At 35.5% G+C, this 115,343-nt stretch carries 106 protein-coding genes, 1 tRNA gene, 1 pseudogene and 1 CRISPR repeat array (1 of these 109 running past the window's edge); of the genes and pseudogenes, 70 read left to right on the top strand and 38 right to left on the bottom strand.

What is annotated here, in order from left to right; genetic code table 11:
* A protein-coding gene (locus PSU83_RS13660) for a T9SS type A sorting domain-containing protein (RefSeq protein ID WP_300590102.1) crosses the window boundary here: on the top strand, window positions 1–2,007 show its 3' portion. Its footprint begins 939 nt before the window's first position; the window shows 2,007 of its 2,946 coding nt (coding positions 940–2,946); its start codon lies off the left edge, out of view; the stop codon is at window positions 2,005–2,007.
* A gap of 287 nt (window positions 2,008–2,294) precedes the next feature.
* On the opposite strand, the gene PSU83_RS13655 is transcribed toward PSU83_RS13660, so the two are convergent.
* From PSU83_RS13655 to porU, 6 genes are all read right to left on the bottom strand, one after another.
* Window positions 2,295–4,190: a M1 family metallopeptidase gene (locus PSU83_RS13655; RefSeq protein WP_300590101.1), complete on the bottom strand. Its 1,896-nt coding sequence runs from the start codon at window positions 4,188–4,190 to the stop codon at window positions 2,295–2,297.
* Window positions 4,191–4,309: 119 nt separating this feature from the next.
* A complete protein-coding gene (locus tag PSU83_RS13650; RefSeq protein WP_300590100.1) occupies window positions 4,310–5,974 on the bottom strand; it encodes a pyruvate dehydrogenase complex dihydrolipoamide acetyltransferase in 1,665 nt (554 codons plus the stop codon).
* A 4-nt stretch (window positions 5,975–5,978) separates the two neighbouring features.
* The gene (pdhA, locus tag PSU83_RS13645) at window positions 5,979–6,980 is read right to left on the bottom strand and encodes a pyruvate dehydrogenase (acetyl-transferring) E1 component subunit alpha (RefSeq protein WP_300590099.1); all 1,002 of its coding nucleotides are present in this window, start codon (window positions 6,978–6,980) and stop codon (window positions 5,979–5,981) included.
* A gap of 138 nt (window positions 6,981–7,118) precedes the next feature.
* Window positions 7,119–7,601 (bottom strand): cytidine deaminase, encoded by a 483-nt coding sequence (gene cdd, locus PSU83_RS13640; RefSeq protein ID WP_300590098.1) that lies wholly within the window; start codon window positions 7,599–7,601, stop codon window positions 7,119–7,121.
* A gap of 92 nt (window positions 7,602–7,693) precedes the next feature.
* Window positions 7,694–8,890, bottom strand: coding sequence for a type IX secretion system outer membrane channel protein PorV (porV, locus tag PSU83_RS13635; protein ID WP_300590097.1), 1,197 nt, complete (start codon window positions 8,888–8,890; stop codon window positions 7,694–7,696).
* Window positions 8,891–8,926: 36 nt separating this feature from the next.
* On the bottom strand, window positions 8,927–12,808 hold the full coding sequence (gene porU / locus PSU83_RS13630; RefSeq protein ID WP_363319899.1) for a type IX secretion system sortase PorU: 3,882 nt from the start codon (window positions 12,806–12,808) through the stop codon (window positions 8,927–8,929).
* A gap of 238 nt (window positions 12,809–13,046) precedes the next feature.
* On the opposite strand from porU, the gene gldJ reads away from it, so the two are divergent.
* The 5 genes and pseudogenes from gldJ to PSU83_RS13605 all read left to right on the top strand — a co-directional run bounded on the left by gldJ (window position 13,047) and on the right by PSU83_RS13605 (window position 20,359).
* Window positions 13,047–14,771 carry a gliding motility lipoprotein GldJ gene (gene gldJ, locus PSU83_RS13625; RefSeq protein ID WP_300590106.1) on the top strand — a complete coding sequence of 575 codons (1,725 nt, stop codon included), beginning with the start codon at window positions 13,047–13,049 and terminating at the stop codon, window positions 14,769–14,771.
* A gap of 71 nt (window positions 14,772–14,842) precedes the next feature.
* The gene (murF, locus tag PSU83_RS13620; protein ID WP_300590095.1) at window positions 14,843–16,126 is read left to right on the top strand and encodes a UDP-N-acetylmuramoyl-tripeptide--D-alanyl-D-alanine ligase; all 1,284 of its coding nucleotides are present in this window, start codon (window positions 14,843–14,845) and stop codon (window positions 16,124–16,126) included.
* A gap of 917 nt (window positions 16,127–17,043) precedes the next feature.
* Window positions 17,044–17,595 (top strand): annotated as a pseudogene (locus PSU83_RS13615) (PorP/SprF family type IX secretion system membrane protein); the annotation flags it as partial.
* Between the two features lie 108 nt (window positions 17,596–17,703).
* Complete coding sequence (locus tag PSU83_RS13610) at window positions 17,704–19,626, top strand: OmpA family protein (RefSeq protein WP_300590094.1); 1,923 nt, start codon at window positions 17,704–17,706, stop codon at window positions 19,624–19,626.
* 277 nt (window positions 19,627–19,903) lie between these two features.
* The gene (locus tag PSU83_RS13605; protein WP_300590093.1) at window positions 19,904–20,359 is read left to right on the top strand and encodes an Eco57I restriction-modification methylase domain-containing protein; all 456 of its coding nucleotides are present in this window, start codon (window positions 19,904–19,906) and stop codon (window positions 20,357–20,359) included.
* Between the two features lie 647 nt (window positions 20,360–21,006).
* Here the strand turns inward: PSU83_RS13605 and PSU83_RS13600 are convergent.
* Window positions 21,007–21,084 (bottom strand) — tRNA-Val (locus PSU83_RS13600).
* 82 nt (window positions 21,085–21,166) lie between these two features.
* Entirely contained in the window at window positions 21,167–22,387 is a 1,221-nt protein-coding gene (locus PSU83_RS13595) for a folylpolyglutamate synthase/dihydrofolate synthase family protein (RefSeq protein WP_300590092.1), read from the bottom strand.
* Between the two features lie 130 nt (window positions 22,388–22,517).
* Here PSU83_RS13595 and PSU83_RS13590 point away from each other — a divergent pair, with 130 nt between their 5' ends.
* Genes PSU83_RS13590 through PSU83_RS13580 form a run of 3 tightly spaced genes read left to right on the top strand, consistent with a single transcriptional unit; the run spans window position 22,518 to window position 24,170 of the window.
* Window positions 22,518–23,234 (top strand): MotA/TolQ/ExbB proton channel family protein, encoded by a 717-nt coding sequence (locus PSU83_RS13590; RefSeq protein WP_300590091.1) that lies wholly within the window; start codon window positions 22,518–22,520, stop codon window positions 23,232–23,234.
* Window positions 23,215–23,610, top strand: coding sequence for a biopolymer transporter ExbD (locus PSU83_RS13585; protein WP_300590090.1), 396 nt, complete (start codon window positions 23,215–23,217; stop codon window positions 23,608–23,610). The genes PSU83_RS13590 and PSU83_RS13585 overlap by 20 nt, the downstream gene beginning before the upstream one ends.
* A 26-nt stretch (window positions 23,611–23,636) precedes the next feature.
* Window positions 23,637–24,170 carry a DUF4468 domain-containing protein gene (locus PSU83_RS13580; protein ID WP_300590089.1) on the top strand — a complete coding sequence of 178 codons (534 nt, stop codon included), beginning with the start codon at window positions 23,637–23,639 and terminating at the stop codon, window positions 24,168–24,170.
* 57 nt (window positions 24,171–24,227) lie between these two features.
* Here the strand turns inward: PSU83_RS13580 and PSU83_RS13575 are convergent, their stop codons facing one another.
* Both PSU83_RS13575 and PSU83_RS13570 read right to left on the bottom strand, forming a co-directional pair.
* Entirely contained in the window at window positions 24,228–25,118 is an 891-nt protein-coding gene (locus PSU83_RS13575; RefSeq protein ID WP_300590088.1) for an energy transducer TonB, read from the bottom strand.
* Between the two features lie 83 nt (window positions 25,119–25,201).
* Window positions 25,202–26,428: a Glu/Leu/Phe/Val dehydrogenase dimerization domain-containing protein gene (locus PSU83_RS13570; RefSeq protein WP_300590087.1), complete on the bottom strand. Its 1,227-nt coding sequence runs from the start codon at window positions 26,426–26,428 to the stop codon at window positions 25,202–25,204.
* A gap of 648 nt (window positions 26,429–27,076) precedes the next feature.
* On the opposite strand from PSU83_RS13570, the gene cas9 reads away from it, so the two are divergent.
* Window positions 27,077–30,955, top strand: a complete 3,879-nt coding sequence (gene cas9 / locus PSU83_RS13565) for a type II CRISPR RNA-guided endonuclease Cas9 (RefSeq protein WP_300590086.1) — start codon at window positions 27,077–27,079, stop codon at window positions 30,953–30,955.
* 98 nt (window positions 30,956–31,053) lie between these two features.
* Window positions 31,054–32,671: direct repeats of the CRISPR family, unit length 36 nt; unit sequence GTTGTGGTTTGATTAAAGATTAGAGAACACGATATT.
* 775 nt (window positions 32,672–33,446) lie between these two features.
* Here the strand turns inward: cas9 and cas2 are convergent.
* Both cas2 and cas1 read right to left on the bottom strand, forming a co-directional pair.
* On the bottom strand, window positions 33,447–33,776 hold the full coding sequence (cas2, locus tag PSU83_RS13560; protein ID WP_300590085.1) for a CRISPR-associated endonuclease Cas2: 330 nt from the start codon (window positions 33,774–33,776) through the stop codon (window positions 33,447–33,449).
* Window positions 33,767–34,651, bottom strand: coding sequence for a type II CRISPR-associated endonuclease Cas1 (gene cas1 / locus PSU83_RS13555; protein WP_300590084.1), 885 nt, complete (start codon window positions 34,649–34,651; stop codon window positions 33,767–33,769). The genes cas2 and cas1 overlap by 10 nt, the downstream gene beginning before the upstream one ends.
* A gap of 355 nt (window positions 34,652–35,006) precedes the next feature.
* Between cas1 and PSU83_RS13550 the strand changes: the two genes are divergently transcribed.
* A complete protein-coding gene (locus tag PSU83_RS13550; RefSeq protein WP_300590083.1) occupies window positions 35,007–35,927 on the top strand; it encodes a carboxypeptidase-like regulatory domain-containing protein in 921 nt (306 codons plus the stop codon).
* 48 nt (window positions 35,928–35,975) lie between these two features.
* On the opposite strand, the gene PSU83_RS13545 is transcribed toward PSU83_RS13550, so the two are convergent.
* Window positions 35,976–37,040, bottom strand: coding sequence for an anhydro-N-acetylmuramic acid kinase (locus PSU83_RS13545; protein ID WP_300590082.1), 1,065 nt, complete (start codon window positions 37,038–37,040; stop codon window positions 35,976–35,978).
* A 95-nt stretch (window positions 37,041–37,135) separates the two neighbouring features.
* Between PSU83_RS13545 and PSU83_RS13540 the strand changes: the two genes are divergently transcribed.
* The 17 genes from PSU83_RS13540 (at window position 37,136) to PSU83_RS13460 (ending at window position 52,548) form a co-directional block, all read left to right on the top strand.
* Window positions 37,136–38,272 (top strand): acyl-CoA dehydrogenase family protein, encoded by a 1,137-nt coding sequence (locus PSU83_RS13540; RefSeq protein WP_300590081.1) that lies wholly within the window; start codon window positions 37,136–37,138, stop codon window positions 38,270–38,272.
* A 171-nt stretch (window positions 38,273–38,443) separates the two neighbouring features.
* A complete protein-coding gene (locus tag PSU83_RS13535) occupies window positions 38,444–39,061 on the top strand; it encodes a Crp/Fnr family transcriptional regulator (RefSeq protein WP_300590080.1) in 618 nt (205 codons plus the stop codon).
* 105 nt (window positions 39,062–39,166) lie between these two features.
* Entirely contained in the window at window positions 39,167–39,712 is a 546-nt protein-coding gene (locus PSU83_RS13530; protein WP_300590079.1) for a carboxymuconolactone decarboxylase family protein, read from the top strand.
* Between the two features lie 68 nt (window positions 39,713–39,780).
* Window positions 39,781–40,194 carry a nuclear transport factor 2 family protein gene (locus PSU83_RS13525; RefSeq protein WP_300590078.1) on the top strand — a complete coding sequence of 138 codons (414 nt, stop codon included), beginning with the start codon at window positions 39,781–39,783 and terminating at the stop codon, window positions 40,192–40,194.
* Between the two features lie 12 nt (window positions 40,195–40,206).
* Entirely contained in the window at window positions 40,207–41,088 is an 882-nt protein-coding gene (locus PSU83_RS13520; RefSeq protein ID WP_300590077.1) for a helix-turn-helix domain-containing protein, read from the top strand.
* A gap of 83 nt (window positions 41,089–41,171) precedes the next feature.
* Window positions 41,172–41,588, top strand: coding sequence for a DM13 domain-containing protein (locus PSU83_RS13515; protein WP_300590076.1), 417 nt, complete (start codon window positions 41,172–41,174; stop codon window positions 41,586–41,588).
* Window positions 41,589–41,592: 4 nt separating this feature from the next.
* Window positions 41,593–42,492 carry a hypothetical protein gene (locus PSU83_RS13510; protein WP_300590075.1) on the top strand — a complete coding sequence of 300 codons (900 nt, stop codon included), beginning with the start codon at window positions 41,593–41,595 and terminating at the stop codon, window positions 42,490–42,492.
* A 98-nt stretch (window positions 42,493–42,590) separates the two neighbouring features.
* A complete protein-coding gene (locus PSU83_RS13505) occupies window positions 42,591–43,052 on the top strand; it encodes a YHS domain-containing (seleno)protein (protein ID WP_300590074.1) in 462 nt (153 codons plus the stop codon).
* A gap of 8 nt (window positions 43,053–43,060) precedes the next feature.
* On the top strand, window positions 43,061–43,450 hold the full coding sequence (locus PSU83_RS13500; RefSeq protein WP_300590073.1) for a DoxX family protein: 390 nt from the start codon (window positions 43,061–43,063) through the stop codon (window positions 43,448–43,450).
* 44 nt (window positions 43,451–43,494) lie between these two features.
* Complete coding sequence (locus PSU83_RS13495; protein WP_300590072.1) at window positions 43,495–43,983, top strand: DinB family protein; 489 nt, start codon at window positions 43,495–43,497, stop codon at window positions 43,981–43,983.
* Window positions 43,971–44,711 (top strand): NRDE family protein, encoded by a 741-nt coding sequence (locus PSU83_RS13490; protein WP_300590071.1) that lies wholly within the window; start codon window positions 43,971–43,973, stop codon window positions 44,709–44,711. The genes PSU83_RS13495 and PSU83_RS13490 overlap by 13 nt, the downstream gene beginning before the upstream one ends.
* 183 nt (window positions 44,712–44,894) lie before the next feature.
* Window positions 44,895–45,770 carry a D-alanine--D-alanine ligase gene (locus tag PSU83_RS13485; protein WP_363319898.1) on the top strand — a complete coding sequence of 292 codons (876 nt, stop codon included), beginning with the start codon at window positions 44,895–44,897 and terminating at the stop codon, window positions 45,768–45,770.
* Window positions 45,770–46,405: a hypothetical protein gene (locus PSU83_RS13480; protein ID WP_300590070.1), complete on the top strand. Its 636-nt coding sequence runs from the start codon at window positions 45,770–45,772 to the stop codon at window positions 46,403–46,405. Before PSU83_RS13485 ends, PSU83_RS13480 begins: the two co-directional genes overlap by 1 nt.
* 98 nt (window positions 46,406–46,503) lie before the next feature.
* The gene (locus PSU83_RS13475) at window positions 46,504–47,184 is read left to right on the top strand and encodes an SDR family oxidoreductase (protein WP_300590069.1); all 681 of its coding nucleotides are present in this window, start codon (window positions 46,504–46,506) and stop codon (window positions 47,182–47,184) included.
* Between the two features lie 2 nt (window positions 47,185–47,186).
* Window positions 47,187–47,789 carry a SprT-like domain-containing protein gene (locus PSU83_RS13470; RefSeq protein WP_300590068.1) on the top strand — a complete coding sequence of 201 codons (603 nt, stop codon included), beginning with the start codon at window positions 47,187–47,189 and terminating at the stop codon, window positions 47,787–47,789.
* A gap of 129 nt (window positions 47,790–47,918) precedes the next feature.
* The gene (locus PSU83_RS13465) at window positions 47,919–48,980 is read left to right on the top strand and encodes a mannose-1-phosphate guanylyltransferase (protein WP_300590067.1); all 1,062 of its coding nucleotides are present in this window, start codon (window positions 47,919–47,921) and stop codon (window positions 48,978–48,980) included.
* Window positions 48,981–49,086: 106 nt separating this feature from the next.
* Entirely contained in the window at window positions 49,087–52,548 is a 3,462-nt protein-coding gene (locus PSU83_RS13460; protein ID WP_300590066.1) for a gliding motility-associated C-terminal domain-containing protein, read from the top strand.
* Between the two features lies 1 nt (window position 52,549).
* Here the strand turns inward: PSU83_RS13460 and PSU83_RS13455 are convergent, their stop codons facing one another.
* The 7 genes from PSU83_RS13455 to gcvP form a co-directional block, all read right to left on the bottom strand.
* Entirely contained in the window at window positions 52,550–53,314 is a 765-nt protein-coding gene (locus PSU83_RS13455; RefSeq protein WP_300590065.1) for an ATP-binding cassette domain-containing protein, read from the bottom strand.
* On the bottom strand, window positions 53,314–54,060 hold the full coding sequence (locus tag PSU83_RS13450; protein WP_300590064.1) for an ABC transporter permease: 747 nt from the start codon (window positions 54,058–54,060) through the stop codon (window positions 53,314–53,316). The genes PSU83_RS13455 and PSU83_RS13450 overlap by 1 nt, the downstream gene beginning before the upstream one ends.
* A 160-nt stretch (window positions 54,061–54,220) precedes the next feature.
* Window positions 54,221–55,069 carry a glycosyltransferase family 2 protein gene (locus tag PSU83_RS13445; protein ID WP_300590063.1) on the bottom strand — a complete coding sequence of 283 codons (849 nt, stop codon included), beginning with the start codon at window positions 55,067–55,069 and terminating at the stop codon, window positions 54,221–54,223.
* Window positions 55,070–55,094: 25 nt separating this feature from the next.
* Entirely contained in the window at window positions 55,095–55,625 is a 531-nt protein-coding gene (locus PSU83_RS13440) for a methyltransferase (RefSeq protein WP_300590062.1), read from the bottom strand.
* 67 nt (window positions 55,626–55,692) lie between these two features.
* Entirely contained in the window at window positions 55,693–56,751 is a 1,059-nt protein-coding gene (locus PSU83_RS13435) for a ketoacyl-ACP synthase III (RefSeq protein WP_300590061.1), read from the bottom strand.
* Window positions 56,752–56,878: 127 nt separating this feature from the next.
* Window positions 56,879–57,256 (bottom strand): group III truncated hemoglobin, encoded by a 378-nt coding sequence (locus tag PSU83_RS13430; RefSeq protein ID WP_300590060.1) that lies wholly within the window; start codon window positions 57,254–57,256, stop codon window positions 56,879–56,881.
* Between the two features lie 131 nt (window positions 57,257–57,387).
* On the bottom strand, window positions 57,388–60,231 hold the full coding sequence (gene gcvP, locus PSU83_RS13425; RefSeq protein WP_300590059.1) for an aminomethyl-transferring glycine dehydrogenase: 2,844 nt from the start codon (window positions 60,229–60,231) through the stop codon (window positions 57,388–57,390).
* A 268-nt stretch (window positions 60,232–60,499) separates the two neighbouring features.
* Between gcvP and PSU83_RS13420 the strand changes: the two genes are divergently transcribed.
* Window positions 60,500–61,222, top strand: coding sequence for a hypothetical protein (locus tag PSU83_RS13420; RefSeq protein WP_363319897.1), 723 nt, complete (start codon window positions 60,500–60,502; stop codon window positions 61,220–61,222).
* Here PSU83_RS13420 and PSU83_RS13415 read toward each other — a convergent pair.
* The 9 genes from PSU83_RS13415 to PSU83_RS13375 all read right to left on the bottom strand — a co-directional run bounded on the left by PSU83_RS13415 (window position 61,202) and on the right by PSU83_RS13375 (window position 68,235).
* Window positions 61,202–61,657 (bottom strand): SRPBCC family protein, encoded by a 456-nt coding sequence (locus tag PSU83_RS13415; protein WP_300590057.1) that lies wholly within the window; start codon window positions 61,655–61,657, stop codon window positions 61,202–61,204. The two genes, PSU83_RS13420 and PSU83_RS13415, sit on opposite strands and share 21 nt — an antisense overlap.
* Before the next feature lie 9 nt (window positions 61,658–61,666).
* Window positions 61,667–62,053, bottom strand: a complete 387-nt coding sequence (locus PSU83_RS13410; protein WP_300590056.1) for a hypothetical protein — start codon at window positions 62,051–62,053, stop codon at window positions 61,667–61,669.
* An 11-nt stretch (window positions 62,054–62,064) separates the two neighbouring features.
* Window positions 62,065–62,409 carry a hypothetical protein gene (locus PSU83_RS13405; RefSeq protein WP_300590055.1) on the bottom strand — a complete coding sequence of 115 codons (345 nt, stop codon included), beginning with the start codon at window positions 62,407–62,409 and terminating at the stop codon, window positions 62,065–62,067.
* Entirely contained in the window at window positions 62,406–62,753 is a 348-nt protein-coding gene (locus PSU83_RS13400; protein ID WP_300590054.1) for a hypothetical protein, read from the bottom strand. Before PSU83_RS13400 ends, PSU83_RS13405 begins: the two co-directional genes overlap by 4 nt.
* Window positions 62,754–62,811: 58 nt before the next feature.
* Window positions 62,812–63,318, bottom strand: a complete 507-nt coding sequence (locus PSU83_RS13395) for an ArsR family transcriptional regulator (protein ID WP_300590053.1) — start codon at window positions 63,316–63,318, stop codon at window positions 62,812–62,814.
* A gap of 265 nt (window positions 63,319–63,583) precedes the next feature.
* The gene (locus PSU83_RS13390; protein WP_300590052.1) at window positions 63,584–65,611 is read right to left on the bottom strand and encodes a M3 family metallopeptidase; all 2,028 of its coding nucleotides are present in this window, start codon (window positions 65,609–65,611) and stop codon (window positions 63,584–63,586) included.
* 179 nt (window positions 65,612–65,790) lie between these two features.
* The gene (gene purE, locus PSU83_RS13385) at window positions 65,791–66,276 is read right to left on the bottom strand and encodes a 5-(carboxyamino)imidazole ribonucleotide mutase (protein ID WP_300590051.1); all 486 of its coding nucleotides are present in this window, start codon (window positions 66,274–66,276) and stop codon (window positions 65,791–65,793) included.
* A gap of 2 nt (window positions 66,277–66,278) precedes the next feature.
* Window positions 66,279–67,067, bottom strand: a complete 789-nt coding sequence (locus PSU83_RS13380; protein ID WP_300590050.1) for a TlpA disulfide reductase family protein — start codon at window positions 67,065–67,067, stop codon at window positions 66,279–66,281.
* Window positions 67,068–67,077: 10 nt separating this feature from the next.
* Window positions 67,078–68,235, bottom strand: a complete 1,158-nt coding sequence (locus PSU83_RS13375) for a 5-(carboxyamino)imidazole ribonucleotide synthase (RefSeq protein ID WP_300590049.1) — start codon at window positions 68,233–68,235, stop codon at window positions 67,078–67,080.
* A gap of 323 nt (window positions 68,236–68,558) precedes the next feature.
* On the opposite strand from PSU83_RS13375, the gene hpt reads away from it, so the two are divergent.
* The 5 genes from hpt to PSU83_RS13350 all read left to right on the top strand — a co-directional run bounded on the left by hpt (window position 68,559) and on the right by PSU83_RS13350 (window position 74,462).
* Window positions 68,559–69,089: a hypoxanthine phosphoribosyltransferase gene (gene hpt, locus PSU83_RS13370; protein WP_300590048.1), complete on the top strand. Its 531-nt coding sequence runs from the start codon at window positions 68,559–68,561 to the stop codon at window positions 69,087–69,089.
* A 21-nt stretch (window positions 69,090–69,110) separates the two neighbouring features.
* A complete protein-coding gene (locus PSU83_RS13365; protein ID WP_300590047.1) occupies window positions 69,111–69,683 on the top strand; it encodes an adenylate kinase in 573 nt (190 codons plus the stop codon).
* Between the two features lie 56 nt (window positions 69,684–69,739).
* On the top strand, window positions 69,740–71,017 hold the full coding sequence (locus tag PSU83_RS13360) for a hemolysin family protein (protein ID WP_300590046.1): 1,278 nt from the start codon (window positions 69,740–69,742) through the stop codon (window positions 71,015–71,017).
* 75 nt (window positions 71,018–71,092) lie between these two features.
* Window positions 71,093–72,127 carry a GTPase ObgE gene (obgE, locus tag PSU83_RS13355; protein ID WP_300590045.1) on the top strand — a complete coding sequence of 345 codons (1,035 nt, stop codon included), beginning with the start codon at window positions 71,093–71,095 and terminating at the stop codon, window positions 72,125–72,127.
* A gap of 172 nt (window positions 72,128–72,299) precedes the next feature.
* Window positions 72,300–74,462, top strand: coding sequence for a S46 family peptidase (locus PSU83_RS13350; protein ID WP_300590044.1), 2,163 nt, complete (start codon window positions 72,300–72,302; stop codon window positions 74,460–74,462).
* A 343-nt stretch (window positions 74,463–74,805) separates the two neighbouring features.
* Here the strand turns inward: PSU83_RS13350 and PSU83_RS13345 are convergent, their stop codons facing one another.
* Window positions 74,806–82,647 carry a PKD-like domain-containing protein gene (locus tag PSU83_RS13345; protein ID WP_300590043.1) on the bottom strand — a complete coding sequence of 2,614 codons (7,842 nt, stop codon included), beginning with the start codon at window positions 82,645–82,647 and terminating at the stop codon, window positions 74,806–74,808.
* 599 nt (window positions 82,648–83,246) lie between these two features.
* Here PSU83_RS13345 and PSU83_RS13340 point away from each other — a divergent pair.
* Window positions 83,247–83,933, top strand: coding sequence for a tetratricopeptide repeat protein (locus PSU83_RS13340; RefSeq protein WP_300590042.1), 687 nt, complete (start codon window positions 83,247–83,249; stop codon window positions 83,931–83,933).
* 88 nt (window positions 83,934–84,021) lie between these two features.
* Window positions 84,022–85,377 (top strand): Mur ligase family protein, encoded by a 1,356-nt coding sequence (locus PSU83_RS13335; protein WP_300590041.1) that lies wholly within the window; start codon window positions 84,022–84,024, stop codon window positions 85,375–85,377.
* A gap of 8 nt (window positions 85,378–85,385) precedes the next feature.
* Here the strand turns inward: PSU83_RS13335 and PSU83_RS13330 are convergent, their stop codons facing one another.
* On the bottom strand, window positions 85,386–86,000 hold the full coding sequence (locus PSU83_RS13330) for a DUF1287 domain-containing protein (RefSeq protein ID WP_300590040.1): 615 nt from the start codon (window positions 85,998–86,000) through the stop codon (window positions 85,386–85,388).
* Between the two features lie 48 nt (window positions 86,001–86,048).
* Here PSU83_RS13330 and radC point away from each other — a divergent pair, with 48 nt between their 5' ends.
* Genes radC through PSU83_RS13305 form a run of 5 tightly spaced genes read left to right on the top strand, consistent with a single transcriptional unit; the run spans window position 86,049 to window position 89,210 of the window.
* The gene (radC, locus tag PSU83_RS13325; RefSeq protein WP_300590104.1) at window positions 86,049–86,741 is read left to right on the top strand and encodes a DNA repair protein RadC; all 693 of its coding nucleotides are present in this window, start codon (window positions 86,049–86,051) and stop codon (window positions 86,739–86,741) included.
* A 54-nt stretch (window positions 86,742–86,795) separates the two neighbouring features.
* The gene (locus tag PSU83_RS13320) at window positions 86,796–87,299 is read left to right on the top strand and encodes an antitoxin Xre/MbcA/ParS toxin-binding domain-containing protein (protein ID WP_300590039.1); all 504 of its coding nucleotides are present in this window, start codon (window positions 86,796–86,798) and stop codon (window positions 87,297–87,299) included.
* Window positions 87,299–87,757: an RES family NAD+ phosphorylase gene (locus PSU83_RS13315; RefSeq protein WP_300590038.1), complete on the top strand. Its 459-nt coding sequence runs from the start codon at window positions 87,299–87,301 to the stop codon at window positions 87,755–87,757. The genes PSU83_RS13320 and PSU83_RS13315 overlap by 1 nt, the downstream gene beginning before the upstream one ends.
* Before the next feature lie 6 nt (window positions 87,758–87,763).
* Window positions 87,764–88,447 carry a YjjG family noncanonical pyrimidine nucleotidase gene (locus PSU83_RS13310; protein WP_300590037.1) on the top strand — a complete coding sequence of 228 codons (684 nt, stop codon included), beginning with the start codon at window positions 87,764–87,766 and terminating at the stop codon, window positions 88,445–88,447.
* A gap of 1 nt (window position 88,448) precedes the next feature.
* Window positions 88,449–89,210: a hypothetical protein gene (locus tag PSU83_RS13305; protein ID WP_300590036.1), complete on the top strand. Its 762-nt coding sequence runs from the start codon at window positions 88,449–88,451 to the stop codon at window positions 89,208–89,210.
* On the opposite strand, the gene PSU83_RS13300 is transcribed toward PSU83_RS13305, so the two are convergent.
* Window positions 89,207–90,484 (bottom strand): replication-associated recombination protein A, encoded by a 1,278-nt coding sequence (locus tag PSU83_RS13300; protein ID WP_300590035.1) that lies wholly within the window; start codon window positions 90,482–90,484, stop codon window positions 89,207–89,209. The two genes, PSU83_RS13305 and PSU83_RS13300, sit on opposite strands and share 4 nt — an antisense overlap.
* Window positions 90,485–90,692: 208 nt before the next feature.
* Between PSU83_RS13300 and PSU83_RS13295 the strand changes: the two genes are divergently transcribed.
* On the top strand, window positions 90,693–91,460 hold the full coding sequence (locus tag PSU83_RS13295) for a rhomboid family intramembrane serine protease (RefSeq protein ID WP_300590034.1): 768 nt from the start codon (window positions 90,693–90,695) through the stop codon (window positions 91,458–91,460).
* A 108-nt stretch (window positions 91,461–91,568) separates the two neighbouring features.
* On the opposite strand, the gene rlmB is transcribed toward PSU83_RS13295, so the two are convergent.
* The 6 genes from rlmB to PSU83_RS13265 form a co-directional block, all read right to left on the bottom strand.
* Window positions 91,569–92,303, bottom strand: coding sequence for a 23S rRNA (guanosine(2251)-2'-O)-methyltransferase RlmB (gene rlmB / locus PSU83_RS13290; RefSeq protein WP_300590033.1), 735 nt, complete (start codon window positions 92,301–92,303; stop codon window positions 91,569–91,571).
* A gap of 51 nt (window positions 92,304–92,354) precedes the next feature.
* On the bottom strand, window positions 92,355–93,347 hold the full coding sequence (locus PSU83_RS13285; RefSeq protein ID WP_300590032.1) for a hypothetical protein: 993 nt from the start codon (window positions 93,345–93,347) through the stop codon (window positions 92,355–92,357).
* Window positions 93,348–93,357: 10 nt separating this feature from the next.
* Window positions 93,358–94,206, bottom strand: coding sequence for a hypothetical protein (locus PSU83_RS13280; RefSeq protein ID WP_300590031.1), 849 nt, complete (start codon window positions 94,204–94,206; stop codon window positions 93,358–93,360).
* 11 nt (window positions 94,207–94,217) lie between these two features.
* Complete coding sequence (locus tag PSU83_RS13275) at window positions 94,218–95,744, bottom strand: SusD/RagB family nutrient-binding outer membrane lipoprotein (RefSeq protein WP_300590030.1); 1,527 nt, start codon at window positions 95,742–95,744, stop codon at window positions 94,218–94,220.
* 12 nt (window positions 95,745–95,756) lie between these two features.
* The gene (locus PSU83_RS13270; protein WP_300590029.1) at window positions 95,757–98,789 is read right to left on the bottom strand and encodes a SusC/RagA family TonB-linked outer membrane protein; all 3,033 of its coding nucleotides are present in this window, start codon (window positions 98,787–98,789) and stop codon (window positions 95,757–95,759) included.
* A gap of 96 nt (window positions 98,790–98,885) precedes the next feature.
* Window positions 98,886–100,553 carry a hypothetical protein gene (locus tag PSU83_RS13265; RefSeq protein WP_300590028.1) on the bottom strand — a complete coding sequence of 556 codons (1,668 nt, stop codon included), beginning with the start codon at window positions 100,551–100,553 and terminating at the stop codon, window positions 98,886–98,888.
* A gap of 275 nt (window positions 100,554–100,828) precedes the next feature.
* Here PSU83_RS13265 and rpsL point away from each other — a divergent pair, with 275 nt between their 5' ends.
* The 28 genes from rpsL to rpsM form a co-directional block, all read left to right on the top strand.
* Window positions 100,829–101,212, top strand: coding sequence for a 30S ribosomal protein S12 (rpsL, locus tag PSU83_RS13260; protein ID WP_007136570.1), 384 nt, complete (start codon window positions 100,829–100,831; stop codon window positions 101,210–101,212).
* A 61-nt stretch (window positions 101,213–101,273) separates the two neighbouring features.
* Window positions 101,274–101,750, top strand: a complete 477-nt coding sequence (gene rpsG, locus PSU83_RS13255; RefSeq protein ID WP_136151630.1) for a 30S ribosomal protein S7 — start codon at window positions 101,274–101,276, stop codon at window positions 101,748–101,750.
* A 10-nt stretch (window positions 101,751–101,760) separates the two neighbouring features.
* A complete protein-coding gene (fusA, locus tag PSU83_RS13250; protein WP_300590027.1) occupies window positions 101,761–103,917 on the top strand; it encodes an elongation factor G in 2,157 nt (718 codons plus the stop codon).
* 11 nt (window positions 103,918–103,928) lie between these two features.
* Window positions 103,929–104,234, top strand: a complete 306-nt coding sequence (rpsJ, locus tag PSU83_RS13245) for a 30S ribosomal protein S10 (RefSeq protein ID WP_136151632.1) — start codon at window positions 103,929–103,931, stop codon at window positions 104,232–104,234.
* Window positions 104,235–104,336: 102 nt separating this feature from the next.
* The gene (gene rplC / locus PSU83_RS13240; RefSeq protein WP_300590026.1) at window positions 104,337–104,954 is read left to right on the top strand and encodes a 50S ribosomal protein L3; all 618 of its coding nucleotides are present in this window, start codon (window positions 104,337–104,339) and stop codon (window positions 104,952–104,954) included.
* Complete coding sequence (gene rplD / locus PSU83_RS13235) at window positions 104,954–105,583, top strand: 50S ribosomal protein L4 (RefSeq protein WP_300590025.1); 630 nt, start codon at window positions 104,954–104,956, stop codon at window positions 105,581–105,583. Before rplC ends, rplD begins: the two co-directional genes overlap by 1 nt.
* 6 nt (window positions 105,584–105,589) lie before the next feature.
* Window positions 105,590–105,880, top strand: a complete 291-nt coding sequence (gene rplW / locus PSU83_RS13230) for a 50S ribosomal protein L23 (protein ID WP_300590024.1) — start codon at window positions 105,590–105,592, stop codon at window positions 105,878–105,880.
* Between the two features lie 6 nt (window positions 105,881–105,886).
* On the top strand, window positions 105,887–106,711 hold the full coding sequence (gene rplB / locus PSU83_RS13225) for a 50S ribosomal protein L2 (RefSeq protein WP_300590023.1): 825 nt from the start codon (window positions 105,887–105,889) through the stop codon (window positions 106,709–106,711).
* A gap of 10 nt (window positions 106,712–106,721) precedes the next feature.
* Entirely contained in the window at window positions 106,722–107,000 is a 279-nt protein-coding gene (gene rpsS, locus PSU83_RS13220) for a 30S ribosomal protein S19 (RefSeq protein ID WP_007136562.1), read from the top strand.
* A gap of 4 nt (window positions 107,001–107,004) precedes the next feature.
* Window positions 107,005–107,415 carry a 50S ribosomal protein L22 gene (rplV, locus tag PSU83_RS13215; protein WP_293874525.1) on the top strand — a complete coding sequence of 137 codons (411 nt, stop codon included), beginning with the start codon at window positions 107,005–107,007 and terminating at the stop codon, window positions 107,413–107,415.
* A gap of 8 nt (window positions 107,416–107,423) precedes the next feature.
* Window positions 107,424–108,185, top strand: coding sequence for a 30S ribosomal protein S3 (rpsC, locus tag PSU83_RS13210; protein ID WP_300590022.1), 762 nt, complete (start codon window positions 107,424–107,426; stop codon window positions 108,183–108,185).
* 19 nt (window positions 108,186–108,204) lie between these two features.
* Window positions 108,205–108,630, top strand: coding sequence for a 50S ribosomal protein L16 (gene rplP / locus PSU83_RS13205; RefSeq protein ID WP_300590021.1), 426 nt, complete (start codon window positions 108,205–108,207; stop codon window positions 108,628–108,630).
* 13 nt (window positions 108,631–108,643) lie between these two features.
* Complete coding sequence (gene rpmC / locus PSU83_RS13200; protein ID WP_300590020.1) at window positions 108,644–108,835, top strand: 50S ribosomal protein L29; 192 nt, start codon at window positions 108,644–108,646, stop codon at window positions 108,833–108,835.
* Window positions 108,836–108,851: 16 nt separating this feature from the next.
* Window positions 108,852–109,112 carry a 30S ribosomal protein S17 gene (gene rpsQ, locus PSU83_RS13195; RefSeq protein WP_121312857.1) on the top strand — a complete coding sequence of 87 codons (261 nt, stop codon included), beginning with the start codon at window positions 108,852–108,854 and terminating at the stop codon, window positions 109,110–109,112.
* A 2-nt stretch (window positions 109,113–109,114) separates the two neighbouring features.
* Window positions 109,115–109,483: a 50S ribosomal protein L14 gene (gene rplN / locus PSU83_RS13190; protein ID WP_007803649.1), complete on the top strand. Its 369-nt coding sequence runs from the start codon at window positions 109,115–109,117 to the stop codon at window positions 109,481–109,483.
* A gap of 12 nt (window positions 109,484–109,495) precedes the next feature.
* Window positions 109,496–109,825: a 50S ribosomal protein L24 gene (gene rplX / locus PSU83_RS13185; RefSeq protein WP_300590019.1), complete on the top strand. Its 330-nt coding sequence runs from the start codon at window positions 109,496–109,498 to the stop codon at window positions 109,823–109,825.
* Between the two features lie 2 nt (window positions 109,826–109,827).
* Window positions 109,828–110,379 (top strand): 50S ribosomal protein L5, encoded by a 552-nt coding sequence (rplE, locus tag PSU83_RS13180; RefSeq protein WP_300590018.1) that lies wholly within the window; start codon window positions 109,828–109,830, stop codon window positions 110,377–110,379.
* A 3-nt stretch (window positions 110,380–110,382) separates the two neighbouring features.
* Window positions 110,383–110,652, top strand: a complete 270-nt coding sequence (gene rpsN, locus PSU83_RS13175) for a 30S ribosomal protein S14 (RefSeq protein ID WP_300590017.1) — start codon at window positions 110,383–110,385, stop codon at window positions 110,650–110,652.
* A 140-nt stretch (window positions 110,653–110,792) separates the two neighbouring features.
* Window positions 110,793–111,191, top strand: coding sequence for a 30S ribosomal protein S8 (rpsH, locus tag PSU83_RS13170; protein WP_300590016.1), 399 nt, complete (start codon window positions 110,793–110,795; stop codon window positions 111,189–111,191).
* 16 nt (window positions 111,192–111,207) lie between these two features.
* The gene (gene rplF, locus PSU83_RS13165; protein ID WP_300590015.1) at window positions 111,208–111,750 is read left to right on the top strand and encodes a 50S ribosomal protein L6; all 543 of its coding nucleotides are present in this window, start codon (window positions 111,208–111,210) and stop codon (window positions 111,748–111,750) included.
* Window positions 111,751–111,761: 11 nt separating this feature from the next.
* Entirely contained in the window at window positions 111,762–112,115 is a 354-nt protein-coding gene (gene rplR, locus PSU83_RS13160; RefSeq protein WP_300590014.1) for a 50S ribosomal protein L18, read from the top strand.
* A 3-nt stretch (window positions 112,116–112,118) separates the two neighbouring features.
* On the top strand, window positions 112,119–112,643 hold the full coding sequence (gene rpsE, locus PSU83_RS13155; RefSeq protein ID WP_300590103.1) for a 30S ribosomal protein S5: 525 nt from the start codon (window positions 112,119–112,121) through the stop codon (window positions 112,641–112,643).
* Window positions 112,644–112,654: 11 nt separating this feature from the next.
* Entirely contained in the window at window positions 112,655–112,837 is a 183-nt protein-coding gene (rpmD, locus tag PSU83_RS13150) for a 50S ribosomal protein L30 (RefSeq protein WP_300590013.1), read from the top strand.
* Between the two features lie 12 nt (window positions 112,838–112,849).
* Window positions 112,850–113,302, top strand: coding sequence for a 50S ribosomal protein L15 (gene rplO / locus PSU83_RS13145; RefSeq protein WP_300590012.1), 453 nt, complete (start codon window positions 112,850–112,852; stop codon window positions 113,300–113,302).
* An 11-nt stretch (window positions 113,303–113,313) separates the two neighbouring features.
* A complete protein-coding gene (gene secY, locus PSU83_RS13140) occupies window positions 113,314–114,657 on the top strand; it encodes a preprotein translocase subunit SecY (protein WP_300590011.1) in 1,344 nt (447 codons plus the stop codon).
* A 5-nt stretch (window positions 114,658–114,662) separates the two neighbouring features.
* Window positions 114,663–114,878, top strand: coding sequence for a translation initiation factor IF-1 (gene infA, locus PSU83_RS13135; protein WP_007136545.1), 216 nt, complete (start codon window positions 114,663–114,665; stop codon window positions 114,876–114,878).
* Window positions 114,879–114,889: 11 nt separating this feature from the next.
* Window positions 114,890–115,006, top strand: a complete 117-nt coding sequence (gene ykgO, locus PSU83_RS13130; protein ID WP_081932050.1) for a type B 50S ribosomal protein L36 — start codon at window positions 114,890–114,892, stop codon at window positions 115,004–115,006.
* Window positions 115,007–115,008: 2 nt separating this feature from the next.
* Window positions 115,009–115,343: 30S ribosomal protein S13 (gene rpsM / locus PSU83_RS13125; protein ID WP_300590010.1), on the top strand; the 335-nt coding region annotated here is incomplete at its 3' end.

Raw genomic sequence — 115,343 nt, 5'->3', positions numbered from 1 at the left:
TGCAGAAGTAGTACAACACTTGATATTCGGGTTTTACCGATTCCAACACCAAATACCAATCCACCGGCATTGGCACCTAAGTGTGATGACAACAATCCGGGAGATATGATGGAAGTATTTGATTTAACCGTTAATGAAGCATACATTGGAAACGGTGATCCGAGTTTAACGTTCCATTATTATTATAGCCTTGCGGATGCATTAGTACCACAAAATGAAATACTAGATCCAACAAATGCTTTAGCTGGCGATAATGTCTTTATTCGTGTGGAGAACAACAGAGTAGATTATCAAGGAAACAATTGTTATGTAATCGTAGAACAAGCCTTAAGGGTGAACCCTTTGCCAACGGTAGTTCAGCCACTTGCTCCCTACAGAGTTTGCGATAATAATGGCGATGGAATAGCTGTTTTTGATCTGACCTACCCTGCACTGGCGCAAGTCATTTTAGGTCCAGCCCAATTGCCAGCAAATTTTACGATTAGTTATTATTTGACTGCTTCTGGAGCTAATCCTTTGACTAACGTGGGTCAAACTCCATTGCCGTCTAGTTATTCCAATGTAACACCAAACTCACAAACTATTTACATAAGAGTTGTAAACAACGCTACAGGCTGCGTAAATGCTGCAGGCGTATTAAATTTAGTAGTACAACAGCAAGCTTTTTCCACAGGACCACAGAGTTTTTCAGACTGTGATAATTATAATGATCCCTATGATGGAGTATCTCGAATAGATTTAACACAATACGCTTCATCAATATTAAACGGACAAAATCCAGCGGTATTTTTACTAAGTTATTATACCAGTTTAGCCAATGCAGTAGCAGGTACCAATGCACTTACAGCAGCAGAAGCACAGGCGTATGAAAACGATCCTTTTACAGATACGGTTTGGGTGAAAGTTGAGAACAGCAGTAACACCATTACACCATTCTGTTATGCCATTACGACGATCAATATTACTGTAGAGTCTTATCCGAGTCCGATAATCACTACACCAAATGGAGTGAATACGATTTGTGTGGACTTTGTAACTAATGCTGTAGTTAGAGATTTAACATTAAATAGTGGCATTGTGAATCCTTCTGCTTATACTTTCCAATGGTTTGAGGATGGTTCAACGACTCCAATTCCTGGAGCAATAGGTTCAACGTATACTGTTAATACTGCTTCACCTTCAGGATCCACAAGAAGTTATACCGTTCGTGTAACAAGTAATAGTACGCTGGCATGTGCTACTACTTCAGCAAGTTTTGATGTTATTCAATCCGGACAGGCATTACCAATTCAAAATACAAGTGGATATCAGACAATTGATTTGTCAGGAGTACATAGTGTTATTGTTGATTCGATTAACGGTTATGGCACTTATGAATACAGTTTGGATAATGGAACGAGACAAACAAGCACTATTTTTAACAATGTTTCTTTTGGGCAGCATAGTATCACTATATGGGATACAGAAGGTGGAATAAATTATAGTTGTGATCCGTACATTATCACTGGTGTTGAAATAGCGACTTCATCCATTCCGGCGCCAACAGGATTAACTTCGCAAAGCTTTCCGGCAGGATCTACATTAGCAAATATAGTTGTTGTTGGTGAAAATATTCAGTGGTACGCAACTCCATATAGTAATGCAACACCATTGCCTTTGAACACTGTTTTGGTGAATGGAGTTACTTATTACGCTACACAAACTGTTGGTGGTATTCAGAGCACGGCAAGATTTGCAGTTACAATTCAAGTTACTTTAGGTGTAACCGATAATGAAATTCTAACATTAAGCTATTCGCCTAACCCTGTCAAGGATGTTCTTAGTATTGAATCGAATACTGTTGTAAAATCGATTTTGGTTTATAATTTATTGGGACAAAAGGTTTATGAGCATACTTTTAACGGAACTACTATTGCTGTTGATTTGTCAAGTTTACAAGCTGGAAATTATATCGGAATAGTTCAGGGAGATACAGCTCAAAAAACGATTAAGATTGTAAAGCGATAATTGTCTACCCGATAAAAAAGATACGTCCCGTTTTAAATTTTGGCGCACGAATGTTACGGAATATACGAATTTGCGCGTATTATTAGAACTTTTTTTCTTGTTTACTTAGGCATTGCGTGAGGGATGGAAGTGGCATCCTTTTTACTGTTTACTCAGATTGTGTAGATTAAAGCATAAGTTCTAAACAGTAAAAAGATATAACGGACAGCCCTGCCCCTTTCGACAGGCTCAAGGCAGGCCAAGGGGACACGCCATAAAAAAACTCCTCTAATTGAGGAGTTGTATTTTTATTTTACTAGTTTCTCAACTTCAACAACAGTTGTTGCGTGATAACCCGATTTTGCTTTGGCATAGATTTGTTTTGCCCAGGCTTTTCCTTCGGGAGTTTTTACCATTTCCTTATATAATGGTGTTAGGGAGTAGGTGCGGCTATAGGATGTCAGGAATGTTTCAATTGCCGGATAGGCAAATTTATATTGATGTTGAATTGCCATAATGAACCATTGGCGCCGAATTACAAAGTTTCCGCCATTGGTAAAGTTGAATTCTTTATCGAGTGCAGTCATTTCTTCAACCGTTAAATCCTTTGGTAGGTAATCAATGAAATGTTGTTTTTCGTTGGTTGATTTTATCTTTTGACTTAGGCCTTTAACTCCGGTTTTTCTCCACGTTTTTTGGATGTTATCAATAGTACTAAATTCTTCTGAAACGGGATTTGTCACATTGGATGGAACTCCGGGTTTGTAAATCCATTCGTCTAATTTTATTTTATCAGCTAAAGCTTTGTCGCCTTTGATAAGATTTTTATTGAAATAGGTAACGAAATCTTCTGTTGTAATGGATTGGAAAGAGTGCGCTTTGAAGTATTCTGTAATGAAAGCATCAAATTTTTTGCGTCCCACTGCTGCTTCGATGGTTTGCAGGAAAGCATATCCTTTTTCATAAGGAATATCACTTAGTGCATCGTCAGGATTTTTTCCGGTTGTGTTTGCTTTTAGTTTAGTGTCCGGGCTGTCTTTTCCTAAATCTGCTATACTTCCTTCTAGTACTTTTCGGCTTAAAACATCCTGCATTTTGGCTTCTTTGACTCCAAATACTTCTTCGCCAATTCGGTGTTCTACATAAGTTGTAAAACCTTCATTCATCCAAATATCATCCCAAGTAGCGTTGGTAACCAAGTTTCCACTCCAACTGTGTCCTAATTCGTGGGCCAATAAACTGGTCAATGAACGATCTCCCGCTAAAACAGTAGGTGTAAGGAACGTTAAGTTTGGATTTTCCATTCCACCAAAAGGAAAACTTGGCGGCAAAACGATTACATCATATCTTCCCCAACGGTAAGGTCCGAATAGTTTTTCGGCTGCCACAACCATATCTCCAAGTTGTGCAAATTCCCATTTTGCGCTGTCAATTACAGAATGTTCAGCATACACTCCAGTTCTTTTATCAATAGATTTGAATTCGACATCGCCAACAGCTATTGCCATTAAATAAGATGGGATCGCTTTATCTTGTTTGAAAGTGTAGATTCCAGTATCGTTTTTTTGCTGTGGATTTACAGCGCTCATTAAAGCCATCAATTCTTTTGGAACCGTAACTTTGGCGTTATACGTAAACCGAACTGATGGAGAATCTTGACACGGAATCCAGGTGCGTGACCAAATGCTTTGTCCTTGTGAAAATACAAAGGGCTGTTTTTTGTCAGCTGTTTGTTCTGATTTTAGCCATTGTAGTGCAATACTTTCTTTGGTTGTACTGTAGTAAATGTTGACTTTAGTAGTATTGGGTTCAATCGTAATGCGAAGTGGTTTTCCGTGGAATTCAACTGCAGCTCCTAATTCGAATTTGGTTTCTTTTTCGTCATCGCCTAAAGTAACTTTTGTAATGTTTAAGGTATTTTCATCGAATATAATTTCGTTTCCTTTTAATATATTATCAATCTGCCAAGAAGCTTTTCCGGAAATGGTTTGCGTGTCAAAATCGACTTTAATGTCCAAATCTAGATGTTTCGCAACCGCTTCTGCTGGATTTGAAAAGGAATGGGCGTCTTTTACGATTTCTTTTTTAGATGGTACTTCTTTTTTTTGGCAAGCACCAAAAATTGAGATTAATAGCAATAAACTTATTGTTTTAAGCACAAGTTTATAATTGTTTTTTTTGTGTTCGTGAATCTTTGATTTCATTATAATTTTATTTGCGTCTAAGATAAAAAGAAAAACCCGTTCTCGAAATCCAAGAACGGGTTTTATTAGTTTGTTTAATTCTATTTAGACGCTTTGACTGCGCTCAGGGAGACAAATAATTATGCCAGCATCGTAACTGGATTTTCTAAAAATATTTTCAAAGTTTGAAGGAATTGCGCTCCTGTTGCTCCGTCGATTGTTCTGTGATCGCATGCTAAAGATAGCATCATGGTGTTTCCTACTACAATCTGCCCGTCTTTTACAACTGGTTTTTCTACAATTGCTCCAACAGAAAGGATAGCAGAGTTGGGTTGATTGATAATCGAATTGAATTCAGTTATACCAAACATTCCAAGGTTAGAAATTGTAAACGTGCTTCCTTCCATTTCAGAAGGTGCTAACTTTTTACTTTTTGCTCTTCCTGCAAGATCTCTTACGCTTGCGCCAATTTGAGATAAACTCATACCGTCAGTAAATGGTAAAACTGGAACCACTAATCCGTCTTCAACCGCTACAGCTACGCCAATATTCACGTGATAATTGATAGTAATAGCATCTGCTGACCATTGCGAATTGATTTTTGGATGTTTTTTCAAAGCCATCGCACAAGCTTTAATCACCATGTCGTTGAAAGATACTTTGGTATCCGGAACGCTGTTGATGATTGCTCTTGATTTCATTGCTTCATCCATTGTTACTTCGATTACTAGGTTGTAATGCGGTGCGGTAAACAATGATTCTGCCAAACGTTTCGCAATGATTTTACGCATTTGCGAATTCTTAATTTCTTCTGTTGCAACTTGTCCAGCCGGAACATAAGGTTTTGGAGCAGCTGCCGTATCCGATTTTGGTGAATCACTTGCTGGTGCAGAAGCAACAGCTTGTGGAGTAAAGTTTTCAACGTCACTTTTTGTGATACGACCATTTTCGCCAGAACCTTTAACTTGAGATAAGTTGATTCCTTTGTCTTTAGCAATTTGTTTGGCTAATGGCGATGCAAATATTCTTTCCAATGAAGTTGCTACTGGAGCTTCTTCACTTTTCGTTTCAGGTTTCGCTTCTTCCGCTTTTGGTGTTTCCGTTGTTGCCATTGGAGAACCGCCTTTTTTGTAGTTTTCAGCAATTCCGGTAATATCCGTTCCTGCAGGTCCGATGATAGCTAAAACGCTATCAACTGGCGCAGATTCGCCTTCGTTAATTCCGATAAACAATAAAGTTCCAGCATTAAAAGATTCGAATTCCATTGTCGCTTTATCGGTTTCGATTTCAGCAAGAATATCGCCTTCTTTTACGTCGTCACCCACTTTTTTTAACCATGTTGCCACAGTTCCTTCTGTCATGGTATCGCTCAAACGAGGCATTGTCACTACTATAACTCCTTTTGGTATCGAGGTTGAAGCTGGTGCAACGTTAGCTTCTTCTTTCGTGCTAGAGTCTGCCAAAACTTCTTCTTTCTTTTCTTCAGATTTTGAATCTACTTTTTCTTCAGATTTAGCTTCAGTTGCAGCTGTTGCATCACTTGAAGTCATTCCTGAAATATCTTCACCTTCTTTGCCAATGATTGCTAATAATGAATCAACTGGCGCCGTTTCACCTTCATTAATTCCGATGTATAATAAAGTGCCAGAATTGAAAGATTCGAATTCCATTGTAGCTTTATCGGTTTCAATTTCAGCAAGGATATCACCTTCCTTTATTGTATCACCCACTTTTTTCAACCATGTGGCAACAGTTCCTTCTGTCATTGTATCGCTTAAGCGAGGCATTGTTATTTTAGTTGCCATAATATTATAGTCTGTGTGGAATAAAAGGATAATTTTCTTGTTCGTAAACTACATCGTATAATTGTTGTGCAGTTGGGAATTCAGATTCTTCGGCGAATGTTACGCATTCTTCTACTAAATCTTTAACTCTTTCATCAATAGTTTCAATTTCGGCTTCAGTAGCATAGTTGTTTTCTTTGATGATGTCAAGCACTTGTGTGATTGGATCAATTTTTCTGTATTCTTCTACTTCTTCTTTCGAACGGTATAATTGAGCGTCAGACATAGAGTGTCCTCTGTATCGGTATGTTTTCATTTCTAAGAAAGTTGGTCCGTCACCACGACGAGCTCTTTCCATAGCTTCGTGCATCGCTTCAGCTACTTTTACAGGATTCATTCCGTCAACTGGTCCACATGGCATTTCATAGCCTAAACCTAATTTCCAGATGTCGGTGTGATTTGCAGTTCGTTCTACAGAAGTTCCCATTGCATATCCATTGTTTTCACAAATAAATACTACAGGTAATTTCCATAACATCGCCATATTGAAAGCTTCATGAAGTGAACCTTGACGCGCAGCACCATCACCAAAGTAGGTAAGTGTTACTCCACCAGTTTCGAAATATTTATCGGCGAAAGCCATACCAGCACCAACAGGAATTTGCGCCCCAACGATACCATGACCTCCATAAAACCCGTGTTCTTTTGAAAAGATATGCATCGATCCACCCATTCCTTTGGATGTTCCTGTTACTTTCCCTAAAAGTTCCGCCATTACTCTTTTTGGATCAACACCCATTCCGATTGGCTGAACGTGATTACGATAGGCTGTAATCATTTTGTCTTTTCCTCCCAAATTCATAACGTGCAAAGCGCCCGCTAAAACGGCTTCCTGGCCATTATATAAGTGTAGAAAACCTCTAACTTTTTGTTGAATATAAAGCGCTGCAAGTTTGTCTTCAAACTTTCTCCAAAGTAGCATGTCTTCGTACCACTTTAAATATACTTCTTTTGTTACTTCTTTCATTTTTTACTTTTTGCTAAAGCGTTCTTAAGTTGTAATTATATTTCAACGCAAAATAGTTCACTCACTCACAAATTTGCGAAAAGCAAAAGTAAAACATTCTAAGTAAGAACTAAAATTTAAAATGGTAATTTTTTGTTGCTAAAGGAAGTTTTTATCGAAACTTAGCGGTAATAAATTTTTGATTGAATCGGACAAGTAAACTTCGCCAATTTCACCCATAAAATAGATTTCTATTGGTGCATTTTGTTTGAATTCGTATTCAGAAATTGATTGTCTGCAACCGCCACATGGTGGAATAGGAGTAATGGTTTTATTAGTATCTGAAGCAGCAGTTATGGCCATTTTGATGATTTTTGCATCGGGATAAATAGCTCCCGATTGAAAAATTGCTACTCGTTCTGCACAAAGTCCAGAGGGGTAGGCAGCATTTTCTTGATTAGATCCTAATACAATTTTTCCATTATCTAAAAGCAAAGCGGCTCCAACTCGAAATTTAGAATAAGGGGCGTAAGCATTTTTTCTGATTTCTATAGCTTTTTCCATTAATGATTGAACGTCTTTTGGAAGTTCTTCCATCGATTGAAATGCGGTAAACGATGTTTTGATTTCTATTTTATTCATTCGTGTTGACTATGTTTTCAATTACTTATCGCGGAAAAAAAATCCAAATCTCTTTTTAGAAATTTGGATTTGATTTTATTATTTAGGGTCTACTAATATTCGTCATATTTATCACCAAAGTTAAACGATAACGAGAATCTCAGTGTATTTTCTAATGGGTTTTTCACTTTTGATGCCGAGAACAAATACGAAACATCTACTTTAACAATGTTATATTTGAATCCAGCTCCAAGAGAGAAAAATTTTCTCGCTCCTTTAATTGGGCTTTCGTGGAAATAGCCTAAACGGAAAGCAAATGAATCTTGATATAAATATTCTGTTCCAACAGAATAGGTAAACTCTTTAAGTTCTTCGCTAAATCCACCAGGCGCATCTCCAAAAGAAGAGAAAATTCCGGAAACCCAGTTGATTTTGTTATAATCTGCTATGTTTTGTGCTCTTAAAGCTTCTTCTTCAGGAGTAGTAACCAATCCGTCACCATTTAAATCTGAGCTTTGTGGTGTTGGAACTAAAAGTTTAGCAAATTCCACATTTATAGAAACCTTATTGAAATCATCAAGGATAAAATCATAGCTACCGCCAATTCTCATATTAGCAGGAAGGAAGTTGGCGCTATTGTCATCAGAAGCTCCAGCGTCGTAATTGATTTTTGGCCCCATATTTTGGAAATTAAATCCAAGGCGTAAGCGTCCGTTAAAATCTGAGAATGCAGTTTCTTCACCTACATAATATCCAGCTACATCGACTGCAAATGAACTTGCCGGTTTTGAATCTCCCGAATCTCCCGAAGGAATTCTTAATGCAGAGCGAATGTATCTTCCGGCAACAGCCATCGAGAATTTTTCACTTAGTTGCAAGGCATACGATCCATCTAACGCTAATTCATTTGGTTTTACGATTTGAGCGGGATCGTCAGCATTTTGTCGTAATTCAATCTCACCTAAACCGAAATAACGTAAACTCACAGCAAAAGCACTTCTTCCTTCGGCTCCAAATCTGTTATAATAAGTAGCTTGCCCTAATGAAATATCGTTAACTAAGTCGGTTAAATAAGGGGTATAACTGGCAGTGAAACCTTGTTTGTCTATCGCGAAAGCATATTTTGCAGGATTCCATTGTTGCGAAAAAGCATCGGTGCTAGTTGCAACTCCTTGATCACCTAAACCTGCGGCACGAGCATCGGCAGCAACTAAAAGAAAAGGAACTCCAGTAGTGATTACTCTACTGTCTTGTTGGGCATTTATGAATTGTGTGGATAGTAGTATGAATAAGATTGCAATTTTTTTCATCGTCATTTTAATAAAGTTAACAAATATAGTATTTTCCTAAAGGATAACAAGTTTTTCTATTTTTTCTGCCTTTTTATTCGATAAAGTGGACTTTACCGTCAATTTGTAGACATAAACACCTTTCCCAATTCGGTCTCCAAAGTCGTCTTTTCCGTCCCAAGTAATTTCTCTTGAAAGGAAGCCATCTGTTGTAACGGTTTGGTTTTTTGTCCAGACAATTTTGCCAGTGATTGTCATTACTTGGACCTGAACTTCTAAAGGTTCAAAAGGTCTGTTGTGAGAAAACCAGAACTCGGTATACGACACAAAAGGATTTGGATAATTTAGCACATTGTTTAGCGTAACACTTTCGTCTCCAACAACTACAAATTGTATTTCGGCAGTTATAGAATTGTTGTAAACATCGTAGGCTTTGAAAGTAATCGTGTGCAAACCAGGGGCTAAATTCCGGAAAGGAAAATAGACTCTTCCTTTTGTGTAATCATTCAACTCGGTTTGGTAATAATCGTTCATGATGAATGGTTTTGTTTCGTCTCCATCAAGAATTCCGATGATGTCGTGACCGATTCCACTTGCGGTGTTTATTCCGTGTTCGTCTTCTAATACAGCTAGGAAAAAAGGAGATTCGTTGGTAATCCCACCATTTACAAACGTCTCGTCATTCATATATAATTTCACAGTTGGCCCTATATTATCAGCCACGGCATTTGTATTAATTCCGCCAATTTTGATATCCGTATTATACCCTGTTTTGTCAAATAATAATTGATTTCTTTTGGCGTAAAAACTTATTCTTCCGTTGCCAATAGGAATTCGGATATCTCGTGGTACTACAAATCCGAATTCAAAATTCCCATTGGTTACCGAAGCATTTCCTCTAAAAATAGTTTCTCCTAATGTTACAAAAGGCAATCTTGGTGCTATTTGAAGCGGTGAGTCGTTTATAACAGCATCATCATTATCATTTCTTAATGTTTCCCGATTTATATTCTTATCAAAAATATTTATCGATAAATCGCCATTGTAATTTGGTAATGGATTGTCATTTTCGTCACGAACTTCGCCTGTCAAGGTTATATAATCTAATGATTTAAAATCATCAATTGGCCCGGTGACGGGCAAATTATTAACTTTCGTTAAAACTATTTTTGGTTTTGGGAGGGCTAGCATTAAAGCGGGATCACCGAGATAAAAAACGACATTTGTTGATGAATTTGGGTACGAGTTTTTAGCCACACGTAGTGCTTCAGCTATTGTAGTATAGGTATTGCTTCCGTAAGAAAATAAATATTGTGCAAGCCGATCATTAAAGATTTGGGCAGGACCTTGGCCGATAGAACGAATCGTTGTTATCATTGAAATGGCTCCACCTTTAGGATTCCAATAGGTATATTCCCCCGCAGTTGGGCGGTACGGATTATCAAATCTTGAGAAATCGCAGGTAATAGTGATAAATAACGGATATTTATAACGGTTGCTTAAATTTTGACCGTCTGCTTTTTCCCAAATGCGTTCTTCGGATAAGCCATCTTCGCCACCATGACCTAAATAATTGAATACTAAAGCTCCTTTTTCAAAAGCGGCAAAAATTTCTTGTCTTGCTTTCGGATATCGTTTTCCTCCTGATGAAGTTTCTTGTTGGTACGAGTCCATCAGAACTTTTTTAATATTCATAAACGGCTTTTCGCTCCAAATCCTATCGGCTAATCGGTTTTGGTAATACTGCAGATACCTGTCGGCACCATGGAACGGATCGTCGGGCGGTGAAGGGTCGTCGGAAATAGCAACATAATTATTTCTCCAACTACCGTAAGACTTTAAGTCGTGGTACTCGACAACCTTATTTACCATTTCCTCTGCCTGTTGTGTTGAGCTTACAATCATTCTACCAACGGCAATATCGATGCCGCCAAAGTCATAGGAAAAACTCATACTTCCATTTGTAGGTGAACTTCCAAAATCCAATCTTCCTTCATCTGGATCCATCATTCCGAAAAAATCATCAGAGGCAAATGACGCTTCCCCTTCGGTATAACTATTTAGTGCTTGATAAATTGGGACAAGATTAGTGTTGTTTGGAATTCGATCTTTAAAATCAAAAGATGCATCTCCGAAAATATTAAGATATTTTACTTTTTTGTCGACAGAGGAAGCATTAGAATAAACGTACTTCACAAAATTTCTAATGGCTCCAATATCTTGTTTACCCGATGAAAACTCAGGATATATATTTTCAAGATTAACAACTTTTACATTTAAACCGGAATAATTTCTATGAAAGGCAGCTAGTTTCTCTGCTTGAGAATTTAAGAGTTTTGGCGTAATTATCAAATAATCTACATCCTGAAACTGGCCTTGAGCATTGTTAAAAATTGTGCCTTTTAAATTTTGATTGTCAACTTTAGATTTGGATTCTTTAGAAGGCAAATAATAATCTGAAATGTCAACGGCAATATATTTTCTAACGTCTCCAAAATTAGATTTAAAAGAAAAAGAAGTTTGGGTTGTGTTGTCCGCCTTGGTTGCATTATAAATATCGGTTACATCCCACACCTGTGAAATTGAAGAAGCATTTGATATTTGATATTCTCCAATTCCAATTAATGAACTTGCTTGATTGAACTGGAAAGGAAATTGTTTTCCATATCCTTTAAGGGTTCGTTTGGCTTTGATGTTGATGTAATCTAAATAACCTTTAGAGTTTGGAACACCTCCATTATCGTAAGTGATTTTAACAGTAACATCATCAGAAGTTACTGAGACGGAATTGGTCAAAGTTCTTTCTAAAATTAACACTTCAGCATTGGCACCGGGCACCAAAGCAATATTTCCAACTAATTGAGCGTTGGCTTCAATTTTAAAATTATTTGAGGCTGAAGTAACAGTGGCAACATGCGTTTGAACAGTAATAGGTTGCGAACTTACAAGATTGGGAAACTTGAATTTAAATTCCTGCTCATTGTCAACACTAAAATTCTCACCGAACCAGATTCGGCCAAGCCTTTCGATATTCACTTCGTCAATTTCATGGTATTGAGAATCATCAAAATCGGTAATTGGAGTAGTTGCGGTTCCTGACGGTTGTGCCATATCGGTAATTCTTTTACCGTCACCACCTTGCGTTGTTACATAATAATAAGCTCTGTCTGCATATATATTCAGCGTGCTTTTATAGTCGTTGTTCCATTTATCCATTCCTTCAGCATAAAATAGAATATAATCCTGACTGTCAAAAACGCCATCATTTTCTCCGATAAATTGAATTGCATTTTCGGTCAAATCCATCGGATAATCAACGGAATTGAGCAGTGGTAGCATTCGGCCACCATTTCCGTATATTTTTATTTTTCGTGGATCAACATTCGTATCTAATCCTAAACTGCTAAGAAAACTTTTCGATATTTTGAAAATACCAGATTTTTGGACATAAAACCGATACCAATTTCCAGAACTTAAAACTGAATTTTCAACTGAGTTTATAACATTTTTAGGTTGTTCGTTTCTTAATGAGTTTTGTTGAATTGAATAACTGAAAGAAACCAGTTTTTTAAATGAATTTCCTTCCTTAATAATAGGATTGATTATAATTCTGCCATAATATAAATCACGAGCAATACTACTTTTAAAGGTGTACGTAAAGGTAGAAGGTATATTTTTTATTGAAATATCACCTAATTGACTTTCGGAAATGGTCTCAAATATAAGGTTGGTGATTTGAATGGCATTTTCGTTTACAGAATTGTTAAGTTGTATTGTTAACGAATAATTTATTGTTTTTGAATAAGTATCAAATTGAAAATTTTCAATATCAAACTGCGGAATTATATAGGAATTTTTACCGTTTGAATATTGTTTTTTATCCGTCCATTTTAACGAAATATTCCCTTGCTGCTGAGAAAAAGCAAGAAAAAAATTCATAATAAGGATGCAAATTGTAATAATCTTTTTCATAATAGTATAGTAAACGCAATTTCTTTAAAAATAGTATCTAAAGTAAAAAAAAATATTTTTTCCAACGAAATACAATAAAAATAGTATTTTCGCGTTTTATATAAAATTCGCTCTAGATTGCGAATTTAGTATTAATTTAAAAAAGTTGTTGCAATTTAATGGTAAATACTTATATTGCAGCTCGAAATTTATACCTACTATGAATATGAAAGTAAACAAAATTATTGCTGTTAAATTATTGCTATCATTAGTGATGATGCTTGGTTTTGCAAGTTGTAGTAAAAAAGGCGACTCCAAAGGAGGGTCTAAAGCTACGGGATGGAAAATCAATGATAAAAAAGGAGGTTTTCAATATGCTTCCAAATTTAAAAAACAAGCAACAGGGCCAGGTTTGGTAATGGTTGAAGGTGGAACATTTACTATGGGTAAAGTTCAGGATGACGTGATGCATGATTGGAACAATACGCCTAATCAACAACACGTTATGTCTTTCTATATGGACGAAACTGAAGTTACGAACATGATGTATATGGAATACTTAAGCTGGCTAAAAACAGTTTATCCACCAGATCAAGATAATTACAAAAACATTTATGAAGGCGCATCTCCTGATACCTTAGTATGGAGAAATAGATTAGGTTATAATGAAACTATGACTGAAAACTATTTGAGACATCCAGCTTATGCTGAATATCCTGTAGTTGGAGTGAACTGGATTCAAGCGACTGAATTTGCTATTTGGAGAACAGACCGTGTGAACGAGAATATTTTGGAACAACAACGTTATTTGAAAAAAGACGGAAAAGTAACGGATATGACTGCTGATAAAGTTTTCAGTACGAATGCTTATCTTGCATCTCCTTCTACTGCAAAAGGCGGTGATGAAAAACTTGTTTTGAAAAAAGGACAAGGAAGAGGAGCTGCTAAACCTGCAAAAGGAGCTGCTGCTGGAGCTAATAATACTGCTGGGAATAGTGCTAAGAATGTTTATGCCCAAAGAACTTCAGGTTTGATTTTACCTGAATACAGATTGCCAACAGAAGCGGAGTGGGAATATGCAGCTGCGGCTGATATAGGTCAAAGAGAGTACAATCAATACAAAGGTCAAAAGAAATATCCATGGTCTGGAAGCTATACTCGTTCTGGAAAAAGACAAGTTAGAGGTGATCAATTGGCTAACTTTAAACAAGGTAAAGGAGATTACGGTGGTATTGCTGGATGGTCTGATGATGGCGCTGATATCACTAACAAAGTAAAATCGTATCCGCCAAATGATTTCGGATTGTATGATATGGCAGGAAACGTTGCGGAATGGGTTGCTGATGTTTACAGACCTATTGTTGATGATGAAGCAAATGACTTCAATTACTATAGAGGTAATGTTTATATGAAAGATAAAATTGGTGAAGACGGAAAAGTAGAATTGGTTACGGCTGAAACTCAAAAATTCGATACTTTATCAAACGGTAGAATTGTTTCAAGAAACTTACCAGGTCAAATTGCTCAGGTACCAGTTGATGACAAAGAAACTTACTTAAGACAAAATTTCGACAAATCTGACAACAGAAATTACAGAGATGGAGATAAACAATCAACACGTTATTTCAAATTTGGAGCTTCTGAAGAAGGTGACGAAAAAGGAAAATTAAGAGATGATCAAAGAATGTATGATTCACCAACTCATAATGTTTCTACAGATAGCTTAGGGAATATGGTGAAGAAATATGATAAATCTAATAAAAGAACGACTTTAGTAAATGACGACGTTAGAGTTTACAAAGGAGGTTCATGGAGAGATAGAGCATATTGGTTAGATCCAGCACAAAGAAGATACTTTCCGCAAGATATCGCGACAGATTTCATCGGATTTAGATGTGCCATGTCTAGAGTTGGTCCAAAAGCTGACAAAAAGAAAAGAGCACGAAACTAATTTTAAGTTTTACGATAAATACCAAAAAAGCCCTAATTTTAAGGGCTTTTTTATTTTAATTAATTTGCCCAATGAACATTCAGAATATTCACGATTTATTTGTAAAGTGCAGTACGGTTTCAATAGACACAAGAAAAATTGGACCCAATTCCTTTTTTGTTGCCATTAAAGGTGAGAAATTTGACGCCAACACTTTTGCCAATGAAGCATTGGAAAAAGGAGCGCGTTATGTTGTAATTGATAATGCTGATTATTTTATTGATGAGAGAACAATTTTGGTAAACGATAGTTTGAAGACACTTCAAGGTTTGGCTAAGTTTCACCGACAGTTCCTTCAACTGCCTATTATTGCATTGACTGGAAGCAACGGAAAAACAACTACCAAGGAATTAATTAATGTGGTGTTGTCTAAAAAATACAATACTAAAGCAACAATTGGCAATCTGAATAATCACATTGGAGTTCCACTAACCTTGTTGTCATTCACTAAGGAAACGCAAATCGGAATAGTTGAAATGGGTGCCAATCACCAAAAAGAAATAGAATTTTTATGTGATATTGCGCAACCCGATTATGGTTATATAACTAATTTTGGGAAAGCACATCTAGAAGGTTTTGGTGGAGTAGAAGGAGTAATAAAAGGCAAAAGCGAAATGTATGCTTTTTTAATGGCAAATGATAAATCGGTTTTTGTAAATCTGGATGATGAACTTCAAATACAGAAAACAGAACAGCTACACCGAATTACATTCAGCCAAAAGAATAAAAATGTCAATGTCTTTGTTGATGAAGTTACCGCAAATCCATTTGTAACAATAAAAACTTTAGGTATTGAAATCAATTCTCACTTAATTGGATTGTACAACGCGAACAATATAAATGCCGCAATTACTATTGGAAATCATTTTGAAGTTCCTAATAACGATATAAAAGCCGCTATTGAAAGTTATATTCCAGAGAATAACCGGTCGCAACTTTTGACAAAAGGCTCTAACGAAATTATTTTAGATGCTTATAATGCGAATCCGAGCAGCATGTTGGTTGTGTTGGAAAACTTTATACAACTTGATAAAGACAATAAAATTGTTATTATTGGCGACATGTATGAACTTGGAAACGAAAGTTTATCAGAGCATAAAGCAATTGTTGAATTTCTGAATCAAAATTCTAATTTCGAATGCCATTTTGTAGGTAAAGATTTTTTTGCAAATACTGTTGAAAAAGAGAATTTCTATTTTTACCAAACCTTTGAAGATTACGTTAAAAAGTTGTCCTCAATAAAATTTGAAAATAAAACGCTTCTGATTAAGGGTTCACGGGGAATGGCATTGGAGCGTGTTTTAGATTATTTATAAAAAAACTACAAAATCAAAATCTTACATTTGTGAGAATTTAAGAATCAAGTTTTTTCAGTTTGTATATTTAATGTAAAACATAAAAAAGTGGTCCATATATTTTTACATATTTTCCTAAATGGTTGACAAGGTAAATTTATTTTAATCTTAGTGTTTGCGCCATCTAACTAAAATTTTACCTATTATTTTTTAAGGTTTTTAATGTTAGTCTAAGCTTTTTAAAAATTTAATGATGTCGTTCATTATTCTATATATTTGTTTATTCATAGTTTAATTCTTTGTATTAAATAGCATGGGCAATGAAGTGTCTAGGTTCCTTTATGAGGTGTTTTCATCTTATTTTACTTTTTGGAATTTTCCAAGTAAACATTACTTATCAGATGATACTTTAACTCTTATCAATTCTAATCCCGATCAGACATTAAAAACTGCGCAAAATTTATTTAGTAAGACTGATACTTCTACTACTTAAAAAGCTCGAATTAACTTTTTGATTTCTAAAGCATATATAGTGAAAGGAGATTTCAGTAGTGCTTTAAATTTTCTTTACGAAGAGAAAAATTAGAAAGAGTATTTATCTGACGAAGAACAAATGAAAATTAGTGTTGCAAAAATAAAAATTTTGTGAGAATTAAGCCTTGATAAACAATCATAAATAGTAATTGAAAAACTAGAGAATAGTCTATCAACAATTGCAGAAGCTAAATTAAAAAAATATTTAGAAATCGCTATTGCCATTGAAAACGCCAATTCTTATTTAAAGTAAGAAAACCCCAAGAGGCTATTAATCTTATTAAAATGCACGAATCTTCAGTGAACAAAATAGCTGATGAATAGAAAGACATTGGTCTAAATTATTATCTTACTTTAGGTCAATTGTATTTAGAGCAGAAAAAAATTGACCAGTAGACGAAACAAATGGGTATGACGATTTTTCGTATACGAGTCATTTAGGGAATGAAAGTAAATTAGCATTCGGTTTAAAAACGGGTCCTACTTTCCATAAGGCAGGGCTATTTGATGATGTTGGCAACGTCTATACGCAACAACCCAATGATAATGCGTTTAGCGAAAACTCGAACAACATCAAATTAAACATTGCAACTGGTTTATTTTATTATACGAGTAAATTTTATGCTGCTTTTTCAGTGCCAAACATGCTAAAAAGCAGGCATTTGGATATGACTAGAAACGGACAAGAATTAAAATTCGGAAGCGAAACAGAACGTTACTATTTAACTAGTGGTTATGTGTTTGATGTATCAGCGAATACAAAATTTTAACCTTCATTTATGTTGAAGTCGGCATTTAGTGCGCCAAACTTATTAGATTGCTCCGCTAATTTCTTAATTTTTGACAAATATGAAATCGGCGCAACCTATAGATTGCAAGACTCTTTTGGAGCTATGGTTAACTTTGTAGTGACGCCATCCATTAGAGTTGGTTATGCATACGACCATGTTACTTAACAAATTAAAGGAACTGCTCCTGCATCACATGAGTTTATGTTGTTATTTGACTTAAATTTGCTTAAAAAAGTTTCAGTTTCACCAAGATTTTTCTAAAAAAACCAACCCATGAAATTTAAGATTCACAAACTCCAAAAAAACAATAATTGTCTAAAGACTAAAAAAACGGTTATTACCCTTAGTATGATGTTGTTTTTGGCATTTAGTTATGCCCAAAATAGCGCTACAGCCAAAGCAGATAAGCTTTTTGAAAGCTATCAGTATGTTGCCGCCATTGAAGAATATCAGAAATTAGCCGAAAGTAAAAATGCAAACCAGTATATTTTTAATCAATTAGCGGAAAGTTATTATAATGTTTTTGATTCGGAAAATGCTTCAAAATGGTATGCCAAAGCCGTAAAAGAGAAAGCAGATGCTGAAACGTATTATCGTTATGCACAAACTTTGAAAACACTTGGTAAATATCAGGAAGCCAACAAGCAAATGGATGTTTTTGCCAAAATGATGCCTAAAGATGAAAGAGCAAAAGGGCATTTGGCAAACCCAAATTACATTCCGAGTTTGTCAAGCAATACCAAATTATTTGATGTTGTCCAAACTAATATCAAAAGCAAAGGGCAGCAAAGTGATTTTGGTGCTGTTTTAACAAATGAGAACACACTTTATTTTGCGAGTACTCGAAATACTTCCAACAAAACAGACAAGTGGAATGACCAACCGTATTTGGATATTTACAAAGCAACTCGTGAAGCTAACGGAAATTTTTCGGAACCAATTGCGGTTAAAGAATTGAACACCCCTTTTCACGATGGACCGCTAACGCTAAGTGCTGATGGAAATACGATGTTCTTTGCTCGTGATGGTCATAGCGAAGGGCAATACGAAAAAAATAAAAAATCCAATATTAAAGTTGGGCAACAAGGAATTTACAAAGCCACAAAAGTTGATGGTAAATGGGCAAATGTTGAAGCACTGCCAATAAATAGTACTAGCTATTCTGTTACCAATCCGAGTTTGAGTAAAGATGGAAAAACGCTCTATTTTGCTTCCAATATGCCTGGAGGTATAGGAGAATCTGATATTTGGAAAATTACTGTTGATGGCACTAATTATGGAAAACCTGAAAATTTAGGAGCCAATGTAAACACGGCTGATAGAGAAAACTTCCCTTTTATTAGCGATGATACTACATTGTATTTTGCATCGTCAGGGCGTCAAGGATTAGGTGGGTATGATGTGTTCAAAATCAATCTTACTACTAATGAGCAACCACAAAACCTTGGAAAACCTGTAAATACTGAAAAAGATGACTTCTCTTTTAGCTTCAATAAAAATGCTAACGTTGGCTACTTTTCATCCAATAGAAATGGTTCGGATGCGATTTATGTTGCTACACCAGTTTGTAAAGCAGAAGCAATTGTTGTGGTTATTAGTAGTAAAACCAAAGCTGTTTTAGCCAATGCTTCTGTAGCAATTTTGGATGCAAAAGGAAACATAATCGAAACTAAACTAACCAACGCACAAGGAAAAGTAAGTTATGATGTAGAATGTAACGTGGGTTACGGATTGAAAGTTTCGGCTTCAAATTTCGAAAGTAATTCAGCAGCAGTAAAAGCATCTAAAAGTGGTGAAACACTTGTTGAGGTTGCTTTAGATCCAACATCTGTTATCATTACGGATACCGAAGTGATTCTGAATCCTATTTATTTTGAATACGATAAAAATAATATCACAGCTCAAGGTGCAGTCGAATTGGATAAATTGGTGAAAGTTATGAGGGACTATCCAATGATGGTGATTTTTGTAAAATCGCATACGGATTCGAAAGGTTCGGCTGGATACAATTTAACGTTATCTGAAAAAAGAGCGCAATCAACAGTTCAATATCTTATTTCTAAAGGAATTCCAAACGGACGTCTTTCAGGGAAAGGTTTCGGAAGCAATGAACAAAAAGTAAAATGTGGAACCAATTGTACTCCAGAGCAAGATGCGCAGAACAGACGCTCCGAATTTTTGATTGTAAAACAGTAATTTGAAAATAAAAGCAGTCATATTTTATAATAGATTAGGTTAAATAAACAGTAATGACCCAAAAAAGCTAAAACTCGAAAAGAAAAAGGGTGAAATTTTTCACTACACGCAACAAGTAGGCTTGTTTGAACGTAGCATAAAAGAACAAACCGAGTGGAACAAAAAAGCAAACACATTAGCTGTTGACATTAAATCATTGGATGCCGAAATAGAAGAAATAAAAAGTAACTAAATATATGAAAATGCCTTTGAATGGCGTTTTGAGTTTCCCGAAGTGTTGAATGAAAATGACGATTTTGTAGGTTTTGATGTTGTTATTGGGAATCCACCTTATTTGGTTATTAATGGAGGTAGATATAATAATGGTGGTTACTCTAATGATGCTATTTCCTATATAAGAAGTAATTATAAAACTGGTGAACAACAAATTAACACATTTCCTTTATTTATTGAATTAACTGAAAAAATATTAACTCAAAAAGGTTTTAATTCTTTAATTATTCCTAATACTTTTTTAGGAAACGAATACTCGAATAATTTAAGAGATTTTATTATAAAGAAATTCCATATTATAGAGTTGTACAATACTGGTTCAGTATTTGACGATGCTAGCGTTGAAACAATAATTATTACTTGTAGTAAGAAAAAAGAAGAAGTCGTAACAAAAATTATATATAAAAATCAAATTTGTGAATTATTCGGTTCTAACAAAAGTGACAAACGACGATTTTAATGGACAACAATTTTACCTATACGAAAGCAGTGAAGAAGGTCTCACGGTTCTCTCAAAAGGAGATGGGGACAAATTAGTGGAAATATTAAGTGACTACCCTGCTGTTTTTCTGAAATACAAGCTATTCAGAGAGAGAACGAGGAAATCAAGTTATTAGACCCAAGCAAAAACAGCGATGGACTTTCTCTTTCAATGCAGGATGTTCTTGACTATTGTCCGGGCTTGCTTGAAAAACTCTAAGAAAATTTCGACCATAGCATTGTCGGAATTAACAGGTTGGAGACAGTGAGACAGACATTCGAGAACAACTAAATAAGTTTTTTATTGATGATATAGAAGGGTTTCAGAATTGAAACCCTTTTTTATGCAAAATATTAATTACTAAAAGCTCTTTTTTTTTGTCAATAACTAGAATAAAGCTATACTTCGTCTTCTTTTCTTATCTAAATCGTCAGCAATACAATTTAGAAAACTATACAATTGCTTTGAAGAAGTCTAAAAAAGCCAAAATGATTACGTTTTAAATGTAATAGAAATAAAAGAGTGTGATTTTGATAGAATAAAAAAAGGTTTTAATCTTCATTTTACAACTTTCGTTGACTAAATGTTGACTAAAACCTTTGTGCGGTACTGCTTTTAGGCAGTTTTGGTGGGCGATGAGGGATTCGAACCCCCGACCCTCTCGGTGTAAACGAGATGCTCTGAACCAACTGAGCTAATCGCCCCAATTGCGCTAAGTCATTACTTCCTTATTGCGAGTGCAAAGATACACGAGTTTTTTACTTCTGCAAGGTTTTTTGAAAAAAATTACAAAATTTCTGCAACGACAAAGTTGCTTCCGCCAACATAAATATAGTCATTCGCACTAGCATTTTCTTTTGCCGATTGATAAGCATTTGAAACTGAAGAATATGTTTCGCCTTTTAAATTCCATTTAGCAGCTTTTTCTTTTAGAAGAGTAGCGTCTAATCCTCGAGAAATATTTGGTGTACAAAAATAATAAATAGCGTTTTTGGGAAATAAAGGCAGAATATCGTCCAGATTTTTATCATTCACAACTCCTAAAACGATGTGAAGTTTATCATAATTTTCATTCTTCAATTGATTCAAGACAATTTTGAGTCCGTGTGCATTGTGTGCTGTATCGCATATTATCTTCGGGTTTTCTCCCAATTGTTGCCATCTTCCTTGTAAATTAGTATTGGTAATGACATTTAGGAAACCGTTTTTGATTGCATCTTCTGTTATAGTAAGCATCTTTTTATCCTGCAGCACTTTTATCGTCTGCAAAACCGTTCTTTTGTTCTGGATCTGATAAGCACCAAGCAAGGCAGAAGGATAAGTTTCCTGAATCAAATCGGAAGCAAAGAAAATTTCAGATTTTGTTTCATCGGCTTTTGCCAAAAAAACAGGCTTTGTTTCACCAACGTATTCGCCAATTACAATTGGGATGTTGGATTTTATAATTCCGGCTTTTTCAAACGCAATTGCATCTAAAGTGTCGCCCAAAAACTGCGTATGATCCAAACCGATATTAGTGATAACAGAAACTAGCGGCGTAACAATATTAGTCGAATCCAAACGGCCGCCCATTCCAACTTCAATAATGTTGATATCTGTTTTCTCGTTGACAAAGTATTCGAAAGCTAAACCCACGCTCATTTCAAAAAAACTCAAGTCATTGGCTTCAAAAAAAGCTTTGTTTTTATTCATGAAATCGGTCACATATTCTTCAGAAATTGGTTTTCCGTTGATGGCAATTCGTTCCCGATAATCCTTTAAATGTGGCGAAGTATACAAACCTACTTTATAACCAGCTTCTTGCAAAACGGAGGCGAGTAGATGAGAAGTAGAACCTTTTCCATTGGTTCCGGCAACGTGAATGCACTTCAAATACTGCTCAGGATTTCCTAAGTGCTTGGCTAATAAAACGGTATTGGTAATGTCTTTTCGATAAGCTGTCGCGCCTTGTATTTGATACATCGGCAATTTGTTAAATATCCAATCTAGCGTTTCTTTGTAGTTCATAATTTTGGTAAAAATTTTGATAACCTATATACTTTTGTCCGCTTTTTTTCGTTTATATTGTCAAGCGTATTTAAGTAGTACAAAATTGAAATTATTTTCAGAATTAATAGCAAAAAATTAGATAAATATGATGAGTACATTTTTACAGTTGCCAGCGGATAGTTTAGCTCAAGCCCTTCCAGTGGTAGATCAAGCCAATGCTGCTTTGACCAATGAAGTTTCTGTTTTGGAGTTTATATTTAAAGGTGGTTTATTCCTAATTCCAATTGCCATTTTACTATTCTACACGTTTTATCTTATTTTTGAACGCTATTTATACATTCATAAAGCTGCAAAAATTGATCATCATCTGATGAAAGACATCCGAAACCATTTGGATGCTTCTCATATCGATCAGGCAGTTCATGCTGCGGAACGAAGTGGAAACTCACAAGGGGTAATTATTAAAGAAGGTGTTCTAACCATCGGAAGACACATCGGAGAAATCGAATCGAATATGGAACGTGCTACCAATATTGAAATTGGTTACATGGAAAAGAAAATGGGACAACTAGGTTTAATTGCTGGTATCGCACCAACATTAGGGTTTATCGGAACGATTTCGGGAGTTATTAAAATTTTCTACAGTATTTCTGTTACGGAAGATATCAGTATCGGAAATATTTCTGGTGGTTTATATGAGAAAATGATCAGTAGTGGTGCCGGACTTATAGTTGGTATTATTGCATATAGCGCTTATCACTTGTTCAACGGAAAAATTGATGCGTTCTCGTTATCGATTCAGAAACAAATATTAGAATTTGTAAATATCATACAAAGACCGAATCATGGCAATAAAGCGAAATAAACGATTTCACGCAGAAGTCGCCACATCATCGTTGAGCGACATTATGTTCTTCTTATTGTTGTTTTTCTTAATCATCTCCACTTTGGCAAATCCGAATGTTATTCGAATGACCTTGCCAAAATCGAAAACGAATGAGAAGACAAACAAGCAACTCATCACCTTATCCGTAACTGAAGATAAAAAGTTTTACGTGGATAAACAAGAAGTTGGTCTGGACGGCTTAGAAGCTTTACTGCTTTCTAAAATGAATCCGGAAAAAGACTTAACGGTTATCATCCGAATTCCGGCTACGCTTCAGGTTCAAGATTTGGTTGACGTTCTACAAATAGGAGTAAAAAATAAACTAAAGTTTGTTATTGCAACGAGTCCGGGATAGATTTTAAAAAATTAAATTATACTATTATGAAACTAAAAATTATAGTGTTGATCGCATTCATTTCAGCATCAACATTTGCACAAGACACCGAGTTTAAATTTTCAAAAGACGGATTGACCGATTTTATCGTCACTACTTATGATAGTCCGGCAAAGGATTTATTTAGAAGGTCGATTGGTTGGATGAAAGAGAACGTGAAAAGTGCCGAAGCTATTAAAAGTGTTGTTGAAAACGAAAAAATAGTGTTCCAAAATGTAAAAGATAATTTTCTTTGCAGTAAAGCAGGTGGAACTACGGTTTGTTCGAATGCGACTTATACTATTGAATTAACGTTTAAAGACGGGAAATATAAAATGGCGGTTACTGAAATCGTGTTGAAAGATGTAAATGGTAAAATCTCAAGACCAAATCTAGATGACTTTTCAGAATATTATGATAAAGACGGTAATGTCAAGAAATATCTAAGCGATGCTCCAGCGGCTTACGAAGGCTTATTTAACGGAATAAACAAAAGTTTAACGACGTATATGGATAAAAAGAAGAAGGACGAAAACTGGTAGTCTTCTTAACGTATAGAAATAAAAAATCCCAATTGTGAAATTGGGATTTTTTTATGTTTAGTTTAGTCCAAAAACGTAAATGATTTTACCGACTTGTACTTCATCTGCGCCTGCATCTGCGCTCCATTTAGTCATCATAGCGGCTTTTCGTGCTTGCTCCTTTAAGCAAGAATTAGGATTTGTTGTTCCTTGAACTCCGGCAGTTACACTAATAGTATTTCCGTTTCGATCTACTTTAACTTGCACGGCAACTCTACCCGATTCGTTTCCGCAAGGGTTTTCTGGTGCTGGTTTGCTTAATGCTTTTCTGTTTCCTAACGAATAGCCTGAACCGCTTCCGGTGCCACCGCCACTTCCGCTACCATTTCCTGAACCCGATCCTGAACCGCTTCCTGTTCCGTTGCCCGAACCGTTTCCGCCTCCTGAACCTGTTCCGCTGCCGTTACCATAATATCCGTTAGAATTTAGGTTTCCGTTAGCGCTTCCTTTGTTTCCTGCTTTGCCATCGTCGCCATCGCCGCCTTTATTGCCTAGAATACTTGATAAAGCATCATTAGCATTTTTAGATACTTTCGGTTTTTCTGCAACGGGAATTATGTCTTTCTTGACCGGAACAACAGCTGGTTTTTTGATGTTTTCCTTTTTAGGAACCACAACATTATCCTCAGCATTATCATCTGAAATGATATCTTCATCTGGAGTTGTTGGAGCTTTAACCGCTTTGGTTTGGTCTTTTACATTAAGCACTTCACTTTTGTAATTGTCTCCCATGCCAAAATCGCTGTCTCCAAAGTTCATTTCGATACCGCCACCTCCACCGCCGCCCATAATTTTCATATCGGCAGGAGGCCAAAAGCGCAGAAGAAAAAGCAAAAGAATCAACAATCCGTAAACAATGATTGTAAGCACCAATGATTTTTTATCATCTTGAGACATTTCAAAACTCATAGCGTTGCTGTTTGTTCGTTAATTATGATTGTATAACGTTTAAAAATACAAATTATTGTGAGATATCAGTACTTATTTTTTGATTATACCAATTGTTTCAATGCAATTTCAAAAGCAGTTGCGCTGATGTTCTTTTTGTCTGAATGCAAATTGTGTGCTTTTTCTAACGCTGATTTAATTCTTTCTGAGATGTCATAGAAAATAGCTTCGTCAGTCATTTGGACTTTCTTCTCCATGAAATAAGCAAATACTCTTGCCATTCCGCAGTTTGAAATGAAATCTGGAATTAAACTTACTTTGCTGTCGATTTCTTCCATAATAGGTCCGAAGAAAATTTCTTTATCGGCAAACGGAACATTCGCGCCACATGAAATGACTTCCAATCCGTTGTTGATTAGGTTGTCTACTTGGTCTTTGGTTACCAAACGCGATGCAGCACATGGAGTAAAGATTTGAGCGCCTAACTTCCAGATTTTATCGTTTATTTCGGCAAACGGAATCATGTTTTGGGCTACTAGTTTGTTTCCGTCTTTGTTTAGGAATAGCATTTTTATTTCATCGAAAGTAAATCCTTCTTCGTTAATGATTCCTCCATCGCGGTCGATAATACCAATAACTTTGGCTCCCATTTCGGCTAGATAGAACGCGGCTGCTGAACCAACGTTTCCAAATCCTTGTACGATGGCTTTTTTTCCTTTGACATCGCCACCGTAAATTTGGTAAAAATGACGAACGGCTTCTGCTACGCCATACCCCGTAATCATGTCGGCTACGGTATATTTGCGCAATACATCGGGAGAGAATTTTGGGTTTTCGATTACTTTGATTACGCCTTGACGCAATTGTCCGATTCTGTTGATTTTATCGGCTTCTGTTGGTTTGAAGTGTCCGTTGAATACGCCTTCTTGTGGATGCCAAACGCCACATTCTTCTGTAAACGGAATTACTTCATGTATTTCGTCAACATTTAAGTCGCCGCCCGTACCGTAATAGCTTTTTAATAAAGGAGAAACGGCTTTGTACCAACGTTGTAAAACGCCTTTTTTACGAGGATCATTTGGGTCGAAGTTGATTCCGGATTTTGCTCCACCAATGGCTGGTCCTGAAACGGAAAATTTCACTTCCATTGTTTTTGCTAAGGATAGCACTTCGTTCATGTCTAGTCCTTTTCTCATACGGGTTCCTCCGCCTGCAGCGCCGCCACGTAAGGAGTTGATTACTGTCCAGCCTTCTGCTTCTGTTTCAGCGTCTTTCCAGTTGAATACTATTTCGGGTGTTTTGTCTTCGAATTTTTTTAATAATGCCTTCATTGTGTTTGGTTTTATTGTGGTGCAAATATAGGAATTAGGAATTGAGAATTAGTCTTTAGGAATTGGGAATTGCTTTTTTATGAGTAGCGGTGACTTGTTTGTGGGTTGAGTTCGCTTTTTGTGTTTTTGTATATACTTGTTTGAGTTTTGAATATGCTACCTTGTGCGGAAGGAATACTCATTAACGGGGAGGGCATCCTACCGTGAGAGTACGGCATCCTACCTCGAGAGCACGACATCCTACCTTGAGAGTACCATATCCTACCTTGAGAGTACGAGATCCTACCTCAAGAGTACGACATTCTACTTGGTGTATCGAATGGGTTCCCGCCTTCGCGGGAATGACAATAGGGATTTTTAACACAGATTGCACGGATTTGCACGGATTGTGTTTTGGATGTTGTATCTGTTTATGTGATTTTTCTTTTGTGGAAATAACAAAAAAGGGTGTAACAAAAAAAAGTCCCACCGAAGCAGGACTTAAGATTTTCATCTACGGCATATAGCCTTATTGTGATAAGATTAAAGATTAGAGATTTTTAATCAGAATCAAATTTAGGAATAAGTTTTTTATTAACAATGCGGAAAACCGTAAAAAGAGTAAGATAATTTTTTGTAGTTTTATTCTTTATGTAAAATGGTAGAGTTATGGCAAAGATCTTAGGATTGGATTTGGGGACTAATAGTATTGGGTGGGCTATTCGTGATACAAATAAAGAAGGCAATCAAATTCTTGATACGAATGTTATAGTTTTTCCACAAGGTGTTGGAGAAGAAAAGGGGGTTGAGTTTTCTTTAGCTTCGGAAAGAACGAAACATAGGGCTTCGAGAAAATTATACAGAAGAAGAAAGCAAAGAAAAACAGATTTATTAAATCTATTGATTGATAATGGTTTTTGTCCTCTGACTTCAGAGGAGTTATTGCTTTGGTCTGTTTATAAAAAAGGACAGGAAATGAAATATCCAACAGCAAATTATGATTTTTCTGAATGGGTAAAAATAAATCCTTATGAAGTAAGAGCAAAAGCAGTTGATTATATTGTTTCAAAATTGGAATTAGGGCGCGCTTTATATCATATGTGTCAACGAAGAGGTTTTAAAAGCGGGCGAAAAGATGCTGATGCTGGAAAAGATTTAATTCAATTTCAAAAGGAGAAAGAGTTATTAGAGAAAAATGGTTTTAAAACTTTAGGCGAATATTATTTTGATTTATTGAACAGAAATGAAAAAGTAAGAAAAACAAAGTTCAGTGCAGACGATCAAGAAGTAAATTCATCAAGAATTAGTTATGTTGAAGAATTTAACTTTTTAATGAAAAGTCAAAATATTGAAAAAGAATTAGCGAACCAGTTTTTTGATGCTATCTTTTTTCAAAGACCTTTAAAATCGCAAAAAGGTTCGGTTGGTAAATGTACTTTAGAGAAAACAAAATCTCGTTGTGCTATAAGTCATCCTTTGTTTGAAGAATTCAGAATGTTTCAATACTTGAATTCTATTAAAGTAAAAGAACGTAATAGTGACAAATTCGTTTTTCTTTCAGAATATCTAGATTATTATAAAATTGCAGAAGATAAATTTTACAGAGTAAGTGCTAAAAATTTTAAGTTTATTGATATTTCGAAAAGTATCAACACTGTTGCAAAGAAAAATAATTTGTTTTTTGAATTTAATTACAATGATAAATATCCAGTGGTAGGAAGCCCAACGGTGAGTAAATTGATTGAGGTTTTTGATGCGGAAGATTGGAAAGATTGTAAATCAATAATTCAATCAAAATATAAAAAACAAGATAATAAAACGGTTGATGAATTGGTCGATGAACTTTGGCATACGTTGTTTTTTGCTGGAGATTTTGTCAATGATATCACATCGTATAAAGTCAAAAGTTTTATCAGAGATCGTTTTTCAATTTCCGAAGAGAAAGTAAACTATTATGAAAGTATTAGTTTAAAACAAGGTTATTCTTCGTTGAGTAAAAAAGCAATTGTAAAGATCTTACCTTTTTTAGAAGAAAAAATAATTTATCCTTATGCTGTTTTCTTTGCCAATGTTGATGCCATTATTGGAAAAGAAAAATGGAACGAAAGCAAGCAATTTGTTCAAGATACGATAGTTGATATTATTTCAAGATATAAAGATGAAATACTGAAAATTGATATTGTAAATGGTTTAGTTGGCGATTTTATTAAAGAATATGACAACTCTAATTATGATTATATACTTGACGAAACGGACAAAAAAGATGTTTTAGAAAAAATCAAAGTTTTCTACGGTAAATATCTTTGGGATAAAATGTTTGAATCTGAAAAAGAAACTCTTCAAAAAGAAACAGAAATTATTTTTCAACAACAATTGCAAAAAAGAAGAGTAGGAGGATATTATTTATCTAAACCAAGAATTGATGAGGTTATCAAAGATTTTTTAATTGAGGAATTTAAGGTTACAAAAGAACAATCCGATAAATTGTATCATCCTTCTGCAATGGATGCCTATCCACAAAGTCAAGATGGTTTTTTAGGATTGCCTTTTACGGATTCAATTAAAAATCCAATGGCAATGCGAACGCTGTTTTATTTGAGAAAATTGGTTAATACATTATTAAAGGAAAATAAAATTGCTCCAGATACGGAAATCATCATAGAGTTAGCACGTGAGTTAAATGATAAAAACAAACGATTAGCGATTGAAAGATGGCAACGTGAAAGAGAAAATGAAAACAAAAAGTTTAGAGAAAAATTAGAAGAATTTGCAAAAGACACAAATTCAATTGTTACCGAAACCGATGTAATAAAATACAGATTATGTCAGGAACAGAATAACAAGTGTTTATACACCAATGAAACTATTAATTGTGAAAAATTATTAGGTTCCAATCCTCAATTTGATATAGAACATACTTTTCCTAGAAGTAAATCATTTGATAATTCACTAGTAAATAAAACCTTAGCGGATAAAAAATTCAATCAAATAAAAGGAAATCAAATTCCTCAAGATTTAGATGATAAATACAAACAGAATTTCATCAATAATACACTGCATTGGAAAGAAACTATTGAAAGTTTGGAAGAAAGAATTGAGCAACAAAAATACTTTTCCAAAGTTGCCAGTACGGTTGAACAAAAAAACAGAGCCATTCAGCAACGACATTATTTAAAATTAGAATTGGATTATTGGAAACAAAAATTATATCGATTTACAGCCACTGAAATAAAACCTAATTTCAGAAATAGCCAGTTGGTTGATACTGGAATTATTACAAAATATTCTGAATTGTTTTTAAAATCGTTATTCCAAAGAGTTTTTCCTGCCAAAGGTTCGATGGTTGCGGATGTTAGAAAATCTTGGGGATTAGATGCAAAAGATAGAAATTATCATTACCATCACGCTATTGATGCAGTCGTGCTTTCTTGTATGGATAAAAGTATTCGTGATGGTTTGGCGGAAGCGTTTAAAGAATCAGAAGAGAATCGATACAGTGATAAATTCAAAATCAAAAAACCTTGGGGAACCTTTACTGAAGATGTTAATGAATTGAAAAATAGCATTATTGTAGTACACAATCATAAGAATAATGTTGACAAACAAACGGTAAAGAAATTAAAAAAGCGAAATAAAATTCAGTATGATAAATCAGGAAATGTAATCTACGAAAAAGGACAAGGAATAAGGGCATCATTACATAAAGATACTTTTTATGGTGCGATTGAAAGGGAAAATGAAAACAGTGAAAAAGAAATTTGGTTTGTAATACGAAAACCTGTTACAAGTGCATTTTCGGATGCTGAATTAAATGCCATAGTTGATGAAGGAATTAAAAGTAGAATTTTAAAACACGGTTTGAAAAATATTAAAACCGATGAAGGTTGGATTTTATTACCAAGCGAAACAGATGCACAAGGAAAAGAAATCAAAGAAATGTTGATTAAAAAAATCCGTGTAAAAACAGCTAATAAAAATCTACCAAAAATAAAAGCACAAAGTCATGTTTCACAAGGTAAAAGAAAGGAATATAAAGAAAGTTATTATGCCACTTTAGAAAATATATTTGCAATGGCAATTTATGAAAAGGTAAATGATAATGGAAAAAAAGAACAATTTCATAAAACTATTTCTGCATTTGATTTAGCAAAATACAATCAAGGAAATACGAAATTAGAAATGCCAGTTGAAGAAAATATATTTAAGAATAAAGGTAAGAAGACTGAAATTTTAATTCCATTATCAAAGGTTTTAAAAGTGAATCAGATGGCACTTTTTTATGAAAATAATCCAGAAGAATTAAAAACAATTTCTAAAGAAAATTTAAGCAAGCGATTATTTAAAATAACTCAATTTGAAAGTGATGGCAGAATTCAATTTCGCCATCACGCCCAAGGCGGAGCTGATAAGGATTTAAAAAAAGAATCAAGTTTGGATTTTGAAAAATCAGCACAAAAATTGAGAATCAGTTTGAGTAATATTAAAGCAATTTATGAAGAAAAAGATTTCATACTCCACCCATCAGGGAAAATAGATTTTTTAATATGAATTAGTTGTTAAATGTTCTTTGACATAAGTTTTTCATAGTCTTAAACAACCAAACCACAACGGAAAAGCGACCTTCGCTTTTGTTGTAACGGTTTTCCGTTGTGGTTTGATTAAAGATTAGAGAACACGATATTAGTAAAGAAGTTTTTAACCAAGTACGCCAGGTTGTGGTTTGATTAAAGATTAGAGAACACGATATTCTATACTTACATCATAGACAGATACAACGGGTTGTGGTTTGATTAAAGATTAGAGAACACGATATTTTTACGGTAACGTAGCCTTGCACTACGCAAGTTGTGGTTTGATTAAAGATTAGAGAACACGATATTTGTTCTGCGAAGTTTCTCTACGATGTAGGGTTGTGGTTTGATTAAAGATTAGAGAACACGATATTTAAAATAATCTAATCCATTTAATCCAAACTGTTGTGGTTTGATTAAAGATTAGAGAACACGATATTATTTAGATTATAACGGTTCAGCTACTTTCAGTTGTGGTTTGATTAAAGATTAGAGAACACGATATTAAGTTAAGATAAACAATATCGAAATTCAAAGTTGTGGTTTGATTAAAGATTAGAGAACACGATATTCTACTGCCCCTTGTGATATAGCACCCGGCGGTTGTGGTTTGATTAAAGATTAGAGAACACGATATTAAATACTGATTTTGATCGTAGAAGTAAATAGTTGTGGTTTGATTAAAGATTAGAGAACACGATATTAGGAGTTATGAAAACAAAAGAAATAGTACAGTTGTGGTTTGATTAAAGATTAGAGAACACGATATTAGAATACTTTGGATGCCTTTAATAAATATGGTTGTGGTTTGATTAAAGATTAGAGAACACGATATTTACTACATAAGCTTGTATAGGTTGTTGCTGGTTGTGGTTTGATTAAAGATTAGAGAACACGATATTTCAAAATTTATTTTTGTTTGCCCCGCTTTTGTTGTGGTTTGATTAAAGATTAGAGAACACGATATTATGCTAAATTAAGTAAAGAAGGGCAAGATAGTTGTGGTTTGATTAAAGATTAGAGAACACGATATTAATTTAATAGTTACTAATCTAATAAATTTAGTTGTGGTTTGATTAAAGATTAGAGAACACGATATTCAATTGATATAAATCTAAATCCAATTAAAGGTTGTGGTTTGATTAAAGATTAGAGAACACGATATTTTAAAGGTTTTCCAATCCGCGCCACAAACGTTGTGGTTTGATTAAAGATTAGAGAACACGATATTTGAAGCTGATTATTTAGAAGAGCCACAAAGGTTGTGGTTTGATTAAAGATTAGAGAACACGATATTAAGAACATCTATTTCATTTGAAAAGTTTAGGTTGTGGTTTGATTAAAGATTAGAGAACACGATATTAAAGAGTGTTTAGAAAACTGCATTGATTTAGTTGTGGTTTGATTAAAGATTAGAGAACACGATATTTGGAGAATAAAAATACACAATCTTTAGATGGTTGTGGTTTGATTAAAGATTAGAGAACACGATATTACAACAGTAGACATTAGAGGTAAGGCAGTAGTTGTGGTTTGATTAAAGATTAGAGAACACGATATTAAAGTTCTAACCAACCAAAAGCAATTAACCGTTGTGGTTTGATTAAAGATTAGAGAACACGATATTGTAACTTTTGCCAGTTTCTCCAAGTCCACGGTTGTGGTTTGATTAAAGATTAGAGAACACGATATTAGTTGCGCTGTTAGCTTCTAATAATCAATGGAATAAAGGGTATATCGTGATAAAAAAATGCCTCTTTTACAGGATGATAAGCTGTGATTGAGGCATTTTTTGCTTTCTGAGGGTGTGGTTTACAAACACCAAGTGTTTATTTTTTATTGGTGTGTTTGTGAATCTCCCAAAAAAGGGAGATTTGATTAAAGATTAGAGAACACGATATTAGTTGCGCTGTTAGCTTCTAATAATCAATGGAATAAAGGGTATATCGTGATAAAAAAATGCCTCTTTTACAGGATGATAAGCTGTGATTGAGGCATTTTTTGCTTTCTGAGGGTGTGGTTTACAAACACCAAGTGTTTATTTTTTATTGGTGTGTTTGTGAATCTCCCAAAAAAGGGAGATTTGATTAAAGATTAGAGAACACGATATTAGTTGCGCTGTTAGCTTCTAATAATCAATGGAATAAAGGGTATATCGTGATAAAAAAATGCCTCTTTTACAGGATGATAAGCTGTGATTGAGGCATTTTTTGCTTTCTGAGGGTGTGGTTTACAAACACCAAGTGTTTATTTTTTATTGGTGTGTTTGTGAATCTCCCAAAAAAGGGAGATTTGATTAAAGATTAGAGAACACGATATTAGTTGCGCTGTTAGCTTCTAATAATCAATGGAATAAAGGGTATATCGTGATAAAAAAATGCCTCTTTTACAGGATGATAAGCTGTGATTGAGGCATTTTTCTTTTTGTACGGAATGCACTTCGACAGGCTCAGTGTGACAAAAAAAGATTAAAATAGTTCTAGTTGTGTAGGTTGAGGTGCTTTAGGAACTTCCATTTTTCCCCAGAAGTTGATTATGTTTCCGAATTGTTTGTCGGTTATTCGTAGTACGCTTACTTTGCCTAACGGTGGGAGTAGTTTGTAGATTCGTTTTTCGTGTACGTCGGCACTTTCTGCACTGGCGCAATGGCGGACATAAACGGAGTATTGCATCATGGCGAAACCATCTTTAAGGAGGTTGTTTCTGAATCCCGAAGCGTTTCTTCGGTCTTTTTTTGTTTCTGTTGGTAGGTCGAAAAATACAAATAGCCACATAATTCTGTATCCGTTTAGGTCCATAGTTTTGGATATTTTATTTTCTTTCGGTCTCCTGTGTAGCATTGCTGGAGTGAACTAGCGGTTTTTTGGAGTGCTACCATTAGCGGACTTTTCTCGTCTTTGAAATATACGGTTCGGGTTAGGATTTGTAATAGCTCTGCTTTGATTGCTGTATTTAATTCTTGTTCGTCAAAGTTTTGCATGATAGTGTAAACTGCTTCGTCAATGATGGGTCGGAAGGGTTCCATGATATCATCTGCTAAAGCGAACGCATTGTATTTGCTTTTGTGATGGATTCCTAATGTGTTTAATAATCCGCTACCTGAGAGTGCTCTTGCTGTGGCGGCGCGGAGAATAGCGTAACCGTAATTAAGGAAGTTATTGGGATAATCGCCGAAGCGTTCTCTTTTAAATTCCTGTTCAAAAAAAGATTTCCAGTATTGGCTTGCGGCTACGCCTTCCATATTAGTAGTGTCACCACTCAGCACTTTACTGGCTAAAAAAGGTAAGGAGTTTTTGTTTCCTGTTATTTTTTCTAAAAGTATTCCTTGATTGGTTATTTTTTCTACTATGGTATGTTGCCACAATTGTTTTTTTAGTGGAGCGGTCGCATCAATTTGATTTTTGAATATTTCTTGTTGAATGTGATGGCTGTTGAGGTTGAGAAACATTCCGTTGGGTAAATGATTTGTATTGCAAATAATTACGGCGGTATTGTTTTCTATCAGCAGATTCATAGCGGGGATGCTTAGATAAATTTCGCTATTGTCGAGAACTAAGAAACCGATGTCTTCGATAGGAATTGTGCTTTCTTTGATTTCTGATTTAAGAACGAGTTGTTGATTTTTTGTAGAGATTGCGGTTTTGCTTTCTACTAGTATGGATCTTTTTATCATAACTTTTTGTTTGTGGGAAACAATAGATTTAAGAAATTGATCTTATAATATTTATTACTAATGTAGTCTTATATTTAAGTTTTTAACCCTTTTTTATTGAAAATGAGTTTGTTATGTTGTTTAAAATTTGGTTTATGTAATTAATCCATTTCAGTAAAAGCTTGATTTTCTTATGAATATAATATTATTGTCTTTGATTTTGTAGCTTATATTGTTTTATTTTTAAAAGAAGTTTAATCTTACTTAAATATTCGTAAAAATGAATTTAAAGTTTGTTTATGTGAGAAATGTATTTATAAATTTGTAGCGAAGGTAGATCCCAAATCGATCTATTTATGAACTTAAATTATTTATTATGAATCAATTACAAGAGCGCAAACGTTCAATGTACTATGTTGTGGAGGAGTTTCTTGCAACGGTACCCGCGGCTACACTAGCTAGTATGCCTCAGTTTGAGGTTGTTTTACAGAAATTTAGTGATACAGTATTGGAAATCAGGCAACAGAGTGAGTCGCAGACTCAGAATCGTGTTGGAGAGCGAATTTTGAAAGATGAGTATAGAATGACAATGTGTAAGCAGGCTGTTACTATTTCATCGAGGATTAAAGGTTATGCTATAAATACGGGGAATGTGGTGTTGAGGGAGGAAATGAGTTTGCGTATATCGTATTTGCTTAAAATAGCTGATACTGTTGGGGCTGATGTTTGTCAGTTTGTGCAGGAAAGGGGTGTTTTGTTATTGGCTGATTTGGCTAGTTATGGAGTCACTCAAGATATGCTTGATGACTTAGATAAGAGTATTGGCGATTTTAGAAATTCTATTCCGAAACCCCGAATGGGAATCGTATCGCGTAAGTTGGCAACCGAAGGAATGAAGGTTTTGTTTTCTCAATGTGACGTTTTGCTTAAAATTATAGGCTCTTTGGTAGATATGCTTCAGTTTGAAAATTCTGAATTTTATGCTGCTTTTTATTCGAGTAGAAGGATTATTAAACCTTCTTATAGAACGTTATCTATATCGGGACAAATTACGGATGAGAATGGTGTGCCATTGCAGAAGGTTATGGTTAGTTTACAAGATACTTTGATTGAACGCAAAACATCTGATAAAGGTGGTTTTGATATTAAAGGTTTAGAAAGCAAAATGTATACTGTAGTGTTGAAAAAAGCAGGCTATGATACCGTTACTGTAGAGGTTGCTGTTACTGCGACGGAACGTACTGAAATAGCGGTGTCAATGAAACAGGAAACGGATGCCATAATGAAAGTTGCTTAGTATTTTAATTTTATATGATGAAAAGCCCTCGTGAAAATGAGGGCCTTTTTATTTATAAATAACCCCACTACTATGATCCTGTTTCGCGCCCGTAACACTACTCAAAACATTAATCTCATTTCTAAGTTTTAAAACGCCAAGTAAGGCAAAAATTAAAGCTTCTTTAAATTCTAAAATTTTGGCATCTGGAATGATAATATCAAGTTGTGGTAAATGAAATTGCATTCGTTCGATCAGAAAATCATTGTAGGTTCCGCCGCCGGTTGCTAGGAGTTTTCCGGTTTTATTGGGTAAAGCCAATGCTGTTTGAATGGCAACATGCTCTGTAAACGTGTGCATTTTGTCTTCGGTTGGGATGTTGTACTTTTCTATTAATGGAAGAACAGTCTCTTTTACAAATTCGAATCCGAGTGATTTTGGGAACGATTTTTTATAATAGTCTAACGCATTTAATTTGGATAACAACTCAGAATTTAGTTTTCCGGATCTTGAGATTTTTCCTTTATCGTCATAATTAAATCCCAATTTAGTAGCATAAAAATTCAAAACGGTATTTACCGGAGAAATATCGAAAGCAATTCGGTTGCCATTTTGTTCAAAGGAAACATTTGAAAATCCGCCAAGGTTCAAACAATATTCATAATCGGAAAACAGAATACGATCGCCAATTGGAACTAAAGGTGCACCTTGTCCGCCCAGTTGAATGTCTTGCACACGGAAATCACAAACTACTTTTTGGTTCAGCAAAGTAGCTGTTTGAGGAAGATTTCCAATTTGCAAAGTGAATCCGTTTTGAGGTTGATGCAAAATGGTATGTCCGTGAGAGCAAACGGCGTCTAGATTTTTAATTTTGTGTTTTTTGATGAATGTATCGATGACATTCGCTAGAAGAATGGTGTAATCGGAATTTAATTGATTGAGTTGTGCTTCTGAAAAATCGACTGCAGTTTGGAGTTTGTTTAACCAATCGGCGCTATAGGGAACGGTTTCGTTTTCAAGAATTTGGAAGCTCCATTTGGAATCAGCTGCAGAAAAATGGATGTGTGCCAAATCGATGCCGTCAAGCGAAGTGCCTGACATTACTCCGATAACATTGTAGGTTTGTTTAAACATTGTCTAAATTTACGAAATCGTTTGAAATTATAATTTTTATAGTTTATTTTTGCTCACCAAAATTAAAGAAACAACAAACATAAATCTTCATAACTATGGATTTTAATTTAACCGAAGAGCAGTTAATGATTCAACAAGCAGCACGAGATTTTGCTCAAGCTGAATTATTACCTGGCGTAATCGAAAGAGATGAACACTCGAAGTTCCCAACGGAACAAGTGAAAATGATGGCGGATTTAGGGTTTATGGGAATGATGGTGGATCCTAAATACGGTGGCTCCGGATTGGACAGCGTTTCTTATGTTTTAGCCATGACAGAAATTGCTAAAGTAGATGCTTCTGCAGCTGTAATCATGTCGGTTAATAATTCTTTGGTTTGTGCTGGCATGGAAAAATACTGTTCGGAAGAACAAAAAATGAAATATTTAGTGCCTTTAGCTAAAGGGGAAGTGATTGGTGCCTTTTGCCTTTCTGAGCCAGAAGCTGGAAGTGATGCGACTTCGCAAAAAACTACAGCAATTGATATGGGCGATCATTATTTGCTAAACGGTACAAAAAACTGGATTACCAATGGTTCTACAGCATCTACTTATTTAGTAATTGCCCAAACAGATGTTGAAAAAAAGCACAAAGGAATTAATGCCTTTATTGTTGAGAAAGGTTGGGCTGGTTTTGATATTGGACCAAAAGAAAAGAAGATGGGAATTCGCGGAAGCGACACGCATTCATTAATGTTTACGGATGTGAAAGTGCCGAAGGAAAATAGAATTGGTGAAGACGGATTCGGATTTGCTTTTGCTATGAATGTGTTGAATGGAGGAAGAATTGGGATTGCTTCTCAAGCTTTGGGAATTGCAACCGGTGCTTATGAAATTGCGTTGAAATATAGTAAAGAGCGGAAAGCATTTGGTACAGAAATATTTAATCACCAGGCAATTGCTTTCAAATTGGCGGATATGTTTGTTAAAGTTACTGCCGCAAAATTGTTGGTGATGAAAGCAGCTTGTGAAAAAGATGCTGGTAAAGATATTGCTCATTCTGGTGCGATGGCTAAATTATACGCTTCTGAAATTGCTTTGGAAGTAGCGAATGAGGCAGTTCAAATTCATGGTGGAAACGGTTATGTTGCCGAGTATCATGTGGAACGAATGATGCGCGACTCAAAAATTACACAGATTTATGAAGGAACGTCTGAAATTCAAAGAATTGTTATTTCAAGAGGATTGGTATAATATTTTTTATATCTTTGAAAAGCTTGATAATAAATTTATAAGTTAATAATCATCAAACCCTTTCGGAAACGAGAGGGTTTTTTGATTTAGAATATTTACTACATTTACTTCATGTATGAAGAACTAAAATATTGGTACCTCCGTGATCATAAACTATTTTGGACATTAAGTATGTCCCAAATCAAGCAATTATGCATAATTACGGGTTTTAAAAAAGCAAGCAAAGGCGATATAATATATTTTTCATCCACTGAAGTTCCACGTATCTATTTATTAAAAAAAGGAAATGTCAAAATTGTTGCTATCGATGAAGATGGTAATGAAACTATTAAAGAGATTCTTCAAAAAGGGGATTTATTCGGTGAGTTAAGTCTTGAAAGCGATAAAGAAGCCAATGAATATGCGAAAGTACTTAGTGATGAAGTTTCAATATGCAGCTTTTTGATGTCTGATTTTGAGGATTTACTGTTACATCATCCAAATCTTGCCTTATCTTATACCAAGTTTGTAGGTTTAAAAATGAAAAGGGTTAGAAACAATTATTCCAATTTGGTTTCCAAAGATGCCCGAACGCGATTACTTACTTTCTTGAAAGAATGGGCAGAGAAGGAAGGAAAACAAAACGGAAATCAATTCACTATTGAAAATTATTTAACTCAAACCGATATTGCACAAATTATCTGCACTTCACGCCAAACGGCTACACTAATGCTCAACGAATTAGAAGAAAATGGGTTAATGCATTATGGTAGAAAGGAAATTATTATAGAAGACATTACTAAATTGTAGAGCAGGGAAAATTGTCCATGACCTTGCGAATATAGTCCATTTTGTAGCGTTTAAAGCTGTCGCATCTTTGCTGTGTCAATAAGACATAACTTAAAACATAAAAAGATGATACGTTTAAAAGCAATCAACCCAACAGAGGCAACTGGAAAAACAAAAGAATTATTCAACGCTATAGAAGACAAATTAGGAATGGTGCCAAATATGATGAGAACTATGGGAAATTCATCAGCAGTATTAGAAGGGTATCTTAATTTTAGCGGTGCTTTAAGTCATGGCGCTTTGAATGCCAGAACAGGAGAACTAATCGCTTTAGCTGTTGCTGAAAGTAATGCTTGTAATTACTGTTTGGCTGCTCACAGTTATATAGGTGAAAAACTAGTAAAAATTGACACGGATTCTTTAGAATCTGCTCGTTCTGGAAAAAGTAATGATGCTAAAACTGAAGCTATCTTGCAGTTTTCAAAAACATTAGTAAGTAAAGGTGGTTTAGTGAATGATGCCGAAGTTACTGCAGCTAAAAATGCTGGACTAACAGAAGCAGAAATTGCAGAAGTTGTTGCTCACGTAGCTTTGAATATTTTGACAAATTACTTTAACAATACAGCAAACACGGCTATTGACTTTCCAGAAGTAGTTAGTCTTCAAGCATAATTATTCACTTTTAATCTTATAAAGGTAGTAGAGTAAATCGCTACTACTTTTGTATTTATAAACAAATTATGGAACTACAAAGACACCCATTACCACCATTTACCATGGAAACTGCTTTGCAAAAAGTACAACTTGCTGAAGATGCCTGGAACAGTAAAGATGCAGAAGAGATTTCAAAAGCCTATACTATCGATACTGAATGGCGAAATCGCACTGAATTTATTAGTGGTCGTGAAGAAGTTATTGCTTTTTTAAAACGCAAATGGGAAAAAGAACTACATTACAAACTTAAAAAAGAACTGTGGGGTTTTCGTGAAAATCGCATGGCAGTGCGTTTTGAATATGAATATCAAAACCACGACGGACAATGGTTTCGTGCCTATGGAAATGAGAATTGGGAATTTGACGAGAATGGATTGATGAGAAAGCGTTATGCTAGTATCAACGATTTGGAAATAAAAGAAGAAGAACGTTATTTATAAAATCTTTACTTTATGAATTCAGGCACTGCTCATACGATAATCAATCCACAAAATGGTAACTTGGCTTTTAAGCTCTTTCACTTTGAAGACAATAACCATTTTGATCATTTGCAGCGCAACAATTATTACTCTTTAATTTGGGTAAAGAAAGGAAGCGGAAAAGTAAAAGCCGATTTTGCCGAGCATCAATTTTCAGACAATTCATTGTTGGCATTTTCGCCTTATCAACCCTTTATGCTTTGCACTAATGAGAATGTCGAAGGCATTGCTATTCATTTTCATCCCGATTTTTATTGTATCCAAATGCATCAAAAAGAAGTTTCTTGCAATGGCGTTTTGTTCAATAACATTTATCAACCGCCGTTTACAATGATTACTCAAAGTGCCGCTGATACTTTTGCAATGGTGATCGAACAAATGAAAACCGAAATGCAAAATCCTGCATTAGCGCAATATGAATTATTGATTTCATACCTTAAAATATTTTTGATCACCGCCACGCGACTCAAAAACGAGCAATTACAAGAAGAGGAAACAGAGACAGTATCTGATAAAGAACCTTATATTCTTCAAAACTTGAAAGATGCAATTGAGGGTAATTTTAAAGTCAAACACGCTCCAAGTGATTATGCTGATTTATTAAATATTACTCCTAAATCTCTAGCAAAAATCACTAAAAATCATTTCAATAAAACTTTAACTAACTTGATTGCAGAGCGAATTATTATTGAAGCAAAGCGCGAATTGTATCTTACTAATAAATCAGTAAAAGAAATCGCTTACGAATTAGGCTATGATGACGAACATTATTTTAGCCGTTTCTTTAAAACTAATGCTGACGTTTCTCCTCAATTGTATCGTGAAACTGTAGGGTTTGCCAGAGGTATGAATTGAAAATTATTTTATTAGAAATGTAAACTATCCGACATTTCCTTGTTTTGAAATTCATAGTTTTGTGTAATTAAAATAAATTGATAATGAAAAAGCTATTATATTTTTTTACTCTAACTTTTTTGTTTACTTCCTGTCAGGAAGAAGGACGTTTAACACGTAATGTCAGTAATACTGAAATTAGTCCAACTGCACTTTTAAAATACTACGGAAATTTTCAACCCACCAGCGGAATAACCGTTTCGGGCGAAGCTAAAATTTATCAGGAAGGCAATCAATACAAAGTCAAGCTCGATAATTTTAGTAGTACAGGTGGTCCAGATTTGAAAGTCTATCTATCTAAAGCTGCAACTCCAAATGAGTTTGTTAATCTTGGAAATCTGACATCTCAAACGGTATATCCTATTCCGGCTTCAATTGATGTGGCTAGTTATTCGCATGTATTAATTCATTGCCAACAATACAATCACTTATATGCTATTGCACCTTTAACTCAAAATTAAAATTATGAAAAAGTTATTTTTATTTGTTGTATTTCTATTTTTAGCAACATTATCGTTCGCTCAAGGTTGCAGCGATGCCGGAATTTGTTCTGTGAATCATGGTTTTGATTCTGACGAAAAACAATTTAAAAACACTATTGAAGTGGCAGCTATTTATAGTTTGGGAGAAGCCGATCTGAGCTATTTTTCGCCTTACATATCGTATACAAAACGATTTAATGAAAAATATTCATTTACTAGCAAGGTAACTTTTTCAACAGCTAATGGAAGTTTTGGAACTAGAAGTCAATTTGGGGATGCGTTTTTGATTGGTAACTATACTTTTAAAGAAAAAAACAATAAACAATGGAGTACTTTAGTTGGATTTAAGTTTCCCTTTACAGCATCAAATCTGAAAATAAATGGGTATTCACTGCCATTGGATTATCAATCGAGTTTGGGAACAATCGATTTGTTTTTGGGAACGAACTTGAATTATAAACGTTGGGATTTCAATGCTGCTGTTCAAATTCCGATGGTCAATTTAAATAAGAATTCCTATTTCAAAGAATATGGCGGAACGGATGATTTTCCGTCAACTAATTTGTTCGAACGAAAACCAGATGCATTGCTTAGAGCAACCTATTCGATAAAAACGCCTGATAAAAAATTCACGTTCAAGCCCAATGTATTATTTATTTATCATTTAGGAGAAGACAGTTATGAAAACATTTTTGGACAAAGAGAAAATTTAAAAGGGTCTGATGGATTAACCCTAAACGGAAATTTGATAACTTCTTATAATCTAAGTAAGCAAAGTAGTTTAATGCTTTCGTTAGCCTCACCTTTTCTAGTTCGAGATAGTCGTCCAGACGGATTAACTAGAAGTTTTGTAGCGGGATTACAATATCAATATTCATTTTAAGTACCTTTTTTGCCTGAATTGTAAAGCAGCAGACAAACTGATTTTTTGGACTACGCTATCTTTGTGTCAATAAATAAAAACATTAAAAACACAAAACAATGAAATCAAAAATCTTAATGGTACTTGTTGTACTTATTTCAGCAATAACTTTCGGACAAACCGCTGCTAAAAGGGCAGCAGAATTTAATTTAGAAAAAAAAGTAGCCATTCAAGGATATGATCCTGTTGCCTATTTTACTCAGAAGAAATCAGTAAAAGGAAAAGCTACAATTGCAACTACTTACGAAGGTGTGATTTATAATTTTGCTTCTCAAACCAATAAGGATTTGTTCCTCAAAAACCCAGCAAGTTATGAGCCACAATATGGCGGATGGTGTTCTTATGCAATGGGTGCATCGGGTGAAAAAGTGGAAGTTGATCCTGAAACCTTTAAAATTACGGATGGAAAATTGAATTTATTCTACAATGCGTTTTTCAATAATACGCTGAAAAGTTGGAATAAAGACGAAGTAAGTTTGAAGAAAAAAGCAGATGCTAATTGGAAGAAAATTATCAACTAAACAGAGAAATGAAAAACGCAATATTTATCTGGATAATTAAACTAATAGCTGTAATTATCTTAGTACAAACATTATATTTCAAGTTTACTGGAGCAGAAGAAAGTATTTATATATTTACCAAACTTGGTGTCGAACCTTTTGGCAGAATTGGTTCAGGAGTAGTGGAATTGACTGCTTCAATTTTAATACTCATACCAAGAACTTCATTACTTGGAGCATTACTTGGAGCTGGCACGATGCTTGGTGCTGTTTTATCACATCTATTTGTGTTAGGGATTGAAGTTAAAAATGACGGAGGAGAATTATTTACTTTGGCAATAATTACTTTACTTTGTTGTTCGATAGTAGTTTTTCAAAGTAGAAATAGAATAGCTGATGTATTGCGGTTCAAAATCTAAATCTGAATTACTGTAAAAATCGTAATTGAAGTAAACATAAAAATATGCTCATACCATCGTTACATAAAACTTTAAATGAATTGGAAATGTTGCTAAACCAACTTTCTACTGATGATTACATTTCGCCATGCAAAGGATTAAGTAACTCAACAATAGGCGAACATACAAGACACATCATCGAGATGTTTCAATGTTTGGAAAACCAATATGAAAGCGGAATAGTGAATTATGATAAAAGAAATCGCGATTATCGTATTCAAACCGATACCAATTTTGCCTTACGATGCCTAAACGACATAAAAAATCAACTAGATAAAGAAAACATAAAGCTGGTGCTACAACAAATTGTTGATGGCGAAGAATTAAGAATAGATAGCAATTATTTCAGAGAATTATTATACAATCTCGAACACTGTATACATCATCAAGCTTTGATAAAAGTGGCAGTGTTGCAGTTGGAACATTTGCAGATTGATGCTGATTTTGGTGTAGCGCGATCCACTATTGAATACAGAAAACAATGTGCACAGTAAGTTTTGTCAATGCCAATGGCAAAATTATCATCACTTCTAATCGGGATGAGAAAATAGTAAGGCCAAGTGCCATTGAACCCAAAAATTATTTTATCAATAATAAAAACATCATTTTTCCTAAAGATCAAAAAGCGGGTGGAACTTGGTTTGCTATTAATGAACATTCTACTATTTTAGTGCTTCTAAATGGCGCTGACGAAAAACATGTTCTGAAAGAAAGTTACCGTAAAAGTCGCGGTTTGATTGTGTTGGAATTAATCAGCAGCGAATTGGTAATTGAGGAATGGAAGGCAATCAATTTAGAAAATATTGAACCCTTTACTTTAGTGCTTTTCGAAAATCAAAAACTCTATCAATTGCAATGGAATGACATTGAAAAAAGCGTTTTAGAATTAGCTACAAATCAAAGTCACATTTGGTCTTCTTCTACCTTATATTCAAAGGAAATTCGAGAAAAAAGAGCCGATTGGTTTTATTCTTTCCTTGATACAAACCGAGGCGCAGCCCAACTGAGCGAAGCTAAACAGCCAGTCACCGAAGAAGAATTGTTTAATTTTCATCGCTATACTGAAACCGAAAACACTGAGCATGGATTGGTTATCAATAGGGATGACACATTGAAAACGCTAAGTATTACACAAACCGTTATCAAAAAAAATAAAGTTGCAATTCATTACAATGATTTGATTGCGGAAAGTGATTTTAGCAATACTTTTATATCAATATAGCCATTGAAACTTGAAACTTTGAACCTGAGACTTTTCATTCACAAACTTTTTCATTGGGAATATTGGCCCTTCCAAATAGTATACATTCCTATTTATTTTTTATGGGCAGTTTATGCTTTGAGGGCACGCACTATTTTCTTTTTTAATTCCTGTAATCCATCCATGAAAAATGGAGGTTTTGTTATGGATAGCAAGATTGAAATCTATGATTTGATTCCGAAACAATTCTATCCTAAAACGGAATTTGTCAAAGAAAATATTCCGTTTCACGACGTTGAATTAGTACTCGACACCTCAAAAATTAAGTTTCCGTTAATAGTCAAACCAGATATTGGTCTTCGTGGTTCAGCGGTTAAAAAAGTAATCAATTTGGATGAACTAAAAGCCTATCATGTCAAAGCTAATTTTGATTATTTACTGCAAGATTTGATTCCGTATCAAAATGAAGTGGGTATTTTCTACGTAAGATTTCCACATGAAAAACAGGGGAAAATTACTGGGATTGTTGCGAAGGAATTCCTGATTGTTGAAGGCGATGGTTTATCATCAATTGAAGAACTATTAAAGGCTAATCCACGATACGAACTTCAATTAAAAGCACTCGAAAAAGAATATGGAAATGAGTTGCAAACCATTTTAGCTAGTGGCGAAAAAAGAAATTTAGTGCCTTATGGAAATCATGCTCGTGGCGCAAAATTCCTCGATTACAGCCATTTGATTTCTCCTGAATTGACCAAGGTTATTGATGATATGTGTCTTCAGATTCCGGAGTTTTATTTTGGCAGAATGGATTTGATGTATCACAGCTGGTCCGAATTAGAACAAGGAAAAAACTTCGCTATAGTCGAATTAAACGGAGCTGCAAGCGAACCCACACACATTTATGACCCAAAACATTCGCTGTTTTTTGCATGGAAAGAGTTAGCGCGACACATCAGATATATGTTTCACATTAGTGTGGCAAATCACAAACGCGGTTTTCCGTATTTGTCGCATAAAGAAGGAATGGAACAATATAGATTACATTTGGAACAAAGTAATCGAATTGTGAATTTTTAATGCAGCACCTCAAGAACATATTGGTTGGTTTTTTGGTAAGCTTTTTGGGCTCAATTCCACTTGGATATCTTAATGTGATTGGTTTTGAAATCTATAAATCAACCGGAATGCAATCGACTCTTTTTTACTTATTAGGTGTGATTTGTGTCGAGTTTGTAGTGATTTATTTGACACTGATTTTTGCAAACAAATTAGTTAGTAATGCTAAATTGCTTAAATTCATTGAAGCCTTTTCAATCCTATTTATGTTTGTTTTGGCGTATGTATTTTATTCGAGTGCGAATTCATCTGCTGGGAATACAACAGTTTTCTCCCATCTTGGTAAGAGTTTTTTCTTTTCTGGAATCGTTTACAGTTGCCTGAATTTTATTCAGATTCCGTTTTGGTTGAGCTGGAATTTATATCTGCTAAATGGAAACTATATTGAAGTTTCAAAATCCAGAAAGTACTTCTACGTTTTGGGAACCGCCGCTGGAACATTTTGCGGCATTTTGGTACTCATTCTGTCGCTAAATTATTTTGCAGGCAATGTTGATTTTTTGTCTAAATATCTAATGAAGTTAATCATTCCTATTATTTTTCTTGGATTGGGAATTTTCCAGGCGATTACGTTTTACAGAAAGTATTTCAGATAAATTTCGATGGATTCATTTCTTAAGTTTTATTATATTTACCAGATTTAAAATTGCAATGAAGTCGAAGGGTAACCAACACAGTAAAAACAACTAAAACAGTGAGTAAAAACATCATCATCACGGGGACTTCTCGCGGAATTGGTTACGAATTAGCATTACAATTTGCTGACGCCGGACATCAAGTTTTAGCGATTTCTCGTAAAACGCCTCAAGCCTTAATAGAAAATAAAAACATCACGTGTCTTTCTATAGATTTATCTAAAGAAGCTGATCTTGCTGCTGTTGAAAATTTCATTTCCCAAACATGGAAAAGCGTGGATATTATAATCCATAATGCTGGAAGTTTAGTCAACAAACCTTTCGCACAAACCACACAAGAAGACTTCGAAAGTGTGTATAAAGTTAATGTTTTTGGTGTTGCCAATTTGACTCGGATTTGTGTGCCTTATTTACAAAATGGAAGTCATGTAGTTTCCATAAGTTCGATGGGCGGAATTCAAGGAAGTATGAAATTCGCCGGACTTTCAGCTTATAGTTCGAGTAAAGGCGCTGTAATTACACTTTCTGAACTTTTAGCAGAAGAATATAAGGAACAAGGAATTGCGTTCAATGTTTTAGCACTTGGCGCTGTAAATACTGAAATGTTGCAAGAAGCTTTTCCGGGTTATCAAGCACCAATATCGGCGATAGAAATGGCTGAGTATATTTTCAATTTCGCTTTAACGGGTGATAAATTTCATAACGGAAAAACGATTCAAGTTTCCTCTTCAACGCCGTAATTTTGAGTGAAGTTCTCTCTAAATACTTGCCCGAGCATTCAGTGCATTCTTGTTTTGAATTAATCAAAACTAATAATGTGCATTTAAAAATCGTTAACGAGCGACAGACACGTCATGGCGATTATAGACGAGCAGTTTGTGGAAAACATGAAATAACAGTAAATTCCAATCTAAATAAATACCGGTTTTTAATAACCTTAGTCCACGAAATTGCACATTTAGTGGCTTACGAAAAATACGGACGCGTAATAAAACCGCATGGTAACGAATGGAAAATTACGTTTCAGCGTTTGATGGTTACTTTTATCCGACCTGAGATTTTTCCGCATTCGGTTTTACCTTTGGTTGCCAATCATTTTCGAAATCCAACTGCAAGTAGCGATACTGATGCTCGATTGGCTTTTGCCTTAAAACAATTTGACGAGCGGAAACCAGATGTACATTTTATACACGAAGTACCAAGTGGTAGTTTATTCCGAATAAAAAATGGTAGAATTTTTCAGAAAAAAGGTTTGCGAGTAAAACGGTATGAATGTCTAGAGGTTGACAGCGGAAGATTGTATTTATTTAACGCCAACGCTGAGGTAGAGATTTTGCCAGATTGATTTGGTTTTTCATTTCGATTACGAAACTTCGGAATAGAAAACGCATCCTATTGATTAATTCCTATTTATTATAAATATATTTACATCCACAAATAAAAAAATGAGATTGCTTCGTGCCTCGCAATGAATATGAATAAAAATTATTACGCAATACTAATGGCCGGCGGAGTTGGTTCGCGATTTTGGCCCGTAAGTACAACCGAATTCCCAAAACAGTTTCACGACATGTTGGGAGCTGGAAGTACTTTGATTCAAAAAACCTTCAGCCGATTATCAAAAATAATTCCACCAGAAAATATTCTGATACTTACTAACGAACGCTATAACGATTTGGTTTTGGAACAACTGCCCATGGTAAAACAGGCGCAAGTGTTATTAGAACCTGCCATGAGAAATACGGCACCTTGTATTTTATACGCTTCGTTAAAAATTCAAAAGCAAAATCCAGATGCCGTTATGGTTGTCGCACCAAGCGATCACTGGATTGAAGATGAGGATGCTTTTGCAAGTGATCTTCAACAGTGCTTTGATTTTTGCCAAAAAGAAAATGCGTTGATGACTTTAGGTATTCAGCCCACTTTTCCAAATACGGGTTTTGGTTATATTGAATATGACAAATCGGATGCAAATTCGATTAAAAAAGTAAATCAGTTCAGAGAAAAACCGGATTATGAAACGGCAAAATCGTTCTTGGAAGCTGGTAATTTCCTTTGGAATGGCGGAATATTTATTTGGAGTGTAAAATCGATTACTCAGTCTTTTGAGAAGTTTCAGCCGCAAATGAATGCACTATTTCAAAAAGGTATAACTAGTTATAATACGAATGACGAAAAGGAATTTATACACAATAATTACGAAAAAGCAGAAAACGTTTCTATCGATTATGCGGTAATGGAAAAAGCGAAAAATGTGTTTGTTCTTCCGGCGACTTTTGATTGGAATGATTTGGGAACTTGGGGACAACTTCACGAAAAACTCGAAAAAGACGAGAATAATAATGGTGTCATCAATGCCAAAGTGGTGATGGAAAATGCATCCAACAATATCGTGCGTTCTGATGCTAATAAGCTAATTGTCATTGATGGTTTGAACGATTATATTATTGTTGACAAAGAAGGAATATTGTTGATTTATCCAAAAAGTAAAGAGCAAGATATCAAGCGAATTACGGCGCTAGCTAATAAATTATAGAATGAAAAGGAATCGCGTGCTGCGTTTATCTATTCAGAAAATCCAGCAGCCAAACAATCAAAACAAATTTATAGTACCTTGCACTTGATTTATAAAAGGCTATAAAATGTTTGGTAAAAAATTGTGTTTGTTTTTTATGTTCTTTTTAACTACACAATTTGTAAACGCGCAGTTATCAAATTTCACTTTGACGGTCACAAAAACAAATGAAAGCTGCAACGATAACGGAACGCTAAGTTTTTTAGTTTCAAACACTACTTTGGGTTCTGTATTTTTATATGCTGTTTATTTACTGCCTGATACTACAACTCCAATATCCGTGCAGTCTGCAACTACATTATCTGGATTGTCGGCGGGTAATTATCGGGTTGTTGCGACTCAATCTTTGGCCGGAAATAGTGGTTCTCAACAACAAGAAATAACAATTCTTGATTTAGTGGATCCGTTGCTATATCAAGCCACAAGCACCAATGAAGTATGTGGTAATGACGGTACAATTACAGTAAATGCCACGAGTGGAACACCATTTAATTATGAGATTTTTTCGGGACCAATGACCCGACCGTTGCAAACTTCGAATACGTTTTCTGGATTAACAGCTGGTGTTTATTTAATACGAGTTTTTGATGTTTGTAATCAGGGAGTCGTTCAGACGTTTACCTTAGTGCGATCGGATAACAATTTGAATTTGACTTTAATTCCACCGTATTTAAATTCCTGTACAGACGTTACTATCGGCTTTAACTTTGTATCTTTTTTGCCGACACCTCAAGGAGTTGTGAGGTATCCTATTCAGGTAACAACTACACTTTTGTTGCCAACCGGAACGATAACTAATACCAATACAGTAACAAGTGGTAATGTCTTTGCCCAAACAGTAATTCGTCTCAACAATCAACCCTTTAACTATTCATTCACTATTACTGATGGTTGCGGTGCGGTTTACGCTTTGAGTGGCACAGTTCCCAATTTAGAGATAGCTCCAATAACTTACGTAATTGTACCGCAGGATTGTATTTTTATGCGGACTAATTTTTTTAGTGTAACTGGATTAATTATGACAGCGGCTCCTTCAACTTATGGAGGCACGTTACCACAGAGTTTTACGGGCTCAATACTAAATGACGAAGTGAATGTTGGTAATTTAACAGCAGGAACTTACGTCTTTAGTGCTTTGGATCGGTGTGGCGATTTGCAAATAATTACTGTTGATGTTGTATTGACAAATCCAATGGGTACACCGCCGTATCCTGTGTTTTTTAACCGCACTTGTATTGATGCCACAGTTTTTATATATGATGTTCAGCAGTTGATAATGATTTCAGCTCCTCTAACTTTTACTACTCCATTACCACATGATTATACCAATTTAATAAATTTTGCAAACTATGCCGTTTTTGTTAATTTACCAGTTGGAACTTATGTGTTTAACGTAATTGACCTATGCGGAAATCCACAACCTTTCACCCTTATTATTGCTCCCGAATCTTTGCCTCCGACAGTCCGTGTTTTAGAAGGATGTACAGATGGAGTGGGTTCGCTTCAAATTTCAGGTCAGATGACCAGCATTTTCTTAACAGTAGCCCCGATTGCATATAGCGGAACAGTACCATTCAACTTTACAACTAGTTTAATTGGCGGAAAACTAACCTTGGGCAATCTTCCTCCAGGGAATTATAGTTTTCAATCTACGAATGCGTGTGCGACTTCTTTTACCACAAATGCAACGGTTCTCGGGTACCAAGACACTACAAGTGTGATTGTTTCTGCCAACTGCGGATCTTTTAATCTCAGCTTGACGCATACTAGTAATAATTTTTTTGGTTCCAAATTTTGGCTTCAAAAACGCAATCCCGTAACCAATACGTGGGGACATCCTTCCACGAATGTAGTTTATACAAGCGGAGCTCCTAACGCAACGAACGCTTATGAGTTAAGTATCCTTTCAACAAATTTAAATTTGGCGTATAGTGGTCATTTTAGAATAGTTAAAGCTTATAATGTTTATGTAAATGGAAGCGCTTCACCAATTGTTTGTTTGAAGGTTCTTGATGAATTTGACTTTTCTGCCGGTCCACAAATTATCGATATTTATTCTATTTCTTGTGGTTCGACTTTTGAAGTTATTGTAAACGCAGTAGGGAATTCGGCACTGATTTATAGAATCACAACCAAAAATAACCAGCCTTTTTTAATTGAAAACGGCAGCTCTAGTCTCTTCTCTGCATTGCTCCCAGCAATCTATAATTTTGAAGTTGAAGATGTTTGTCAAAATACCATAAGCAGCCAATTTGAGGTTTTAAATCCGCTTCCATTGGTAATTACGGCTTCTTCAATTGTTTGCGATGGCGATAATGCATCCTTATCGGTTCCAAACTTTTCATTCCTGACCTATCAGTGGTGGAAAGATACTAACGCCACAACTATTTTAAGTACTAGTGGTACATTAAATTTTCCATCGTTTAACGCTACTGCAAATAATGGAACCTATCATGTTACGATTACTTATGCGGGAAATCCGAATTCCTGCCTTAATCAGACTTTAAATTACACCATTAATCTTAGCAACGCACTGCCGCAGGCTGGGAATGATGCTACCGTTTCCTACTGTGGAAATCAAGGTTCAATTAATCTGGAATCATTGTTGTCTGGAAATTTTGATTTGTTTGGAGCTTGGTCCGAAACAACAACAAGCGGAATGCTAACCAATAATTTATGGAATTCAACTAGCGTTCCCTTTGGAATGTATCAGTTTAAATATCGTGTTACGGGAACCTGTAATTCTTTCGATGAAGCTTCAATAAATATTGCTGTAAAAGAAATTCCAGAAATTCCAATTGCTAGTGTTAATCCGATAATTTGTGAAGGAAATGATTTGAATCTTTTTGCCACAACTGTACCCAACAATGTTATTTATAATTGGACTGGACCTAACGGATTCACATCGACGCAACAAAATCCTACCGTCAATTCAATTTCTTCAATTCAAAACGGTATTTATACGGTGCATGCCACTCAAAATGAATGTAATTCTGGTGATTCCAATGTTACGGTTTTAGTGAATCTGTTGCCAAGTTTTATTTTAACTCAAGAGTGTATTGATAATCAATATGTAGTTAAGGCTGTAAAACAAAATGAGTCTTCTTATAACGATACGACAGCTCTATTTAATTGGACGGGACCAAATGGTTTTACAAGTAATCAGATTTCGATAACAATTACCGGCGGTGAAGTTGGACTTTACACGTTAACGATCGTCAATGATGATGGATGTGAAACGACCAATTCAATTCCAGTAGATAGAACGAACTGTTTTATTCCGAATGTAATTACACCCAATAACGATGGTACAAATGATGCACTTGATTTAACTGGATTTGCTGTAGACAAATTAGAAATATTCAACCGTTGGGGACGAAAGGTCTACGAAAAGACTAATTACCTAAACGAATGGCATGGCCAGAATAGAAGCGGAGAAATTCTTCCAGATGCTACCTATTATTACGTTATAAAATTGGCGACGGATGCAGAAGCTAAAATAGGTTGGATTTTCTTAAGTAGAGGGTAACTTATTCTCCTTTATTTTGGGCTTTTCTAATTTTTTTGAAAAGATTTGAAGAGTACACAAAATCAACAATGGCCTCATTATCGGTTTTGAAAATTTCTTTTTTACTACCTTCCCAGGCTAGAATTCCATTTTTAAGGAAAATTATTTTTTCTCCAATTTCCATAACAGAGTTCATGTCGTGAGTGTTTACAACAGTTGTAATGTTATATTCTTGGGTGATTTCATGGATTAAATTGTCAATTAAAATAGCAGTCTTTGGATCTAGACCAGAGTTGGGTTCGTCACAAAATAGATATTTAGGATTGTTTACTATCGCCCTAGCTATGGCAACACGTTTTTGCATTCCGCCGGATAGTTCAGAAGGCATTTTGTGATTGGAATTTACTAAATTAACTCTCTTGATAACAAAATTTACACGTTCTTTAATTTCTTCGGATGATTTTTTGCTAAACATTTTCAACGGAAAACCCACGTTTTCTTCAACAGTCATGCTGTCAAATAGAGCGCTACCCTGAAAAACCATCCCAATTTCGGTACGCAATTCTCTTTTTTCAGCATCAGAAAGTTCGGTATAGATTCTACCATCAAAAGCAATAGTTCCTTTATCGGGCGTGTGAATTCCAAGCAAGCTTTTTAGCAAAACCGTTTTTCCAGAACCACTTTGACCAATAATAAGATTGGTTTTGCCAGTTTCAAAAGTGGTGCTAATTCCCTTTAAAACCATAACACCTCCAAATGATTTTTCGACATTTTTTACTTCTATCATTAGGTCAAAAGTAATTGTGTTAATATATAGTTTACTAAAATTATCGTAACCGAGGTCCATACAAATGATACCGTACTTGCTTTGCCCACTTCTAGGGCGCCACCTTTCATATAATACCCATGAAATGAAGGAATTGTTGCCAAAATTAAGGCGAAAACAAAGGTTTTCATAAAAGCATAAGTAATATGGAAAGGAATAAAATCCATTTGCAGACCACTTATAAAATCGGTGCTATTTCCAAAACCACCATAAACACTAGCAATAAAACCACCTGCGATTCCTAAGAACATTGCAATTCCAATCAAAAATGGGTATAAAAGTAAAGCGATCAATTTTGGGAACACTAAATAATTCAAAGAATTCACCCCCATAACTTCTAGAGCATCAATTTGCTCTGTAACACGCATCGTTCCTATACTCGACGTAATAAATGAACCCATTTTTCCTGCCATGATTATCGAAATAAAGGTTGGAGCAAATTCGAGAATTATGGATTGTCTGGTTGCAAAACCGATAAGGTATTTCGGAATTAACGGATTGGTTAAATTTAATGCCGTCTGAATGGCAACAACGCCACCCACGAAAAATGAAATGAAGGCCACAATTCCAAGGGAACCGATAATTAAATCATCTATTTCTTTAAAGATTAACGTTCTCATTACAGACCATTTTGTAGGCTTCCTGAATATTTCAGCAAGCATCAAAAAATACTTTCCGATTTGAGATAAATAGCGAACGAGCATCATAATTTTAAAATAATGTCAAAAATAACTATAAGTTATGAGTTATGGGTTATTAAGTTGTGAGTTTTTTGGGCGTTTCCTTTCAGGTCGGGCTTTCCGCTTTATCTTTTTAGGGATTTATCAATCCCTAAAAAGGATACCGCTCCAATCCCTAACGCAAATTTTAGAAAAGCTTCTCTTTTATCTTTTTCCAACGGTAATTCCGAATGAATTTTGCTTGCTCTTGTGTAACCAAAAGTGATTTTTTAGCCGATTTTGCTTTCCAGAATCCACTGAGGTAATCCATAAACAATAAAGGTTTTCCCTTTCGCAGTGCTAGTTTTAAAGATGCAATAGAAGTGATTGTAAATCCGTAGCCCAAACTGTAAAAAGCTTCGCCTTGTTTGTAACGTGCGGTTTTGTTGTAATTAGCTCCCGTTGGTTTCAAGTGTTTTACTTTCAAGGATTTATCGGTAACAACCTTCCAATGGTAAAATTTGCACAATAATTCGTCAACTGTGTCCCAACCCATAGCCGGTTTTAAGCCGCCAATTTGTTTAAAACATTCTTTTCGGTAGGCTTTGAATGCGCCGCGAATATGGTCTTTATCGGTGAGGTTTTCGAGAATCCAATCACCATTTTTTTCGATATAGGCGAATCCACCGACCATTCCAATTTTGTCATCCGATTTAAAATGAGTGATTATGGTTTCGAAATAATTGGTCGGAAAAATTAAATCGGCATCAGCCTTTACAATAAAATCGTAATTTTCATCTAAAGTTTCTAAACCTTTTTGAAAAGCCTGAATCACTTTGCTTCCCGGAAGATGAATTGCTTCTGAAATACTATTTACTAGTGAAATCCATGTATGTTTTTCGGCGAAAGCCAGAATAATTTCAGAAGTTTTATCAGTAGAATTGTCATTTACAACAACGACTTTTGTAGGTAAAACAGCTTGTTCAACCAATGACTGAAGTGTCAAAGCAATGAATGCTTCCTCATTATGTGCCGGAATGACAATATAGTAGTTCATAAAGAAGTAGTCTTTTGTCTTTTATCTATTCTCTATTTTCTTTCACTGCATACACCATATAATATCGTGGAGTGAAATATCTAAGTAAAGGGCGGAACCCCAATTTTTTAACGGGATGCGTAAATTTAACGCGATCCACAATTTTCCACCCGGTTTTTTCTAAAAGCCAGTCCAATTGCCAATCTTCAAATTCGTGGTAGTGACGATCCCATGTATCGGTTTTGCTCTGATATGCTGGAGAAAACCATAAACGTAGTGGAATTGAAATCAACAATTTGTCGCATTTTACGTTTTCTAAAATGGTATACGGATTTAATAAATGTTCGAAAATTTCAAAACCAGTAAAGACATCGTATGTTTGATTTTGCAATGCGGTTTGATTGTTATCTAAATCTTCGCCGGTAGTATTTTTAACGGTATAGCCATTGTCTTCCATGATTTTAGAAAACGGATTGGTAACACCAAGGTCGAAAATAGTTTCACTGGTAGTGATGTGTTTTTTTAAAAAAGCTAAAGTCAGATTGAAACGTTTGCTCGGATAGGTCTTCTCGTACATGAAAATGTAAATTAAGGTACAAATTTACTTTTTTCTTCGAACTTCCAACTTCGAACTTCCAACTTTTCTACATTTTATAAACCATAGCATTCACATTCATTCCCGCACCAACGGATGCAAAAAGAATGATGTCGCCTTTATTTAGGTTTTGGTTTTTGATTTCGCCTTTAACCATTGAATCGTATAATGTCGGGATAGTAGCTACACTTGAATTGCCTAATTTATGGATGCTCATTGGCATAATTCCCTCGGGCATAGTCTGATGGTGAAGCTTGTAAAAACGCTGTACAATCGCTTCGTCCATTTTTTCGTTAGCCTGATGAATAAGGATTTTTTTTATGTCTTTAATGTCAACGCCGCTTTTCTCCAAGCATTCTTTCATAGCTTTAGGAACATGGATTAAAGCAAATTCGTAAATCTTTCTACCGTGCATTTTGATATAACGAACGTCTGGATCGAGGGTATTGTTAAAGGAGTTTCCGAAGAATAAATAATAGGCTTCATCGTACGCAAACGTAGCGGATTCATGGGCTAAAATTCCACCAGCTTCTTCAGTAGCTTCTATAATTGTAGCACCGGCACCATCAGAATAAATCATGCTATCGCGATCGTGTAAATCAACTACACGTGACAGAGTTTCGGCTCCAATAACCAAACATTTTTTAGCCATTCCAGCTTTTATGAATGCTTGTGCTTGAATTACGCCTTCTAGCCAGCCAGGACAGCCAAATAACATATCATAAGCGACACATTTTGGATTTTTGATACGCAATTCAAATTTAACTCTAGCGGCTAAACTGGGAACGGAATCGGTTTGGATAGTTCCTTTCCTAACATTGCCGAAGTTGTGAGCCAAAATTATATAATCCAAAGTTTCAGGATCAATTTTTGCGTCTTCAATCGCTTTTTTAGCAGCAAGAAATGCAATGTCGGAGGTGTTTAAATCATCAGTAACATACCGTCGTTCTTGTATACCTGTAATTTCAAGAAACTTCTTGGCAACGATATCATTCGGATGCGGAAATGGACTTCCGTCATCGTTTAGAAAAACGTGATCGGCAAAATCTTTATTGGATACTATTTCGGTTGGAATGTAGCTTCCAGAACCCGTTATTTTTATATTCATTAGTATGATGCTATTTCATTGCGAAATTATAAATAAAACCCGTTTAAAGTTATCAAAATATAAACAAACAGAACTGAATTATGAATATTATCGGTAATGATTATTAATATTGTGAATATCTCATTTTTTAACGCTTATTTTGAGATATTTTTATTTGCATTACGGTCGCAATGCTTAAAGCTTGTGTTTTTATTTGTTCCGATTTAGCTCCTTGAAAGTTCTCATCAACACTTGCATAAAAATGACTTAGCCAAATCATGAATAATTCGGGTGTAAGATGTTCTCTTGTATCGATGTCTAAATGGATTTGCGTTAGATTTTTGCTGTAACCGCCAGTTCCTAAAATGGCTTGCGACCAGAATGTGACTAATATTGGTAAGTGCTCTTCTAAATGTATTTTGACAACATCGGTAAAAATATAACTAATCGAATCATCTGAAAGCAGTTTTTTATAAAATGCATCAACGAGTAAAAATAGATCATCTTGATTTTGAATGTCGTGCATTGTGCTTCTTGGTTTCTATGGCAAAAGTAAGCTTTTTGACTTAGTTGAAAATTGATCTTTGTCATGTTTTAAAAAAAGGCTCCAAGAAAACTTGAAGCCTTTTATCATTTGGCTAATGCCTAATTACTATTTTACATATACGCCTCAATGGGCGCACAACTGCAAATTAAATTACGATCACCATAGGCATCATCAGTACGACGAACCGTTGGCCAAAATTTATTATCTGAAATATAATCTAATGGGAAAGCCGCAGTTTCTCTAGTATATGGAAAAACCCAATTGTCCGAGGTTAGCATGGCTAAAGTATGCGGTGCATTTTTCAAAACGTTGTTGGCATCCTCTACACTAGCAGCTGTAATCTCTTTTCGGATGGAAATCATCGCATCACAAAAACGGTCTAATTCGGCTAAATCTTCACTTTCTGTCGGCTCAATCATCATCGTTCCGTTTACAGGAAAAGATACTGTTGGCGCATGGAAACCGTAATCCATCAAGCGTTTGGCAATATCAACCACCTCAATACCGTTTTGTTTGAACGAACGACAATCAATAATCATTTCGTGAGCCGCGCGTCCCATTTCTCCAGTATATAAAATTGGATAATGCTCTTCTAATCTTGCTTTCATGTAATTGGCGTTCAAAATGGCGAATTGTGTAGAGCTTTTCAACCCTTCAGCACCCAGCATTGTGATGTATCCATAAGAAATCAAACAAACCAAAGCCGAACCATAAGGCGCAGCAGAAATCGCAGTGATTGCTTGGTCACCGCCAACCGTTATTATCGGATTCGTGGGTAAGAACGGAACTAATTTTTCATTTACACATATTGGTCCAACACCTGGTCCGCCTCCACCGTGAGGAATAGCGAACGTTTTGTGTAAGTTTAAGTGACAAACATCAGCACCAATCGTTGCTGGATTGGTCAATCCAACCTGCGCATTCATATTGGCACCATCCATATAAACCAAACCGCCATTGTCGTGAATGATTTGAGTAATCTCGCAAATAGCGCTTTCAAAAACGCCGTGAGTAGAAGGATAAGTAACCATCAAAGCGGATAAATTATCTTTGTGTTCAATAGCTTTTGCTCTTAAATCTTCTACATCAATATTACCGTTTTCCATAGTTTTGGTAACGATAATGGTCATTCCTGCCATTGCAGCTGACGCTGGATTGGTTCCGTGTGCCGATGATGGAATCAAACACACATTTCTATGGGTATCGCCTTTTGATAAATGATAAGCACGAATGGTCATTAGGCCGGCATATTCGCCTTGCGCACCCGAGTTGGGTTGTAATGTTGTACCCGCAAAACCAGTAACAACGTTCAATTGATGCTCTAATTTTTTAAGCATTGTTATGTATCCTTCTGCTTGTTCGATAGGAGCGAAGGGGTGGATGCTGTTCCAGTTTGCCATTGATAACGGCAACATTTCGGCAGCAGCATTTAATTTCATAGTGCAAGAACCTAACGCAATCATCGAGTGATTTAGCGATAAATCTTTGCGCTCTAATTTTTTGATGTAACGCATCAACTGGGATTCAGAATGATGGTTATTGAAAACATCGTGCAATAAGAATGTAGATTTTCTTTCTAAACCAGCAGAAAAATCATCTGAGGATGTTAGTGAAGAAACAGTGAATTTTTCTTTTCCAGTAGCTTCGGCGAAAATTGCAATAATTTGATTGATGTCCGCAATAGAAGTGGTTTCGTTCAACGAAATAGAAATTGTATTAGCATCCGTATAATAGAAGTTCACTTCATTTTTCTCTGCAATAGCTTTTACTTTTTGAGCATCAGCCTTTACAAGAATAGTATCGAAAAAAGAAGTATTGGTTTGGTAAACGCCCAATTTATTTAAGGCATCCGCCACAGTTACCGCCGAGGCATGTACTTTATTAGCAATATATTTTAGTCCTTTTGGTCCATGATATACCGCATACATTCCGGCCATAACCGCCAGTAAGACTTGTGCCGTACAGATATTTGATGTTGCTTTTTCACGTTTGATGTGTTGTTCCCGTGTTTGCAAAGCCATACGTAAAGCACGATTTCCGTTGGTGTCAATGGTTACCCCGATGATTCTTCCTGGCATCGAACGTTTGTATTCTTCTTTGGTTGCAAAAAAGGCAGCGTGTGGTCCGCCATAACCCATCGGAATTCCGAAACGTTGTGTAGTTCCAACAACAACATCAGCGCCCATTTCTCCCGGAGAAGTTAATTTAACTAAGGATAAAATATCGGCTGCGACCGCCACTTTAATATCGTTTGATTTTGCTTTCGCTATAAATCCAGCGTAGTCATTTACTTGACCGTATTTTCCAGGATATTGAAGGATTGCTCCAAAAAATTCAGCCGAAAAATCAAAAGTTTCGTGGTTTCCAATTACTAATTCAACACCAATTGGCGTAGAACGTGTTTGTAAAACCGATAGGGTTTGTGGCAATACTTCTTCTGAAACGAAGAATTTATTAGCATTGTTTTTCTTTTGGTCACGCGATCGAACATCAAACAATAAGGCCATTGCTTCTGCTGCTGCTGTACTTTCATCAAGTAAAGAAGCATTAGCGATTTCCATTCCAGTTAATTCGATCACCGTAGTTTGAAAATTCAAAATAGCTTCCAATCTTCCTTGCGCAATCTCAGCTTGATAGGGCGTGTAAGCGGTATACCAACCTGGATTTTCAAAGATGTTTCTCTGAATTACCGCGGGAACAATGGTTGGGTGGTATCCCAAACCGATATACGATTTGAACACCTTATTCTTTTTACCTAATTCCTGAATGTGGTTTAGGTATTCATATTCGGTCATTGGTGCATCCAAATTCAAGTCATTTTTCAAACGGATATTATCGGGCACCGTTTCGTAAATTAGTTGTTCGAAAGAGTCAACTCCAATAGTTTTGAACATGTGGTTAAGGTCACTCTCACGTGGACCTATGTGGCGTATTGCGAATGCATCTGTTTTCATTAAATAGTAAGTTCTAAGTGTTTAGTTGTGCTTGTTCCGATGTAAATCAGGTTAGTTAATTAAAGCACACAAAAGTAATTATTAATGTTCTAATTTTATGCTAAACAATGCCCAATATTTTGAGAAATTTTCAACCAAAAACGGGTCTTATTAACATATTGATTAGTTTTGTGTAATGACGATTTTTAAGAAATGTATCGATTTTTATATCAGCAGTAGTATCCACGTGGCTTTGTCTTGCTATTCTTTAGTGAGAATGACCTGTTTTATGTTTGAAATTCAGAATAGTGATGCACCTGCTTTTTTTGCTTTTTTCGGAACAATAGTCGGCTATAATTTTGTCAAATATGATGCTTTGGCAAGAACTCAAAAATTGCAGATGCGAACCGAATTAAAAGCCATTATTGGTTTAAGTTTTTTCTCGTTTTTGGCTACGGTTTATTTCTTTTTTACTTTAGATAAAACTACAAAAATAATTGCCGTTGTCTTTCTGTTTTTGACCCTTTTATATACGTTGCCGTTTTTTCCGAATAGAAGAAATGCTCGCAATTGGGCAGGCGTAAAGATTTATATTGTGGCACTTTGTTGGGTTGGGGTTTCTTTAGTTTTACCAATTTTAAATGCTGGAATTGCATTCGACAGTACGATACTTTTAGTGGGAGTGCAACGTTTTATTTTAATTTTTGTGTTAGTGCTAATTTTTGAAATCATCGATTTGCGATACGACGATCCACATTTGAAAACGGTTCCGCAACAAATAGGAGTGAATCAGACCAAAATAGTTGGAAGTGCTTTTTTATTTCTTTTTGTTCTTTTGGAATTTTTAGATGTTAATTTCAGTATTCAAACCTTGCTTTTGAAAATCGGTGTTGCAGCAACTACGATAACTTTTTTACTTTTTGCGAACGAAAAAAAATCGAAATACTACAGCTCTTTTTGGGCCGAAAGTATTCCGATTTTATGGTGGATTTTAGTTGTTCTTTTCGGCTAAATTTTTGATGAATTCATTTCTTTCTTTGATAAAATTTGTCAAATAATTTTTCAAAAACAGCTTGTCAAACATCTTTCCGAAAATTCCAAATGGTGTTTGATATTCAATCGTATCAATCATTACCGTTTTTCCGTTTTTTTCTACAAAAGTATGTTCGTGTTTGAACTTTTTAAAGCGGCCTTCCATCATTTCATCTACAAAATAAGTGGGAAATTCCATTGCAGTGATTTTGCTTTTGTGTGTTTGATAAATACCGAAATGTTTGCCGCGCCACGTTACGGTTTCATTCAGATTAATCAATCCAGATGCTACGCCATCAATTGCAGTTTCATTCGATTTTGAAGTGGACAATTTATGAATGTTGATGTTTCGGTTTAAATCGAAAACCTTTTGTATCGGTGCTTTTATTTTGGTAATGAGGTCAATGGTTGTCATGGTGTGTAATTAAGCAGTAAAAACAATTTGTTGCTCACGTTGCCCTTCTTTCGCTTTGCGTTTTCCTCTAAAGAAAAAATACAGATTCAAGAATAGCATTAATCCAAGATAAATTGTAAATCCGCCAATTTTATAACTAAGATTTTCTGTTAGTGTTTGATAGCTGTTATCATAATTATTCATTTCTAAAATCATCAAAGCAAACCCTAAATTGAGCAGATAAAAACCGGTTTCAAAGAGTTTATTTGTGGCAACGGCAATTTCTTCGCGACCTTTAAAAATGTCCATCATATATACTTTGCTGTTTTTAAAAAGTGTTCGAGAAACATAGTAAGTAAGAAATAAAGCGACTGGTAAATAAATAGCATAACCGATTAAAATTTTTGTAGTTTCCATAATAATTGTATTTAAATTAATTTTTGAATGTATTTAGTAAGAATAAAAATATTGAGGTAATGCATTATAGCGATGGTGCCAATGATGATTGCCGATTTGAGTGCAATAACTTCTAATAATTGATGGAACGATAGCATCTTTTCCCAAGAAATTAATGTCATTGCACAATATCCAAGATTTAGTAAATAATACCCAACAAGTAAGATTTGATTGGCTTTGTGGCATAAATCTTCGTGATCCGGAATCAAAGCTGAAACTAAAATGTTACCGTTTTTATAGCAAATTTTACCAACCCCAACAATTATTATCGAGGTAATTGTCAGATAAATTAGATATCCAATGATGTTGAGGTTCATAAGCTTGCTTTTTTATAAATTACGATTGAAAGAAAAAGCGCAAGTAGAAGTGGGATAGGAACTAATATATATACTAAAATGTCAGTATGAAATAGTTCTACCTCCAAATACCAAGTCAAAAAGAATAGTAAAGTAGTTGCAATATAAAGTTGAATAGCTATATTTTTAGGGTCATTATAAAGTAAAAATATACCTAAAAGCACTTGAATAAATCCCGTAAGCATAGTAGAATATAGTGCATAAGCAAAATAGTTTCCAGTTGAATCATTTATTCCAATTCCTATAAAACCTAAAACTATAGGTAAACTAATTGCAATTGCATTTAAAATTTTCACTGTTTTCATGATTCTAATTTGTTTTAAACTTTCAGAAAAAAATGAAAGTTAAGATTAAAAAAAGGGTTTATTTCTTCATAAATTTGACTAGCAATTGCGCCAACCAATTGTCTTTGTATTCTGTTATTTTATCTAAAACATTGTCTGCTTTCAATACAAAATCATACAATTTTCCGGTTTGCTCCACAAAATGTCTTTCTTCAGCCGTAGCATCCGCGGTAATGCTAGACACTTCTTTCAAGACTTTCAGCGCGGGTTTAATTTCACGTTTGCTTCGTTCTCTTGAAATCTTTACGGCCAATTCGTCCAAATCTTTTTCAGCAATAAAAAACTCTCTTCTTTCGCCAACTTTATATTCTTTATATACAATTCCCCAATCCATCAAAGCTCTTAAATTCATACTGGCATTACCTCGCGAAATCTGCAATTCTTCCATTATATCTTCCATTGAAACCGCTTCGTGTGATACCATTAAAAGCGCATGAATCTGAGCCATAGTTTTATTTATGCCCCACTGTGAACCCAGTGCTCCCCATGTTTGAACGAATTTATTTTTTGCTTCTCTGAATTCCATAATCCAAAGGTAACTAAAAGTTTTTAAAGTTTCAAAAATAAATGAAAGTTATTGTAAAATATTTAGGCGTTCCCTTCGGGCCGGGCTTTCCGCAGTACACGGTACTTGCTCCAAATGCTCAGCATTCACTGAACTCATATGAAAAATATTAACTTGGTGAAGTAATCCCTAACGCACTATGTATAAAAAAGAAACCGAAGCATAACTCCGGTTCCATAATCTAAAATATCTAAGCAGTCTAAAATGTCTAATCAGTCTAAAAAATCTACACCAATCCCGCTCGTTTCAACAATGCTTCCGGTTTTGGTTCTTGTCCACGGAAACGTTTGTACAATTCCATCGGCAATTCGGTTCCGCCTTTTGACAATACATTTTCTTTGAATTTTGCAGCCACTTCTTTATTAAAAATTCCTTTTTCTTGAAAATACGCAAATGCATCCGCATCCAAAACTTCAGCCCATTTGTAACTGTAATATCCTGAGGAATAGCCGCCAGCAAAAATATGCGAAAACGAAACACTCATGCAATTCTCAGCAACATCTGGATACAAATAGGTTCCTTTAAAAGCCTTTTTTTCAAAAGCTTTTACATCCGTAATTTCATTTGGATTATTGCTGTGGAACGCCATGTCTAAAAGTCCAAAACTTACTTGACGCAGTGTTGCCATTCCTTCTAAGAAGCTTGCGCTTTGCTTTATTTTATTGACAAAATCTTGCGGAATAATATCGCCAGTTTCGTAATGTTTCGCAAACAAAGCCAAAGCTTCCGGTTCGTAACACCAGTTTTCCATAACCTGACTCGGCAATTCTACAAAATCCCAATAAACCGATGTTCCTGATAAACTTGGATAAGTCGTATTCGCTAACATACCGTGTAGAGCGTGTCCAAACTCATGAAACAGAGTCGTTACTTCGTTAAAAGTTAGGAGTGAAGGCTTACTTTCTGTTGGTGGCGTAAAGTTGCAAACGATGGAAACGTGCGGTCGTTCATTAACGCCGTCTTTAATATATTGTGGTTTGAATGATGTCATCCAAGCGCCGTTTCGTTTTCCTTTTCGTGGAAAAAAGTCAGCGTAAAAAATCGCCACCAATTTGTTTTCGAAGTCTACTACTTCAAAAGTTTGTACCTCTTCATGGTATTTTTCGATATCAAGCACTTCTTTGAATGTGATTCCAAATAATTTTTCAGCAACGGTAAAGGCACCGTTTAGAACATTTTCAAGTTTAAAATAAGGTTTTAATTGTTCGTCATCAAAGTCGAATAATTTTTGTTTTAGCTTTTCCGAATAATAAGCGCCGTCCCATTTTTCGAGCTGGTCAATTCCGTCTAGTTCTTTCGCGAAAGTGGTTAATTGAGCAAATTCTTTTTCGGCTGCTGGTTTGGCTTTCGACAATAAATCATTCAAAAACGATTTTACTTTTTCCGGAGTTTGCGCCATTCGTTCTTCGAGAACAAAATCGGAATGCGTTTTATAACCTAATAAATTGGCGCGTTCAAATCGAAGTTTAGCAATCTTTAATGTGATTTCCTGATTGTCGAATTCATTGTTTTGGAATGCTTTTTTTCCGGCTGCGATGGCGATTTCTTTTCGAAGTTCCCGATTGTCAGCATACGTCAAAAAAGGAATATAACTTGGATAATCCAAAGTAAAAATCCAGCCTTCAACGTTTTTAGATTTTGCCAGACTTGCTGCTGCTTCAATGGTTCCCTCAGGTAAGCCTTTTAAATCTGCTGGGTTAGTAATGTGTAACTGATAATTGTGGGTTTCGGCCAAAACATTTTCGCTATACGTTAGTTTTAGTTTGGCTAATTCGGTATCAATTTCGCGTAAACGCAATTTTTTATCCTCAGAAAGCAAGGCTCCGTTTCGGGAAAAACTTTTAAATTTTTTGTCTAATAAAGTGGCTTGCTCTGGATTTAAATTCAGCTTGTCTTTTTGCTCGTAAACGGCTTTTACACGTTTGAACAATTCTTCATTCAATGCGATATCGTTACTGAAAGCCGTTAATAGTGGAGAAACATCTTGCGCGATTTTCTGCATTTCGTCACTCGTTTCAGCCGAATTTAAATTAAAAAAGATTGAAGATACTCGATCCAAACTTTCGCCAGAATAATCTAAAGCTTCGATGGTGTTTTGAAAAGTTGGCGCTTCCGGATTGTTGGTTATTGCATCGACTTCTGCTCTGGCTTTGGAGATGTTTTCTTCGAAAGCAGTTTTGTAATCTTCTAATTTGATTTGGGCAAAAGGTGCCGTATTGTGTTTGGTGTTGAACTTTTGTGTTAGAATTTTCATTTGATTTAGGTAATTAACCGCAAAGTTCGCGAGGATTTACGCAAGGTTCGCAAAGTTTTTTAATTAAGATTTTATTTAAAAATTTTGACCGAAGTTTATAGATAGTTTAGCCCAGATAGTAGTGGAAATCCTTTTTTTTCTTTAAAAAAAAGATTGTAACGGATAGCTGGAAATAGCTCCTACTTTTTCAATTCATCCGAAGACTTATTGACGGCTTCTTTCAGGCTTTCTTTGTAGGCGATGATTTTATTCAGCACATTTTTATCGTGGCTTCCGATGATTTGAGCAGCTAGAATTCCGGCATTTTTGGCACCGTTTAAAGCCACTGTCGCCACGGGAACACCGCCTGGCATTTGCAAGATTGACAAAACCGAATCCCAACCATCAATAGAATTACTCGATTTTACAGGAACACCAATTACGGGCAAAGGCGACATGGAAGCGACCATTCCGGGTAAATGTGCAGCACCACCGGCTCCGGCAATGACAACCGAAATTCCGCGAGTATGTGCGTTTTTGCTAAAATCGAATAATTTTTCAGGCGTTCTGTGTGCTGAAACAATATCAACTTCAGTTTCAATTTCAAAACTTTTCAGAATGTCGATTGCTTCTTGCATTATGGGTAAATCTGATTTTGAACCCATTATTATGGCTACTTTGCTCATGATTATTTCTTTGTATTTTTTTTGATTAGTTTGTTTATTTCGGTCAAACCGTTATTGCTTTTTGGATTAAAAAGTTCGCTAACAAATAAAACTTTACCATTTTGGTCTAAAAGCATGTTGGTCGGATAAAAATTAACATTCATTGCATCGATTGTTTTTTGATCATTCGGAATTATGGTAAAATCCAATTTGTTTCGGGTTAAGAATTTTTCAATCACTTCTGTTTTGTCGTAGGTGATGGCAAAATAGACCATATTTTCGTCTCCATATTTTTCTTTTAGTTTGTTTAAATCGTGCATTTCTTTAATGCAAGGTGCACATTTGGTGAACCAAAAATTCAAAAAAACCATTTTTCCTAAAAGTGATTGCGAAGTATACTTTTTCCCTGATATGTCAGTTAGTACCAAGTTGGAGAGCGTACTTCCTATGATTTTTTTTCGGTTACTTTTTTCTTTATTCTGTAAATCAAAGAATGCTTGGTTGTCTTTTTTGACTTCTGCGTCGCTTCGGGTTTTTAATACTAAGGTTACCTTGTTGACAATAGAGTCCGATAGGTAAATTGTTTTAAGTTTATGAGAATCTTTGGTTTTTACAATAGAATCAAAATAGGTTTGTGTGAAGGGCTTTCCACTTTCAAGCCTGTAGTCAATGGTTGGTTTCGGAACTTTATTCAAAAGATCAATGTACTTCCATTTGGTAATCGCGACAGCATTATTTGAAACAAAGTCATATTCTTGCGAAACGGCAATTGTACTGTAGAAAACTAAAAAAAGATAAAGAACTTTTTTCATAGTGTATTTATCATTTGGCACTGATTACTCGTATGCTGTTCTTTACTTTTTCAGCAATTCTTCTGGCTTCATCCATGTTTTCGTTGACAATAGTTACGTGTCCCATTTTTCGGAAAGGACGCGTTTCGCCTTTGCCATAGATATGGGGCGTTACACCATCAATTGCCATGATTTTTTCTATATTTTCATAAACTACATCTCCCGTAAATCCTTCAGCACCAACCAAATTTACCATAATCCCCGCAACTTTACTAGCGGTATTTCCCAGAGGTAAATTTAAAATCGCACGAATATGATTTTCAAATTGAGAAGTATAACTAGCTTCAATACTGTAATGGCCAGAGTTATGGGGTCTTGGTGCGACTTCATTGACCATTAATTTATCGTCTTCGGTTTGGAACATTTCAACAGCTAACAAACCAACATGATTAAAAGATTTAGAAACTTCTAATGCAATTTCGTTCGCTTTCTGAGCTACTTTTTCGTCAATTCGCGCCGGACAAATCACATATTCTACTTGGTTGGCTTCGGGATGGAATTCCATTTCAACAACCGGATAGGTTTTTACTTGACCTGCAACATTGCGAACTACAATGACCGCTAACTCATTTTTAAAAGGAACCAATTCTTCTGCGATACATTCTACATCAGGTAAAGTTTCGATATCTTTTGCCGAACGTATAATTTTAACACCGTTACCATCGTAACCAAATCGGGCGCTTTTCCATACAAATGGCATTTTCACTTTGCCCTCCATAAATTCTACTAAAAGTTCCTTTAAACTCTTAAAAGCTTTTCCTTTGGCTGTTGGAATATTGTTTTTAATATAAAACTCCTTTTGAACGGATTTACTCTGAATCAAGCGCAACGTTTTTGGCGAAGGATATACTTTTAAACCTTCATTTTCTAATTTTTCTAACGCATCTAAATTTACGTTTTCAATTTCGAGGGTCAATACATCTACTAATTTTCCGAAGTTATAAACGGCATCAAACTCGAGTAAATCTCCTTGGAAAAAATTATTGCAAGCCAGTCGGGCTGGTGCTTCATGACTTGAATCAAGAACAAATGTTTGAATGTCAAATTTTCGGGTTTCAGCCAAAAGCATTTTGCCTAGTTGACCGCCGCCGAGGATTCCTAGTTTAAAATCGGAAGAGAAATAGTTCATTTGTAGTAGTTGTTGTTGGCACAAAGATAGTATTTCAAATTCAAAAATCATTTGGATAGTTGAAGCAAAACTTCTTTCGTTGCAGCTTGATATCTGTTTGATTGACTGGTGAAATTTTCCTGTATTTTTTTCAGATAACTCCAACTTTCAAGAAGTACCCGAGCTTATACACCCGAGAATTCTTACTTGACTACTTTCATTGATTCGGTTAAAAAAAGTCCTATCCATTTGTAAATATATCATTTTTCGAAAAAAGTCTTAATACTTAGTACTTAATACTTAATACTTCTTTAAATTTGCACCTTATTTCAAATTCCTAAATAATGATACACCTTCACGATAAAACTTTCGAGCCGTTTATTTCTTCAGATGAAATTGATTTTGCAATCAAAAATATGGCCAAACAAATGGACGATGATTTTTTTGACGAAGTGCCAGTTTTTATTGGTGTTTTGAACGGAGCATTCATGGTTTTGTCCGATTTAATGAAACAATACCGCGGCATGTGTGAAGTGAGTTTTGTGAAAATGGCTTCATATGAAGGAACAGCAACGACAAATGAAGTGAAACAATTGATTGGTTTAAACCAAGATTTGGAAGGAAGAACGGTTGTAATTGTGGAAGATATTGTAGATACCGGAAACACGGTGGAAGAATTGAAAGCTATTTTCAAACAGAAAAAGGTAAAGCATTTAAAATTCGCTACCTTGTTTTTCAAGCCGGAAGCGTACAAAAAAGAAATTAAGATAGATTACATCGGCATTAGAATTCCAAATAAGTTCATCGTTGGTTACGGATTAGACTACGATGGATTGGGAAGAAATCTACCAGACGTTTACCAACTTGCTCAATAATTTAAAATTTAAAATAGTAAAATGATTAACATCGTTCTTTTCGGAAAACCAGGTGCAGGAAAAGGCACACAAGCTGACTTTTTAAAAGAAAAATACAATCTGACCCATCTTTCGACGGGAGATATTTTCAGATTCAATATTAAAAATGATACCGATTTAGGTAAACTGGCTAAAACGTTCATCGATAAGGGCGATTTGGTTCCAGATGAAGTTACGATTAAAATGTTGGAAAGCGAAGTGGATAAAAATCCAAATTCTGCTGGATTTCTTTTTGATGGTTTTCCACGAACGATTGCACAAGCTCAGTCTTTGGATCTATTTTTAAAATCAAAAAAGCAAAATATCACTGCTACAGTTGCTTTAGAAGCGGATGATACTATTTTAGTTGCCCGTTTATTGGAAAGAGGAAAAACCTCAGGTAGACCAGACGATCAAGACGAAGAAAAGATTAGAAACCGTTACGATGAATACAACCAAAAAACAGCTCCTTTAATGGATTATTACAAAACACAAGGTAAATTTTACGCAGTTAACGGCATTGGTTCGATTGACGAAGTTACACAACGCTTAAGTAAAGTAATCGACGGTTTATAGTTTTTAGTTTCAGGTAACAACTTGAAACTTGAAACCTCAAACTTGAAACAAAACATATGGAAATACTCATTATACTTTTTTTAATACTACTTAACGGCGTTTTTTCCATGTCTGAAATCGCTTTGATTTCGGCGCGTAAAAACCGCCTGGAAACAGCAGCAAAAAAAGGAAACACCAATGCTAAAGTTGCTTTAGATTTAGCCAATTCACCAAACAAATTTCTTTCAACAGTTCAAATTGGGATTACGCTAATTGGAATTCTGACAGGTATTTATTCTGGGGATAAAATTACGACAGATGTACGACTTTTTGTTGAAGGTTTCGCGAGTTTAAAGTCCTATGCAGATACTATTTCTGTTGGTATTGTGGTGGTAATATTAACTTTTTTTTCTTTAGTTTTAGGCGAATTGTTACCCAAAAGAATCGGCTTAAATCACCCTGAAAGTATTGCGAAAGCGGTTGCAGTTCCGATGAAAATTATTTCACAGGTAACCGCACCTTTTATTTGGTTATTGACCATATCTACGGATGGATTATTAAAATTGTTGAATATAAAACCAACGGCTGACGGTAAAGTAACTGAAGAAGAAATCAAAGCCATAATAAAAGAAGGAACAGAAGGTGGGGAGGTTCAGGAAATTGAGCAAGATATTGTAGAGCGTGTTTTTCATATTGGTGACCGAAAAATTAAATCATTGATGACCCATCGAAAATCTATTGTGTTTCTTTCTTACGAAGACGGTTTTGATAAATTGAAATCTAAGGTTCTGAATGAATTGCATTCCATTTACCCAGTTTGCAAGGACAACAACATGGACGACGTTGAAGGCATAGTTTTGCTAAAAGATTTGTTTGCTAACTTTGAACAAGGAAACTTCGATTTAAAGTCGATCACTAAAGAACCAGTTTATTTGATTGAACACACTTCGGCTTATAAAGCATTAGAAAATTTTAAGAAATCGAAAGTGCATTATGCATTTGTCACCGATGAATACGGAGTTTTTCAAGGAATAATTACGCTGAATGATATCTTAGAAGCTTTGGTTGGAGATGCTTCAGATTTTGATGAAGATGAATACCAGTTAATTGCTCGTGAAGATGGATCTTGGCTTGTTGATGGCCTATATTCACTGCATGATTTCTTAACCTATTTTGACATGGATGAACTGACCAACGATTATGAAGTGACGACCGTAAGCGGATTGTTAATGACTGAAATGGGTAAAATTCCAAGACAGGGAGAGAAATTGTTTTGGAACAAATTTGAATTAGAAGTCATCGATATGGATGGCGCAAAGATTGATAAAGTGCTTGTGAAAGCAATTATGGAATAGTTGTCAGTGGTCAGTTTACAGTAAGCAAAAAAAATTTACTGAACACTTATCATTGAACACTGAACACTAAAAAAAATGACAGAAGGAAATTTTGTAGATTACGTAAAAATATATGTTTCTTCCGGAAAAGGAGGAAAAGGTTCTTCGCATTTACACAGAGAAAAATTTATTGAAAAAGGTGGTCCTGATGGTGGAGACGGGGGTCGTGGTGGACACGTGACTTTAAAAGGAAATAAAGGGCTTTGGACCTTGTTCCACCTGAAGTTTGCGCGTCACGTCAAAGCCGGATACGGTGGCGACGGAGGAAGTTCAAGAAGTACGGGTCACGATGGTGAAGATAAAACGATTGAGGTTCCGTTAGGAACAGTCGTTCGAGATAAAGAAACGGATGAAATTCTCTTTGAAATTACAGAACACGGAGAAGAACGAATATTGGCAAAAGGCGGAAAAGGCGGATTGGGTAACTGGAATTTCAGAAGTTCAACCAATCAAACACCTCGTTATGCGCAACCCGGAATGCCGTCTGAAGAATTGGATGTTATCCTAGAATTAAAAGTGTTGGCCGATGTCGGTTTAGTAGGTTTCCCTAATGCAGGAAAATCGACTTTACTTTCGGTGCTGACTTCGGCAAAACCAAAGATTGCGGATTATCCGTTTACAACTTTAAAACCTAATTTAGGAATTGTAGCATACCGCGAATTTAAGTCGTTTATCATGGCCGATATTCCTGGAATTATTGAGGGTGCCGCCGAAGGAAAAGGTTTGGGACATTACTTTTTGAGACATATCGAGCGCAATTCAACATTATTATTCTTAGTTCCCGCTGATGCTGATGATATCAAAAAGGAATATGAAATTCTGTTAGATGAATTACGCCGTTACAACCCCGATATGTTAGATAAGGACAAATTACTTGTAGTTTCTAAATGCGATATGCTTGATGATGAATTAAAAGCCGAACTAAACGCGCAGTTAAAAAAAGAAATTAAAGGAATTCCGTTTATGTTTATTTCATCAGTTGCCCAACAAGGTTTAACAGAGTTAAAAGATAAACTTTGGGAAATGCTAAACATTGATACTGAGGAACCTGAAAACAGTCACGGTTTGTAAAAGGATCACAATTCAATTTTAAGAGCTATTCATACGAGTAGCTTTTTTTTGACATAAATTTAAAGATTAAAAAATATCTAATTTTTTAACATTTTTTAACACTTCTTACTGTAACAAGTTTAGAAAATGACCGACTTGTTGCAGTCAATCTAATCCCTAATTTATAATTGAAATGAAGAAAATTATTTTATCTCTTATCGTCGGGATATTCTTAATGCCAATGAGCATGAAAGCCGACGAAGGAATGTGGTTCCTTATGTTTATTGAGCGTTTAAACCACCGCGACATGCAGAAAATGGGCTTGCAATTAACACCCCAAGAAATTTACAGTATTAACAATAACAGTTTGAAAGATGCAATCGTTCAATTTAACGGAGGATGTACGGCTGAAATTGTTTCTAAAGAAAGTTTGGTCTTAACCAATCACCACTGTGGATATGACGCTATCGCGGAAATGTCAACTAGTCAAAATAACATTCTAAAAAATGGATTTTGGGCAAAAAGTACTAAAGAAGAAATGAAGCCTTCCTCGTTGTATGTGCGTTTCTTTGTGCGTATGGACGATGTTTCTAAACGCATTTTATCAAAAGTAAATGATAAAATGACAGAAGCCGAAAGAGAAAAAGCCATCAATCAAGAAATCGCCGTTATTGAAAAAGAAAATAATGAGGGTGGGAAGTTCACGGTTTCGGTACGTCCGTTTTTTCAAGGTAATGAATATTATTATTTTGTTTACCAAGACTATAGAGATGTACGTTTAGTCGGTACACCTTCTGAAAGTATTGGCAAATTTGGTGGAGATACCGATAACTGGGTTTGGCCACGTCATACTGGAGATTTTTCTATGTTTCGAGTTTACGCGGATAAAGATGGAAATCCAGCAGCGTATTCAGAGAGCAATGTACCCTTAAAAGCAAAGTACCATTTGCCTGTAAATATTGATGGTGTAAAAGAAAATGATTTCGCCATGATTTTAGGTTATCCAGGTAGAACAAACCGATGGATGCCGGCGGCTGGAATTGAGCAAAACGTAAAATTTGCTTATCCTGCATGGGTTGAAGGGGCGAAAACCGGAATGGATAACATGAAAAAATACATGAATCAAAGTGATGATTTAAACTTAGTATACGCGTCAAAATTCGCGTCAACAGCCAACTACTGGAAAAACCGTCAAGGAATGATTGATGCGTTGAGTAAATTTGGAACCGCCAAAACAAAAGCGGCGCAAGAAGCCAAATTTAATACATGGGCAAACAAATCAGAAAACAAAGTAAAATATGGTAAAGTTGTTGCAACTATTAATAATTTTTACGGATTGACAAACGAAAAATCAAGACACGATAATTATATGCAACAAATGTTCAGAACAACCTCATTCGCAACTATTGGAAGAACATTAGGAAGACAGTTGGATAATTACGTGAAGGCGGATGCAACAAAACGCGCTCAAATGTTACCTGGTATTTTAGATGCAGCTACAAATACATTTGAAAATCTACATATTCCAGCTGAAAGAGACTTGTTGGCAGCACAATTAAAGTTGTATTCGACGAAATCTATTGGATACAAAATTGCTCCGATGGTGGAGAAATTGGCAACTGGAAATAACAGTGATTTTACTAAAGATGTAAACGCTATGTTTGACCTGAGTTTGTTTACCTCTTTAGAGAAGGTGAAAGCATTTTTGCAATATCCAACACAAGGGCAGTTGGACAATGATCCAATATATGCTTTGTCAAATGATATGTTGACGCATTACAATACAAAATCAGACGAAATTACAAAGGCTCAAGACGATTACGCTGGTGCGTTCCGTTTATTGGTAGAAGGTTTAAGAGAATCAAAAATCGGAGAAATAAAATACCCAGATGCTAACTCTACTTTACGTCTAACTTATGGGAAAGTTCGTGCTTTGCCAGCAGACAAGAAGAATGATGCCAAAATCAATAATTATACTACCCTTGATGGACAAGTGAAAAAGTATAAAAAGGGAGATCAGGAATTCGATCTGCCTGTTAAAGTTATTGAAATGAACAAAAACAAAGAGTACGGCAGATACGCTGATAAAGACGGTTCACTTCACGTAAACTTCCTTACAGATAATGACATTACAGGAGGAAATTCGGGTTCTCCAGTACTAAACGGAAAAGGAGAACTTATTGGACTTGCATTTGACGGTAACATCGAAGCAATGGCCGGTGATGTTATTTTTGATAAAAAACTACAAAGAACAATCAATGTTGATATTCGTTATGTCCTTTGGGTAATTGAGAATTTATCGGGAGCCAAAAATATTGTAGACGAAATGACTATCGTGGACGTTCCTAAATCGTAATACAAAATTTTTTAAATTATTTAAATCCGTTTTGATGATTCATCAGGACGGATTTTTTTTATTTTTAATGGTACGTATTTCTATAAAAAGTTCTGATGTGCTGGTATTCTAATAAAAAATCCGTCCAAGAATGACTTTGGACGGATTTTTATTTAAATACAGATAACCCGTTGGGAATAATCATCATTGATTTAATGGAAAATAGAGTTTTAGCTTATTACTAATCCAATTACATCCGAAAATGTCAGTCTGAGCCTGTCGATGACCTTTTTTTAGCACTTCGACAAGCTCAGTGTGACAAACTGCAACTAATTGATGGTAGTCTATAGTTGCAACCAACTTATTAATTCAACAACTTTTTAGTTACTATCAAATCAGTATCCAATGTAATTTTAGCAATATAAACGCCATTAGGATAATTGAAAACATCTGTAAATTGATTTTTAAATTCTTTCAAATCATATTTGTTAATCAGTTTTCCTGAAATATCATAAATGCTAATTCCTTTAATTAGTTCGCTCGATGTTATTTTAATTATATTGTCAGTGATCGACGCAAATGTTGATGCGTCGGCACTTGGGCCATTTGTACCCAATGTATTTGTAACATATACAAGTTCAAATCTAGTATCAACTGTTCCCGCACTAGCATTAAATGAATAAGCGGATGTTTTTAAGTCGTGATCAATATTTAACAATTTGTCACGTAAATAAATATTTTGATTTTCTGTAAATAGTCCATCCAATTCATCAATAGCAATTGAATATTGACCTGCATTTGTTATTCGGTAACCCAATGGAACGATATCATTTTGATCAAATGGCAGTGCTCTTCCTTGAATAACTAAATTTCGATCTTCTGCTATTGAATAAATATTAATCTCATTGCTCGTCAAACTGTTTCCATCGTATAACCTGTCAATGCCGTTAGTTGCTTCTTCTTTATAGTTTACCATCATTTGTCTGAAAGTAGTATCGCTGTAAAGGTTCAACCAAATTCTATTGTTTTCAGAATCGGAGCTGGTAGTACTGTTCGTCGTTCTAAAAAATTGATTGTTGAAATTCGGACCGCGCATTTGATTGTTAAATGAAATAGTTCCATCTGCAAAAACCTGAGCAAAGAAGCCTTGTCCTGCTGCAATTTTACCACTGGGTTTTAAACTTAAAGTACTTGGAGCACTTGCTGGAGAAGTTCCAACGCCGCCCGATAAGTTCCAGCTTGCGTAGTCAACATAGGCGTAAGGACCCGTTCCGGAATATAATGTCACTGAGGTCCAAAAGAATAATGTTCCCCCTAATTCTGTGTTGTTTGAATGAGTTAAGAATTTAGTTGCATCTAAAGCACTCGGATAAGGGTTGGCCAAAAGCATGGTGTTCCCCGCCGAAGTTAATGTTGTTGCATCATAACTATCAACGTTTACATTTATTAAACCATTTCCTGGAGTACCATTAAAAGTAAAATTAATTGTTCCTAAGCCGCTACTGAACGGTGCAATATTTTTAACTCTTGTTATAAATCCTTCGCCTTGCGTTGTTGAAGCCAACGGTAACCAAGCTCCATTCAAAGTTCCAGCTTGCCATCTGTATTTAAGGTCAAACTGACTTGGAATTTGCGCAAAAATGTTTTCTACCACAGGTGAACCCCAATATACATAACCCCAACGAGTCATTGGTCTTGAAGTACGGGTGTAGGATATATGACCATTATTTATTGCGGAATCATTAACCTGAATTAAACTAGCATTATTTTGAATTACAAAGTTTGCAGTAGGATTTACATTTACAAAATCAGTCACTGTGATATTATTAGTGGAAGTAACTTGTAAACTTGAATTTGCCAAGATGGTAAGACTGTGCACTTCAGCTTCATAATTTGTCCCAGAGATAATAGGTTTGTTTGTAACGTTTGGTATGATTACACAATGTGTATTATTTGGTACACCGTTCGGGTTCCAGTTTAAACCGTTGTTCCAGTCTGTGTTTGCCGAAATTGCAGCACCGGTCCACACTTTTCCGAATGAAGTAATTTCTACACAATTACTAAAATCACTACAGGCTTCACCATTTAATGTAGAGGTAACTCTTACATGGAAATAAGTGGTTTGTGTTACTGATGGCGAATCGTAAGTAGCAGCATTAGCAGACGGAATATCGGTCCATGGGCCAGAGCATCCAGTTGTACTGCTTTGCCATTGATAAGTTAGGGTACTTTTGCCGCTAGCTGGTGTCGTTAGAGTAAATGCATTTGGATTATCAGTACCACCACAAACATTTTGGTTGCCACTAATTACAGAAGCTGTCACATTGTTGACAAAGACAGTTAGAAAATTCGAGTCAGCAGAACAACTTACGCCGTTGACAACAGTTGTTACCACTCTTCTGAAGTAAGAGTCGCGATTTATTGGTCCGGGTGCATCGTAAGTTGCATTTGTAGCTCCAGAAATATCATTCCAAGGCCCGGCTCCTCCAGTTGTATTTACTTGCCATTGGTAGGTGAGGTTCATTCCTGTAGCTGCAATAGTCTCGGTAAATGCTGATGGATCACCACCATTGCATATCGTTTTGTTTCCGCTAATGGCTCCTGCTGTAACTGTATTTACCGTAACCGTAATGCAATTGCTTACAGCGGAACATGCTATAAAATTTAAAGTAGAATATGTAATTCTTTGATAAGATGTGGTAACTGCTAATCCCGCTGGGACATCATACGTAGAGGCCGTTGCACCTGATAGTGGAGACCAATTAAAACATCCTGTGGTGCTCGATTGCCATTGATAAGTAAGCATGCCAGAACCCGTTGAAGGAGTAATTTCTGTAAAAGCAGCAGGGTTGTTTCCGCATAATGTTTGATCTGAGCCAACAGTTCCTCCAGTTACGTTGTTGACATACACTACTACACAATTACTGACGTCTGAACAGGTAGTGCTATTTAAAGTCGTGTAGGCAATTCTTTGGTAATAAGTAGTAAGCAATAATCCTGCAGGGACATCATAACTTTCGAAAGTAGCACCACTTATGATGTTCCATGTGCTCAAGCATCCTATAGTATTACTTTGCCATTGGTAAGTTATCACACCAGAACCTGTCGCCGGAACGCTTGTAAATGGTGCTGGATTTCCACCACTGCAAATAGTTTGATTTGTACCTATAGTACCAGGGTTAATGGTATTTACTGTAACCACAATTGGAGTCGTGTTAAAAGAAGAACAAACGGTTCCATTCACTGTGGAAAAGACAACTCTTCTGTACCAAGTAGTTTGATTCACTGGTCCTGGCTCATTATAAGTTGCGTTTGTAGCACCAGAAATATCTATATAGTTAACACTGTCAGTGCTTTTTTGCCATTGATAGGTAAGATTTAATCCTGTAGCTGCAGTAGTTACTGTAAAGGCAGCTGGATCACCACCGTAACAAATCGTTTGACTTGTTGCTACAACACCTGGAGTAGAATTTGGTGCCACAATTACGTCAATCGTTATTGCTGCTCCAGTACAACCATTAGAAGAGGGCGTAATAGTATATTTTACAATTTGTGTAACTGCAGTGGTGTTAGTTAAATTAGTTGTGATCGTAAAACTTCCGCCAGCAGCAATGTTTCCTGAATTTCCAGATGTTGCACCCGTAACATTGGTAGTGTTATTTCTACTCCAAGCAAATGACATAGTGGCATCGGTAATGTTACCTTGGATGTTTATATTAGAAGGTGTTCCGTTACAAATCGTAGTGGCTGGAATTGTTGCTGTAGCGACAGGTTTTGGAAAAATAGTTACATTAATAATTTGTGGTGAAGTGCTACAGATGAATGCACCTGATGGTGGTCCAGGATAATTATATACATCTGGAGTAATGGATAGTTGAGTGGTTACCGTTGCATTTGTATTATTTTGAACGGTAAGCGGACCGATAGTTGCAGAAGATGTTCTAATAAGAAAGACTGCTCCACCAGTGGTTCCTACTGGACCACCAGATCCAGGAGTTATATAAGCAGAATCAGCAGACCATCTAAATCGAACAGCTGAGGTTCTAAAATGGAAAGAGTTTAAGGAAGGAGAGAACGTACTGCCAGGACAAATAGCCCCATTTAAATCGTCATCCACTCCAAAAGAAAACCCTACATTACTTACCACTTCTACAACAACTATGTTACTGGTTACAGAACCACATATATTAGTTACAACTAATCTGTAAAATGTGTTGTCAGCTCCAAAACCTAACAAACCTGGCTGATAATTACTAGTTGTTGCACCAGGGATATTTGTGTAAGTAACATTATCGTCACTTCGTTGCCATTGATAGGTGTATACTCCCGAACCACCATTAACAGGAGTTATGCTGAATAATTGGCTTGGCGTTGAAAATAAACATGACGTTTGAGAGGAACCAATTATTGGTGCACTCAAAGGCGCGTATATTGTTGCCGAAGCCGTTGTTGTGCTTGAACAACCGTTAGCAGCAGTAGCCGTTATTGTAAAAGTAGTGGTTTGTGTGCTCGCAGTTGTATTTGTTAAAGTACCGGTAATACTATTTCCTGAACCAGAATTTGCTATTCCCGTTAGCGCCGTCGTGTTGTCTCTTGTCCAACCATAGGTGGTTCCGGTAACATTATTAGGATTTGTGAGGTTGATAGCTGTCATGGCCAAAGCGTTACATTTACTTTGAGTGCTTGGTGTAGCAACAACTTGTGGCGTTGGCTTAACAATTATCTGAACCGTTGTGATAGCGTTGCATCCATTTACATTTGCCGTAATGGTAAAAGTTACCGTTAAATTCGCATTAGTAAAATTATTTAAAGTGCCACTTATATTACTTCCAGAACCAGTAGTTGGCATACCGGTTAAAGCTGTGTCTCTTGTCCAACCAAAAGTAGTGCCTGTTACATTTGATGAATATAGTATTGGGTTTATAGCAATTCCACCACATAAAATTTGAGCAGCAGGATTTACGACTGTAATTATTGGTTTTGGCTTTACTGTAATCGTAGCTGTTCCTACAGTATTAATGGTACAACCATTCGCCGTAGCACTAATGGTGAAAATTGTAGATTGATCGCTATTGGTTGCGTTGGTTAAACTTCCTGAAATTGCAGTACCGCTTCCGTTAAGAATTCCAGTTACATTTGGGTTGTTGCTGGTCCAACTGTAGATTGTTCCGGAAACGGCATTTAAAGGATTTATACTTATTGGAGTAATGCCACTTTCAGAACAAATGTTTTGGATGTTATTAGTAACCGTAACAGTAGGTGTTGGATTTACCACCACACTCACAGTAAACGGATTGGAAATACAATTATCTTCTGAGGTAGCCGTTACGGTAAATATAATGGTTTGTGGTATACTTGAAGTATTAGATAAACTTCCTGAAATTGTAGGTCCAGTTCCGCTTGTGCTCATCCCTGTAACACCAGCAATAGAATTTCTCGTCCAATTATAATCTAAAGTGCCTGCTACGGCATTTGGATTGTAAAACGTAATCGGAACCATACTAGCACCAGAACAAATAGATTGATTAGAAGTCCCTGTAGCTATGTCAATCGTAGGTTTAGGATTTATATATACTAATACTGAGAAGGTACTTGCACTACAACCATTCGTGGAAGCGGTGACATTGTAAGAAGCTGTTTGTTGTACATTAGTTGGATTTGATAACACTTGAGCAAAAGTAGTTTGGTTACTTAGTGCAATAGCTCCAATAACTCCTCCCGTAACAGAAGGCAATCCCCAAGAATATGTTGTTCCTGTTGGAATAATATTTCCTCCACCAGTAACTGGAATAACAGTCGCGATGCCATCACTACAAATTGTAGTAGAATAATTTGTTGTAATTGAAGGTGTAATACTAACTGTAATTGGATAAGTTTCTGAAATTATTCCGTTACCACAACTATTTGTACCAATTACAATAATATCTCCAGATACGGCAGTCATATCATAACTAACATAAATAGTATTAGTTCCTGCTCCAGAAGTTATTGAAGCTCCAGAAGGTAGTGTCCAATTGTAATTGGTCGCGTTAGCTATAGTAGCTACCGAATACATAACGCTGCTTTGTCCTTGACAAACTGTTGTTGCTCCTGAGATATTCCCGGCAGCGTTTGGTAATGGATTTACAATAATTGGAAAGTTTGAAACTGTTCCGTTTCCACATTGATTTGTACCATAAACTGTAATGTTTCCTGAGACAGCAGAAGCACTATAATTAACTGAGATAGAATTTGTATTTGCACCAGTAATTATAGAGGCGCCAGAAGATACGGTCCAAGTGTAACTAGTAGCATTGGCAATAGCAGCTACGGAATATACCACAGCATTTTGTCCTTGGCAAACAGTAGCTACGCCCGAAATTGCACCTGCTGCACCAACTGGGTTTTCAACGGTAATGGTTCCTGTGGCAGCGGCATTTCCGCAACCATCAACTAAAGGAATAGTATAATTAAAAGTTCCTGAAACCGAAGGTGTCCCACTAATAGTAATACTGCCTGAAGCCCATGTTGCTGTTACTCCTGTTGGTAAATTTATTGGTGTGTCAATTCCTGTTGTATTTGAAGTAGTATGCGTAATATTGATTAATGCGGTATTAATACACACATTTGGCGTACTAGATGCAACTCCAACACTGTTGTTTGCCGTAATAAGTACGGTTCGGATAACTTGTAGAGATGGACCATTACACCCATTAGCAGTTACTTGAATGTCTACTATGCCAGAAAAGCCATTGGCCCAATTAATCACTCCTGTAGTAGCTCCAATACTTCCCGCCGATCCATTACTCAAACTCCAATTAAAACCAGTATTGTTTGCAGCGGTAGTAGCGTACGAGGTCGTAGTTGTTGCGTTCGTTAATTGACAAGTAGGTTCTGTTCCTGCCAGAAATGTTATAACAGTTGGCATTCCAACAGTTGGCGCAACGGTTACCGTTCGGATAACTTGAGCAGTCGGACCGTTACAACCATTTGCCGTTACTTGGATATCAACTGTTCCCGAAAAACCATTTGCCCAAGTCATAACCCCAGTTGTCGCATTTATAGTTCCAGCTGTGCTATTGCTCAAGCTCCAGTTAAAACCAGAATTATTTGTTGCAGTAGTTGTATAGCTAGTCGTTGTTGTTCCGTTTGTTAATTGACAACTAGGTTCTGTGCCAGATGCAATTGTTATTACTGTTGGTATTCCCACAGTTCCATTTACAGTTATTGTTCCAATAGCATTTACACTTCTACAGCCTCCAGTTAGAGGAATACTATAATTAAAAATTCCAGCGACTGTTGGTGTTCCGTTAATAATTATTGTATTTGAAGACCATGAAGCGGTTACTCCTGAAGGTAGATTTGTTGGCGAACCAATGCCCGTAGCTCCTGTTGTTGTATGAGTAATAGCGGCACTTAATGCAGTATTAACACATAATTCTGGCGTAGAAGAAGCTGTTCCAGAAGTATTAGTGGCAACAGGTGTAAAATTACCCGTACTAGTAGCAGTGCCTCCAGGGGTTGTAACGGTAATTTTGCCTGCTGTTATTCCAGATGGAACAACAGCAGTAATTTGAGTAGCACTATTAACAACATAGGAAGTAGCAGCTACGCCATTAAAATTAACAGCAGTAGCTCCGGTAAAATTGGTTCCCGTGATGACTATACTTTGACCAGCGCAAGCTGTTGTTGGAGTAAAACTTGTTAGGGTTGGAATACGGTACCCTGTTAAGGTTGCAGCATCAATAAATAGTGTTCTTGCATTGTTTGGATTGGTAAGTCCCGTTTTATAAATTTCAATCCAAACAATAGTTTCATTATTTGCTACAGCTGGAAAAGTACTTGTGATGAGAGTATTGTTATTTGTGGTTGGAGTATAAGTCATCAAGACTGTAGTCCAATTTGCACCTGCATCTGCACTAACCCTTACTATAAAAGTGCCTATTGCAATTGCGTCTGTCCTGTTACAAAATGAAAAACTCATATTGGCAAAACCTGTTGTATTGACTGTAAATCGTTCATAGTCATCTGTATCCCAATTATTAGCAGTAAGCATTCTTGCGCCTTGACATGGTGTTGTGGTACTGTAGGCAGGAGTTCCTGTTCCGTTACTTGTAAATGTTGGTAAACCTGTGACATTATTTGTGGTCACAATTGCGGTATTTTCAAAATTAAACTGGAATAGGGTGACTTGTCCAATAGAACTCTGTGAAAATAAAAATGTCATAAGGAAAATTGCAGATGCTATCCAAGAATGTTTATGAGATTTAAATTTTTGGTTAGATTTTAGTAAGTTAGTATTATTAATACTAAATTTTTTTCTAAAAAAATCTGTCTGTAATTCAGAGAAATGTGTGTATTTTTTTTCCATAATATAACGATTTGTGATTTCTTTCTTTAAAAAGAAAATTAATCAAATTGATTCTTTTGTAGGTTAAGACGTAAATTTGTTTGGTAAAACTAAAATTTATCTTTGAGGACATAAACTAAAATGGATGTTTAACGCTAATTCTCGTTTAAATGCACTTTTTCACAAATTTTTCAACATTTTAAATAGTGTAAAAGCTAAATAGCCCTTGTTCAATTATTTACATTTTAATTTTTTAATAACAATAATATGTATAAACGGTAGTAATGAATTCTTTATTAGATTTTTTGTATCAACAAAATAAAATAGGGTGTTTTTATCACTTACAAAAAAATCATGAAAAATTTTAAACTATTTTTTAGCTTATGATTTTATACCAATCCTTTTTTTTAATGAATGTTTATAGTAATACCTATAATAAACTACATTTGTGTTAGTCAATGACGATTTGATATAAGATGAAAAAATTCCTTTTTTTACTTTTTTTAATGCCTGCTATTGTTTTCTCACAGACTAATTTTGATAAAGCAGAAAATTTGTTTGCACAAGAAAAATTTAGTGAAGCAAAACCAATTTTTGAAGCCATACTTAAAGAATCACCCAATAATATTAAAACTATCGAATATCTTGGCGATATAGGTATTCATTTAAAAGATTGGGATAGTGCAATAAATTATTATCAAACGCTAAAAAATCTAAAACCAAAAGAAGCTAATTATTATTATAGATATGGTGGAATTTTGGGTTTAAAATCAAAAGAAGAAGGGAAGTGGGTTGCGATTCAGCTAATAGGAGATATGCGAAAGTCATTTGAAAAAGTACTACTTCTTAATCCAAATCATCTAGAAGCTCGATGGGCATTGATTGAATATTATTTGCAAGTACCTGGACTTTTTGGAGGGAGTGAGAAAAAGGCGCAACGCTATGCTAATGAATTAATGTCGCTATCACCAGTTGATGGTTATTTGTCCAGAGGATATATTGATGAATATTTTAAAAGATTTTCAAAAGCTGAGTTAAATTACAAGAAAGCACACGCTATTGGAAATTCAAAAACTACTTTTCAAAAATTATATAATTTATATTTGACTAAGATTAAAGATAAAACAAAAGCAAATAAGTTAAAAACAGAATTCAATAAGTAAAATTATTCTGTTTATTGAGTTTATGAGATTTAGTAAAAGAAATCTACCATAAACTTTATAAGCATAATAAACTTCATAAAATTTAAAAATGAGAACACATTTCATTGCCATTGGAGGCGCTGCTATGCACAATCTTGCATTAGCATTACACAATAAAGGTTATCAAGTTACAGGAAGCGACGATGCTATATTCGAACCGTCGAAATCAAGACTGGAAAAGAAAGGATTACTACCAATGGAATTTGGTTGGTTTCCCGAGAAAATTACCGCTGATATTGAAGCCATCATTCTCGGAATGCATGCTAAAGCAGATAATCCCGAATTGCTAAAAGCACAAGAATTAGGGTTGAAGATTTATTCATATCCTGAGTTTTTATACGAACAATCTAAAAACAAAACCCGCGTTGTTATTGGAGGTTCTCACGGAAAAACTACCATAACGTCTATGATTTTACATGTAATGCATTATCATAATATAGAAGTGGATTATATGGTTGGAGCCCAACTCGAAGGCTTTGATACGATGGTTCATCTCACGCATGATAATGATTTTATTGTTTTGGAAGGCGACGAATATTTGTCATCACCCATTGACAGAAGACCAAAATTTCATTTGTACCAGCCCAATATTGCGCTTCTTTCCGGAATTGCTTGGGATCATATTAATGTGTTTCCAACGTTCGAAAATTATGTCGAGCAGTTTGAAATCTTTGTAAACCAAATCACTAAAGGTGGAATTTTGGTCTATAATGAAGAGGACGAAGTGGTAAAGAAAGTTGCCGAAGAATCAACAAATACAATCCGAAGAATGCCTTATCATACGCCAAGTTACAGTGTTGAAGACGGCACAACGCTATTAGACACGCCCGAAGGTCCAATGCCAATTGAAGTTTTTGGTGCACACAACTTAAATAATCTGGCTGGAGCGAAATGGATTTGCCAAAACATGGGAGTAGATGAAGCCGATTTCTACGAAGCGATTGCGAGTTTTAAAGGCGCCAGCAAACGTCTGGAAAAAATCGCCGAAGGAACAGGAAAAGTGGCTTACAAAGATTTTGCCCATTCGCCAAGTAAAGTTTCAGCCACTACTAAAGCCGTAAAAGCACAATATCCAAATCGAAAATTAGTTGCTTGTCTCGAATTACACACATACAGTAGTTTGAATGCCGAATTCTTAAAAGAATATGAAGGGGCGCTGGATGCCGCTGATGTTGCAGTTGTTTTTTATTCGCCTGATGCCGTTAAGATTAAACAATTAGAAGTAGTGAGTTACGAGCAAATAGCTACCGCTTTTAAACGTGAGGATTTGATCATTTATACAAATCCAGTAGAGTTTAAGGATTTTATTTTTAATTATGATTTTGATAATTCGGCCTTGCTTTTAATGAGTTCCGGAAATTATGGCGGATTGAATTTTGATGAGGTGAAAGGATTAATTGAGTAATTTGGAAATTATTCCGCATATTTAAAATGTCCAACAATCTTCCAATCAAATAAGCAGTCTTCTAAAACCTGACCGCGTCCCACATTATGAACAATCATCAGTCGCTTTCCGTCTGGTGATTTTTTATTTGTGATGATTCCAATATGCGGATATTTACCGTTTATCATCCAAGTGACCAACTCACCAGTTTTGTAGTCGTTTGGATTTTCTGTAATAGTTAATTTTTCACCTTTTCTTCCAAAGAAAACTTCCAAATTCGGAACGCGTCTGTGATCAATATTCGGATCGGTTTTGTGTAATCCCCATTTTTTGATGTTTGGATACAAAGCAAAATTCGTAATCATATCTTCATGGACTTCCTTTTGCAAATCAATGTTGAGTTTTCGGTAGGCCCGAATGACAACATCGGTACATACGCCTTTCCCTTTTGGCACATCGCCATTTGGGTATTTTACTGAAAAGTAAGTCGGATCATAATCAATAGTGGAATCAATGATAGAAATTGCCGCATAAGATAGTTTCTCTTCAAAAGAATTTGGGATTGCCTGAATTGTAGCTTCAGTTTCTTTTTGACTACAAGAAAAAAATGTAAAAAAAGTGAAGAAAAAGTATACCATTTTCATAAATATAAGGTTTAGTTTTATAACGTAGAAAATTCATTAAAAGTATTGATTTTGGAACACAATTTCTCCATAAAGAATTGGGCGGAAGACGATAAGCCTCGCGAAAAGCTAATGTTAAAAGGCAAATCAGCATTGAGTGATGCCGAACTCGTTGCCATACTTATTGGCTCGGGCAGTCGGAATGAAAGTGCGGTTGGTTTAAGTAAACGAATTTTGGCAAGTGTCGATAATAACCTAAATGCTCTGGGAAAATTATCCTTAACACAGCTAATGGAATTCAAAGGAATAGGCGAGGCGAAGGCCATTACTATTGTCGCCGCATTAGAATTAGGAAGAAGACGCAGAGCAGAAGAAACAGTAGAACTCTACAAAATCACTTCAAGCAAAGCGGTATTCGAAATCATGCAACCTATTATTGGCGAATTGCCTCACGAGGAATTCTGGGTTTTGTACCTCAATAATTCCAACAAAGTAATCTACAAATCCCAGTTGTCTAAAGGCGGAATCACTGGAACTGTGGTTGATGTTCGGCTTATCTTCAAAACGGCTTTAGAACATAACGCAGTTTCTATTATTTTAACTCATAATCATCCGTCAGGAAAATTACAAGCGAGCGATGCCGATAAAGACATTACAAAGAAATTAAAAATTGCGGGAGAACAACTCGATGTCAAAGTACTCGATCACATCATTATCACTGAACTGGGTTATTTGAGTTTTCAAGATGAAGGAATTTTTTAAAACGTTTGGTTTGTAGTGACAAATGTCATAAATTTACGGACAAATGTCATAATTATGTCAAAGTTAGTAGCCAATTCCGATGTTCAAATTGATAAAGTAGTCAAACTTTACGCGCTAAAGGTCGAAAAAGATAGCGACTACAATTTGGTGGATAAGAACGTTACTTACAAAAAGTTTTTGTCTAATAGAATGCTCATTGTACATTCTATAAGAAGAGGATTGCCTTACGAATTGTATGATTTAATTAAACAAAGAACACCTTTCAAAGAGGATGAATGGGCTGATTTTTTAGGAGTTTCCACCAGAACATTACACCGGAATAAAATAACTAAAGATTTTTATTTCGATTCCATTCCAACAGAAAAAATAATAGAATTAGCCGAAGTTACGGTGCTTGGTAAAGAAGTTTTTGACACAGAAGAGCACTTCTACCAATGGTTGAACACGCCTTCGTTTGCGCTGGGAATGCTAAAGCCAATTCAGTTGCTCAAGGATTCCTTTGGCAAAGAAATGGTTATGAATGAATTGAACAAAATCGATTTAGGAATTTTCTTGTAATGGAAGTTTTTCGTTTGCAAAATAGTAAATATCCACTCGAATTGTCTGGTAAAGGAGCAGCGACATTTGGTGCGCGATGGAATTCCAAAGGAACCGAAATTATTTATACTGCTCATGGAAGATGTCTTGCTATGGCTGAAGTAGTGGTTCATTTGTCATTAGCCATGCTGCCCAAAGGTTTTAAGATGACTACCATTCTGATTCCAGATGATGTTGAAATTTACACTTTTGAAGTTAAAAAGCTTCCCTTGGGATGGAATGTGTTTCCAGAATTAAACGAGACGCAACTTATTGGAGATTTTTTCATCCAGCAAATGAAACACGTCGTTATGAAAGTGCCCTCTGCAGTTGTAAAAGGAGATTTCAACTATTTATTAAATCCTTTTCATGCCGATTTCAATAAAATAATTATAGCTTCGCAAGAGGATTTTCCATTTGATAAAAGAATATTTAAATAAAATAAAGTGCAACATATTACAGACATTTTCTTCGATTTAGACCATACACTTTGGGATTTTGATAAAAATTCTATTCAAGCATTCGATAAAATTTTCAAAAAACACCATCCATCAATTGATATTGAAAAGTTCATCGAAATCTATGCGCCAATTAACCAGGCGTGCTGGAAACTGTATCAGGTAGACAAAATCACCCACGAAGAATTGCGATACAATCGTTTGAAACACTCATTCGATGCTATGAATTATACCGTTTCAGATAGTGAAATTGACAGAATTTCACACGATTATATTGCGTTTCTGCCAGATAACAATCAGTTGTTTGAAGGCGCAATTGAAGTTTTGGACTATTTGTCTCCAAAATATAATCTGCACATTATTACCAATGGTTTTGCTGAAGTGCAGAAAAAGAAAATAGGCAATTCAGGTTTGGAAAATTATTTCAAAACAATAACCAATTCAGAAATGGCTGGCGTAAAAAAACCGCACCCAACTATATTTGAATTTGCAGTATCTTTGGCTAAAACCAATAAGGAAAATGCAATTATGATTGGAGATTGCATTGATGCTGATGTTCGTGGTGCTATTGATTTTGGGATGGAAGCCATATTGTTTGACGAAAAAGGAATCCATGCAGTTGAAGGAATACAAAAGATAAGTCGTTTATTAGAACTAAAAAAAATATTATAAAATGAAAAAGATTCTATTGTTGTTTGTGTTAGTGTCAAGTGTTGCTTTTTCGCAAAGCATAAATAATTACGAATATGTAATTGTACCCTTAAAATTTGCCGATTTTAAAGAGCCAAATAAATATAATTTGAATACGAATACTAAGCTTTTATTACAGAAATATGGCTTTAAAGCCTATATGGCTTCCGATTCTATTCCGAATGAAATTAGCAACGCAAGTTGTAGAAAATTATATGCTGATATTGTCAAAGAAAATACACTATTAAACACTAAGATTAAAGTTGTTCTTAAAGATTGTAAGGATAAGGTTGTTTATGAAACAGCCCTAGGTGAAAGCAATGAAAAAGAACGCAGCAGATCTTATAACGAAGCTTTGCGCGAAGCTGGAAAATCATTTGACAAACTCAATTACAAATACAATGGGAAAAATGAAATTGCGATTGACCAAGGACAACAAAAAACTAAAGCTATTCCACAGCAATTAGGGGAAAATGTATCTCAAATTGAAGTGGTTAAAGTAGATTCGGAATCAAAGAATAACTCGGAAAATTTCTTTTTTGCACAGCCCATTCCGAATGGTTTTCAAATCGTAAATAGCGAACCAAAAGTAATCTTGAAGATGTTCAATACATCTGTAAAAAATATTTTTATTGCAACAAAAGAAGCGAAAAGCGGCGTAGTACTTTCTAAGAATAATCAATGGTTCTTCGAATATTATGAAAACTCAAAATTAGTTTCAGAACCTTTGAATCTTAAGTTTTAATAATCGTATTTTTCGTTCCAACGGTTTTTTAAGAATGTGCGTAATTCATTTTCGCGGGCATTGTTTCCGGGTTTGTAGAATGCTGTATTTTTGATTTCATCGGGCAAATATTCTTGTTCTGCAAAGTTGTTTGGGTAATTATGTGAGTACAAATATTCATCGCCATAGCCCAATTCCTTCATTAATTTTGTTGGAGCATTTCGCAAATGAATCGGCACCGATAAATCGCCGGTTTGCTTTACCAATTGTTGCGCTTCGCCTATCGCCAAATAACTCGCATTGCTTTTGGCTGAGGTCGCCAAATAAACTGCACACTGACTCAGAATAATTCTGCTTTCTGGATTGCCAATAATAGAGACCGCCTGAAAAGTACTATTAGCCATAATAAAAGCGGTTGGATTAGCATTTCCAATATCTTCACTGGATAAAATGAGCATTCTTCTTGCAATGAATTTTACATCTTCCCCGCCTTCTATCATTCGCGCCAACCAATAAACAGCACCATTTGGATCGCTTCCGCGGATGGATTTTATAAAGGCCGAAACAATATCATAATGCTGTTCACCCGTTTTATCATACAGCACTGTATTTTGCTGAACCAGTTGAAAAACTTTGTCGTTGGTGATTGTAATTTGACCTTCAGAGCTTGCGTTTACGACGAGTTCAAAAATATTTAACAGTTTGCGTCCGTCGCCACCAGAAAGTCTAAGTAGCGCTTCTGTTTCTTTTAATTTTATTTTTTTAGTGGATAAAACGCTGTCTTGCTTCATCGCTCGTTCTAAAAGCGCTAACAAATCTTCCTTCGAAAACGGATTTAAAACGTACACCTGACAACGTGACAAAAGCGCTGGAATTACTTCAAAACTCGGGTTTTCCGTCGTGGCTCCAATTAAAGTGATCCAACCTTTTTCTACAGCAGCTAAAAGTGAATCTTGTTGTGATTTGCTAAACCTATGAATCTCATCAATAAACAGAATCGGATTTTTTGCTGTGAATAGTCCGCCGCTTTGTTTGGCTTTTTCAATGACATCACGAATGTCTTTTACACCGCTATTAATTGCACTCAACTCGTAAAACGGTCGGTTACTTTGCTTGGCAATAATCTGTGCTAAAGTAGTTTTTCCCGTTCCGGGTGAACCCCAAAAAATCATGGATGGAATCACGCCGCGAGCTATTTGTTGGGTCAACGAACCATTTTCGCCTACAAGGTGAAGTTGGCTAATATAGTCCGATAACTGTTGCGGTCTGATGCGTTCTGCAAGTGGTGCTTCCATGCGGTAAAAATACAGCTATTTTTTTTTGAAGCCAATCGTTTGGGCTTTTTTTAAACCATTTTCCCGCTGTCCGTTTTACAAGGTGCCACTACCATCGGGGCTAGTTACAAGCTGTTGGCTTCTTTTAAATTTTCAAAACTGACAAATTAGCACTACTTTTAATTTGGCTACGTTTTTGACTGTAGGAATAAAAATTTTAATTTTCGCAATGAATAACGAGTACCAGCATTTTAAGTTTACACCTTCGGTTTGGTTAGTGCCAACCTTGATGCTGATTTTGATGTGGTTCATTTTTTTTGCAGAAAACAGTTTCCATATTAGTTTGACTCCACATGGAATTTTACCGCGAACCGTTTCGGGATTGCAAGGAATCATTTTCAGTCCGTTTCTTCACGGGAATTTGAATCACATTGTCAATAATTCGATTCCGTTATTTGTGCTGACCACAGCATTAATTTATTTTTACCGCAATGTTTCACTAAAAGTTTTGTTTTATGGCATTTTACTTTCGGGATTGATCACTTGGGTAATTGGAAGAGAATCCTATCACGTTGGTGCGAGTAGTTTAATTTACGTTTTGGTTTCCTTTATCTTTTTTAAAGGAATGATGACCAAATACTACAGATTAATGGCTTTGTCAATGGCTGTTGTTATGTTTTATGGTGGAATGATTTGGTATGTTTTTCCAGATGTAGATAAAACCATTTCTTGGGAAGGTCATTTGGCGGGTTTACTCTCAGGATTCTTTTTTGCAGTCCGATTTAAAACGCCAGATTACAGGCAAGACATTCAATACCATTGGGAAAAATCCGATTTCAAACCAGAAGAAGACCCATTTATGAAGCACTTTGACGAAAATGGAAATTTTGTCAACACGCCAGAACCTGAGGAAGAAATGGAGGATATTGTTCCAAGCCCGATTCTGAATTACGTTTATGAATACAAGCCCACGAACGACGCCAAAAAAATCGAATAGCTTAAGCTTTAGCCCCGATTGACAGCGCTACCTTGTAGCGCAAAAAGCGGGAATTGCGAATGCTGATAAATCCCAAACCTTTCGCTCCTGCCTTTTAAAATTTACAGTTTATTGTCTCTGACGTACCGTTTCATATAGAAAAGCACCACATGCAACAGAAACATTCAACGAACCGATTGTTCCAAACATAGGTAACTTTGCTTTCTCATCTACAATTTTTAACACTGATGGATTGATGCCACGGTCTTCACTTCCCATGATGATGGCTACAGGTTCGTTTAGCGAAATATCATAAATATTTTGGTCTGTTTTTTCGGTTGCGGCTACGGTTTTTATTCCGCTTCCTTGAAGATGAAAGATGGCATCTTTAATATGTTCAACTTTGCAGATTGGCACATTAAACACGGCACCAGCTGAAGTTTTTACCGTATCGCCATTTACCGGCGCAGAACCGGCTTTTTGAACAATGATTCCATCAACGCCTGTACATTCGGCAGTTCTGATTATGGCGCCAAAATTTCTTGCATCGCTGATTTGATCTAGGATTAAGAATAAGGGTATTTTTCCGCTTTCTAAAACTTTTTCAATTAGTGTTTCTAAATCGTGAAAGGCGATAGGCGAGATGGTTGCTACCGCTCCTTGATGATTATTAGAAGTTAAACGGTTTAATTTTTCAACGGGAACATAGGAGAAGTTGATGCTTTTTTGTTTCATCACTTTCATAAGTTCTTTCATTAATTCGCCTTGAGTGTCGGATTGAATGAATACTTTGTCAATTGCTGCGCCTGATTGAATTCCTTCTATAATTGCTCTGATCCCGAAGATTTGATGTTCTTTTTCCATGGCGCAAAGATATAAAAAAACCACCAGTGAAAACTGGTGGTTTTAGAAGTCTTATTTATGATTGTTTTTCTTTTTCAATCTGGCGCTGTGTATTGGTTTTTTTGCATGTCTTCCTTGGAAAACAGTATCGCCATCCGGATTGGTTATCGTATAAATAGTTCCGGCTTTCACAATAGTGTACTCGATAATAGCATTTCCATTTCCATCATCCAGACCACCATCCTGCATTGGAAACAAGCTCGAAAGATCGTATGTTTCATTGAATGCTGAACCAGGTTTGATGAATGTTAGATTAGCTGGAACATTTACATTTTCAAAATATCCGGCAGTTGACCATAAACTTGCGTCAAGATAGTAAGTTCCATCAGGTAAATCCGCTGTTGAAAGAACTAAAGATTCAGGGCAATTAGAATAACTGAAATCTATTAAATTAAAATCAGCATCATATAATTCCAAATCCAAATCAAGTGTACAGTTTTCAACGGTTTCAGTTCCTGAAGTAAATGTACCACTCCAGTCGAAGCGAATATTTAAATCATCAGAGACCGCATTTTTAATAGTAATGTCATACGTTAATTCACCAACAGTACCAAGCAACGTTCTGTTTGAGATAACTTTTAGTTTTAGATTTTCGTCACCTTCGCCTAAATCATCAAAAATTGTTGCGATGTTTACACTATATTCTGTTGTGTAAGCTGGAATTTCAAAGATGTAACCAACAGGTCCACCATTTTCTTCAATAGCTACACAATCAGGGTCGTTACTTCTGCAGCCAGGAATAACGTAATCATCCTGATCTGTTGCTGAGCTTTCAACTAACAAAACCAATCGGTATTGAATAGGTTCATTAATTGCTTTACTCAATTTGAAATTAAGTACGGCGTCGTTTCCTTCTGTTACAGTTATTGACGTTGGTCCATCAGCCGTTAATTCAGGTTTTTCTTTTTTGCCTAAATCTTCTACATCATCATCGCAGGCAATAAAAACGCCACCAAATGCTACTGCTGCCAGAATAAGATATTTATAAATTGATATTTTTTTCATCACTAATTTTTTAAAGTTTTGTATAAACAGCTGTAAAATATCTTCGGGCTACACCTGAAGAAAATCCTCTGATAGAATAATTGATAGTAATCGAAGCTACTTCGCCATTAACATCAAGATTTACCGAACCGGCATTTTCATCGCCTTCAACCAAATTGGAGTAATAATCACCCAAGTTTTGTTCGTCAACCTGAATAGATTGGCAAACATCTTTAAAAATGAAACCATTTCTTGGAGCTCCATCATCTACTAAATCATTATATGGACCTGTGGTAGAAGTTTCATAAACCCCTAATGACAATTCTGTAAGTACTTCGCTAGGAAAAGTAGAAACTACACCATCATCAACTCTTGTAACAACTAAAGAGTACGTTCCAGCAAGGTCAGAAGCGCATTTTGCAATGGTAATTGTAATTGTCTTTTTATCATCAGCTACAGTTGCTCCGGAACTTGCTTGCCCTAAATGGATAACGATGGTTTTAGGATCATTTCCAGGTAAAGCGGTCGGATTAATTGTGATAGGAAGTAGTACAAAGTCTGCTCCGGCTTCTAACGTTAAAGAACCCGATGCATTAATTGTATAATCTGTTCCCGCCGTTGCTGTGCTTGAAGGATCAACAGAAAAAGGGATGGTTATATCCCGATTAGAAGTTGTTCCGTTGCTGCCACCAACTAAATCGATCGGTTCAGTAACTTGAACTGGGTCTGTATCTTCATCGGTATAGATGTAGGATGATTGTGAATTTTTAAATCCAACAATGTAGGCACCTGTACTGTTGTTTTCAGCATCATCCTTAACACAGGATACTGCGATTACACAGGCAACTATTGCGAATGCTATTATTTTAAAATTTTTCATAATTCTTATTGTTATTGATTCCAAAATATTTTACTAGTGAAAGCTTGAGCTTCTGTTTGTTGTGGGACATTTGCAGTATTTCCAGCAATTTCAGAACTTGGATACAATAAGCGGATTGGTCTTGAAGTACCAGGCGCTACTGTTGAAAGGGGCACGTGAGCAGGGAATCCAGTTCTTGTTCTTTCAATCCATGTTTCTCCACCGTTGATTCCGTTTAAGGCAATCCATTTTTGGTTAATGATTGCTTCTATTTTGTTAGTACTTCCATTCCATCCAACTAAGTTAGTCGCCTGGCTGTAGTAAGTAGTCGCTTCAGCAGCTGTCAAACCTAATAATTTGAAAGATTCTGTTATAGCACTTTCGTATAAAGCCTGAGCTGATCCGGTTAAATAACCTCTTTGAACGGCTTCAGCCTGAAGCAATAAACTTTCAGCTGCAGTAAAAACAATTCCATCCTGAGAAGAATTCTGAAGTAATCCAGGACCAACATGCGATACAGGATAATTGGTAGAAGTATTTAGTACATCTCCTTGCTGGTGACCGTTGTATAGTATTGTTCCGCTTGGTGTTTGAGAATAAATTCTACCTATTCTTAGATCATTAGTAGCGGACAAATAATTAATTGTGTACTTAGTTGCACCAGTTGATGAATAGTTGTTTTTAACTGCATCGTTAGTATTCAAAAACAAAGAAGCAAATCCATTTTGTTGATTTACTGTAGCATTGTAGCCAGGATTAATAGTCACATTGTCGTTTGGACCTAAAAATTCTGCACCACTGTTTTGCAATGCCGTCATTTGAGCTGAAATATAAGATGAAGAAGTTGTCAATCCTGATTCTCTTAAAAGAATTCTTAATTTCAGAGTATTAGCAAACTTTTTCCACGTATCCATGTTACCATTAAGCATAACATCATTGGCGCCAGGATTTAGAGTTCCGCTTGGGGCGTTGTCAATTAAAGCAATAGCTTGGTCTAATTGTACAATCAAATCTCTGTAAATAGTCTGAGCATCATCGTAAGTTGGAGTTAAATTTCCGCCACGTTTGTGCGCTTCAGAATAAGGAATATCACCATACAAATCAACTAAATACTGGAAATAGAATGATTTCATAATTTTAGCTATAGCTATATAATTATCGTATCCAGGTTTTGTAGTGTTTTGGATGAAAGTGTAGTTGGAAGTTCTCAAAAACAAAATCTCCCAAATTCCGGAATAAAAATCTGAAGTTACATTATACGTGTGTTCATTGAAGTAATAACTTGAATTAGATGCGCCAACGTCTCTAGTCCAGTTATTCATCATTAAATTACCTAATTGATTCATGTTATCCTGAGTAATAGCTGGATTATCCGGTACAGAACTTCCTGCTAAAACATTATAGGTATACACTTGTGTAGCTGCTAAAACGATTTCCGGATTAACAACTTCAGCTAATGGGTTATTTGGGTCATCATTTACATCAAGAAAATCATCACAAGACTGAAGTGATACGGTGATTAAAAAACCAAACAACATTTTTTTAGTTATATTTTTCATTTTCATATTTTTTTAAAACGATACATTGATGTTGAAACCATAAGTTCTTGTTGGGGGAGCCTGAGCACCAGTACTTAAACCAACGTTGTTTCCTGTTGTAAACGAGAATTCAGGGTCGGTGTAATTTCTGTTTGACTTTGGAAGTATCATGAACACGTTTCTTGCATTCAATCCAATTGACAGACCTTCAATGTGTAAATTTTTCAATACTTTTTGAGAGAAGCTGTAAGAAAGAGCAATCTCTCTACATTTGAACGCCGTAGCATCCAAAACAAAATTTTCATCAATTTCTCTATAAATTCCAGTAAAGTAATCCTGTCCACCAGAAGTTGTAATACTTGTGTTGTCTGAATAAACACCAGGTGCGGTTTCAATTACAGAGTTAGGGAAAATAAAAGGTTCTCTACCGTTTTGTGCCGTTACAATATCGGTTCCGTTTTGAATCAAACCTTCTTTAACACCTGCATAAAATTTATGACCTGTTCTATAGTCAAAAACTCCAGTAAGCTTTAAGTTTTTGTATCTGATGTTGGTTGTAAATCCTAAGATATAATCAGGAGTTGTTTTTCCTAATTTTACATTTGTAGCTTTTAAAGGATCGCCTGTGGTAGCATCAATGATAACGTTTCCGTTGTCGTCTCTTTGGTAACCTGTTCCTACAAGCATCGGAAATTGTTCTCCAGCTATTGCAGCAATACCTGCAGTTCCAAGGTAATCTCCGACGGCAATCTGATCAGAAGAATCCGTTACTTTTTTAACTTCTGTTTTTGGAGCACTATAACCAAATCTCAAATCCCAAGTGAAATCTTCTGTTTTAACAGGTGTTAAACCCAAATCCAATTCTAACCCGCTTGAAACCGTTTCTCCAACATTTATAGTAGCCAAATCTGCTCCTGAAGCTGTGGATGGTGATGTTTTAATAATCTGGTCTGTATTTTTAGAAGTATAGTAACTTGCATCAAAGGTAATTCTCCTTTTGTAGAATTCAAGATTCATATTCAATTCGACAGAATTATTAAATTCAGGAGTTAGCTGTGCGTCAGCAATTTCTGTATTCTGAACAAAACTGTTGATTAAGTAAGGGAATCCGGCAGAAGTTGCACTTACAAAACGATCATTGATATCGTACGGATCCACAACAGTATTACCTACTTTTACATAACTGGCAGAAACTTTAGCATGCGTTAGTACATTTCCTCCAAATTCCGGAAAAGCTTTTGTTGGAATGAAAGACAAACCACCACTGTAGTAAAAATAACTATTAGGAATCACCGAACTTTGCTCATGTCTTGCAGTCATATTTGCAAATAAATAATCTTTAAAACCTAAATCCACATTAGCAAAGTAAGCTACACCTCTTTGTTGTGATTTAAAATCTTTTGGCAAAGCATTTCCAGTTATGTTAGAAATATTATACAATCCTGGGATTACCAATTTTTCTCCTTTAACTGATAATGAATTAAGTTCAATGTTTGTAATGTTATTACCAACATTGGCTTTAAAGGATACATTCTTGGTTAGTTCATAATCGAAGTTTAAAAGGAAATCGGCATAAATTGATCTTGAATTGGTATTTCCTACTTCATACGATGAAACGTAATCAAAAGGAGAATCCCAATAAACGATGTCTGTTTGATACCCGTTAAAGAATTCAACATTGTTAAAAGAAGTACTTCTGTAACTTGCTCTGTAAGTAGCGCTGATGTTTTTATTAAATGTATAGTTTAAATCACCAACACCCTCAAAAGTTTGACCTTTAGTATTGATTCTTTCATTTTTCAGTCTCCAATAAGGACTTAATTCCCAATATGTCCAGTGGGTTGCGTTGTCAGGATTGCTAAAAAGTTCAACCGGAACGTTAACTGGTGATTGCGTTAAAGAGTTGTAAACAGAGCCTTCAATTCCACCTGCTGTACTTTGATTGCTTGTTGTGTATCTTGCATTTGCATTCACACTCCATTTTCCTGCAGTTTTTCCAGCACTAATATAGAAGTTGTTTTTAGTGAATTTATCACCAGGAATGATACCTTCTGTTTTTTGGTTCCCCAAAGTAAAGTTGATGTATCCATTTTCATCTCCGCTTGATATCGCAACAGAGTTTAAAATGGTAGTTCCATCTGTAAAGAATGGTTTGTAGTTATTTTTAACAAACGAATAAGGAAGCAACATTTGATCTAAACCCGTTGGTTGTAATGAACCATCTAATTCAGCACCCCAACTCGTGTTTTCTGTAAAATCCTGCGCTCCCTGATATCCTTGTCCAAATCTACTTTGTAATTTTGGAAACATTGAGGCTTCTTCTACAGTGAACGTAGTATTAAGAGCGATTTTGAATTTTTCAGCATCTTTCGTTCCTTTTTTTGTGGTTACTATAATTACACCATTAGAACCTCTCGATCCATAAAGTGCGGCTCCATTTGCACCTTTCATAACGTTGATAGATTCAATTATTTCAGGGTTTAATTCGGTAAATGCTCCAGAAGTAGAGATTACACCATTAATTACAATCAATGCCTCGTTGTCTCCGGTAATGGATCTGAAACCTCTTAACTGAATTCTGGTATCTGGATTAACACCATTGTTTATAGTATTGATCTGCAAACCAGATACTTTACCAACCAAACCGACAGCTGCATTTACAGCTTTTGCCTGATTCAATTCGTCTGATTTCACGACTTGTGTCGCTGTTGTGATTTCATCGGGCTTTCTTTTAATTCCCAATGCTGTTATCACAACACCTTCAAGCTCAATGGAATCATCCTGCATTTTCACATTGATTGTAGTAGCAGCCGCTACAAGTTCTTGCGATTTCATCGAGATAAAATTGAAAACTAATGTTGCTGTTGGAGTCACTTTAATAGAAAATTTTCCATCAAAATCGGTTTGAGTTCCGGTTTGAGTACCTTTTACTAAAACATTTACTCCAGGTAGCGGTTGATTACTGACATCAGTAACAGTTCCGGTAACCATTCGTTCTTGTGCAAAAGAAATCTGTACTAACAGCGCTAGAAAGAGCGTTAAGAATCCGTTTAACTTTGTTTTCATTATTTATTTGGTTATAATTAGTAAACCAAAATTCTAATAAAATTATGGAAATTCCTAAATAAATGTTAAATTATAGCTGTTAAAGTTTTTAAAGTGCTAAAAACTAGCTTTAAAACTAATATGAACAATTGAATTAGAGAGTTTTATAGCTTGTTCATTGGTGCTTCCATTGGCATAAACAATATTAAATAATCCATTTTTTGTCAATAAACCAAACCCAAAGCCCAGTCCGAGAAGGTTTTGATTGCTGTTGGAAGTCTTATCCTGAAGATATCCGTAATCGATAATGCTGTGAATATATAAGCTGGAAGATAAGATATAGCGGTATTCAGTGAGTATGGATCCGAATAAATTTCCCTGAAGGCTATTTTCATTAAAACCACGAATAGAATTGATTCCTCCAAAACGCTGCAATTCGTTAACAATATAGTTGCCACTTTGGAGATAGAAATTCTGAGATTTTATATTCACAATATTGTTGTCGTTCAAATAGAGATTGTGTTTTAATAAAAGGCTTCCGAAAAATTGGTTGTCCGATACTAACTTGGAATCTCGTTTTCCAGTTCCAAATTTTAGCTCAAAATAGGTTTTCTGTGGAAAAAGAAAATCGTCATTTTTAAAATCAGTAAATTCTAATGAAGTTGTGATAAAGGAATTATTAAAATCACTTAAAGTAGAAGTGTTTGCATTTTGAATGTCGCTAGATTCTGTAGCTTGATATCCTAAATACAATCGCGTGTTATAATTAAAATAATAACCTAAATCTATTGCAGTTTTTGTGTTTTGGAACGTACTGTCTTGTTTGAAAATGTTGAGTTCAGCTTTTAAGCCAATTGGACTTTTAAAAATATACGGCAGTTCAACTCCAAGATTGAATGTCTTTTGATCCTGCCCGTCACTTTTCCAATAAAGCGCCAATTTTTCACCTGAATTTAAAATGTTGTTCAGAACCAAATCTACATAACCACTGAAAATTACTTTTTTGTTTTCATCATTCGTGAAACCAACATATCCGTCAAAAGTGTTGGGTTTTATTTTTTCTAAATAAACATAAATTTTGGTAGAGTCTTTGGTGAAAAGAATTTCGGGATACTTACTTTGTTTCACAAAACGAAATTTTTCAAAATCATTGTAGAGTTTGTCAAGGTTTTTTTGGTTGAAGACTTTATTGCGATACAATCGGATTATATTTTTTTTGTGTCCGATAGGAAATTTATCATAACCATTAATTACGATATCATTCACTTGCCTTTTTAATTCTTTAGTCACCGATAAATCTGCTTTTAAAAAATCTCTTGTTGGCTGGATATTGACAAGCTTTACTTTCGCCATTGAAAACCCATTGTATTCTAGTTTTTTTAAAGTGAGATTAAGAAATGCTTCACTTTCATCATAAGGAAGAACTAGCGTGTCATTCTTTAAATTGTACAAGCTACTTAGGTTCTCTTGAAAATCTTCACCTATATATATATGTATAAAATTTACTTTTTTGCCAATACTATATCGGAATGCGAAAGTAGAATCATTGGTTTTGAAATTTTCAAGAAACTGACTTTCGGTATAGCCTTTTCGAATGAGTTTTTCATAGAATAAACCATTTTCGTCAATGATGGATTTTGTGTTTTTGTGTTTTGAAAGGTAACCAATACTGTCAATAATTTTGATTTCGTCATCGGTTTGCCCAATAATTTTCAACTGAAATTCCTGCGCAGTAATAGTCCACGAGATTGAAATTAATAAAAAAAGTAAGGCTATCTTTTTCAAATTGTTGACAGTTTGCTTCAAAATAACGCAAAAAATCTGTTTTTATTGTAGTTAATCTAATCTAAAAATTATTTGCTTGAAATAGCCATTTTCTGGACTTTGATTTTTAAATACAATGGCAACTGTATCGCGATTCTTTATTCCATTAATAGACAAATAATTAATTGATGAAAAAATTAATTAACTAGGGTTTGTTTCATTGAAATTAATTACTACATTTGCAACCCCTAAAAAAGCGGGAATTTAATAAATAAAAGAAAAATTAGTATTTAATTATGCCAACAATTCAACAATTAGTAAGAACAGGAAGAACTCAGATCACTAAGAAGAGTAAATCGGTTGCTTTAGATTCTTGTCCTCAAAGAAGAGGTGTTTGTACGCGTGTTTACACTACTACTCCAAAAAAACCAAACTCTGCAATGCGTAAAGTTGCGCGTGTACGTTTGACTAATGGAAATGAAGTGAATGCTTACATCCCAGGAGAAGGACACAATCTACAAGAGCACTCGATAGTATTAGTGCGAGGCGGAAGAGTAAAAGATTTACCAGGAGTTAGATACCACATTGTTCGTGGTGCGCTTGATACTTCAGGTGTAGCAGGAAGAACGCAACGTCGTTCTAAGTACGGTGCAAAACGTCCAAAAGAAGCAAAAAAGTAAATCTAAACTAGTTATTAGTTACTAATTGAAGAATTAGAAACAGTAACAAAAAAACGAAGAAATGAGAAAAAGAGCGGCAAAGAAAAGACCACTTTTACCAGATCCTAAATTTAACGATCAGTTAGTAACGCGTTTCGTGAACAACTTGATGTGGGATGGTAAGAAATCAACAGCTTTCAAAGTATTCTATGATGCAATGGAAATCGTAGAAACAAAAAAGAACAATGATGAAAAATCGTCATTAGAAGTTTGGAAAGATGCTTTAACAAACGTTATGCCTCACGTAGAAGTACGTAGTCGTAGAGTTGGTGGAGCTACATTCCAAATCCCAATGCAAATTCGTCCAGACAGAAAAATTTCTATGGCCATGAAGTGGATGATACTTTATGCGCGTAGAAGAAACGAGAAATCGATGTCAGGAAAATTAGCTTCTGAAATCTTAGCTGCGGCTAAAGAAGAAGGTGCTGCTGTTAAAAAGAGAATGGATACTCACAAAATGGCAGAAGCAAATAAAGCATTCTCTCACTTTAGATTTTAATATTTAAGAAATGGCTAGAGATCTAAAACTTACAAGAAATATTGGAATTGCTGCTCATATTGATGCTGGTAAAACAACAACAACTGAGCGTATATTATTCTATACTGGAAAATCACACAAAATTGGTGAAGTACATGATGGTGCTGCAACAATGGACTGGATGGCGCAAGAGCAGGAAAGAGGCATCACGATTACTTCTGCTGCTACAACTTGTGAATGGAGTTTTCCAACGGAACAAGGTAAGCCATTACCGGAATCACAATCGTACCATTTTAATATTATTGATACTCCAGGACACGTTGACTTTACCGTAGAGGTAAACCGTTCACTACGTGTATTGGATGGTTTAGTTTTCTTATTTTCTGCTGTTGATGGCGTTGAGCCACAATCAGAAACTAACTGGAGATTGGCTGATCAATATAAAGTTCCACGTATGGGATTTGTTAATAAAATGGACAGACAAGGTTCTAACTTCTTGATGGTATGTCAGCAAGTTAGAGACATGTTGAAATCAAATGCCGTTGCAATCACTTTGCCAATTGGTGAAGAAAATGATTTCAAAGGTGTAGTTGATTTAGTAAAAAACCAAGCTATCGTATGGCATGATGAGACTTTAGGAGCAACTTTTGATATTGTGCCTATTCCTGCTGATATGATTGCTGAAGTAAAAGAATACAGATCTATCCTAATCGAAGCTGTTGCTGACTATGATGAAAACCTTTTGGAGAAATTCATGGAAGATGAAAACTCTATTACTGAGGAAGAAATCAATAAAGCGCTTAGAGCAGCTACTATGGATATGGCTATTATCCCAATGATTGCTGGATCTTCATTCAAAAACAAAGGTGTTCAATTTATGTTGGATGCGGTTTGTAAATATTTACCATCTCCTTTAGATAAAGAAGGTATTGAAGGAATTCATCCTGATGATGCTGATTTACTTGAAGAAGACCAAACTAAAATCTTACGTCGTCCTGATGTAAAAGAGCCGTTCGCAGCTCTTGCATTTAAAATTGCTACTGATCCTTATGTTGGTCGTTTAGCTTTCTTCCGTGCATATTCAGGCCGTTTAGATGCAGGTTCGTATATCTTGAACACACGTTCAGGAAACAAGGAAAGAATTTCTCGTATCTACCAAATGCATGCTAATAAACAAAACCCAATCGATTATATTGAGGCAGGTGATATTGGAGCGGCAGTTGGATTTAAAGATATTAAGACTGGAGATACAATGTGTGATGAAAAACACCCAATAATTCTTGAGTCAATGAAATTCCCAGCTCCAGTAATTGGTATCGCTATCGAGCCAAAAACTAAAGTTGATGTTGATAAAATGGGTATGGCTTTAGCAAAATTAGCTGAAGAAGATCCAACATTTACAGTAAGAACAGATGAAGCTTCGGGTCAAACGATTATTTCAGGTATGGGTGAGTTGCACTTAGACATCCTTGTAGATCGTATGAGAAGAGAGTTCAAAGTTGAGGTGAACCAAGGGGAACCTCAAGTTGAATACAAAGAAGCTTTTACAAAATCTGCAACTCATAGAGAAACGTACAAAAAACAATCAGGTGGACGTGGTAAATTCGGTGATATCGTATTTACTTTGGAACCAGCTGATGAAGTTGATGGTAAAATTCCAAATGGATTACAATTTATCAATGCAGTAAAAGGGGGTAACGTTCCTAAGGAATATATTCCATCTGTAGAAAAAGGTTTTAGAGAAGCAATGAAAGCAGGTCCATTAGCAGGATATCAAGTGGATAGTTTGAAAGTAACTTTAACGGATGGATCTTTCCACCCTGTGGATTCTGATGCGCTTTCTTTCGAATTAGCTGCAAGAATGGGCTACAGAGAAGTTGCTAAAGCTGCTGGTGCTGTAATTCTTGAACCTATCATGAAAATGGAAGTTATTACTCCTGAAGAAAACATGGGAGATATCGTGGGTGATATCAACCGTCGTAGAGGTCAGGTTAATGATATGGGCGACAGAAACGGAGCTAAAACTATCAAGGCTGATGTGCCGTTATCTGAAATGTTTGGTTATGTTACTACATTAAGAACATTGTCATCAGGTAGAGCGACTTCAACAATGGAATTCTCTCACTATGCAGAAACGCCTTCTAGTATTTCAGAAGCAGTAATTAAAAAAGCAAAAGGTAACGCCTAATATTTATCAAGATGAGTCAAAAAATTAGAATTAAATTGAAATCTTACGATCACATGTTGGTAGATAAATCTGCTGAAAAAATCGTAAAAACTGTGAAAAGCACAGGTGCTGTTGTTACGGGTCCAATTCCGTTACCTACACACAAAAAAATATTTACTGTATTGCGTTCTCCGCACGTTAACAAAAAAGCAAGAGAGCAGTTCCAAGTAAGTTCATACAAAAGATTACTAGACATCTATAGTTCTTCTTCGAAAACTATTGATGCTTTAATGAAACTTGAATTGCCAAGTGGAGTTGAAGTAGAAATCAAAGTATAATTATACTTGAATAAAAGATAAGAATTAAGTGTCGGATTCTATTCGACGCTTAATTTTTTTAAATGAAAAAAAATAAATTTATTAATTAATAATTAGTTTACTATGTCTGGGTTAATAGGAAGAAAAATCGGCATGACTAGCTTATTCGATGAAAACGGGAAGAACATTCCTTGTACAGTAATCGAGGCTGGACCTTGTGTCGTTACCCAAGTCAGAACCATTGAGGTTGACGGGTACAAAGCACTTCAACTTGGTTTCGATGACAAAACAGAAAAACACGCCACTAAAGCTGACTTAGGTCACTTTAAAAAAGCGGGAACTTCTGCTAAGAAAAAAGTCGTTGAATTCCAAGGTTTCGAAAGTGATTTTAAATTAGGTGACAGTGTTACCGTAGGAGTATTCAGCGAAGGAGAATTTGTTGATGTACAAGGTGTATCAAAAGGAAAAGGTTTCCAAGGTGTAGTTAAACGTCACGGTTTTGGTGGTGTTGGACAAGCAACTCACGGACAACACAACCGTTTGAGAGCGCCAGGTTCTGTAGGAGCATCTTCTTATCCATCACGTGTATTCAAAGGAATGCGTATGGCAGGAAGAATGGGAGGAGATAATGTAAAAGTACAAAATCTAAGAGTTTTAAAAGTAGTGGCTGAAAAGAACCTACTTGTTATTAAAGGAGCTATTCCTGGATGTAAAAACTCTTATGTAATCATTCACAAGTAATGGAAGTAAAAGTTTTAGATATCAACGGAAAAGAAACTGGAAGAAAAGTTCAACTTTCTGATTCAGTTTTCGCAATTGAGCCAAATAATCACGCAGTATATCTTGATGTTAAACAATATTTAGCAAATCAAAGACAAGGAACGCACAAAGCTAAAGAAAGAGCTGAAGTTGCAGGTTCTACTCGTAAGATTAAAAAACAAAAAGGTACTGGTACGGCTCGTGCTGGTAGTGCAAAAAACCCTTTGTTCAAAGGTGGAGGTACTGTTTTTGGACCACGTCCAAGAAGTTATTCTTTCAAATTGAATAAAAGTTTAAAGAGATTAGCAAGAAGATCTGCTTTTTCGATTAAAGCACAAGAATCAAATATAGTAGTGGTAGAAGATTTTACTTTTGATACACCAAACACTAAAAATTTCATTAACGTTTTGAAAGCTTTAGGATTAGAAAACAAAAAATCTTTGTTTGTGTTGGGCGATTCAAATAAAAATGTATATTTGTCGTCACGTAATTTGAAAGCCTCTAGCGTAGTAACTAACTCAGAATTAAGCACTTATGCGATATTAAACGCAAACAACTTAGTTCTTTCAGAAGGTTCTTTAGAAGGAATTGAAGAAAATTTAAGCAAATAACAGATCATGAGCATCATAATTAAACCTATCATAACAGAGAAAATCACCAAAGAAGGTGAAGTTTTCAATCGTTTTGGTTTTGTTGTTGACAAAAAAGCAAATAAAGTTCAAATTAAGAAAGCTGTTGAGGCTGCTTATGGAATTTCTATTGTTAGTGTAAACACGATGAACTATAGAGCGGATAGAACTACAAAATATACAAAAAGTGGTTTAATCAGCGGAAAAACGAACAGCTATAAAAAAGCTATCGTACAAGTAAAAGAAGGAGAAACAATAGATTTTTATAATAATATCTAATAGAAAATGTCAGTTAGAAAATTAAAACCTATTACCCCTGGTCAGCGTTTTAGAGTTGTGAATGGTTTTGACGCCATCACGACTGATAAGCCGGAGCGTTCATTGATCGCACCGATAAAAAACTCAGGTGGTAGAAATAGTCAAGGAAAAATGACCATGCGTTATACAGGCGGTGGTCACAAACAAAGGTATCGTATCGTTGATTTCAAAAGAACTAAAGTTGGTATTCCAGCTACAGTGAAATCAATTGAGTATGATCCAAACAGAACTGCTTTTATCGCATTATTGTGGTATGTAGATGGAGAGAAAACGTATATCGTTGCTCAAAATGGTCTACAAGTAGGACAAACTGTTGTGTCTGGAGAAGGTTCAGCTCCTGAAATTGGAAATACTTTGCCATTGAGCAAAATTCCATTAGGAACTGTAATTTCTTGTATCGAGTTACGTCCAGGTCAAGGAGCAGTTATTGCTCGTTCAGCTGGAACATTTGCTCAATTAATGGCAAGAGACGGAAAATATGCTACAATCAAAATGCCATCAGGTGAAACAAGATTAATCTTGTTGACTTGCTCGGCTACAATTGGAGCTGTTTCTAATTCTGATCATCAATTAATTGTATCTGGTAAAGCAGGTAGAACTAGATGGTTAGGAAGAAGACCAAGAACGAGACCGGTAGCGATGAACCCTGTCGATCACCCGATGGGTGGTGGTGAAGGACGTTCCTCTGGTGGTCATCCACGTTCAAGAAAAGGTCTTCCTGCTAAAGGTTATAGAACTCGTTCTAAGGTTAACCCGAGTAATAAGTATATTGTTGAACGCAGAAAGAAATAACTAGATAGACATGGCACGTTCATTAAAAAAAGGACCTTTTGTACACTACAAATTAGATAAGAAAGTTCAGGAAAATATCGCTGGTGGAAATAAAGGAGTTGTTAAGACCTGGTCTAGAGCTTCTATGATTACTCCAGATTTCGTTGGACAAACAATCGCAGTACACAATGGTCGTCAATTTGTTCCGGTTTATGTAACTGAGAACATGGTAGGACACAAATTAGGAGAATTTTCACCAACTAGATCTTTTAGAGGTCACGCTGGAGCAAAAAATAAAGGTAAAAAATAAGAAGATGGGAGTTCGTAAAAGAGAAACAGCAGATGCGAGAAAAGAGGCTAATAAGTCTATTGCTTTCGCGAAATTGAATAACTGCCCTACTTCACCTAGAAAAATGCGCTTAGTAGCAGACTTGGTAAGAGGTCAGAAAGTGGAAAGAGCTTTAAATATTTTAAGATTTAGCTCGAAAGAAGCTTCAAGAAAATTAGAGAAATTAGTATTGTCTGCAATCAACAATTGGGAGCAGAAAAATGCCGATGGAAATGTTTCTGAAGCAGGCTTATTTATAAAAACAATCACTGTAGATGGTGGAATGATGTTGAAAAGACTTCGTCCAGCTCCACAAGGAAGAGCACACAGAATTAGAAAACGTTCAAACCACGTGACAATCGTGTTAGGAGCTAATGATAACACACAAGCAAATTAATAATTAAGATGGGACAAAAGACAAATCCAATTGGAAACAGACTTGGTATCATCAGAGGATGGGATTCAAACTGGTATGGTGGAAATGATTACGGTGATAAAATCGCTGAGGATTATAAAATCAGAAAGTACATTCATGCTCGTTTATCAAAAGCTAGTGTATCAAAAGTAATCATCGAGAGAACTTTGAAACTTGTAACCGTTACTATCACTACTGCAAGACCTGGTATTATTATTGGGAAAGGTGGACAAGAGGTAGACAAGTTGAAAGAGGAACTTAAGAAAGTTACTGACAAAGAGGTTCAAATCAACATCTTTGAAATTAAAAGACCTGAACTAGATGCTTACTTAGTAGGTACTTCTATCGCGCGTCAAATCGAAAGTAGAATTTCTTACAGAAGAGCTATTAAGATGGCAATTGCGGCTGCAATGCGTATGAATGCTGAAGGTATTAAAGTATTAATTTCTGGTCGTTTGAACGGAGCTGAAATGGCACGTTCAGAGCAATTCAAAGAAGGTAGAATTCCTCTATCAACTTTCAGAGCCGATATTGACTATGCTTTGGCTGAAGCTCACACTACTTATGGTAGAATGGGTATCAAAGTATGGATCATGAAAGGTGAGGTTTATGGAAAAAGAGATCTTTCTCCACTTGTAGGCATGGATAAAAAGCAAGCTGGTCCAAGTGGTGGTAAAGGTGGAGATTCTCCAAGAGGAGACAGAAAGCCTTTTAACAAAGGTGGTAAACCAGACGCTCGTAAGAGAAAGTAAATTTTTAAACTAAAGAAAAATGTTACAGCCTAAAAGAACAAAATACCGTAAGGTACAGAAGGGTAAAATGAAAGGGAATGCTCAAAGAGGGCATGAACTTTCTAGTGGAATGTTTGGAATTAAATCTGTACATGAAAACGGAATGTTTTTAACTTCACGTCAAATCGAGGCTGCGCGTATTGCTGCAACTCGTTTTATGAAAAGAGAAGGACAGTTATGGATTAATATTTTCCCAGACAAACCTATCACTAAAAAACCTCTTGAGGTACGTATGGGTAAAGGTAAAGGTGCGGTCGAATATTGGGCTGCAGTTGTAAAACCAGGAAGAATCATGTTTGAAGTTGGTGGAGTTCCACTAGCTGTTGCAAAAGAAGCTTTGCGTCTTGCAGCACAGAAACTTCCAGTAAAAACTAAGTTTGTCGTTGCTAGAGATTTCGAAGCATAATCTAAAATTAATTATGAAACAATCAGAAATTATAAATCTATCCGCAGCTGAGTTACAAGAAAAACTTAGTCAATTAAGAAAAGCGTATTCAGACCTTAGGAATGCACACGCTATTTCGCCAATTGCAAATCCACTTCAAATTAGAAGTGCTAGAAGAGCGGTTGCTAGAGTAGCAACAGAGCTAACTAAAAGAGAGTTACAATAATTGTATGCTAGCTAAAATGGAAGATAAAAGAAATTTAAGAAAAGAAAGAATTGGTGTAGTTACATCAAACAAAATGGACAAGTCTATTGTTGTTGCACAAGTAACTAGAGTAAAACACCCATTATACGGTAAGTTCGTGTTAAAAACTAAAAAGTTTCATGCGCACGACGAAACAAATGACTGTAACATTGGTGATACAGTAAAGATCATGGAAACAAGACCTTTATCAAAAACTAAATGTTGGAGATTGGTTGAAATCATTGAAAGAGCTAAATAATTATGGTACAACAAGAATCAAGACTTAAAGTCGCAGATAACACAGGAGCAAAAGAAGTTTTGACTATCCGTGTATTAGGAGGAACGAAACGTCGTTATGCCTCTGTTGGAGATAAAATTGTAGTTTCAATCAAAGATGCAACACCTAACGGTAACGTTAAAAAAGGTGCTGTTTCAACTGCAGTTGTTGTACGTACCAAAAAAGAAGTGAGAAGAGCTGATGGTTCTTATATCCGTTTCGATGACAATGCATGTGTTCTTTTGAATGCTGCAGGAGAAATGAGAGGAACTCGTGTTTTTGGTCCAGTTGCAAGAGAACTTCGTGAAAAACAATTCATGAAAATTGTATCATTAGCGCCAGAGGTGCTTTAATTAGTAGATAAGATGATAAAGCTAAAAATAAAATCAGGAGACATCGTTAGAGTTATTGCAGGTGACCATAAAAGCACCCCAACTAAAGTAGTTGAAGGTAAAGTTTTACGTGTTGACCGTGAAAAGAATAAAGCGATTGTTGAGGGTGTAAACATGGTTTCGAAACACACAAAACCAAGTGCAAAAAGCCCTCAAGGCGGAATCGTTAAGAAGGAAGCTCCAATTCATATTTCAAATTTGTCTTTAATAGATTCAAAATCGAAAGAAGCTACAAAAACTGGAGTTAGAGTTGAAGGAGATAAAAAAGTAAGATTTTCAAAAAAATCTAATCAAGTATTATAGTTATGGCATATACACCTAGACTTAAGCAAGAGTATAAGGACAGAGTAGTTTCTGCACTTAAAGAAGAATTCGGTTATAAAAACGTAATGCAAGTTCCTAAATTGGAAAAAATCGTTTTAAGCCGCGGAGTTGGAGCGGCAGTATCTGATAAGAAACTTGTTGACTATGCAGTTGATGAGTTGACAAAGGTTACTGGACAAAAAGCAGTATCTACAATATCTAAGAAAGACGTTGCGTCATTCAAATTGAGAAAAGGTATGCCAATTGGAGCAAAAGTAACTCTTAGAGGAGAAAGAATGTATGAGTTTTTAGACAGACTTATTACATCTTCTTTACCACGTGTTAGAGATTTTAGTGGTATTAAAGCTACTGGTTTTGACGGAAGAGGTAATTACAATCTTGGTGTTACGGAGCAAATCATTTTCCCAGAAATTGATATTGACAAAGTAAATAAAATATCAGGTTTGGATATTACGTTCGTAACGTCTGCAGCTACCGATAAAGAAGCAAAATCATTATTAGCAGAATTAGGTTTACCTTTTAAAAAGAATTAAGACATGGCTAAAGAATCAATGAAAGCCCGTGAGGTTAAGAGAGAAAAAACGGTAGCAAAGTACGCTGGAAAAAGAAAAGCTTTAATAGAAGCTAAAGATTACGAAGGTTTACAAAAATTACCTAAAAATGCTTCGCCAGTTCGTTTACACAATCGTTGTAAATTAACAGGTAGACCAAGAGGGTATATGCGTCAATTTGGTCTTTCACGTGTTACATTCCGTGAAATGGCAAACCAAGGATTGATACCAGGAGTTAGAAAAGCTAGCTGGTAATTAGTTTATTTCAACAGATAATTGTACATTTGCCAGCTTTTTGCAGGTAACGTACAATTATCTGCTGTTAAAATAGAGTTTAATGGCTTCAGGTTCAAGAGAATAGTTTTTTTGAAAACCGTAGCCGCAATTTAATAAATATGTATACAGATCCAATTGCAGATTATCTTACGCGAGTTAGAAATGCAGTGATGGCAAACCACAAAGTGGTTGAGATTCCAGCATCTAATCTTAAAAAAGAAATCACAAAAATTTTATTCGATCAAGGGTATATTTTAAGTTACAAATTTGATGACAGTTCTGTTCAAGGAACGATCAAAATTGCTCTTAAGTATGATAAAGATACTAAAGACCCTGTGATTAAAGATATCCAAAGAATTAGTAAACCAGGTTTACGTAAATATGCAGGTGCAGCTAAAATACCTAGAATCCTTAACGGATTAGGAATTGCTATTGTTTCAACTTCAAAAGGTCTTATGACTGGCAAGATGGCTAAGCAATTAAATGTAGGTGGAGAAGTAATCTGTTACGTATACTAATTAAAACAGTAAAACAATGTCAAGAATAGGTAAAAATCCAATTTCAATTCCTGCTGGTGTTACTGTAGAAGTTAGTGAAACAGTAATTACAGTTAAAGGAAAATTAGGTCAACTTACACAGCATTACGCAGACGTAACTGTAAAAGTTGAAGAAGGTCAAGTAGTAGTTGAAAGACCATCTGATAGTAAAGATCACAGAGCAAAACATGGACTATACAGATCATTAATCAATAATATGGTTCTTGGTGTGTCAGAAGGTTTTACTAAAGAATTAGAATTGGTTGGAGTTGGTTACAGAGCTTCGAATCAAGGTCAAAAATTAGATTTAGCTTTAGGGTATTCTCATAATATTGTTTTAGAAGTTGCTCCAGAAGTAAAACTAGAAACAATTTCTGAAAAAGGTAAAAACCCAATCGTGAAGTTAACATCTTTCGACAAACAATTAGTTGGACAAGTTGCTGCGAAAATCAGAGCTTTCCGTAAACCAGAACCTTACAAAGGAAAAGGTGTTAAGTTTGTTGGTGAAGTATTAAGAAGAAAAGCAGGTAAATCAGCTTAAAAAATAGCGTTATGTCATTAACAAAATCTGAAAGAAGACAAAGGATACAATACAGAATCAGAAAGATTGTAAGCGGAACGGCTGCAAGACCAAGATTATCTGTATTCAGAAGTAATAAAGAAATCTATACACAACTAATTGATGATGTGAATGGAGTTACTTTATTGGCTGCTTCATCAAAAGATAAAGGAGTAGAAACTAAAGGTACTAGTATGGAAGTTGCAACAGCAGTTGGAAAACTAGTAGCAGAGAAAGCTTTAAAAGCTGGAATAGATACAGTAACTTTCGATAGAGGGGGTTATTTATACCACGGTCGTATTAAATCATTAGCAGAAGGCGCAAGAGCGGCTGGGCTTAAATTCTAATATATTATGTCTAAATACAAAAATGTAGAATTAGTAAAACCTAGTGGTCTTGAATTAAAAGATCGTCTGGTAAGTGTAAATCGTGTTACCAAAGTTACAAAAGGTGGTAGAGCTTTCGGGTTCTCTGCAATTGTAGTGGTGGGTGATGAAAACGGAGTAGTTGGTCACGGATTAGGAAAATCTAAAGATGTTTCTGAAGCTATTGCTAAAGCAGTAGAAGATGCAAAGAAAAACTTAGTTAGAATTCCACTTCGAGGTCAGTCAGTTCCTCACGAACAAAAAGGTAAATTTGGTGGAGCAAGAGTATTTTTAATTCCTGCGTCTCATGGTACAGGAGTTATTGCTGGTGGTGCTGTTCGTTCAGTATTAGAATCAGTTGGTATTCATGATGTATTATCAAAATCACAAGGTTCATCAAACCCTCACAACGTGGTAAAAGCAACTTTTGATGCTTTATTACAAATGAGAAGTGCGCTTACTGTTGCAAAACAAAGAGGTATTTCTTTAGAAAAAGTATTTAAAGGTTAATCTAAGGTATTATGGCTAAAGTAAAAGTAAAACAAGTAAGAAGTCAGATTAATTGTCCGCTTACTCAAAAAAGAGGCTTAGAGGCTCTTGGTTTAAGAAGAATGGGTCAAGTTGTAGAGCACGAAGTGAATCCTGCACTCCTTGGAATGATAAACAAAGTAAAACACTTAGTTTCTGTTGAAGAAACTAAATAACAAATTATAGTTATGAATTTAAGTAACTTACAGCCAGCTGAAGGCTCAACACACAATCAAAATAAAAGATTAGGTAGAGGAGAAGGTTCTGGAAAAGGTGGTACTTCTGCAAGAGGTCACAAAGGAGCAAAATCTCGTTCTGGTTATTCTAAAAAGATTGGTTTTGAAGGAGGTCAAATGCCACTTCAAAGACGTGTGCCTAAGTTTGGTTTTACGAACATCAACCGTAAAGAATACCAAGGTGTAAATCTTGATACAATTCAATTGTTAGTAGATAATGGAATCATTACTGATACTGTAGATTTCTCAGTGTTTGTAGAAAACCGTTTGGCTACTAAAAGCGAAACTGTAAAAATTCTTGGTAGAGGAGAATTGAAAACAAAATTAAAAGTAACAGCACATAAATTTACTGCTACTGCAAAAGCTGCTATTGAAGCTGCTGGCGGAGAAGCTGTAACCTTATAATTATTAGAACGATGAAGAAATTTTTTGAATCATTTCTGAATGTTTGGAAAATAGAAGAACTAAAAAATAGAATCTTAGTAACTCTAGGGCTATTATTAGTATATCGATTTGGTGCACATGTTACTCTTCCTGGTATTGATGCTACACAATTGACTAGCTTAGCTGGACAAACAGATAAAGGTATTGGATCAATACTTGATATGTTTACTGGTGGAGCTTTCTCAAAAGCATCAGTATTTGCATTAGGAATCATGCCTTACATTTCTGCTTCAATTGTTGTTCAGTTAATGGGTATTGCTATTCCTTATTTGCAAAAATTACAGAAAGACGGTGAAAGTGGTAGAAAGAAGTTAAATCAAATTACAAGATGGTTAACCATCGCTATTACTTTAGTTCAAGGTCCGGGTTATATCTATAACTTGTACAGAACTTTACCAAATAGTGCCTTCCTTTTAGGATTTGATTCATTTTCATTCTTATTCTCATCTGTTTTAATCCTTACTACAGGAACTATTTTCGCAATGTGGTTAGGAGAGAAAATTACTGATAAAGGTATTGGTAACGGTATTTCACTATTAATTATGGTTGGAATTCTTGCTAGACTACCTCAAGCATTGTTTCAAGAATTCACTTCAAAAGTCACCAATAATAATGGTGGGCCGATGTTGTTAGTACTTGAAATTATTGTTTGGTTATTAGTTATTATTGCTTGTGTATTACTAGTTATGGCAGTTAGAAAGATACCAGTGCAATACGCTCGCCGTACAACAACTGGTGATTTCGAACAAGACATGATGGGAGGAAACAGACAATGGATTCCATTGAAATTGAATTCTGCTGGAGTGATGCCAATCATTTTTGCTCAGGCAATTATGTTTATCCCTGCTGCAGTTGCCGGACTTTCAAAATCTGAAACGTCTCAATCTATAGCGGGAACATTCAGTAATATGTTTGGTCTATGGTACAATGTTGTATTTGCTTCATTGATTATCATTTTCACATTCTTTTACACGGCAATTACGGTCCCTACAAATAAAATGGCTGATGATTTAAAAAGAAGTGGTGGTTTTATTCCTGGTGTTAAGCCCGGAATTGAAACAGCAGATTTCTTAGATAGAATCATGTCTCTAATAACATTCCCTGGTTCATTATTTCTTGCGTTGATAGCTGTGTTCCCAGCAATTATTGTGAGTTTTAGCGTGCAACAATCTTGGGCAATGTTCTATGGTGGTACTTCATTAATCATTATGGTTGGTGTTGCTATCGATACTATTCAACAAATAAATTCTTATTTATTGAATAAACACTATGATGGATTGATGAAAACTGGTAAAAATAGAAAAGCAGTAGCTTAATTTTTATGGCAAAACAATCAGCAATAGAACAAGACGGATCAATAATTGAAGCATTGTCCAATGCTATGTTCCGTGTGGAGTTAGAAAACGGACATATTGTAATTGCTCATATCTCTGGTAAAATGCGTATGCATTATATTAAATTGTTACCTGGTGACAAAGTAAAACTAGAAATGAGTCCTTATGATTTGTCTAAAGCAAGAATTACTTATAGATATTAAAGATATTCAAGATGAAAGTTAGAACATCAGTTAAAAAAAGAAGTGCCGAGTGCAAGATTGTACGAAGAAAAGGCAGATTATACGTAATCAACAAAAAGAATCCTAGATTTAAACAAAGACAAGGATAGTTATGGCAAGAATAGCAGGGGTAGATATACCTAAAAACAAAAGAGGAGTTATCGCTTTAACCTACATCTTCGGAGTGGGTAGAAGTAGAGCAATTGAGGTTTTAGAAAAAGCTCAAGTAAGCCAAGATACAAAAGTTCAAGATTGGAATGATGACGAGATCGGAGCAATCCGTGATGCCGTATCATACTACAAAATTGAAGGGGAACTTCGTTCAGAAGTTTCACTACACATCAAACGTCTAATGGATATTGGATGTTACAGAGGAATCCGTCATAGATCTGGTCTTCCATTAAGAGGACAAAGAACTAAGAACAACTCTAGAACAAGAAAAGGTAA

It is taken from the genome of Flavobacterium sp. (assembly GCF_029945805.1).
Classification (GTDB): domain Bacteria; phylum Bacteroidota; class Bacteroidia; order Flavobacteriales; family Flavobacteriaceae; genus Flavobacterium.
This window is presented reverse-complemented; position numbering and strand designations above follow the sequence as displayed.

Bases quoted from the DNA above. Each gene is read 5' to 3' on its own strand.
- PSU83_RS13655 (WP_300590101.1), bottom strand. From the start codon at position 4,190: ATGAAATCAAAGATTCACGAACACAAAAAAAACAATTATAAACTTGTG.
- PSU83_RS13650 (WP_300590100.1), bottom strand. From the start codon at position 5,974: ATGGCAACTAAAATAACAATGCCTCGCTTAAGCGATACAATGACAGAA.
- pdhA (WP_300590099.1), bottom strand. From the start codon at position 6,980: ATGAAAGAAGTAACAAAAGAAGTATATTTAAAGTGGTACGAAGACATG.
- cdd (WP_300590098.1), bottom strand. From the start codon at position 7,601: ATGAATAAAATAGAAATCAAAACATCGTTTACCGCATTTCAATCGATG.
- porV (WP_300590097.1), bottom strand. From the start codon at position 8,890: ATGAAAAAAATTGCAATCTTATTCATACTACTATCCACACAATTCATA.
- porU (WP_363319899.1), bottom strand. From the start codon at position 12,808: ATGAATTTTTTTCTTGCTTTTTCTCAGCAGCAAGGGAATATTTCGTTA.
- gldJ (WP_300590106.1), top strand. From the start codon at position 13,047: ATGAAAGTAAACAAAATTATTGCTGTTAAATTATTGCTATCATTAGTG.
- murF (WP_300590095.1), top strand. From the start codon at position 14,843: ATGAACATTCAGAATATTCACGATTTATTTGTAAAGTGCAGTACGGTT.
- PSU83_RS13610 (WP_300590094.1), top strand. From the start codon at position 17,704: ATGAAATTTAAGATTCACAAACTCCAAAAAAACAATAATTGTCTAAAG.
- PSU83_RS13595 (WP_300590092.1), bottom strand. From the start codon at position 22,387: ATGAACTACAAAGAAACGCTAGATTGGATATTTAACAAATTGCCGATG.
- PSU83_RS13590 (WP_300590091.1), top strand. From the start codon at position 22,518: ATGAGTACATTTTTACAGTTGCCAGCGGATAGTTTAGCTCAAGCCCTT.
- PSU83_RS13585 (WP_300590090.1), top strand. From the start codon at position 23,215: ATGGCAATAAAGCGAAATAAACGATTTCACGCAGAAGTCGCCACATCA.
- PSU83_RS13580 (WP_300590089.1), top strand. From the start codon at position 23,637: ATGAAACTAAAAATTATAGTGTTGATCGCATTCATTTCAGCATCAACA.
- PSU83_RS13575 (WP_300590088.1), bottom strand. From the start codon at position 25,118: ATGAGTTTTGAAATGTCTCAAGATGATAAAAAATCATTGGTGCTTACA.
- PSU83_RS13570 (WP_300590087.1), bottom strand. From the start codon at position 26,428: ATGAAGGCATTATTAAAAAAATTCGAAGACAAAACACCCGAAATAGTA.
- cas9 (WP_300590086.1), top strand. From the start codon at position 27,077: ATGGCAAAGATCTTAGGATTGGATTTGGGGACTAATAGTATTGGGTGG.
- cas2 (WP_300590085.1), bottom strand. From the start codon at position 33,776: ATGGACCTAAACGGATACAGAATTATGTGGCTATTTGTATTTTTCGAC.
- cas1 (WP_300590084.1), bottom strand. From the start codon at position 34,651: ATGATAAAAAGATCCATACTAGTAGAAAGCAAAACCGCAATCTCTACA.
- PSU83_RS13550 (WP_300590083.1), top strand. From the start codon at position 35,007: ATGAATCAATTACAAGAGCGCAAACGTTCAATGTACTATGTTGTGGAG.
- PSU83_RS13545 (WP_300590082.1), bottom strand. From the start codon at position 37,040: ATGTTTAAACAAACCTACAATGTTATCGGAGTAATGTCAGGCACTTCG.
- PSU83_RS13540 (WP_300590081.1), top strand. From the start codon at position 37,136: ATGGATTTTAATTTAACCGAAGAGCAGTTAATGATTCAACAAGCAGCA.
- PSU83_RS13535 (WP_300590080.1), top strand. From the start codon at position 38,444: ATGTCCCAAATCAAGCAATTATGCATAATTACGGGTTTTAAAAAAGCA.
- PSU83_RS13530 (WP_300590079.1), top strand. From the start codon at position 39,167: ATGATACGTTTAAAAGCAATCAACCCAACAGAGGCAACTGGAAAAACA.
- PSU83_RS13525 (WP_300590078.1), top strand. From the start codon at position 39,781: ATGGAACTACAAAGACACCCATTACCACCATTTACCATGGAAACTGCT.
- PSU83_RS13520 (WP_300590077.1), top strand. From the start codon at position 40,207: ATGAATTCAGGCACTGCTCATACGATAATCAATCCACAAAATGGTAAC.
- PSU83_RS13515 (WP_300590076.1), top strand. From the start codon at position 41,172: ATGAAAAAGCTATTATATTTTTTTACTCTAACTTTTTTGTTTACTTCC.
- PSU83_RS13510 (WP_300590075.1), top strand. From the start codon at position 41,593: ATGAAAAAGTTATTTTTATTTGTTGTATTTCTATTTTTAGCAACATTA.
- PSU83_RS13505 (WP_300590074.1), top strand. From the start codon at position 42,591: ATGAAATCAAAAATCTTAATGGTACTTGTTGTACTTATTTCAGCAATA.
- PSU83_RS13500 (WP_300590073.1), top strand. From the start codon at position 43,061: ATGAAAAACGCAATATTTATCTGGATAATTAAACTAATAGCTGTAATT.
- PSU83_RS13495 (WP_300590072.1), top strand. From the start codon at position 43,495: ATGCTCATACCATCGTTACATAAAACTTTAAATGAATTGGAAATGTTG.
- PSU83_RS13490 (WP_300590071.1), top strand. From the start codon at position 43,971: ATGTGCACAGTAAGTTTTGTCAATGCCAATGGCAAAATTATCATCACT.
- PSU83_RS13485 (WP_363319898.1), top strand. From the start codon at position 44,895: ATGGATAGCAAGATTGAAATCTATGATTTGATTCCGAAACAATTCTAT.
- PSU83_RS13480 (WP_300590070.1), top strand. From the start codon at position 45,770: ATGCAGCACCTCAAGAACATATTGGTTGGTTTTTTGGTAAGCTTTTTG.
- PSU83_RS13465 (WP_300590067.1), top strand. From the start codon at position 47,919: ATGAATAAAAATTATTACGCAATACTAATGGCCGGCGGAGTTGGTTCG.
- PSU83_RS13460 (WP_300590066.1), top strand. From the start codon at position 49,087: ATGTTTGGTAAAAAATTGTGTTTGTTTTTTATGTTCTTTTTAACTACA.
- PSU83_RS13455 (WP_300590065.1), bottom strand. From the start codon at position 53,314: ATGATAGAAGTAAAAAATGTCGAAAAATCATTTGGAGGTGTTATGGTT.
- PSU83_RS13450 (WP_300590064.1), bottom strand. From the start codon at position 54,060: ATGATGCTCGTTCGCTATTTATCTCAAATCGGAAAGTATTTTTTGATG.
- PSU83_RS13445 (WP_300590063.1), bottom strand. From the start codon at position 55,069: ATGAACTACTATATTGTCATTCCGGCACATAATGAGGAAGCATTCATT.
- PSU83_RS13440 (WP_300590062.1), bottom strand. From the start codon at position 55,625: ATGTACGAGAAGACCTATCCGAGCAAACGTTTCAATCTGACTTTAGCT.
- PSU83_RS13435 (WP_300590061.1), bottom strand. From the start codon at position 56,751: ATGAATATAAAAATAACGGGTTCTGGAAGCTACATTCCAACCGAAATA.
- PSU83_RS13430 (WP_300590060.1), bottom strand. From the start codon at position 57,256: ATGCACGACATTCAAAATCAAGATGATCTATTTTTACTCGTTGATGCA.
- gcvP (WP_300590059.1), bottom strand. From the start codon at position 60,231: ATGAAAACAGATGCATTCGCAATACGCCACATAGGTCCACGTGAGAGT.
- PSU83_RS13420 (WP_363319897.1), top strand. From the start codon at position 60,500: ATGTTTGAAATTCAGAATAGTGATGCACCTGCTTTTTTTGCTTTTTTC.
- PSU83_RS13415 (WP_300590057.1), bottom strand. From the start codon at position 61,657: ATGACAACCATTGACCTCATTACCAAAATAAAAGCACCGATACAAAAG.
- PSU83_RS13410 (WP_300590056.1), bottom strand. From the start codon at position 62,053: ATGGAAACTACAAAAATTTTAATCGGTTATGCTATTTATTTACCAGTC.
- PSU83_RS13405 (WP_300590055.1), bottom strand. From the start codon at position 62,409: ATGAACCTCAACATCATTGGATATCTAATTTATCTGACAATTACCTCG.
- PSU83_RS13400 (WP_300590054.1), bottom strand. From the start codon at position 62,753: ATGAAAACAGTGAAAATTTTAAATGCAATTGCAATTAGTTTACCTATA.
- PSU83_RS13395 (WP_300590053.1), bottom strand. From the start codon at position 63,318: ATGGAATTCAGAGAAGCAAAAAATAAATTCGTTCAAACATGGGGAGCA.
- PSU83_RS13390 (WP_300590052.1), bottom strand. From the start codon at position 65,611: ATGAAAATTCTAACACAAAAGTTCAACACCAAACACAATACGGCACCT.
- purE (WP_300590051.1), bottom strand. From the start codon at position 66,276: ATGAGCAAAGTAGCCATAATAATGGGTTCAAAATCAGATTTACCCATA.
- PSU83_RS13380 (WP_300590050.1), bottom strand. From the start codon at position 67,067: ATGAAAAAAGTTCTTTATCTTTTTTTAGTTTTCTACAGTACAATTGCC.
- PSU83_RS13375 (WP_300590049.1), bottom strand. From the start codon at position 68,235: ATGAACTATTTCTCTTCCGATTTTAAACTAGGAATCCTCGGCGGCGGT.
- hpt (WP_300590048.1), top strand. From the start codon at position 68,559: ATGATACACCTTCACGATAAAACTTTCGAGCCGTTTATTTCTTCAGAT.
- PSU83_RS13365 (WP_300590047.1), top strand. From the start codon at position 69,111: ATGATTAACATCGTTCTTTTCGGAAAACCAGGTGCAGGAAAAGGCACA.
- PSU83_RS13360 (WP_300590046.1), top strand. From the start codon at position 69,740: ATGGAAATACTCATTATACTTTTTTTAATACTACTTAACGGCGTTTTT.
- obgE (WP_300590045.1), top strand. From the start codon at position 71,093: ATGACAGAAGGAAATTTTGTAGATTACGTAAAAATATATGTTTCTTCC.
- PSU83_RS13350 (WP_300590044.1), top strand. From the start codon at position 72,300: ATGAAGAAAATTATTTTATCTCTTATCGTCGGGATATTCTTAATGCCA.
- PSU83_RS13345 (WP_300590043.1), bottom strand. From the start codon at position 82,647: ATGACATTTTTATTTTCACAGAGTTCTATTGGACAAGTCACCCTATTC.
- PSU83_RS13340 (WP_300590042.1), top strand. From the start codon at position 83,247: ATGAAAAAATTCCTTTTTTTACTTTTTTTAATGCCTGCTATTGTTTTC.
- PSU83_RS13335 (WP_300590041.1), top strand. From the start codon at position 84,022: ATGAGAACACATTTCATTGCCATTGGAGGCGCTGCTATGCACAATCTT.
- PSU83_RS13330 (WP_300590040.1), bottom strand. From the start codon at position 86,000: ATGAAAATGGTATACTTTTTCTTCACTTTTTTTACATTTTTTTCTTGT.
- PSU83_RS13320 (WP_300590039.1), top strand. From the start codon at position 86,796: ATGTCAAAGTTAGTAGCCAATTCCGATGTTCAAATTGATAAAGTAGTC.
- PSU83_RS13315 (WP_300590038.1), top strand. From the start codon at position 87,299: ATGGAAGTTTTTCGTTTGCAAAATAGTAAATATCCACTCGAATTGTCT.
- PSU83_RS13305 (WP_300590036.1), top strand. From the start codon at position 88,449: ATGAAAAAGATTCTATTGTTGTTTGTGTTAGTGTCAAGTGTTGCTTTT.
- PSU83_RS13300 (WP_300590035.1), bottom strand. From the start codon at position 90,484: ATGGAAGCACCACTTGCAGAACGCATCAGACCGCAACAGTTATCGGAC.
- PSU83_RS13295 (WP_300590034.1), top strand. From the start codon at position 90,693: ATGAATAACGAGTACCAGCATTTTAAGTTTACACCTTCGGTTTGGTTA.
- rlmB (WP_300590033.1), bottom strand. From the start codon at position 92,303: ATGGAAAAAGAACATCAAATCTTCGGGATCAGAGCAATTATAGAAGGA.
- PSU83_RS13285 (WP_300590032.1), bottom strand. From the start codon at position 93,347: ATGAAAAAAATATCAATTTATAAATATCTTATTCTGGCAGCAGTAGCA.
- PSU83_RS13280 (WP_300590031.1), bottom strand. From the start codon at position 94,206: ATGAAAAATTTTAAAATAATAGCATTCGCAATAGTTGCCTGTGTAATC.
- PSU83_RS13275 (WP_300590030.1), bottom strand. From the start codon at position 95,744: ATGAAAAATATAACTAAAAAAATGTTGTTTGGTTTTTTAATCACCGTA.
- PSU83_RS13270 (WP_300590029.1), bottom strand. From the start codon at position 98,789: ATGAAAACAAAGTTAAACGGATTCTTAACGCTCTTTCTAGCGCTGTTA.
- rpsL (WP_007136570.1), top strand. From the start codon at position 100,829: ATGCCAACAATTCAACAATTAGTAAGAACAGGAAGAACTCAGATCACT.
- rpsG (WP_136151630.1), top strand. From the start codon at position 101,274: ATGAGAAAAAGAGCGGCAAAGAAAAGACCACTTTTACCAGATCCTAAA.
- fusA (WP_300590027.1), top strand. From the start codon at position 101,761: ATGGCTAGAGATCTAAAACTTACAAGAAATATTGGAATTGCTGCTCAT.
- rpsJ (WP_136151632.1), top strand. From the start codon at position 103,929: ATGAGTCAAAAAATTAGAATTAAATTGAAATCTTACGATCACATGTTG.
- rplC (WP_300590026.1), top strand. From the start codon at position 104,337: ATGTCTGGGTTAATAGGAAGAAAAATCGGCATGACTAGCTTATTCGAT.
- rplD (WP_300590025.1), top strand. From the start codon at position 104,954: ATGGAAGTAAAAGTTTTAGATATCAACGGAAAAGAAACTGGAAGAAAA.
- rplW (WP_300590024.1), top strand. From the start codon at position 105,590: ATGAGCATCATAATTAAACCTATCATAACAGAGAAAATCACCAAAGAA.
- rplB (WP_300590023.1), top strand. From the start codon at position 105,887: ATGTCAGTTAGAAAATTAAAACCTATTACCCCTGGTCAGCGTTTTAGA.
- rpsS (WP_007136562.1), top strand. From the start codon at position 106,722: ATGGCACGTTCATTAAAAAAAGGACCTTTTGTACACTACAAATTAGAT.
- rplV (WP_293874525.1), top strand. From the start codon at position 107,005: ATGGGAGTTCGTAAAAGAGAAACAGCAGATGCGAGAAAAGAGGCTAAT.
- rpsC (WP_300590022.1), top strand. From the start codon at position 107,424: ATGGGACAAAAGACAAATCCAATTGGAAACAGACTTGGTATCATCAGA.
- rplP (WP_300590021.1), top strand. From the start codon at position 108,205: ATGTTACAGCCTAAAAGAACAAAATACCGTAAGGTACAGAAGGGTAAA.
- rpmC (WP_300590020.1), top strand. From the start codon at position 108,644: ATGAAACAATCAGAAATTATAAATCTATCCGCAGCTGAGTTACAAGAA.
- rpsQ (WP_121312857.1), top strand. From the start codon at position 108,852: ATGGAAGATAAAAGAAATTTAAGAAAAGAAAGAATTGGTGTAGTTACA.
- rplN (WP_007803649.1), top strand. From the start codon at position 109,115: ATGGTACAACAAGAATCAAGACTTAAAGTCGCAGATAACACAGGAGCA.
- rplX (WP_300590019.1), top strand. From the start codon at position 109,496: ATGATAAAGCTAAAAATAAAATCAGGAGACATCGTTAGAGTTATTGCA.
- rplE (WP_300590018.1), top strand. From the start codon at position 109,828: ATGGCATATACACCTAGACTTAAGCAAGAGTATAAGGACAGAGTAGTT.
- rpsN (WP_300590017.1), top strand. From the start codon at position 110,383: ATGGCTAAAGAATCAATGAAAGCCCGTGAGGTTAAGAGAGAAAAAACG.
- rpsH (WP_300590016.1), top strand. From the start codon at position 110,793: ATGTATACAGATCCAATTGCAGATTATCTTACGCGAGTTAGAAATGCA.
- rplF (WP_300590015.1), top strand. From the start codon at position 111,208: ATGTCAAGAATAGGTAAAAATCCAATTTCAATTCCTGCTGGTGTTACT.
- rplR (WP_300590014.1), top strand. From the start codon at position 111,762: ATGTCATTAACAAAATCTGAAAGAAGACAAAGGATACAATACAGAATC.
- rpmD (WP_300590013.1), top strand. From the start codon at position 112,655: ATGGCTAAAGTAAAAGTAAAACAAGTAAGAAGTCAGATTAATTGTCCG.
- rplO (WP_300590012.1), top strand. From the start codon at position 112,850: ATGAATTTAAGTAACTTACAGCCAGCTGAAGGCTCAACACACAATCAA.
- secY (WP_300590011.1), top strand. From the start codon at position 113,314: ATGAAGAAATTTTTTGAATCATTTCTGAATGTTTGGAAAATAGAAGAA.
- infA (WP_007136545.1), top strand. From the start codon at position 114,663: ATGGCAAAACAATCAGCAATAGAACAAGACGGATCAATAATTGAAGCA.
- ykgO (WP_081932050.1), top strand. From the start codon at position 114,890: ATGAAAGTTAGAACATCAGTTAAAAAAAGAAGTGCCGAGTGCAAGATT.